The sequence below is a fragment of the uncultured Holdemanella sp. genome (assembly GCF_934754935.1).
In the GTDB taxonomy this organism is placed as follows: domain Bacteria; phylum Bacillota_I; class Bacilli_A; order Erysipelotrichales; family Erysipelotrichaceae; genus Holdemanella.
In genome coordinates this window covers 1-106,107 of record NZ_CAKVJB010000002.1, presented here as the reverse complement: position 1 = coordinate 106,107, position 106,107 = coordinate 1, and the positions used below count along the sequence as shown (strand labels likewise).

Here is a 106,107-nt window from a genome sequence, read left to right as displayed (position 1 = left end):
AATTTTCCATAAAAAAAAGAGGAGCACATTTTTTGTGTTCCCCTCGAAGCCGTCATTTCTTAACTTAATGACATTGGAGGATTATCTCTTCTTCGCATCGGTTTTATTAAATTTATCTCTACGCTTTGTAGATTGAATGAATAGACGCTTCATTTCTTGTGTATCTTCTTGTTCTAAAGAATCTCTAAAGTGAGAGATTGAATCGATAAACTGATTGATTTCATCTAATAAGATATCTTTATTCATGATAAATAATTCAGTCCATAGATCTTCATTGATTTTCGCAATACGCGTTAAATCCCGAAAGCTATCTCCTGTATATTCTACAAGATGAGCATTATCATGCGTATTCATTAAGGATACCGCAATCACATGGGTCAATTGAGATAAAAAGCCAATCATTTTATCATGCTCTTCAATAGATAATGTACAAATTCTACCAAATTCCATTTTATGAGCTAATTCTTTTACGGCTTCAACTGTTTCATTTTTATTCTTCTGAGTAGGAACAAGAATAAAGTTTGAACCTTTAAAAATAGTCTCATCACTAAATTCTATACCACGAGATTCTCTACCACACATAGGGTGAATACTCAATAATTCAAGATCTTCGCGTAATACATCTTGAATCGGTTTGACAATGTTGGTCTTAACACCACTGATGTCCATCAATAACGAATGTTTAGGAATATCATTCTGATAGACTTCAATCCAAGGAAGAATTTTAGTTGGATATAGACAAAAGATAAATGTATCACACTTTGAAATGACATCTAAAGGATTTGTGCTGCCATCTACAATAATATTTAATTCTTTGGCTTTATCGATCGTTTGTTTGGAAACATCAATACCATACACGTTGTAGTTTAAGTGTGTTAGTTTCTTCGCAAAACTTGCGCCCATTAATCCAAGTCCGATAATCGCAATGTTTGTCATAGAATTTCGACCTTTCCACCTAGACTTTGAATATCTTCAAAGAAAGTAGGGTAACTCTTTGTGATGGCTTGAGCATCATCAATAATACATTCAGAATCTGCACATAATCCAAATACAGTCATGGCCATAACGATACGATGGTCATTGTGTCCAAAGATTTCGATTGTGTTATTTGATTTATACTGTTCTTTACCATGAATTTGAATGGAATCAAATGTAGAAGTAATGTCCACACCCCATTTTTTAAGCTCGGTTTCCATTGCCTCAATACGATCACTTTCCTTCATGCGTAAACGTGCAGCATTCACAATATTTGTTTCACCATTTGTATAACTTGCCAAAACACATAAAATAGGACCTAGATCTGGACAGTTGGATAAGTCGATGGTTTGTGGCATCGGCTGTTTTTTTGTGAAAGTGACAGTATCCTTTTCACTTGTATAACTAGGAATACAATCTAAAATGGCTTTATCACCTTGTTTACTTTGCATATCCATATTGGAACATGAAAGAGTATTATTTAAGGTGCCTAATACCGCAAAGAACGCAAGTTGAGAAAAGTCTCCTTCTACAGAAACATCTTGTGCTTTATAGTGTTGGTTTCCTTTGATTAAATATGAATTTGAACTTGTTTCAATGATTTCAATGCCAAATTTAGCTAACATTTGAATTGTTAGATTGACATAGCTCTTCGATTCATAAGGTTCAGTGATTGTAAGTGTACTATCTTGATTTAATAATGGTAGTACAAACATGAAACCTGTAATAAACTGACTTGAGATATCTCCTTGTACAACATAATCTTTCGCTTTTAGATTTCCACTCACAATGATTTCTTTATCCGATTGATTAAATTCAATGTTTTGTTCCTTAAATTCATTCGCATATACATCCATAGGCCTTTGAAGTAATCTTCCTTGACCTAAGAATTTGACTTTGGCGTTTGTACATGCAGCAAGTGGAATCAAGAAACGTAAAGTTGAACCGGATTCATTCGCATTACACGTAATGTTTCCTGCTTGTTTGAAAAGGTTTGTACCAGTTACTTTATACGTAGTTTCATCGATTTGTTGAATTTTAGCTCCCAAAGCTTTCATGCAGCCAACGGTTGCCTCAATATCTTTTGAGTTTGTGACATTGGAAACAATACTTGTACCATTACTTAATGAGGCACAGATTAATGCTCTATGCGCCATAGATTTGGATGCAGGTATTTTTATGTTTCCACTTACTTTACTTGGTGTTACTTTTACTTTCATTCAAAATCCCCCTGAAGTGGCTTAACGGCAAGCCTAGACATATATAGATCTAATAATCCAAATGCGACAACACTATCTACAACGATTCTTGCACGGTGTAAGATACATGGATCATGTCTTCCTTGGATTTGAAGATTGACATTTTCTTTTGAAAGATAATCCACAGATTCTTGTGTTTTAAAAATTGATGGTGTTGGCTTTATGCAAGTATGAATGATTATTGGCATTCCATTTGTGATGCCACCATTGATGCCGGCATTATGATTTGTTTGTGTTTCAATCTTATTATTAAAACGGAAAGCATCATTGGCTTGAGATCCTTTTAGTTTCGCAAAGCCAAATCCTTCACCAAAAGATACACCTTTGACGGCTGGCACAGAGAAAATTAAGTGGGACAAAATACTTTCTACAGAATCAAAGAACGGTTCTCCTAGTCCTGCAGGAAGTCCTATAATAGCCGTTTCTAAAATACCACCTAATGAATCACCTTCGCTTGCGGCCTTTTCAATTTCTTGAATCATTTGATCTTTAACTTGATCATCAATAACCGCAAATGTTTTCTCATTGACTTCAAAGATCTGTTTTTCTAAAAGATCATAGTCTTGACTAAAAGGAATATCCGACAATGTGTATAAACTTTCTATATGAGAACCGATTACGATTCCTTGTGATTTTAGAATTTGTCTACAAATACTTCCGGCAGCTACAATGCATGCGGTAAGTCTTCCAGAAAAGTGTCCACCTCCACGATAGTCTTGGTAGCCATTGTATTTTTCAAAGGCAGTAAAATCAGCATGTCCAGGACGTAATCTTCCATGGAAGGCAGAATAGTCTTTTGATTTAGTATTTTGATTCTCAATGATAATTGTAAGTGCCGTACCTGTTGTATACCCGTTATACATTCCAGAAATAATATGCACTTCATCAGCTTCATGTCTTTGTGTTGAAATCTTACCCGTTGCCTTACGCTTATCCATATCAGCTTTGATTTGTTCCATATCCACTTGAAAGCCTGCAGGAAGACCATCTAATGTGATGCCGATGGCAGGACCGTGGCTTTCACCAAATAATGTCCAAGATATATTTGTACCAAAGTTATTTTTCATATGGTCCTCTTTCTAATACGTTTTGTATGTCTTCAAAAGAAAGTTCTTTGATGATATAAGTACCAGATTGTTTTACTAGAATTGTAGATACGGTATTATGACTGCTTTTCTTATCATGAGTCACATATTCTAATAATGTGGAAGTATCATAGTCTGGCACTTGAGGCAAATCTAGCTTCTTATATATATTTAATACACGTTGTTTTAATGGCTTATCTTCAATAAAGAACAACATACCCATCGCTACACATTCGCCATGAAGATATGTATTTAATCCATATGCCGATTCAATGGCATGTCCAATGGTATGTCCAAAGTTTAGAATCTTTCTAAGATTACTTTCTCGTTCGTCTTGTTGAACAACGTCACGCTTTAATTCAATGGAACGCGTAATAATCGCATCGATATCTAATGTGTCTTGTTCAAATAAAGAGACTAAATGATCATCTAGAATTAGCCCCATTTTAAGTGCTTCACAAAGACCGTTGTGTTGTTGGCGAAGGGAAAGAGTCGATAATACGTTTGAATCGATAATAACGGTTTTAGGTTGCCAAAAAGCACCTACAATATTTTTATAGGAACCCATATCTATGGCAACTTTACCACCTACACTTGAATCAACTTGGCTTAATACGGTTGTAGGAATGTTGTAGAAATCAATGCCACGCATGTAGCTTGCAGCCACAAAGCCCGCAAGATCTCCGACTACGCCTCCACCTACTGCGATAATCGCATCTTTTCTAGACATGTTGTGTTGAATCATTTCTTCTAAAAGATATTTATATTGATCAAAACATTTGGATGGTTCTCCTTGTGGTATCGTGCATACAAAAGAATCCAGACATTGTTCTTTGACAATATTGACCCATTTTTCAGGCACACCTGTATCTGTGATGATCGCAATCTTTCTTGATACAGGAATATATTCATGTACTTTTTGAATTGCGTTTCTTTCAATATATATTGGATATGAATGATTTTCTAAATTGACATTTAACTTCATAATAAAAAACTCCTTTCGTATATCATACCATGAACATAAACCTTTTTCAGAAAATTTCTGAAAGAAATAGTATAATGAAGATATGGAAAACTTAGTCAAGGCTCAAGACTATTTGAAATTGAAGATAAAGGATACGTATCGTTTGGCTCATTCGTATCGTGTCGCAAATATTGGAAAGGAAATTGCCGAAAAAGAAGGGTTGAATGTAGAGGATTTAATGATTGCGTGTCTTTTGCATGATGTAAGTTATTGTACACAGTTCAAAACGCAGGATGAGTGGCAAAATCATGGAAGGGTATCGAGTAAAATGGTTCGTGAATTTCTTGAATCGATTGACTATCCAAAAGAGTGTATTCATGATATTTGTTTTGCGATTGCGATTCATGTGGATTTAAAAGCGGATTTTGAAGGGGAATACAATGCGTTTACTTTAAGTGTACAGGAAGCGGATAATATTGATCGTGTAGGTGTGTATCGTCTATATGAAACACTAGAAGCCGTGCAGTTTAGTAAACAACCTATAGATGTACAGATTCAGTATGTGGATTCAATGCTACAGACATTGAATGAATATGCTTCTTATACATGTACAACAAAGACGGCACAAGCATTGTGGTTGGATCGTATTCAATTTCAATTGGATTATTTTGAGCGTTTAAAAGATCAATTAAAAATATCCACAGCTTTATAAGCTGTGGATAAATGTTTCTACGCGATACATGATTTGTTTCAGATTCTCAATGTCTGTTTGAATATTTCCTGTTTCTAAAGAATGATTTCCATCAACAATACTATGAAATTCAATAAGATGATAAATACAATATTGTTCGATCTTATCAAAATTAGCCCATTGATCTTTTGTACCAGAATACACTAGATCTTTTTGTTGAAGATATTCCAAAGTGAAATCTAATGGCGTGAAATAGATATTAGCAGTTAACTTATATTCATGGGCAAGTTTAGCTGCACAATAGGTTCCAATACTTTTAGATATAAATAGAATGGAATCATATGTGCTTAAATTCATTTTTTCAATTTGATCTTTGGCTTGTTTATACGCTTCATCTTTAGATTTGTTTAAGTCAAAGTCTAGATTTGAAAATTGTATTTCTTTGATTTCATAATCCATATTCTTTAATATCTTTTTTGAATAGTATAGTAATGGTTTATCTGTATGATATCCAATTCCAGGAAATAATATAGCGAGTTTCATGCCTTTAGTATAAGATTAGTCATCTAAATTATCAATGGCATATTGTGCTTCTTCAGCAGTAAATTTTTCGCCATAATCACTTACCAACTGATCGTAGATGGCATCTTTTGACATGCTCATAGTTTCTTGATAATTCTTGGCAGATTTTAAGGCAGCTTCTAAATAATCGCTTTTATATTATCAATCGCATATTGTGCTTCTTCGGCAGTGAATTTTTCTCCATTTTCCGAAGTTAATTGATCATAAATTCTAGCTTTTGACATGTGCATTGTCTTCTTATAGTTTTCACCACATTTTAATGCGTTCTCATTGTAGTCTACATTTAAATTGTCAATCGCATATTGTGCTGCTTCTGCATCAAACTTTTCTCCATATTCTGAAGTTAATTGATCATAAATTCTTTGTTTGGACATGTGCATCATTTTACTGTAATTTTCAGCTTTATGTAGTGCATTACGATACTCTTTTGGAACGCTTGTATCTTCCTTTGTTTCTACGACATTTTCTTTTGTGTCTTTTACTTCATTATTTGAAGTTGAGCATGCGACAGCCGTTATGACAATGGCAGCTCCAAAAAATACTTTTAAACCCTTTTTCATATATACTCCTTATTCCTTTTCTTTAGTATAAGAAAAATATAAAGAAGTTTGGTATGCCACGAGCATACATTTAAATTAGGGAATCCATCCACATAAAAAACCATACGTCTAAACATAAAAATAGAAAGAAAATAATGGAATAAAGGATGGGCCATGGTATTTTTGGCATATATCTATGAAATAGATTCTTGTTGTAAAAAAGGAATAAACCGAAATATATAAACATAAAACAACTTAGCTTATTGATAAAGCTATTTTTAATGGTGTCTCCTGGTTCCATATCGACTACAAGTATAAATATAAATAGAATCCATGCTAGAGAGACTAGCTTTGATTTAAGTGTTTCATGATTAAAGGGTGGGATAATAACTGATTTTCCTTGGATAGCTAAGTCCATTTCATTAACAGAATTATAGCGATTCTTATAATCTAATTGAGTTGCCTTAATAATGATATGTTTTAAATCAAGTGGTATATTATCTTGATGTTCTAAAGAACCATTCAATAAGTAGTTCATTAATTTACCCAAGGCATATATGTCTGTTTGTGGATTGGATTGTTGAAAACCAAATTGTTCAGGTGCTGCATAGCCAACACTGCCTAAGATAAGAGTGTCTTTATTTTTTTTGGAATCTAAAAAACGTGCAATCCCAAAATCAAGGAGTGTCACCTTATTATTGTGATAGATAATATTTTCTGGTTTGATGTCACGATGAACGATAGGTGGGTCTAATTTGTGTAATGAATTTAAACACTCACATAGTTGATGCATAATATTTCTTACATCTTCTTTTGAAAGAATTTGTTGATCCAAAGTGTTTCCTTCAATATATTCTTCAATTAGAATTAAATGGTTGTCATTTTCTTGGACCACAAATATTTTAGGTAAATAAGGACTCTTTATTTTTTGAAGTGTTTGATAAAGAGTCTTATCATAATAATTTAATTCTTTTTGGATATATTTAGTGTGTGTTGTTTCGTGTTCTACTAATGAAATGGTTTTGTCGTTATCTTGTTTAATTATTTGTAAAGTCTTCATAAATTGCTCTTTCTTGTGTATATTATAAGTATTATGGCAGAAACAAATCAATTATTAAAAACAATTCAAGAAACAAAGAGTGATGGATTAAACACTTTAATGGAAAGTCTAGATGATTTAACTTTTTCAGAATATTTAAATCATATCATTGATGCTAAGCATATGTCTAAGGCACAAGTATTATCGAAGACAACGATTCAAAGGAATTATGGGTATCAAATCTTTGATGGTTCAAAGGTTCCCAACAAAGATAAGGTGATTCAGTTAAGTCTAGGCTTAGGTTTAGATTTGCGTATGACAAATAACTTATTGTCTTTATCGAATAACGGAATGTTGTATCCAAAGGTAAAAAGAGATGCATTATTGATATATTGTATTGAGAATCATAAGAGTGTATATGAAACCAATGAGTGTTTGATGGAGTATCAGTTAGAGTTGTTGGATTAGTGATGGATAAATTTCCATCACTTTTTTGTTGACTTTGGAAAAACAAACCCCTATAATGCCTATAAAGTTACTAGGAATAGTAAGTGGAGGTACTGATTATGAAGCGATGTTGTAGCTCTTTAAATAAATAATATTGAATTTGTTTAATAGGAGGAAAAGAAAATGACAGTATATAAAGCAATTTCAGATTTAATTGGAAATACACCATTAGTAGAATTAACACACATCGAAGAAAAAGAAGGTTTAGAAGCTAGCGTTGTTGCGAAGGTAGAATTCTTTAATCCAGCTGGAAGTGTAAAGGATCGTATCGCAAAGAAAATGATTGAAGATGCAGAGAAAAAAGGTTTGATTAAACCGGGTGCTACATTGATTGAACCAACAAGCGGAAATACAGGTATTGGTATTGCCTCTGTTGCAGCAGCTAAGGGATATAAGGCTATTATGACAATGCCTGAAACAATGAGTGTAGAGCGTCGTAATTTGTTGAAGGCGTATGGCGCAAAAGTTGTTTTAACAGATGGTAAGGCAGGTATGAAGGGTGCTATTGCGAAAGCTCAGGAATTGGCTGCAGCTACACCAAATAGTTTTATTCCAAGTCAGTTTGAAAATCCATCAAATCCTCAGGCTCATTATGAATCTACGGGTCCAGAAATTTGGAAGGATACAGAAGGAAAAGTTGGTATCTTTGTTGCCGGTGTTGGGACTGGTGGTACTGTAAGTGGTACAGGTAAATATTTGAAGGATCAAAATCCAAATGTGAAATTGGTTGCGGTTGAACCTGCAACAAGTCCAGTATTATCTGAAGGTCATGCAGGTCCTCATGGTATTCAAGGTATTGGTGCTGGTTTTGTTCCAAATACTTTGGATACAAGTGTATATGATGAAGTGTTTACAGTCACAAATGAACAAGCCTATGAAACAGGTCGCTTAATTGCACATAATGAAGGTATGTTAGTGGGTATTTCAAGTGGTGCTGCTACATATGCGGCTATTCAAATCGCAAAACGCCCAGAAAACAAGGGTAAGACAATCGTTGTATTATTGCCAGATACAGGTGAGCGTTATTTATCCACTCCAATGTTTGCAGAATAAAAAAACGAAGTAAAAAATTACTTCGTAAAAGTCTTGGCATAGCCATGATCTTCTCTAGAACCCGTACCAATGGGTTCTTTTATTTTTCCAATTTCTTCAATTTCAAATGGCGTCAATTGATATACATAGTTTAGCCAGTTTCGATATAGAAGATTGGCATGGCTTCTCCATTTTAAGATTGGTTCTTTTTCTGGATCATCATCCGGGAAATAGTTGAATGGAATATGGATGGGTTTATTGGCTTTTAAATCTCTGAAATATTCATCTTTTAATGTTTCTTTTCCATATTCTAAATGACCAAGAATAAAGATTTGACGATAATCTTTTGTGACAATGATGTTTGAACCAATTTCATCATTCTTAGATAGGATGGATAAGCATTTCACTTTTTTAACTGCCTCTTCATCAATAGCCGTATGTCTTGAATGCGGAGTATAGTGAATTTCGTCGAAGCCATTGGTTAAAAAGTCATATTCATCGACTAATTGTTCTGGGAAGATGCCGAATACTTTTTCTGGCAAGATATGTTTTTGAATTCCATAATGATAATACAGTCCGGCTTGGGCTCCCCAACAAATATGTAGTGTGGAATAGACGTGAGTTTTAGACCATTCCATGATTTCTTCAAGTTCATTCCAATAATCGACATCTTCATATTCTAGATGTTCGACAGGAGCTCCTGTAATGATCATTCCATCGTAATAATTATCTTTTAATTTTTCAAAGTATGTATAGAATTTAACTAAATGATCTTGGCTTGTATTTTTAGAAACATGGTTTTTTACCATCATAAAATCAATATCAACTTGTAGTGCACTTTTAGAAATGAGTCGTAAGATTTGGGTTTCTGTTTCTATTTTTTTAGGCATTAGATTTAGAATTACGATTTTTAATGGTCGGATTCTTTGTCTATGTGCACTTTTATCTTCAATCGCAAAGATTTTTTCACTTTCTAATATGTCTTTTGCGGGTAAAGCATCGGGTATGTTGATTGGCATATATAAACAACTCCTTTTTTGTATACATCTTATTATACTCGAAAAAAAACAGAATGGAAAATTCCATTCTGTAAAAGACTAAGCTTTCATGGCATCAAGTGCTTGTTGCAGATCATCGATAATGTCTTGTGCATCTTCAAGCCCTACAGAGAAACGAATTAAATCTGGAGCAACACCTGCTTCTTTTAATTGTTCCTCACTCATCTGACGGTGAGTATGACTTGCAGGGTGTAATAGACAAGTTTTAGCGTCGGCAACATGGGTTACGATAGAAGCTAATTTTAAGCTGTCCATGAATTTTTCAGTTTGATCACGATCAGCTTTTAATCCAAATGACAATACACCACAAGTTCCGTTTGGACAATATTTCTTAGCTAATTCATGATGAGGATCACTTTCAAGGTCTGCATATTTAACCCAAGCCACATCTTCATTGGCTTCTAAATATTTGGCTACAGCTAGTGCATTTGCACAATGTGCCTTCATACGTACAGCTAATGATTCTAATCCTAAGTTTAGATAATATGCATTTTGAGGTGCTTGAATTGATCCTAAATCACGCATTAATTGGCTTGTAGCTTTTGTGATATATGCTAATTTACCGAATTTTTCGGCATATACAATACCATGATAAGATTCATCCGGTGTAGTTAGTCCTGGATATTTTTCTGCGTGTTCTAACCAGTTAAAGTTACCACTATCTACAATAGCACCACCTACACAAGATGCATGTCCATCCATATATTTTGTAGTTGAGTGAGTAACAATATCAGCTCCCCATTGGATTGGTTGACACATAATTGGTGTAGCGAATGTGTTGTCGATGATTAATGGAACTCCGTTTGCGTGTGCGACTTTCGCAAATTTTTCAATATCGAAAATACGTACTGTTGGATTTGTGATTGTTTCTCCAAAGACACATTTTGTGTTTGGCTTGAATTCTTTTTGAAGATCTTCTGCACTGATTTCAGGATCTACAAATGTACAATCGATACCCATTTTCTTCATTGTCACACCAAATAGGTTGTATGTTCCGCCATAGATAGCACTAGAAGCAATTAAGTGATCTCCGGCTTCACAAATGTTGAATACCGCAAAGAAGTTAGCGGCTTGTCCACTTGATGTAAGCATTGCGGCAATTCCACCTTCTAATGCAGCAATCTTACTTGCGACAATATCATTCGTTGGGTTTTGAAGGCGTGAATAGAAATATCCACTGTCTTCTAAATCGAATAATCTTCCCATTTGAAGACTTGAATCATATTTAAAAGTAGTACTTTGATAAATTGGAACTTCCCTAGGCTCACCATTTTTTGGCTCATAGCCTGCATGTAAACATTTTGTTTCAGTTTTCATAATAAATTAACCTCATTTCATATTTATTATTGTAATATTATCTTTACAAAAAGTAAAAGAAAAGCTTAGATTACGTAATCAAAGCTTTGTTCGTGACTTAAAATATCTTGAAGTGTGATTCCTTTCAAATAGGTTTCAATCACTTGATTTAATCCTTCATAAATATAAAGTGTTGCACAATCTTCTTTTCTAGGACATGTATTTACATCAGAATCTAGACAGGCAACACAGGATAAGTTTCCTTCGGTTGCGACTAATACATCATATACACAGATTTGTTCTGGACTCTTAGATAGTTTGTATCCACCTTGAAAACCGCGATTGGATTGAACCATTCCGCCCTTAGTAAGAATTGGAACAATTTGTTCTAAATATTTTTTTGAGATATTTTGTCTTGCGGCAATGTCTTTTAGTGTGATAAAGCCTGAATCATTATGTTGAGCTAAATCTATAAGTAGACGAAGGGCATAGCGTCCTTTTGTAGATATTTTCATTATTTATTCCCCTTTTCTTTCTATTATAATAATATATATTTAGTAGGTTTTCTAGCGAAGAGGTAAAAAATGGTTAAAATTATTGTTTTTGATTTAGACGGAACACTATATGATTCGCATAAACATATTGATAATGATACGATTCATAAAATCATTGAACTTGAACAAAAGGGCATTGTAGTTGGAATCGTGACTGGAAGGTTTTATGAAGAATTAGGTGAGGTTATCAAAAAATTAAAACTAAGAGAATACAAAGGTTTTGTGGCTAGTTCAAACGGTTTAGAAATTCATGATTTTTTGGATGGAGAAACAAAGAGTTTTACTCGTTTATCCAAGGATGAAGTAAGAGAGATCGCAAAAGAAGCTAAAAAGCATCATTTGATTAGTTATGTCTGGCAAAATGGTGGTTATACAATGTTTGATGTTTCTGTCATGAATATTGTTAAGAAGATATTTTCGCTTGTTCCTTTGAATTCGCATTATATAAAATCACTACAGAAAACGAAATTTGAAAAGGATGTTGTGTTAAATAATTCGTTTTATGACAAGGTTTGTTTTGTGGGGTTTCAGATTAAAAAGTTTAAAAAACAATATCCAGAATATCGCTTTTATGATGTAGGAAAACTTGGGACTGAATTATGTAAAAGGGATGTGGGTAAGCTTGAAGCCATTCGATATATATGTCAAAAGAAACATGTATCCATTTCTAGTGTAATGGCATTTGGGGATAATGGAAATGATGTAGATTTACTGGCGTCTTGTGGATATGGTGTTGCGATGAAAAATGGGAGTGCACAGGCAAAAAAAGTCGCTAAATATATAAGCGACTATACAAATAATGAGAGTGGTGTACTTCAATTTATGAATTCGTTTTTTGAATGAAATATTGATCTACAAAGATAAGAATTCCATTTAAAACTAAGAAGGCTCCTGTTAGTGAGAAAATAAAGTCTAAAGATTGAATGGGTTTCATAAGTAGCACAATACCAATGATTAGAATGAATATAGCTCCTGCAAGATTGACTTTCCATTTTTCAAATCCATTATCTTTTAAGAGTAGTACTTTTTGAAAATGAGATAGGGAATTGATAATCAATACAATTCCTACAAGCATAGGCAAAATACTGATAAATTTCTTAGGGTCTAAACTCATATATAGGCCTGCAGATAATAAGAACAGACTTAATATAAGCGTTGTGAGTGTTGTACTATTTCTTTTCTTAAAATAGGTATATAGAAATAGAATCGCGATGACTAAAAATATCAATCCAATAACACGTGTAATTGTTGTTAATATGGATACGTTAAATATACATAAGACTAAGCCAGATAAGATGCATAGAATGGCAGATGATATGGCTTCTGTTTTTGTTTCTTTCATAAAATCACAACCTTTCACAATTATTATACTCTGTTGTATACTTATTTTAAGAGGTGATGAACGTGAAAGTTGCAGTTTTATTAGAAAATGGTTTTGAAGAATTAGAAGCGATGGGTCCAATTGCCCTACTTAGACGTGGTGGACTTGATGTGGATATGATTGGTGTCAACAATGAAGAACAGGTTACAGGTCGTTTTGGAGTAACTTACTCAAGTGTATATCCAATGAATACGTATGACTTTAGTGATGTGGATTGTTTAGTATTACCTGGTGGTCCACATTATCAAAAGTTAGAAAAAAATGAAGAAGTATTAAAGTTAGTTCATGAGTTTGCCGAAAATAAGGTGTTGGCAGCTATTTGTGCTTCTCCAACGATTTTAGGTCATGAAGGTATCTTAAAGGGTAAGAAATATACTTGTTTTAAAGATATGGATGAAGATTTTGGTGGTAAATACCAATATGAATATGCCGTTACAGATGGAAACATTATTACGGGTGTAAGTGCAGCTGCAAGTATTGAATTTGCGTTTGCGATTCTAGAAAAACTTTGTGGTAAAGAGCATACGGATAAAGTAAAAGCATCGATTTATTATGATGCAAGATATTAAAAAAATTGTCATCGTGAATGATGACAATTTTTATTTTATTCTTCTTCGTTTAATAAATGGAATTTTTCAAAGATATAGAATAGTAATGACATGATCATGCCTGTGATACAAGCTAGTACCATTCCGGATAAGGAAATGTTTCCTAAGTGAATGGTTACTCCACTTAATCCAACAACGAATACAACGGATGTTAAGATCATGTTTACGCTTTTTCCATAGTCAACCTTTTGGTCTACTAGAATTCTTAATCCACTTGTACCAATCATACCGTATAGTAAGAAGCTTATTCCACCAATAACTGGATTTGGGATTGTTTGAATCAAGGCAGATAATGGACCAATGAATGAACAGACGATAGATAAGATGGCAGCTCCGGCAATAACTTGTACGCTGTATACGCCAGTGATAGCCATAACTCCAATGTTTTCTCCGTAAGTTGTGGTTGGAACAGATCCAATTAAACCTGAAATCATGGTTGAGAAGTTATCTGCGAATAATGAGCGGTGTAGTCCTGGATCTTCAATTAAGTTTCTTCCTACAACTTCACCTGTAACGATTTGGTGACCAATGTGTTCCGATGCGATAACTAATAATACGGGAAGCATCATTAGAATGGCATCCATACTGAATTTTGGTGCTTGGAAGTTTGGGATTGAAATAAAGCTTGCTTGAAGAACTGGAGTAAAGTCAACAATACCTACTACAACGGCAGTTAAGTATCCTGTAACTACGGCAATCAAGATTGGGATTACGCTTAAGAATTTTTTGAAGCATACACTTCCAATAACGGCCATACCTAGTGTAACCGCAAAAACAATTACGTTTTTAGGGTCGATGTTATCGCCTAGAATTCCGGCTGTACTTGCAGCAGATGAAGATAGTTCTAGACCAATTAGTGCAACAACAGGTCCCATTGCAGCAGATGGTAGTACAATATCAATCCATTTTGTTCCAAATTTCTTGATAATCAATGCCAATAAACATCCACAAAAACCTACCGCAACGAATCCACCGCATGCGTATGGATAACCGAATTTTGCGATAATAATATTTGCGGGAGCAATAAAGGCAAAGCTACTTCCTAAATAGGCTGGTGCTTTTCCTTTTGTGATAAAAATAAATAACAATGTTCCGATACCGTTCATGAATAGTACGATAGCTGGGTTAATACCGAATAAGAATGGTACTAATACACTGGCTCCAAACATTGCGAACATGTGTTGAATACTTAATGGTATCAGCAGATTTGCGGGTACTTTTTCTTCAACTTGAATAATTCGTTTTGCCATGAAAAATTTTTCTCCTCCTAAAATATACCTTAACTTTTATACCACATTTTAATGGATTATGAAACTAATTTAGGCTATAATTATCAAGTGATGCGCCTGTAGCTCAACTGGATAGAGTATCAGATTCCGATTCTGGCGGTTGCAGGTTCGAGCCCTGTCAGGCGCACCATTTAGGTGAAATATGGAAACAATACTTTTTGATTTAGATGATACATTAATTGAATCGATGCACGTATGGGAAGATGCCATCATTCATTTATTTAAAAAGATGGATTTGGATATGAGTATGGAAGAGGCTCGTAAAATCTTTTTTACGATGAAATTTTCGGAGGTTTTAACATACATCAAAGAAAGATTTCATACCAAACAAGATGAGGTTTGGATGTTTAATGAAGTGAATGAAGATATCATGAATCAATATGCATATCATATTGAGGCAAAGAAGGGTGCTTTGGATTATATAAAAAAGTGTGCTTCAGAAAATAAAAAGATGGCTGTATTAACATCCAATACAAGGGTATTATCTGAAAAAGTACTAGATCGACTTGGCATGTTGGAATATATGGAAAATGTATATTCTGCGGATGAATTAAAGATGTCAAAAAGAGAAGTGGATATCTATGAGTATGTATTGAAAGATTTAAATACAACTGCAGAAAGTGCAATTGTATTTGAGGATTCGATGTATGCGATCAATACAGCGCGATTATTAAATATTGAGTGTATTGGTTTAGTAAATCCAAACAATCAAAAGGTGTTTGAAGAAAACCATGTAAAAACAATCGTTGATTTTACAGAATTGTGTTAAAATCATGATGTGTCCCAGTAGCTCAGTTGGATAGAGCATTCGCCTCCTAAGTAGTAGGCACATACTACCTAAGGGTTTGGGATAAATGGCAAAAAAAGTGTTAAAATTGAATAGTGAAATGCCTCCGTAGCTCAGTGGATAGAGCATCAGTTTCCTAAACTGCAGGTCGAAGGTTCGACTCCTTTCGGGGGCACCATATGCCTATAAATAAGGGCTTTATAGCACTTTTTGACTATATGAAATTAGTGATGAAATCAATCGATTTTATCACTTTTTTCTTGGTAAAATTTCGATGATGATTGTGATTTTAATGCTTCTAATGTTCTAGGAAAGAACACGGATATTTTAGAGGGTGCCAGCTAATAAAATCAGGTAGTCCAGCTAATAAGGCATTTCCGAACCTACAGACATCTTCCCAAATTACCTAAAAGAGATCAAGAATATACTACTTTTCTCTTACTCCTTTTTTACATAATCAGTGGTTTGACTGATTGTGTGGAAAGGAGTTTTTATTATGCGTAAATGTAAAGTAATCGCAGTCACGAATCAAAAAGGCGGTGTTGGTAAAACAACAACGACAGAGAATGTGGCAATTGGTTTATCTCGACAGGGATTGGATGTATTGATTGTGGATTTTGATCCGCAGGGCGATCTCACAAGCTGTTTAGGTTGGAAAAACAATGATGCACTCGAACATTCCGTTTCTTCTATGCTGGATGATTATATCAATGACAATGAGATCGATTATGATGTATTGATTTTACATCATGAAGAAGATGTAGATCTGATTCCTGCAAATATTGAACTTGCTGATTTTGAAATGCGGTTAGTCAGTGTTATCAACCGGGAACAGACATTAAGTAATTGTATTGAACCATTAAGAAGTAAATATGATTACATCTTTATTGATTGCCCACCATCTCTTGGTATGCTTACGGTGAATGCATTGTCTGCTGCAGATGAAGTATTAATACCAGTACAGACACAGTATTTGCCAGCTAAAGGAATGACAAAATTGTTACAGACGGTCAATAAAGTGCAGCGTAAAATCAATAGTAATTTGAAGATTACTGGAATTGTAATGACACTTGCGGATCTAAACACCAATATTACCAAAAGTACGATTGATACGATACGAGAAAGCTTTGGAAAGAATATTCGTGTATTTGACACGATCATTCCAAAAGCAACAAAAGCTAGTGAAGCATCGATTTCCGGTAAAAGTATCTATGCATATGCCAAAGATTCTAAAGTGGCTGTTGCCTATGACAATCTGACAAAAGAATTGATGAAAAATCCAAAAGTAAAACATAAAGAAGAAATGAGTCGTTAGGAGAATTGTGATGAAAAACAATCATGTGGAATTATTTGGAACTTTGACAAGAGATATTGAAGTATCCAGAAATGGAAAAGGAAATACTTTTGTGAAGTTCTCTTTAGCTTGTTTAAGAGAGGGAAAGAAACCATGGACAGATTATATTAACTGTATTGCATTCGGTGATTTAGCAAATGAAATCTGTAAACATGGTGATAAAGATACAAGATTTTGCATTGTAGGCAATCTTCGTACAAGCTCTTATGAAAAAGATGGTAAAAAGCAGTATTCAATCAATGTAGTTGTTGAGTCTTTCGAATTGTTAAATGACTAGAATTAAAAGATGTCCCTATTGTCATGCTACAGCTCATTTGTTGATTGACTGGGATAGCAAAAGAATCAATGGTTATTATGGTCAATATGTTGCATGTACCTTGTGTTCTGCTAGGACACAAACCATACAAAATGCAGACCAGGCTATTGATGAATGGAACCATCGAACAATGAAAAACACGATACAACTCACTCTATTTTAAAGGAGGTGGCACATTTGCCAAAACTAGATTTAGGATTGCCTAGCTATGACTCTTTGTTTTCTACAGAAAAAGAAAGACAGGAAGCCAATAGTGAAAAAGTAATGACGATCCCTTTAGATAAGATTACAGATTTTAAAGAACATCCCTTCCATGTCACAATGGATGAGGATATGGCAAAGCTTATCGATTCCATTAAAGAAAATGATATGCTGATGCCTGCATTAGTTCGTCCTAAAAAAGATGGAACGTATGAAATGATTTCTGGTCACAGGCGTAAATTTGCCTTGTCACAGCTAGGAAGAAAAGAAATGAATGTAATTATCCGTGATTTGGATGATGACCAGGCAACAATCTTAATGGTCGATTCCAATATACAACGAGAAAACATTTATCCTAGTGAACGTGGCTATGCCTATAAAATGCGACTGGAAGCCATGAAACATCAAGGCAAAAAAGTAGATATCGATATTACTGATATTCCAATTGAATATGATAAACCAACTTCGGCCCAAGTTGGGCCGAAGTCAACGAGCACTCGTACAAATGAAATACTTGCTGAGCAATTAGGAATTAGTAAGAATCAAATCAAAAGATTTATCCGCTTAACCTATCTGATTGAACCATTACAGGAAATGGTAGATGGACGACATGAAAATGAAATCAAGATTGCATTTAATCCAGCTGTTGAACTTTCGTATTTAACAGAATCTGAACAGTTTGATTTAGCCAATGCGATTGTCGAAAACCAAAGAACACCATCCTTAGCTCAATGCCAGGAATTCAAACGATTGAGTCATGATGGCGAACTGACTACAGAATTCATTGAAGATACTTTATCTGAGGAAAAACCAAATCAAAGAGAAAAGTTATCTTTTCAAATGAAAGAGATTGATAAATATTTTCCCAAGGACTTCACACCAGGCAAGAAGAAAGATTTAATGATTCACTTGCTGGAAAATTGGGCAAAGAAAAGATCACGAGAACAAGAACGGTAGTTGAATATGCAACTGCTTTTTTTCTACTTGTGATTAGTTCCAAACTGTTGGAGGGGCAGTTTGTCTTTGCACCAAGACGTGTGACTGTTACCTCCCCTAAAACCCCTCCTACCTACCGAAGTAATCTTTATTACCTACCGAAAAAGAAAAAATGTTGTTATTTAGTAAGTAGAAATATTTGTATCTAGGTAATTATTTATAAGAACTTGTATTTTTAAGATAGAGATATTTATCAAGACATACAATTGGAGGTAAAAACAATGAAAAGAAAGTTAATTGCATTATGTGTTTCAAGTGTACTTGTTGGTTCCGGAATCATCTTTAATATGAATCAGGATGTATCTATTCCTACAGTGGAAAAGTTTACTGAAGATACTTCTACAAGCGTTAGTAAACATGAAACTACGGTTAGTGAATATGAAAATGTTGACAAGGATGAGAAAACAAGTACTGGAGATACAATTAAAAAAACTGAGTCCAAAGAAGAAAAACAGAAAGAAAAATTGACAAGTAAAAGTGAATCTAAGACAACAAGTGTTTCTTCGGAAGGTAAAAAACAAAATTACAAGAAAGAAAGTTCTACTAAGCGTTCTTCTGGTTCAGATCAAAAAGCTTCAACTTCAAACAGTTCTAATACATCAGATAAATCGAATACTGATGTTGTAAGTCAACCTGTTGAAAAGCCTAGTGAATCCAAACAAGAACCTGTAGTAGAACCTACACCTACTCCTGAACCAGCAAGACCAAGTTATGCTTGTCCTGGTGGTGTCAATCCAGATGTAAGTTGTGATGTGATTTTGGATACCAACTTTTATTTTGCAACCTATGGTTCACAAGCTGAGGCAGATGCTGCAGGAATGTATTATCTGGATGAAGTGATGTATATTGGCGATATTGAAATCACAAACTATTCTGTACAGCCTGTTTATCGAAATGATCATAGTATTGCCTATTATGGTTTGAATCTTTGGAGTAATGGAAACTTGATTCAGTAAGGATGTGATAAATGACAATTGAATAAATACTTTGGCGAGATTTTCTCGTCTTTTTTGTTGCAACAATTTAAACGAAAGGAAAAATGAGATATGAAAAACATATTGAAGAAAGCAAGTAAGTTTTTCTTAACAACACTTGTGATATTGAATTCAATGACAAATACGCTTACTGTACATGCTCAAGAAACGGATTCCAATGAGGATTACAGTGAAGCCACAGAAATAATTACTGAACTTGGCACAGCAGAAAATGTGTTTCCCGAAGCATATGAAGATATGTATACAAATCCTTATGCTAGATTAACACCAGGATTCGCATCTGAAAGATTGGCTAGAATCAATGGAATGGGAGTTTATGGGTATGACTATATTCGAAAATTAACAGTAGATGGAAATATCGTGTTCTGCATAGAACCAGATACACTGTTTGATTTAAACCATGATTATCCTGTTAACACAACAAAATGGGATGATTTGTCAGAAAGTCAAAGACAAGCTATATGGGAAATCAATTATTATGGGTATTCGTATCCAGGACATGAAACAGACAATTATTATGTGGCTACACAGCTATTGATTTGGCAAGTGGTATCTGGATGGTATGATCCATATTTACCAGATGGTGTAACTCCATTAGATGTTTCTGGTGAAATTAATACAATCAATGCTTTAAGGAGTCAGCCACAAGGAAGACCTTCTTTCAATAATCAGACAATCACGATGGGTTTAAATACACCTGTTACTTTAACAGATACAAAAGGAACCTTAGGTAATTACTCTATTACGAATGCCAATGGAATCAATGCCTCTGTAAGTGGAAATAACTTAACTGTTTCTATTACGTCTGAAAACTATGATAAGACAATCACTTTTGGTCGTACAAAAACCGCAAGAGATGTTCATATCATCTATGGTGCTGGTTCTGATCAAAAAGTCATTTATATGGCTACTCGTAGTGATCCAACACCAAATTTCAAATTAAATTTTGATTTGATATATGCGGATATTGAAGTGGAAAAACAAGATGCTGAAACAAGCAATAAAACACAAGGGGATACCACATTTAATGGAGCAACCTTTGCGATTAAAGATACAAGTGGCAATACACTTGAAACCATTACAACAAATGGATCAAAAGTAAAATCTAAAAAGTATCCTGTTGGAACAACATTGAATGTTTGTGAAGTCACATCTCCTGAAGGATATCTCACAAACAACAATTGTAATTCTGTAACTTTAGAATATTCAGGTGATAACACTCCTTCAACTTTTCCTACAACCATTAAAGATCAAGTCATTAAAGGACGTATTGAAATTGCGAAAACGATTGATAAAGAGAAATATGGATTATTCCAAAGCAATGTTCAAAAGCCTGGTGAAGGATTTAAATTTGATATTATTTTAAAATCGACAGGTAAAGTCGTATCAACATTGACTACGGATGAAGATGGTCGAGCTATTAGTGACTATCTTCCATATGGAACTTATATCGTTAAAGAACACGAAACAGCTGGTTATGATATTTTAGAACCGTTTGAAGTGAAAATCGACAAAGATCAAAAGACATATTTCTATAACATCTACAATGATACGATCAAAGCTGAATTGACTATCTATAAAACGGACAGTGAAACTGGAAAACGTATCCCAGCAGCTGGAGTAGAATTTAAAATCAAAGATGCAGATGGAAATTATGTAACACAAGAAGTAACATATCCTAAAAAATATACAACGGATGTATTTAAAACGGATGAAGATGGATCTGTACATTTGCCTTCTCCATTAAAGTATGGTGAATATAAATTGGTGGAGCTCAAAGCGCCTCATGGTTATGTATTAAAGGATACAGAGATTCCTATCAATGTAGATGGTTCTAGTACAGAAATCTTTATGAATTTTGACAATAAAACACAAAAAGGCCAGGTCTATGTGGAAAAGAGTGGTGAAATGTTGTCAGGAGCAAAAGAATCTAAAACAGATTATGGAACTTTGTATACTCCAGAATACAAAGAAAAATATTTATCAGGTGTTACGTATGAAATTACAGCACGTGAAGATATTGTAACTCCAGAAGGAACTGTGTGGTTCCACAAAGGAGATGTAGTTGATACATTTACAACAGGGGATGGTGTAACAACTTCAGCTTTACTTCAATTAGGTAAGTATTCTATTAAAGAAACAGCAACGCAAACTGGTTTTGTGTTAGATGGAAACACATATGACTTTGATATTGAATATGCTGGTCAGATGATTGATGTTGTTGAAATCAAACAATCTTATGTAAATGAAAGACAAAAATTAGATTTGCAGATTACTAAAACATTTGAAGATGAAGATAAGGATGCATATAAAGATGTTGTCTTTGGAGTATATTCTAAAAATGATATTACTTTAAACGACAAAGTAATTATTCCTGCAGATGGATTGGTTGGAACATTAACGATTGATGAAGATGGTAAGAATATTGAACAGTTGGATCTTCCAACAGGCGAATACTATGTTAAGGAATTGGAAACAAATGTAGGCTTCAAATTGGATGAAGAAAAGCATGACTTTACTTTCGATTATGACGAAGATACAACTAAATCTACTGTAACAGTTTCAATGAATCTTTATAATGAAAAACGCCGTTTAGAATTAGATGTCAATAAAGTGGATAAAGATCATCATGATCATTTCTTGAATGGAGCAATTTTTGAAGTATATGATAAGACAGCAGATGCTTATGTTACTACTTTAGCAAGTGGTCAATTGATGATTACTGGAGAAGAAAAAGATGAAGAGTATGAAATCTCTAAAAAAGAAGACTTCTCTAAAATTATCAAGACAGTAAAAACAGATGAAAACAAACAGATTGTTTTAGATATTGATGATGACATTTATTATTCAAGAAAAGTTGGAGATGACAAAGTAACAAAACATGTTGTAAAAGATGGAAAAGCAGTATTAGCGGATGCTATTTATGGACATGAATATGAGTTCAAAGAAATTAAAGCACCTACTTCTTATCAGTTAGCTGATAAGTCTAAAGCTTATAAAGTAGAGGCAGATGAGGAAACTGATACAATTATTTATTATTTTGAAAATGCACGTATCGTTGTTCCAAATACTGGGGTATAAATAGTATGAAATATAAAAGAATAAAAATAGCAGCTGCACTACTTGTAGTGGGATTGATTGGTGGAGTTATCTACAATCAGGTTACTGCAAAGAAATCTTATGATTATTCGGATTATTATGTAGAAACAAAAACGACTAAAAAAGAATCAATTAAAGGAAATGAGAAAGCTTCTGAAAAGGAGCTTTCTTTATCTTTGTTGAAAAAAACAAATAAAGATGTTGTGGGTATTTTAGAATTTGATGATCGAATTATTTATGAGCCGATTGTACAAGCCCCAAATAATGATTATTATGTTCGTAAGAATATCAACAAAGAATATGCCAATGCCGGAATACCATTTGTATCGGCAGATGGAAATATAGATTCAAAAAATGTTGTAATCTATGGCCATTCTAGTAAATGGGATAACATTATTTTTACACCTTTGATGAGTTATATAGATCAGAACTATTATAAAAAGCATGATACGTTTAAGTTTATTACTGAAGATGAAACTAGAACATATCAAATATTTGGAGTAATGAATGTTGATTTAAATGACTTGAACGATTCTTTAGAATTCACACAAACAGAATGGGATTCAACAAATTCATTTAATGCATTTATATCAGATTCCATTAATAGGGGATTGTATAAGACTGGTGTTTCAGTAAATAAAGATGATCGATTAATGACTTTGGTTACTTGTGATACAAGAGGTAACAATAAGAGAATTGTAATTCTAGCTAAATTGGTTAATATAGCAAATGTTTAAAAACTAAGGTGTATGATATTATTTAGCTAGATAAATTAGAAGTTATGGAGGGAGTAAATATGCTAGATAAAAAAGAGTTTGATCTTTGGGCAGATGGTTACGACAAAACTGTCGGCATTTCTGATGAGAAAAACACATATCCTTTTGCTGGTTACAAAAAGGTACTTGGATTCATTTTTCAGACTATAATGAAAACTGAAAATGCTATTGTTTTGGATATTGGGTTTGGGACAGGTACATTAACAACAAAGCTATATGAGCAAGGGTGTACCATATATGGACAGGACTTTTCATCTAGGATGATTGAGCTGGCATCTGAGAAAATGCCCAATGCACATTTATATCAGGGGGACTTTTCGAAAGAGCTTGTCGAACCATTACGTAACTTTCAATATGATTACATTGTTGCGACATACTCTTTGCATCATTTGACGGATAATCAAAAGAAAGATTTCTTTCTAGAATTGCGCAATCACTTAAAGGAAAACGGTAAAATTATAATCGGCGATGTTGCCTTTGAAACACAAAAGGATTTAGAACAGTGTAAATTGAAGGCAGGAGACACATGGGATAATGATGAAATCTACTTTGTCGTTGAAGAACTGAGAAAAGATTTTCCGGCTCTTTCATTTACACAAATGTCCGGTTGCGCTGGTGTCCTGGTTTTGGAATGACAACTTCAAGTATGTGAGAACTTGATGGATATTCGTAACATTGATTTTTGCGTGAATGCTAATAAATATGCTAGTTTTATCAAATGAAAGTAGTATTTAATATATTAGAAATGCTAAAATATTAATGTAACTTTTAAAGAGTATATTATACTTTGTCATCAATAAAGACAATGAGTTCTAACAATGTAAATTTATAATTTAAACATTTGATATTTTAGAACTAAATGCTGTTATTAAATTGGGAGGAATCTATAATGAGTGAAAAAGAAGAAATTACTTTTATGCAAACAAGAATTATTAGATTGGCTGCAGAAGAATGGCACATGACAATTGAACAAATTATAGATTTATTCCAGAAAGCCAATGTTCTTGAATATATAGAGAAATGTTATGGAATTTTTCATTGTGAAAGCGATGAAGTTGTTCTTGAGGATATCAAAGATTATCTTGAGAAAAAGGAGATGAAATTCTATGCTTGAATTGAAAAATGGGCTCATCCTTTATCATGGAAGTTATTGTGAAGTAAGACAACCTGATCTTTATAAATGTGCGAAAAGAAAAGATTTTGGACAAGGTTTTTATTTAACTACATCAAAAAAACAAGCAGAAAGCTTTTTGAAAACTTCTATAGTTAAAGCATTAGCAACAGGCATGATTAATGAAAATCAAAAATATGGATATATTTCAATTTATGAACTAAAACTATCCCCTCAGCTTAATACTCATGTTTTTGAAAAAGCAGATATAAATTGGTTGCATTGCATTGCTGCACATCGAAAAAAGAAATTTTTTATGGATGTAGAACAAAAAATGAAAAAATATGACGTGATTGTTGGTAAAATTGCAGATGATGCAACAAACGCTACCCTCACAGCTTACCTTGCGGGTGCATTTGGAATAGTAGGCGAAAAAGAAGCGGATGATTTTTGCATAAAACAATTATTACCTAACAAACTAGAAAATCAGTATTGTTTCAAAACGGAAGCAGCTATTGAGTGTCTAAAATTTGTGGGTGGTGAAAAGATATGGCTGAAGTAAAAATCTCGAAAGAAAAAATGGACTATACAATTGACTTATTAATAACTATGGTAATAGATGAAATTGTAGCTGATACAGGTAAAAACAGAAATGATGTACTAACAGATTTTTTATGTTCAAAGACAGGAAAAGCATTATATGATCCAGCAACAAGACTTTGGTGCAATGGACCTTCTTATATTGTTGAATTATATAAGGAAGAATTAAAGAAATCATGATGAATTAATTTGAGGCTTTTGTATGAAAGTTAAGCTTAAAATGAATATTTTCTGATTTTTATTATATCGACTGTGATGGGCGTAATAGGACAAACAATCCTTCCATGGTGGTCTACAAAACTAAACCTATATTACTTTGATTTTAGGTTCTTTAGTTCAAATATAGACATTTATCCATTCATTAAGTATTTACTTGGAACCATTCTTGAAGTCTACAAAGATTTTGAGAATCGTTTTTCCCTCGTTGAAACTGGACTTTCTGCTCTAGAAATGGTAAGAAAAGCAAGTATGTATAAAATAGGTCGTTTCAATAAGCGGGATATTCGGGAACTTTGCACCTCACTTAGCAATAGCTCAATAGAAAATGTGTTTAGAGATCTTATTTCATTAGGAGAAATAAAATTGGAAAATTAGTGCTATGTAAAAATTTAAAAAGTTAAAAGATTCTTAGTTTGAAAAGCATACAGTTTGTAAAATGAAAATACTATTGAAATGGAGGCTATATTTGCGTGAGTAAGGAAATAAAATTGGGATTCTCTGAAGAAGCAAAATAATATTGGATTGAAAAATCTCATGAAGTTTTTAAACCACGTTGATTAATGGAAGAAGAGAAAAGAAAAGTTGAAAAAATATTAAAAGAACAAGAGGAAAAGGAGCGTCTATATGAATAGATGCTTTTCTTTTTGCTTGATTTAGGGAGGATGGTGATGTAATGGCAGAATTTAAACCTCAAGATGAGAAAACTAAACAGGCTTTTTCGATGATTGAGCAGGGAGTAAAGGATGTTTATTCTTCTGAATCTTTTAAACGGTATCTATCCTGTTTAAGTAAGTTTCATAGTTATTCCTTGAATAACACATTATTAATATTGTCGCAGAAGCCGGAGGCTAGTTTGGTAGCTGGATATCGTGCCTGGCAGACAAACTTTAATCGTCATGTAAATAAGGGTGAAAAAGGATTGATGATTCTAGCTCCGGTTACAACGAAAGAAGATAGATTAATGAATAAACACGACGAGAATGGAAATGTGATTTTAGATGAATCTGGAAATCCAGTCCAGGAAATGCGTGTAGTTAATCTGACTCATTTTAAGACAACGACAGTCTTTGATATTTCACAAACTTCAGGAGATCCTCTTCCATCTTTAGTGCATGATTTGACAGGTTCTAGTAATGAAGTGAAAGCAATTATTCAAACTATACAGTCTGTATGTACAATACCAATTGAATTTAAAACAGAAACTGAAGATCTTAGTTTTATGACTGGGGCTAAAGGATATTATTCGCCAAGGAAAGATAAGATTGTCATTAATAAGGATTTAGAGGATTTACAAACCGCAAAAACATTAATACATGAGTATGCTCATAGCATACTTCATAAAGAAACTGATAAAAACCAAAGCCAACGAGAAATTGAAGCAGAATCGTTGGCTTTTGTTATTTGTGATCATTTTGGAATTGATACTTCTGAATATTCATTTGGCTATATCGCGTCTTATGCCAACAAGGATTACAGTGAATTGAAATCTATTTTAGTAAACATTCAGAGTAAAGCACACGAAATGATCGAACTAATAGAACCTGTGTTTAAGGAGAATTTGCATATGTTAGAAAAGGAAAATCAATATATTACTCCAGTGGAAATGGAAGAATTGAATCATGATATTGTACTTAAAATTGTATCCATGATGGAAAAGTATAAAGAAGTTATGTCAGATTCAAATATTACAACCTCAGATATTCATGAAACGATTGATCAAGAAATATCGAATCTTTTAACAGATAACAAAGAATATAGAGTACAAGATCATTTGTATCAGAATAATGAAGTCTATCAATTTGCTTTGCATAGTGCTTGTTATGATGCATTTATGAATGAAGAATTTGATCCAAAACAATCCTGGTTTATGGATCATTCGATTGAAAGAAGAAACTATGAGTTATTCGAAAAAATAGCCAGTCCGTTATTAACAAACAGTGCATATTATATGAAATATGGAACACCTAATTATATGGATTTAAATATCGAAATTATTGGTGATGATCGATTGGCTATGGCTCATAACTATGTTTTAAATGGTGATGTGATGGCTGATCCAGATGTCGAATTTACTGTCGATAAAAAGAACAGGATGCTATATCCACAGACCTATCAGCAGGATTCACTTCAATACTTTGAAAGAGTAGATGGAGATTCAACTCGTGCTCGAGAACTGAATCATTTTATGCATGAATGGCTCACAAATGTTGTTGATCAAAAGTATAAAGTACAAACTATTTATACGGAAGGCAAAGAACTTTCTATCAAAGAAAATCCAAATGCCGTAAGAAGCTTTTGTAAACAGAATGGTATTGGAATGGTGGCCCCTAAACTAAAGGAGTTGGAAAAATGAGCAAAAAGTTTATTCGGAAATCGGTTCTTGAAAATGTTAGGACACTATCGGCATTTGATTATTTAAATAACTATCATCCTTCACTATTAGTAAAAAATGGAAAGAAGGATTACTATCATAGAGAACATGAATCATTGCACTTTTCAAACGGTAAGTGGTATTGGTGGTCGCAAGGTGTAGGTGGTACGACTGCATTGGATTATTTGATTGCTGTAGAAGGATATGATTTTAAAGAAGCGTGTAACTATTTAGCAAGTTTAATGAATATTAGTGATCCAGTTGTTACGTATTATCATAAAAAAGAAACTAAACCATTCGAGCTTCCTGAGAAAGATAAAAACAATAATTTAGTGATTCGTTATTTGTGTGAAACACGAAAAATAGATAGAGAAATTGTTGATTATTTTATTTCTAAAGGGATGCTTTATCAGTCAGCAAATTTTCGAAATGCTGTGTTTGTTGGATACGATGGTGATATGCCTGCTTATGCATTTAAGCGAAATATATTTAAAGATTTTAAATTAGAACATACAGGAAGCAATAAGGCTTTTAGTTTTAATTATCAAAATAAAGAAAGCAATGTTCTTCATGTTTTTGAAGCAGTCATTGATTTGTTGTCTTATATGACACTATTAAAAATGGAGGATGTTGATTACAAGTCTTTTAATTACTTATCTTTAGGTGGAGCTTGTGAAAAGATAGCAGCAAAGACGGAAGCTGATATGCCAATAGCATTAAATGCCTTTTTAGAAAGAAATCCCAATGTTCAAATTATTGTTTTGCATTTGGATAATGATGAAGTAGGTAGAGGTGCAACACAAAAGATTATGATGATTGCAAGACGTAAATATCAATGTTTTGATAATCATCCTGTGAACTTTAAAGATGTAAATGAGGAATTAATTCATAAAAGTCTGTTGCTATCGACTGATTTATAAATTTGACAAATGAATCATTCAGATCCTATTGGATACAAAATAATGTAACTGTAATTAATAAGTAATACTTTTTATGTACAATAGCAATGAAATTGCATATAATTTAAATGTGGAGGTGATGCTGTATGTCTACTATTCAAGTAAGGGTGGATGATGATTTAAAGTCTAAGGCAGATGCATTATTTAAGGAATTAGGTACAGATACAACGAGTGCAATTCGCATGTTTTTAACTCAAGCAGTTGCTTATGATGGAATTCCTTTTGAAATTAAAAAATTCAATAAAACAAAAGAAATGAAAATTATGACAGAAGATGAGTTTTTGGATAGACTTGCTTCTTCTAGAGTTCAATCTAGAGAAGGCAAAGTAATAGATGCAGATATAGCAATAGATAGCATTAGAAATAAATATGGATTATAAAGTAATATTTACTGAAAATGCAATGGAAGATATGGATTCTATTGTAGAATATCTTCTTTTTCACTTGCGTAATATACAAGCGGCAAATCATTTTATCGATTCTGTTGAAAATGGAAAGTTCGTATTAAGTAATTCTGCTGAGTCATTTCAATTGTGTTTGAATCCGAGACTTCGAAGCAAGGGATATCGAAGATTGAATTTAGATAAAACTAAATATTTCTTATTGTACCGTACTGAAAATTCAATAGTTTTTATAGATGGTATTTATCATCAATTACAAGATTACGAAAATAAAATTAAATAATTTTTTTTTGAGAAAGTTTACGCTTTCTCTTTTTTATTACACAAATTTAGAAAGAGGTGGATTAATTTGAATAAACAATTTGATTTATTTCAAAAAATGAAGATCAAAGAGGTCTGTGAAAATATTAGTCGTATGACTTATGCATATATCAATCCAGACACAAAACAACCAACCGTAGTGCCATCAAAGCATTATAAAGATATTTTAGATCAGCCGGTTGAGGTACTAGTCAATGATCAGGTAAAAAAGCAATTTTTAAATATTATGTTTAAACAAATGAAAACATTAAAAGAGGAAGAACCCATCTTGTTTAATGAAACACTGTTGTTGATGGATTTGAATAAGACTCCAGATAGCTTGGAACTAAATGAAGAAGCAGCATTAAAGATAACGGCCACAGAATTAGTGGAAAGTGAGAAAACACAAAAGAAAAAATTCCATTTAGTTGATAATGCATATTTGGATTCATACGAAGCAACAAAGAATGATAGTGAATTGATGGCTCAGATATTTAAAGAGCAACAAAATGATCGTGTTTATTCTGTTGAATTAGATGAGATGGAAATGGAAAAACCTAAGTCAAAAGGAGGAAAAAAGAATGACTTACAACACTAGAATTTATAATTATTCAAATTTAAAAGCTGAAGACAAACAAATTGTCCAGGCACAATTGTTAATGTTTGAAACTGTAGAAGACGCAATTACAGAATATATGTATCGTAGAGAATCTTCTACAAATATTTTGGATGCAATTTCTTATGAAGAAGGAATTAAAGCTTTAGAACAAGTACAACAAAATATGTTTAGTGATATTGTAGAATATATTGTTTACGCAATTGACAGTTATGAAGAAGATGTGGACGAAGTTGATACACAGGATCCGCTTTTTGGCTTGTATCAAGAAGTTGAGGATATTGATAATGAATGATTTAGAAACGTGTGATTTTAATACAGTCAATCTTGAAAGATTGGCTTTTTATTTTGAAAAATTAGAAGAAGGAGAGGACGAATAATATGATTCACAATGATAAAGTTTTAGAAGATGTGAATGCATTACTTGATTATGATTCAGTAAAAGATTTTTTATTCATGAATGTAATTAATGCAGAAACTAATAAAGAAGAATTATCTATGGAGCCACATACAGTTATTGGAGATTTAGCGATTGTATATAGAGTGATGATTAAAACAACTGATGATCAATTTTGCTCAGCTAGAGTTACAAATGAAATGCTTGATCATTATGGTATTGATGTATCGCAATTGCACAATGATGCATTGATTTCATCACCAAATATGATGAAACCAGAAATTATTCCACTAGAAACATTGCTGATGGGAGTTCCAGAACAAGAAGCATGGCAAAATGAAGACAGGCATTTTGTAGTTTTGACAAATGAACATAGAACGGATGGAGCAGCAACAATTTTTTATTCCGGAGTTTTAAATAATCTGGCTGAAAAATTAGGACATGACCTTTATATTGTTCCTTCTTCAACAGATGAATGTTTAGCTTTATGTGATTCTCCAACATTGAATACGGATCGATTGAAAGAAATGCTTTTACTTATGAATGGTCCTAGTTTTATGGATCAAGATAAAAAGCTATCTGATATTTTATATCATTATGATAAGGATAATCATGTTTTAGAGAAATCAGATGATTATGAAAAGAGAATCAATAAGCAGAGATATTCACAATTACTTCATTAAGATTTGGAGAATTGAAAATGATTAAATACGAAGATATCGTTAAGCGAATTTCGTTTATTGAAAAAAGAAAAATTAAAAATGAGGAAAAGATAAAATTTCTAATAGAAGAAAATAATACCTTATCTTCAAATTTAAAATTACTAAATCAGAAAAAAGAAATGTTAGAAAAAATGAATCAGGATCTAGCAGATCTTATACCTGATAAGAAAAAGGCTGCAGACAATTAGTGTCTACAGTTGTAGCAAGCAACGTCTTTGGATATCCAAAGACAAGTATTTAGGGAACATCCCTAAGACCCTGAGCTATCAAAAGAGTTGGTAGCTCTTTTTTGAGGAGGTAAATTTAAATTATGAGTGCAATAACGATAAGTTTATTAAGTTTCCTTAGTGGTTTGATTATTGGAGTTTTCTACATTCTGTTTATTCAAGGTGCTTTTTATAAAGATGCGAAAAAGAAATAAACAATTTGTCATTCGCCTAACAGATAGTGAATGGAATCATCTTAATGAATTAGTGAAATATTCAGGACAATCAAGAGAATCCTATTTGCGTATGTGTATAAATGGCTTGATTCCTAGGCCGGCACCTAGTGTAGAACTAGTAGAAGTGATTCAAGTGCTAAGACAAATTGCAGAGAGTATAAACGGAATAGCTGGAGCAGTTTATAAACAAAATAAAATGGATGATTCAGTTTATATGGAAAATTATGAGGCGCTTCAAAAACAAATTAACGAAATTATGCTTTTGATTCGGCAACCTATCAATATGGAGGAATTATGGCAATCACAAAAATATGGGCAGTAAAGGATGATTTGAGAAGAGTTTTAAACTACATTGAAAATTCGGATAAGACAAAAGAAGAATTAAGCGATGGATTAAAAGAAGTGTTGGCATATACAACCCAGGGATATAAAACAAATGAGAAAGAATATATTACTGGAATTAATTGCGAACCTAGTACATCACTAAAGCAAATGATGAATACAAAGTTATCCTATAACAAGATGGATGGAAGACTAGCCTACCATGCAGTACAGTCTTTTAAGCCAGGTGAAGTAACGCCAGAAGAATGTCATTCATTAGGTGTGCAATTAGCGAAACAAATGTGGGGAAATCGATTTGAAGTCGTTGTATCTACACATTTAGATAAAGACCATTTGCACAACCATTTTGTTGTGAATTCAGTTTCCTGGGTAGATGGCATGAAGTATGATAACCGGAAAAAAGATATTGATCATTTTCGAGAATTGAATGATGCAATATGTAAACAGCATGGTTTGAATGTTATTGAAAAACCAGAAGGAAAAGCCATGAATTATGGAGAGTGGAATGCAGAAAAAAAGGATGGCATCTATTTTAGAAAAATTATTCGTTATGATGTGGATTCTGTATTAGCGTATGCCAGAACTTTAGATCAAATGAAATCAGGACTTGAAGATATTGGATATGTTGTTGATTTAACTGGCAAGCACTGGACTTTAAAACATCCACAGTCGCAAAGAAAGTTTCGATTTTATAAACTTGCTCGTGATGGTCGATATGACGAAGATCATATCATGGAACGAATCAACAACAATTATTTATTTCCAATGCAGCCAGTTAAGGATATTGTGCCATGTAAAGAATATCGTGGTGATCATACAAAATTAAAAGGAATCAAGGCTTTATATATTAGATATTGTTTTGAATTAGGAATTATTCGACCTAAAGGAAAACGACAGAAATATCCAAGTCCACAGTTAAGAAAGGATTTGATATACATGGATAAAATCACAAAGGAAAATACTTTTGTAGGCAAGCATAATCTAGAAACAATCGAAGATGTGCTTGCTTTTAAAGTATCTCTAAATAAAGAAATAGAATCTTGGATGAACCAAAGAAGATCCATCTACAATAAAATTAAAAGAACGCGTGATCCAAATTTGAAAAAACAATTAGAAATGGATCGTGATACGTTAACTTCTAAAATTGCACATGGGAAAAAGGAAATCAAAATATGCGAAGATATAGAAAAGAGAGTTCCCGATATTCAAGATAAATTAAAAATGGTGAATGCATTAGAAGATGAGCGTATTCAAACACAAAAAGAATATGAAAGGAGCTTGAATTTATGAACAGTGCAGATACTGCAGATCAAATGATGAAGATGACTTTAGAAGGTATACAGGTTGCTGCTGAAGTTGGTTTAAAAGCGGGCGGCATGGCAGCAAGATCTTTAGCTGTCACTTTATACGCTATTTTAAAAGACAATAAAAAAGTGAAAGGGAAAACCAATTTAAATAACTTATTAAAGTCGGATAAAGAGTTAAAGGTCTTTGCTATTCATCATTCGGATTTAAAAAAGTTTTGTGAAGAAGCAAAACATTACGGAGTTTTATATTCTGTATTGAAAGAAAAGAATAATACAGATGGAATTGTGGATATTATGGTAAAAGCAGAAGATGCTTCTAAAATCTCAAGGATGGTAGACAAGTTTGATTTAGCTACTATCGACACAAAAGCAATTCGTGAATCTGTATTATCACAACAGAGTATAGATGATGCTAAACCACTTAGTGATGAAGAGCATGATGCCTTATTGTCAAAGCTAATGGATGATAAGGAAAACCCCAACAAAGCTCGGACAAGCAAGGACGGTACTCCGTTCGAGCCATCTTCAAAAACATCGAAGAAAGAAAACAAGAAGAAAACCGTCGAAAGAAAAAGGTCAACAGCTACTACGGATAGGCCTTCTGTTCGCAAGGAATTGAAGGACATTAAACAGCAGCAAAATCTAAAATCTTCTGCACCTAAGTATCCAGTTAAGAAAAAATCAAAAAAGAAAGTGAGATAACGATTATGAGAAAATGGTTTAAGAAAAATGATGACGAAATAATTGAAATTCAGGTAGATGATACAGAGAGAAGAATTATTGTTAGGGCATTAGCTGATTTAAGAGATAAACAGCGATTAGCTCATAAGAACTATGATTTTTTAGATTCTCTTATTGTAAAGGTTTGTGATGCAGACCATCCATCAATAAAAGATCACTATGAGAGATGCTAAGAACGACGAATATTTATTTCTAGGCTTATTAATCATTCCTACAATATGGTTTGCAGTTTTGATTGCACCATATATGGATCAAGGACTCATTCATGCACTACCTTATCTAAGCGAAGCGTTGAATTATCCCTTTCAATTTCAATGGTGTGATAATTCTTTAAAAACGATTGGAATATTCCTGGTTATCTATGTTTTAGGAATTGGTATTTACTTATCCAATGAAAAGAATTACAGACAAAAAGAAGAGTATGGATCAGCTAGATGGGGATATATACGTTCTTTAGTGAAGAAACATTCGAATAAGGATTTCTTCGAAAATAAGTTGTTTACGCAAAAAACACGAATGGATATTCATGGAAAAATTAAAAACGTCAATCTTCATACGGTTGTGATTGGTGGTTCTGGTGCCGGTAAAACTCGATATTATGCTAAACCTAACATTATGCAGTGTAATACGAGTTATGTAGTATTAGATCCAAAAGGAGAAATTATCAAGAGCGTAGGTTATATGCTTGAAGATGAGGGGTATGAAATCAAAGTCATTGATTTAATTGATATGTCTAAATCATTGGGATATAATCCATTTCATTATATTCAAAGTGACAAGGATGTATTGAAATTGATCACGAATCTAATTCGTAATACAACTCCAAAAGGATCTTCTACAAATGATCCATTTTGGGAGAAAAGTGAAACAGCATTACTTGAAGCATTGATGCTATATTTATATCATTATGCGCCGGAGGATGAGCAAAACTTTACGATGGTAATGGAGATGCTGAATTATGCTGAAGTAAAAGAAGACGAAGATGATTATGAGAGTCCGTTGGATGAGTTATTTAAGCGTCTAGAAACGATAGATAGTAATTCTTTAGCACTTAAACAATATAAAATATATAAACAGGCAGCAGGTAAGACCGCTAAATCTATTTTGATTTCAGTAGGTGTAAGACTTGCTGCTTTTAACTTGGAAGAACTTGCATCACTTACTAGATATGATGAGATGAAGTTAGAGCAGATAGGCGAAAGAAAAACAGCCTTATTTGCGATTATTCCTGATAATGATTCAACATTTAATTTTGTCATCGGTATGTTGTATACTCAGTTATTTCAAATGTTATATTATCAAGCAGATTTTGTTCATGGCGGCCAGCTTCCAGTGCCAGTACATTTTATTATGGATGAATTTGCCAATGTTGCTTTACCAGACGAGTTTGATAAGTTGCTTTCGACAATGCGATCACGACTTATTTTTGTATCCATTATTTTACAGAACCTGGCACAGATCAAAGCGTTATATAAGGATACTTGGGAGTCAATTATGGGGAACTGTGATTCTAAATTGTATTTAGGCGGAAATGAACAAAGTACCCATGAATATATAAGTAAGGAGCTTGGAAAGGCAACGATTGATACAAATACGTATGGTAAATCAGAAGGTAGAAGTGGAAGTTTCACAACAAATTCTCAGAGAACTGGAAGGGAATTGTTAACTTCTGATGAAGTTCGTTTACTGGACAATAATTATGCTGTTCTATTTTTGAAAGGTGAAAGGCCTGTTCGAGATAGAAAATTTAATTTGTTAAAACATCCTCGTATTAAACAAACAATGGATGGAGGTCGTGAACCGTACATTCATGGACAAGTGAATCATTTTATTGAGGATTGGCAAAATATTCTTCTTAGTAATAATGAGTATGAATTATTGGATGTAGAAGAAACAGAAAACTATTTAAAGGAGATTGAAGAAGATGAAGACACTAAAAACGATTAGAAAAGTATTATTCTTTGCATATATTGCATTGGTGATTGTAGGAAACTTTGCAACACCGGTTTATGCAGCAAATGATCCGGTTACTGTTGTAAACAACTTCAGTGAATTTATGTTTGGACTTATCCGAGCGATTGGAATGATTTTGTTAGGCTTTGGAATTGTACAGGTAGGACTTTCTTTGAAAAGTCATGATCCGAGTCAAAGAGCGAATGGCTTTATGACGGTAGCCGGAGGAATTGTTATTACTTTTGCTAAAGAGATTTTGAATATTATTGTTGGATAGGGTGGTGATTTCTAGTGAGTGGAATCATAGATAACCTAACTAGTGCCATCAATACGTGGAATTCTAAATTAGCTGAAATATGGCTATTGTTAACAGAATCACCTGAAACATTTAAGGGTGGTGATATTTGGCAAATCATAGTTAAAATACATGGAGCTCTTCAAGCAATTGGATTAGCACTTCTTGTGCTATTCTTTGTTTGGGGATTGATTAGAACCTGCACAAGTTGGCAGGATGTAAAAAGGCCGGAACAGGCCTTTAAATTGTTTTTAAGATTTATTATTGCCAGGGGAATGGTGATGTATGGAATGGAATTAATGACAAAGATATTTGAGATAGTACAAGGCATTATTCAAGCAATCACTGAAACTGCAGGATTAGGTGTATCAAGTGAAACTGTATTGCCACAAGAAATCATTGATGCAGTAAGTAATACAGGATTTTTGGAATCTATTCCTTTGTGGGCAGTTACACTATTGGGATCTATATTCATTACAATACTATCGTTTGTGATGATTCTAACTGTATATGGAAGATTCTTTAAATTGTATATGTACACAGCTATCTCTCCAATACCCCTTGCAGCAGCAGCTGGAGAAAGTACACAAAACACAGCATTTACGTTTATTAAAAGTTATGCAGGAGTATGTTTAGAAGGAGCTATTATTGTTCTTGCTTGTATTATTTTTTCAGCTTTTGCGTCTAGTGCACCAGTAGTTGATACTACAGCATCTAGCGTATCTATGGTATGGAGCTATGTCGGTGAACTGATATTTAATATGCTGGTTTTAGTTGGTTCTATTAAAATGAGTGATCGTATAGTCAAAGAAATGATGGGTTTGTGATTTTTTACTTCTCAATAATTAAGATATAAATGAAATTGTGAAGAAATCTATTCAGAAGAAGATACCAAATACTAAAAATTGATAATGAATCTGATCTGTAAAAAAATTACAGTATCTATTGACCGTAAAAAAATTACGGTTATAATGAAGCTGAGGTGATACCAATGCTTAAACATTTCAGAGTTAATAATTTTAAGAATTTTAAAGATGACTTAGATATTGATTTTTCAGATGTGAATGGATATAAGTTTTCTCAAGATTGTATTACTAATGATTTGATTGGAAAAATGATTATTTATGGTAAAAATGGAAGTGGTAAAACAAATTTAAGTAAAGCTCTTTGTGATTTAAAAGAAACATTAACGATGTCTAATGATATGAAATCAAACCATTCTTTTATTTCAAATGCGAACTCTAATAACGAGATTACGACTTTTACTTATACCTTCCTATTCAATAATAAGAAAGACAAAGTGGTATATGAATATCAAAAAACAGATTTATTCAATTTAACCAATGAAGTATTAAATATAAATGGAAAAATCATCTATTCTTATGATTTTAATAAGAATAGATTTATAGAAAAAAGCGAAGACTATTTTCATAATTCAGATATTTTCTCAATTTATCAAAAAAATACTAATCCATCATTACCATTTGTACGCTGGTTAGTAAATAATGGTGCTGTAGAAAAGAGTTCGGTTTTTAACAAGATGTATGAGTATGCAGTAAAAATAACACAAATATTTACTCCTACAACTGCATTGATTCAATTATCAAGAAATGAATTAGACGAACTTGATCGTAATGTGAATGATTTAGAAGATTTTTTGAATTATATGGGTATTGAATGTAAATTGTCTATGGAAAAACTGCCAGATGGTAGTAAAGAGCTTTATTTTGTATTTAAAAATAGAAAAGTAGCCTTCTTAGAGAATGCATCTAGTGGAACATTGTCATTGTTTAATTTTTATATTCGGTTTTTAATGCCACATAAAGAAAGTTCTATTCTTTATTTTGATGAATTTGATGCCTTTTTTCATTTTGAATTATCTGAAAAAATCATCCAATATATTAAAGAAAAATATAAAGATTCTTTGGTTATCTTTACTACGCACAACACAAATTTAATGAGTAATAAAATTATGCGTCCTGATACATTGTTCATACTTTCAACAAGCGGAAAATTAACACCGTTATGCAAAGCGACGGATCGTGAGTTAAGAGAAGGTCATAATCTTGGTAAATTGTATATGAATGGTGAGTTTGATGAAGACTAAAAATATATTATTTATAGTCGAAGGTAAGAATGATGAGCCACGATTTATTGAGCAACTTTTATCAAAATGTTATCCAGCATCAAACTTTAAAATATATTCCTATGAAGCAAATTTGCATATGCTTGCAAGCAGGTTAGAAAATGATTATTTTGATTTTGAAGAAGATGAATTAGATATATTGCTATTTTTAAGGTCTTACGAAACAAAATATAAAAAAATCTTTGACTTAAAATATACAGATGTATTTCTAATATTCGACTTCGAGCCTCAGCATCCAGATTTGCATTTTGATACGATTCAAAAAATGATTCGGTACTTCAATCAATCTGATGAAAGGGGAAAGTTATTCATTAACTATCCGATGATGCAGTCTTATAGACATTTAAAAGCCCTACCTGATAATGTTTTTTTGCAGACTAGATTGTATAAACAAGATTTTAAACACTATAAAGAAATAGTATCAAATGAAAGCTTTAATAACGACATTTCAACATACGATTACACAACATTCGTAAGTTTAGCATTCCATCATTTAACTAAACTATTATTCATTCAAAATAAAGAGAATCGAGCACCGACAATGGATGATTATGATCATTTAAATTATGCAAAAATATTTGATATTCAATATGAAAACTTGAAAAACAATTTTATTTGGATAGTTAATACATGTATTTTAATTCTAATTGACTACAAACCAAAAAATTTCTTTGATCAAATCACAAAACATGAAACATCATTTAAATTACCCTATATCGAGCAGAGTTAATCTCTGCTTTTATTATGCCATTTTGGAGGAAAGGAAAATAACATGAAAGAATATATATTAAATACAATTGTACTAAAAACAGGAGATTCAATTGAAATAGTTGAACCTTCAACTTTACCTATGAAAGATAGGGTTATGTATAAGTTACAACATGAACAGGATCGAGTTGTGATTTCAAGAGAAAATGGGAAGATGGTGATTCCAATGGAGAATATTATGTTCTCATCATCTATCCCTTTGGACATTATTCATGAGGATTTTGATGATGAAGTCTAATTTTGAAATTAAGATCAATAAGGAAATACGGGATTATACGGAGAGTATATTTTTTGGCTTATCCCTTCGACAGAGCATATTCTCTATTATTGCTTGTGGGATAGCTTGTGGTATCTTCTTTTTGTTGAATGATACGCTAGGGACTGAAATAACTAGCTGGTTATGTATGCTTGGAGCAGCACCATTTGCTGCTTTTGGATTTATAAGATTTCAGGGTATGTATACAGAAGATATTGTTAAGACGGTATTTAATTCGTTGTTATTATCGTCTAGAGATTTAATCAATAAACCATTTAACTTGTATGATGAGGTTTTTGAGCCAATGATTAAACAATCAAGAAAGGAGTCAATTGTACATGATAAAAAGTTACGAAAGATTGAAAAAGCAGAACAAAGAAAGAATAAGAGTGCCTAGGACAGTGCAGGATACCATCCCAGTAGATTCAGTCTATAAGGATGGTATTTTTCGTTCTGGAAACAGATACACAAAGAGTTATAGGTTTTTGGATATTAATTATAAGATTGCATCAGGAGAAGATAAAAATAATTTATTTCTAACATATAGTGATCTACTAAATTCTTTTGATCCATCTGTAATGACGAAAATTACCATTAACAATCGAAAAGTGGATATTAAAAAATTTAAAGAAGATATTTTAATTCCATTAAAGGAAGATGGTTTGGATAAGTATAGAGTTGAGTACAACGATATGTTATTGTCCAAATTAGCTGAAGGTGATGATATTATCCAGGAAAAATATATTACTGTTACAGTTTTTAAAAGTAATATAGAAGAAGCCAGATTTACTTTTTCTCGTATAACTGCAGAATTTTCAACTTTATTTTCTAGACTAGGAAGTTCTTGTATTGAATTGGATGCAGAAGAACGGTTGAAGATATTGCATGACTTTTATCGTAAAGAAACGGAGGAATTCCAATTAGATCTATCCGATTTAGCTAGGAAAGGACATTCTTTTAAAGATTTAATTACTCCAAGAATGTGTAAATACCACAATAAGTATTTTGAATTTGATGGTAAATATGGTCGTGTTCTTTATTTAAATAATTATCCTGGTTTTTTGAAAGATGAATTTGTATCAGAGTTGTGTGACTTAAATAAAAACTTGATGTATTCAATGGATATTATTACAGTGCCAACAGATGAGGCAGTCCGAGAAGTAGAAAATAAATTCCTTGGTGTTGAAAAGAATATTACGGATTGGCAAATGAAGCAGAATCGTAATAATAACTTTTCAGCAATCATTCCATATGATATGGAATTGCAACGTAAAGAATGTAAGGAGTTCCTGGATGATTTGATTGTAAGAGATCAAAGAATGATGCTTTGTAACATTACGGTTGTGCATTTAGCTGATTCTATTGAAGAATTAAATAAGGATACAGAAACATTGAAGGCTGTAGCTCGTAAATATGTTTGTGAATTGGAAACATTGTATTTTTCAAAAAGGCAATTAGATGGTCTACAAACAGTATTGCCAATAGGGGTCAACAAATTAAATATCACGCGCACTTTATTAACCGAAAGTGCGGCTGTATTCATTCCTTTTAGAGCGCATGAGATTATGCAAAAGGGTGGGGTTTGGTTTGGCCAAAATGCGATTACAAACAATCCTATTCTTTGTAATAAGGCATTGCTTCAAAATCCTAACTCTTTCTTTTTTGGTATTCCAGGATCCGGGAAATCATTCTTAACAAAAGAAGAAATTGAATTCTTGATCTTATCTACAGATGATGACATTATCATTGCAGATCCAGAAGGAGAATATGATTCCATAATCAATGCTTTAGGTGGACAGATTATTCGTATTGGTACAAACAGTACAGATTATATTAATGCGATGGAAATGGTAGAGGGATATGGCGATAGTGGAAACTCAATTGCCGATAAATCTCAATTTTTGATGTCTGTATTTGAAAATTTAGATGCTAATCATGGCGGTATTACACCAATTGACAGATCTATTATCGATAGATGTGTAACGCTAGTTTACCAGGAAGCAAAAACCAATGGCTATGTACCAACGTTAAAACATCTTTATAAAAAGTTATTGGAGCAAAATGAACCAGAGGCTAAATCTTTAGCTATTAAACTAGAATTATTTACAAATGGATCATTAAATATATTTGCTCATGAAACGAATGTAGATATCAAGTCTAGAATTTTATCGTTTAATATTTTTAATTTGGGAAAACAATTAAAAACATTAGGCCTATTGGTAATTACAGATGCCATTATCAATCGTGTGAATGAAAACTGGAGAAAAGGGAAACGTACTCATATCTTCATTGATGAGATTCATGTTATTTTTGAAAATGAAGAAAGTGCAACATTCTTTGCCTCGGCCTGGAGACAATTCCGTAAAAGAGATGCATATCCTACAGGGATTACACAGAATGTTAAATATTTATTATCGTCTCAGCAAGGAATTAGTATGTTATCCAATTCTGAATTTATTGTCATGTTGAATCAATCGGCAAACGATAGAGAAGATTTAGCTAAATTATTGAATATTTCAGAAGAACAGATGAGCTATATTACAAATGCTCCTACCGGATGTGGATTGATTAAGTATGGTGGATCTATAGTTCCATTTGTAAATAAGATGCCAAGAGGACTATTGTATGATTTAAATACTACAAGGCCAGGAGATAAAAAAATAATTGTCCAATAAATACAAAAGACTCATTAAAAAATTAGATTTAATGAGTCTTGTTTATGTATAAAATGTTGAGGTATCAGCTAATTCAGAACAAGATATTTTCGAATACATCAACAAAGTTTTGGAACAATTAAAGTAAGCAAGTATTAAAGATGTTAAAGGGGTTGATGTAGATGAAAGATATAAAGACAAAACAGAAAGTACTATCCATAAAGACAAAGAATGTTAAAGGGAATGTGAATCATTTTATTAAGCAGCAAACGATTCATACAAGAAATAAGGAAGAAGATAAAAAGGTAGAACAGTCTGTTAAAACAAATCCGAATGTACAAGCTACGAATAACGTTAGTGAAGTCGCTAAGCAGACGTTTATAGAATCAAAGCAGCGTGCTACAAAATTTATTAAACATAAGCATAGAGAGTATAAGTTCAAAACTACAGATAAGAAGGCATTAAGTGAATCAATACCGGTGAGCCATCAAAGAATTACTTATGTATCTAAGGCAAAGCATCATGTTGTAAACAAAATAAATACTTCTAAGATTAAACAAACAGCGGATAAAGTAGTAACACAACCGGCTATTAAGAGTACAAATAGAGCAATAAAAACATCAATAGAAGTGGTCAAGAAGAGTGTATCAGCGATGAATACACTTTTTTCTTTTGGAACAGGATTGATTTTATTACTTGTTGTTACTTTGTTTATTGGAACATTTAGTGTGCTGGCACAAGATGGGGGATCAAATAGTGAAATTGTTTCTCTAAGTGATGAAGTTATTGCGTATGAAGATACAATTCGAAAATATGCAAAAGAATATGATATTGAGGATTATGTCACATTATTACAGGCAATTATGATGCAGGAGTCAGGAGGGAAAGGCAATGATCCAATGCAGGCAAGTGAGTCAGGGTATAATACAAAATATCCTAGAGTACCTAATGGAATTACGGATCCTGAATATTCTATTGAAGTAGGAACACACACTTTTTCTGATTGTTTAAAGAAAGCAAAAGTAAAAAATTCATCCGATACAGAACGTATATATTTGGCTTTGCAAGGATATAATTATGGCTCTGGCTATATTAAATGGGCAATTCGTAATTTTGGTGGATATTCCAAATATAATGCACAACAGTTTTCTGATAATAAAAAGCAAGAGTTAAATGTATCCGGCTATGGTGATCCTTCTTATGTTGATCACGTTATGAGATATGTAGGGATTACTTTTAGAGGAGGTACAAATCCTAATTTTAATAATTTAGAAGCCTGGGTGACAAGGAATCCTTATGCACAGGCTGGATTATATGGACAATGTACATGGTTTGCTTGGGGACGATTTTATGAATTATATGGATATGATCCAGGTTTTAGCGGTGATGGAAGTAGTTGTGTGAAGGAATTGGTGGCAGCACATCCTGATAAATTCGAACGATCTTCTTCGCCAAAAGCCGGTGCAGTGTTCTCTGCTATTGGACATAATCATGTTGGTATAGTCATTGCAGTAAAAGATAATACCATAACTGTTCAAGAAGGAAATCTTGATGGTATTACAAATACATTTCAAGATGCAAAAAAGGATTGGCAAACAAAATCCTATACGTTAGATCAATTAAGATCTATATATGGTGGAGTGGTGTTTGCTAACCCAAAGTAAAAGTGGCGGGAAATTATCATCTCCAAATATTTTATTTACAAGTATATTTTAAATGATGAAAAACTATTGTTACAAAAATTATTAACATTTTGAATATAACGAATGGTTTTGTTGCTTTGCACTTCGTACTCAATTAGCTAAAATCAAAAATGTAAAAAAACCTTATCTAAACAACGTTTGGCTATTTTACTATTGGAATGTTAAACTCCCAAAATGATTCATTTTAATGCTTTTTATCTTGACATTATTAGCATATCTATGTGAGAATTAATGTAAAGATAACGTTATCTAGCATTCTCATAATAATTTAAAAGAATATAGATTATTGAGCAGAAAGCAATAAAATTTTATGTATTAATATTTTTTATGATTGTAGCTTATTTGTGTATCAACTAATTTATGACTATAAAACTGTACTGCTTGTATAAAACGAAAGATTTATATGAGGAATAGTTTATCTCAGAATGTAGTCATTGGTCCAAAAAATTGGTATTAAAATTCCACTGCTTACCAGTGTTAAGAAGTAGGCTTGGTTTTATAAAGATTATTACGATTGATATAAAATCAGTAGATATATTTTTCAGTCTCAAAATATATCGTATCTTCTGAGTTTATTATCGTTATAGCGTGCCAGATATAGGTAAAGTATAGAAAACATAATAGAATCAGAATCAACTGATTTAATCATCAAAATAAGCAGAAGATACTTAAATAAGAACTTAATGGTGAATTTTTGTCTATTGATTATGTAATACAAACTAAAGAAAGGATAACAGGAGGAGAAAATGAAAAAACTACAGAGACTTTCTATAATCATGCTTTCTATAATCGCACTTGCTTTCCCATTTTCAATATTAGCGGATTCTAAAAATATTTCTCACAATAGCAAAATCAGTTTACAATACGGAACTGCTGAAACTTCGTGTTTGGATTCAATTGGAAGTTATTGGCTATTTGGAAAAGCATACAATACTAATAATTATATAAGCGGTTCTATTATTTATAATGGTTCGATAATGGCATCTGGGCAAAACGGTAAATTTAGTACTGAATTCAGTGTAAATTGGAATCCAAAAACAGCTTATTCGCACTCACATATTGCCTCTTCAGGATTAAGAACTAGATAATCAAAAGAGTTCCCTTATCAATAAGGGACTCTTTTTTAGAAAGTTGAGATGAATTATGAAAAAATTATCATACTTGCTTGTTGCTATCCTAAGTGTATATATTTTTTATTCCGGATTCTCTTCCTTTTCTTCTGATCAGATAAACAGAATGGATTCTTTTGCCACTTCAATTGGACAAACAACTAATAAAAAAGTAACAGGATTAAACCTACAATTTAATGAAGATTTAGTTTCAACAATTCATGAATATTGTGAAAAGACAAACAGTACAGGAATTATAGCAGTTCATGAAAATACTGAGGGGTTTATAAAAAAGAATTTAATCTATATTTATTCTGCTGATCCACAGGATTTGAAATCCCTATATATACGGAATGATCAAAAACGAATTAATTTTAAAAAGGATTCAAAGAATTATTATTCTACAAATCTAAATGATAAGGATGCATATAATTATATTGATTATTTAAATCGAGGCTATTACGGAGATTATAATGACATATATGAATTTCACACTTTAAATGATTTGTTGAATCGCACTCCAGGTTCTGAAATTATTACACTTTACTCTATTTCAAATTCAAATAAAACTTCTACAAGTCAAATGAAAGATTATTTTAAAGAATTTATCCCTGAAAATAGCCAAGGACAAGGTATCTCAGATGTTGAAATTGTTCCTTACTCTATGCAAAAAGAAAAATTTTTGAATATGGTTTTTTTGAATGCAATATTAGGGACTGCATTGATTTTCGCTTTTATTTTTCTGAAAGATAGAAAAGAAATAGTGATACGTAAAATGCTAGGTAATTCAACCAAGAAAATTTTTATATCACTATATACAAAACATATCGCAATCTTATACGGTCTATTTCTTTTCTTAGAAATTATTTTATTCGCATTATTTGTTGGCCCTTATAGACCATGTGCTTCTTTATTCTTATACTATCTAATCAATGAGGGAATTAAGCTACTTTTCAGTTTAATTATGATAGGAATTATTTTGTTAATTTCAACGATAACCGTCAAATCAGTGAAGTATATAAAACAAAATGGTACTCAAGAAAATAAAACAGTTCTATCATTGGTCTTGAAAGGAATTCTGATTTTTGTTTTATTTCCTGTATTCTTAACAAACTGCGCGGATTGGATAGAATCAATACACTATCTCTATATTTTGAATTTGAATGAAAGTCAAATGTCGAATAAAATTATAACAAACGGCATATCTGTGTCTTTAAATGAGGACTTATTTTATTCATCTGAACTTGTTAATAAACTGTATTATTATATGCAGGAACATAATGGAATATATGAGGATTTCGATATAAACAAACAAATTGACTTCTTAAAAAATCATATGGACAGTGATTTAGAAATACCTGTTTCAAATGAAATACCATATATAGTTGTAAATAATAATTATTTAAAAGATTATACGATTCGCGATGAATTCGGAAATCCTTTAGATTTTAATCAGATAGAAGAATCTATTTTACTGATACCTGAAAATTATTCATTCAATCAAGATCAGATAAGCTATTATTCAAATTATGAAGATTGTAAGGTAATTCGAATCGAACCAAATCTTAGGTTTGTAAGACATATGCCTTATGTAGAAAATACGAAAGATTTAGAAAAAATAAATCCGGTAATTTTTATAGACCATAATTGGATGGAAAATGCAAGGGTTTCAACTGATAATTATTTTATCCCAATCGATACAAAAAAAAGTGTTTCAAATTTTAAAAGATTTTTAATTCAGAACAATATGGACAAAAAAGTAAATTTTTATTTAAGTGATTCTTATTTTGCACAGGTCAAGAACAAAAAAAAATATGAATTGATTTCATTAACTATACTAATCGTTTTAATAAGCATAATTTTATTTGTTTACCAACTTCAAGCGATTGTCATTTTCTTGTTTGAAAAAAGATACTATTTGTCTATTCAATATCTTTTAGGGAAATCTTTCTACGAAAGATATTCATTATACTTAAGTATAAATATATCTCTTTATCTATCGGTGATTATTTTCTATGCATTATATTCTAAAAGAATATTAGAATCTTTTGAAATTGGCCTTTTAATACTTGGAATAGATTTGATATTTACCATTTTAACGTTAAAGAAAAAAGAATATGCTGAATGTGTAGATTCATTGAAAGGAGCCAGATAGTTATGAAGAAAATTGTAGAATTAGATTCGATTCAAAAGAAATTTAAAGAGAAAGTAATCTTTGATTCATTTTCTTGTACCATATATGAAAATGAGTTTGTTGCAATAATTGGAAAATCCGGGTGTGGTAAATCAACATTGTTAAATATGATTGGCTTATTAGATAGTCCAGATTCAGGAGAAATCATTTTGTTTGGAGAAAAAGGAATTAAGCCATTTTCAAAGAAAGCCACTTTACTCTTAAAATCAAAAATAGGATATTTGTTCCAGAATTTTGCATTAATCGAAAATAAAACTGTATACGAAAATCTACAGATGGCAATAAATGAAAAAAATAATAAGACCGTAAATAAGTACATTGAAGACGCGTTAAAAAAAGTTGGCTTAAATGGATATTCAAAAAAATTCATTTATGAATGTTCTGGTGGAGAACAACAACGTATAGCCCTTGCTAGATTATTAGTTAAGCCATGTGAATTGATTTTAGCTGATGAACCAACCGGATCACTAGATGAAGAAAATAAACAAATTGTTATAAAACTACTCAAAGAATTTAAAAAAGAAGGATGTACAATTATAATGGTTACACATGATATACAATTAGCTGAAGAATGTGATCGCGTGATAGATTTGAATGGTTATATCTAAGGGTAATCCGCAATTAGATACCAGCTAGATTAAAAGTTGTAGGGTTTAAAATACTATGAGTGTTTTAAGGTTATTGCTTTCTAAAAGCAAAATCCCTATGACTTTTTTTATATATTCATAATAAAAGAGTATCACTTGTTTATGGTGATACTCTTTCGTAACTTTGGTTTAAGTGGGAAATAAGGTATAAAAAAAGCACCTGGCAAATGCTAGGTGCAATCTTTGACAAATGGTGGTCTCAGTCGGAATTGAAAAGCGCTTTTGTTTAGAGTGGATTATATTGTTGTTTCTGCTTTATATAAAGGTGCAATAATTCAAGAAAATGCATAAAATCCTATGGTTTTTATCTTTTTTTTAAAATTTTTTGATAAAATTTTGCAGTTAATTTAGTGTGAGTTGGATTTCGACTATCCGATTCATTTACCAATCAGAGTAAGTTATAATTTGAAATGTGATGGATTGAATGCATATGATTAAAAAATAAAAAGGTATCCAAGACTCCGTTGTTTAAAGACGGAGAGGGATACCAATTTGAATATATACATAAGCAGTAAACTTATGTCAATTCCCGTTTATACAAAGATATTAAAAGACTATTTTAAATTTATTAACAAGGAATCCAATGGTCTCCAACCCATTTATTCAATGTTTGATTCCATAATCTTCTATACAATTTTCCGTTTATAAATTTGTATTTCCAGACTAGCTGATCTTTGTATGGCATAGTAACATCAATATTTGCAGTGACTTCAGTTTCATTTGCTAAAACAGGTGTTACTATATTCATAGATGCGATCAACACTAACATAATCATTATTTTTTTCATAAATTATTTACTCCTCTATAATCGGAATATCCTTAAAACATTCAATTTTTGGATTTGATATTTCAACTCGCTTTTTGCCAAATACTAATTCATATGTTCCATCTTTATGTTTAATAATATATCCCTTATCTATATCTGATTGATCATACATATCTTCATTGTTTGGAGGTTCAAATGCAGACTCCAAAATAATGCTGTTTGTAAGTAATGGAAGAGCTAATACGGCGATCATTAGAATTTTGCTCGTTTTTTTTCGATACATTCCATCCATTAAATAATTTATACGATATTCTAATACATGTGCATTATCTTGAATCATAAAATGTGTAGATTGTCCCTTGAATTCATTTTTACTTTGAATGTTTTTTTGGATTTCTATAAGTGTATACATATATTTCATTACTTCCTCTTTAGAAAATGGACTTGTTGTTTGATAGTCTACACGCATTTCCAAAAATAAATCAATTTTATCTCTTAATCTATATACTGGAATAAACCACCAATACATGATAACTAATAGATTGATAATTTGTTTAGTGCACACATCATGATTTTTAATGTGCCATGTTTCATGAAGTAATATATTTTTTAAATTTTCTTGTGAAAGGTATACGTCTGGTATCAATATAGTTTTATTAAAGCCCATGACCATCGGGGAAGAAACATAGTTTGTTTTTAACACCACATAATTTTCTTCTTGATAGTTATCTATAAAATCGCTTATATGATAATGTTCTGAATGATTTTCAATACGTTTGTACATGTCTTTGGCAATTTGAATTGCGCGAATCCATTTAATCAGGTTCCATATAATGCCTAATGCCCAAACCAATAATAAGAATTGATATACTTGCACATTTGCATAGATCTTATATTGTAACAGTACAATGATTGGATTCATGATTGTGGGCACTATAATGGTTTTAGTAAATTTGAATTCAAGTGGCACAAACATTCTTACTACGACAACAACAACTAACACTGTTATAAAATCTGTCCGAAATAATTTATAACTTTTCTTGTATGAAAGTAATATGTCTAACAGAAGAATCAATAAAAAACTGATGCACAAAGTAATGAAAAGAGATGATGCAGAAAATCGCATTATTTTAACTCTTTCTCTTTTTCTTGAATCAATTTCTTTAATTGTTCAATCATTTCTAAATCATTTGTGTGTTCAACAAAATAAGCTGAAATTTTTGCACGTGTATCTTCGCCAATAAATGAATTCACATATTGAGCTTCGGATATAACTGGTCTATATAATCTTGTGATTGCCTTCTTGTTCTGTCCAATTCCTGCTACTTTGATATATTTGATCTCCAATAATTTTTGTAACGTTTGCTGAATCGTATTGATACTCAAATCTTTGGAAGCTAATTTAATATCGTTTGCAGACATTGCAATATCATGCTTCCATAAGATATCCATGACCTCATTTTCCTTCTTAGTAAATTGTATATATATCATGTGCGTTCCTCCATTTAAATTTTTTTGTGTATATCTTCTCTTATATTATATGAATAAATATTTATTTTTTCAATTCGAATATAATTAAATATAACGAATATAAAAAAATATAGCAGATATGAATATTTATATTGTATTTTCATGGGTTTTATATTATATTTGAGTTAGAGATAGCGCTATCTTTGAAAAAGGGATAAGCATACTTGGTAAAGTATGTTGATGATTTTCCTGATAATATTTCAATATGAAAGAGATACACAAAGAGTGTATGAAGTTGTATTTAAAAGAATGGGATTTTTTAAATCATAACTTTCCCATAAAAGTACACTAATCTCCAGTTTGAAAGATGTTGTGTCACAAGAGAAACATTTGATTTTCTGGGTTTACTCATTTCAATAGTAAGACATGGAAGGGTTACTACATTGTGGATTAAAAAATCAGTCGGAAATGAAAAAATGATTTAGCCTGATTTGTAGAAATGTTCAAAAAAGTTTTAAATTGGAAAGGTTCTTTGAAATGTGGCAGGAAAGAATCATTCACCCATATATCCATGTAGATATATGGATTGTGATGAAGAAGCCATATTTATTAAAAAATGTTTAAATGTAGCAGTGGAACTGTATGTGGGAAAATCGCACGTGCATTTTTTAGACGAGTTTAATTTCAATTGTTTAATGTTAAAATTAGGAGGTGTATTTACTTATGAATAGAAAAATTAAACGATTATCGATTCTTGTGTTTAGTATGGTTTTGTCAGTATTTTTTAACACAAATATGTTGAGTGCTAAAGAAATTGATGTGCCTGTTCATTCTCAACAACGCGCCTGTGAAGCAGGAACTATGTATCCTATTCCAGACAAAGGTGAAGTTATTCTACTAGAAGATAACTCAACGATTGAACCATTATATGGATCTGAAATTTCTGCTTTATCTGATGTAAACCGCGCTGCATCAAGAATAAATGTAAATAAGTCATATAGTATTCGCATTCAAGATCAAGGTGGTAGTTGTGTATCAAGTGCTAAAGTCACTGTAACGGGTGCATATACATATAATAACGGGAAAATTTCAAATGTTAGTTTAAATGCCGCAATTACATATGTGCCTACATTATGGACTGTTTCTATTAATTCACAATGGCACAATATTAGTGGTTCTAGCTTAACACATAGTATTAACTATCGTTCTTCTGTAAATGATCCATATTCTTGTTTAGTAGGTGGAGGTTATTGGTATAGTGGTGCAACCATTAAAATTCGATAATATTATTTATAATAAGAAAGAGGGTGTAAAAAATGAAAAAATATGTGGATGCATTCCTTGTGATTATTGGATTATTAATTATTGTTGGGACAGTAATCTGTTATTTATTCTATAATTTAAATCCAACTACAATGTATGCCATCTGTGGAATTGTTTTAGTGATAATGGTTTTATTACTATATATTAGAAACTATAAGAACAATCATTATGGTGGCAAATTCAAAAATGATTTTCCTGATGCACATTAATCCAATTATTATTGATTCTTTTGTATAAATTTAAATTTCTCAATAAAAGAGTATCACTTGTTGCGGTGATACTCTTTCGTAACTTTGGTTTAAGTAGAAAATAAGGGTAATCCGCAATTAGATAGGGTCGACTAAAAGTTGGCTTCAAAAATTGTAGGGTTGAAAACCCTATGAGTGTTTAAAGGATTATTAACTAGGGAGCAGAGATGTTTAAACTGTTTGATGAATTTTTTCATATTTTAGGTAAACATTAATAAACTTTTCTTGAAGATTTATTGGAAGACCTATTGATAGTAATATAATCATGAATTTGTCTTACAATGGTTCCATTTTGATAAACTAATTAAAGATATATTTTACACATGTAATCGAAAAAAGGTGAACGTTTACAAATCTGCGAAATTGCGACATAATTTATGTCTTTAGATAGATTAAATACTCATAGAATTGTATAATAGTACTAGGGAATAGGTTCATGATGAAAACAAGGAAAAAAAACATGGAATAGAATACAAAGAGAAAAGTTAGCGTTGAAGAATTGAATGAATTATCAATTGTTGATGGTAATGATGGAAATCCAGAACCCAGATGTTCTATTTCTAACATTATCATTACGACTGTTTTGGTATCATTAGTGTCTATTTCATATTTTACTACTAGTCCAGAGCAGTGCTAGTTAATTGGATGTATTCCCACGTCTATTCGAATCGCTGCTCCAAATTCGTATAGATGAGTAGAGAGGATTTATGTGTATGGTAGAAAAGTTTTGTGATAATAGAAATTTTAAAATACTTAAAATAAACAAAAAAACAGAAAATATTAGTATGTTGATCATTGTGTTATGTACATTGCTACTATTGGTATTTTTTTTAAAGATTAAAAGATTTTATATTAATGATATAGACTTGTTTTTTTCTGCATTTGGAGCTGTGCTTATTTCTGTTTTTCCTTTTAGTATTATACATGAATATATACATTTGCTATCATATCCGAAAAAAAGTAGAAAAAAAATAATATTCAAAATGAAGAACTTACAACCGATAATATCTGTTGAAAGTGATGCGAGGATGAGCAAGTGTAGAACTCTAATAATGTTAATATCTCCGACGCTTGTCTTGGCAATTATTCCTATTTTTTTATCATTCATTATAAAAAATTTGATTCTTATGACTTTTCTTATTTTTTTTGGCTTTTCAAGCTTAGCAATGTCGGTAAGTGATATATATTTTTTTATTGTTATATTGTTAAAAATGAGAAATAACGAACTTTTTTATCAAGAAGATAATAAGATTTATATTTTAAAAAAATGAAGTTTTTTTCAGTGTGTGAAGGAGAATATGATTATGGAATATCAATTTATAGAATTTACTAAAAATATAATTAATAATTACAAAAACAGAAACTATTTAATCCTAAATTGAGTATTCCATGGTGGCGGAGCCACCCAATCCATGAAAATAGAACCACCGAATCCATTTGGACAGAGCCATGCAATCCATTGCTCAGAGCCACTAAATCCACGAAGAGGTAAGCGTCAAATAGAGCCCATATTAAAAGATCCAATTTGAAATGATACAATGTCATTGCCAAATGGATCTTTTCTATTTTACATATAGATTCTTTGGCTGCTGTTTAGAGCGCAGCAATACACTATTTATGATTTCATTTGATAATCCTTATAATCCGTCTTTAGATTTCTCATAATTTAACTATCTGATCTACATAATCATTCCATTCATTATCATGAGATACGACGATAGTTATTGTATTTTTATTGTATTTTCTAATTAATTTTACAGCATCCTTCTTTGACTCTACATCCATTGCATTTGAAACCTCATCATAGATATTAATCAATTTAGTATTAGCTAAAGATCGTGCAAGTAATATTTTTTGCATTTCTCCTCCAGAAAATGATGTACCATAATCATCTAATTCATTAGAAATAGGGGTGTATATAGTCAATGGAAGTTTTTGTATTTTTGAAGCTATTCCAACTTTATCTAATAAATCCCATACAAGTTTCTCGTCTGCATCCTTATTTTGAATTGGACGCATAATAATATTATAAATTAACGGTAATGCATAAAGTTGGCCATCTTGAAACATTATATTTACATTTTCTTTTAGCCATTTTTGTTCAGCTTTTATTACACCATTTATATAAATATCACCACAAGCTGTCTTGTACAAGCCACATATAATGTTTAATAGTGTAGATTTTCCTGCTCCATTTTTCCCTTGTATCAAATATATCTTATTATTTTGAAATTCATAATTAAAATTATCTATAATTCTTCTGCTTTTGAAAGAAAAAGAAATGTTCTCTAACTTTAGCGAATCTAACAAAAAAGGATAATTATTTAGACAATCATTATCTGATTCTGATTTTTTTGATTCAATGATTTTTTTAAATTCCGAAATATATAAAGAATTTTGGTAAAAATCTGGAATAATATTAAATATTGATTTTATATATAAACATAAATCCATGGTGCTATTATATAAAACTAAAAAATCACTTATCAAAATTTCGTTGACAATATATTTAAAGAATAAAATAATAATTGTACAAAATTGAAGAATAAATTCCAGTATATCTTGCATCATGGTTACTTGAATACTTTTTTTTGCATATTTCTCATTAATATGATATATATCATCAACAGACTTTTTATACGTTGCTTTAATTACTTCAAATATTTTAAATTTTCTTAACTCTTTTGAATATTGCTTTAGATATACAGTTCTTGTAGTATAATCAAATATTCGCGATGGATATATGCTATCTATATTTTTTTTGAAATCTAATTTTGCTTGGTAAAAGTTCAATATTACACTAAATAAAACAACGATAAGGACTAATACTATAATCCGAAAATCATATTGTATGACAATAGATCCAATTCCAATAATTGATAAAATTTGGGTCAATAATTTACCCAAGTTATTTTGTAAAGATAATATATTAGATAAACCTTGTGTCATATTCAAATATATCTTATCGTAATATTCCTTATCTTCGAAAATTAAAACATTTTTATTTAAAATTGAATTATATAAATCAAAGTTTGTGCGTTCTGACATAATTATCTTTTTTAGTTCTATCGATTGCTTTTCAATTTTATTTTGCAAATAATCAACAATTATAGAAATTGTAAAGATTATAAACAACATAATAGTTAATACATTTATTTTTTTTTGTAGAAAAACATCCAATAATACTTTTAATGAATAAACAGAAAATATTGATGAAAAAGCAGTTAAAATGACATTTAAAAATTCAAGAAAAATATAAGATTTGTCTATTTTATATATATACTTGATTGCATAAAATACATTTTTGTAAAAGACTTTTATTTTTTTCATATATATTCCATCCATTCTATCCAATCAAGTAAGCAGTTATTCACCGTGAATAACTGCTTATAACTTAATGTTATCTTGGTGTTACTGCACCAGCAGCACTAGCTGTATTACGCATATAATCATTTTGATCTTTTCTAATCCATTGACCAGGTCTTGTAGTTGCATCACCTGTGCAAACGTTTCGGCATGCGCAAGCTCTAGGTTGAACACTAGACAATGTACTTTTTCCGATTACAGTTTTCTTTAACTTGATCATCTTGCTGTCTCCTTTCTATTTTCCATGATATGTCAAGCGTGCACTTTCTTAGCACACCACTTCAAAACTAAATACAAAATCACACTATATAGTCCAATAATTACAACTCCCGCAAAATATCCAAAATAACTAGTACCTAATAGGTTCATTCCAAAATCTCTGTATGACATTGGATTGAATGTATTGATCTTCTGCATGTTTCCTAATGGCGATGCAAAAGAACAAAGACCCAAGACAACTAAAAATACAAGCAAAGATAAGTATTTGTTTTTCATAAGTTTAGATAATACAGTTATGAATAGGACATAAAACGTTGTAGACAGCACAAGTCCAAATGCTACAAATAGTGTACATTGCCACAATGGCATCAATTCCATTCCTGGTGTTGTAAACTGATTGACACTCATATTCGTTAGTCCACTTGCCACAAGCTCAATATGATCCAATCCTTGTGTATCCCAATAATGAAAACCAGTAAATCCTGGCTTATAATATAAAACCGGATAGATCAGATTCGATACACCTTTAAAAGGTACAAGAACTATCATATAAACTAAAATAGGCAAGAAAACAACCAACAGAACAAAAAGCACGTCAGAAATTAAATTCCATCTTACATATTTTTTCTTTACTCCAGAAATAGTTAGAATTGTTTTTTCTGTCTTTGCTCGTCTTTCTTTTTGTTGAAACAATAGAAGTCCAACCAGCAAAGGTAAAACTACAGGCAATATATATCGAGCTATCTGTAGTGAAACACTGGATGCATCCACATATGAATATGTTATTGGAGTAAGATCATGTTTTAGCAAGTAGTCAAAGTAACGAGCCTGCTGCATTGAACAAAAATATAAATTAATATCATTTGATTTTTGTACAATTAATTTCTCGTATTGCGACAAATCAGGTAATCCATATTCCTTCCTTAATTCTTCTAGAACATCTGCATGTTCAAAATAGGAATCATTAGGCATGTTCGAAGTCACCATATACCACTGTGCTTCTAACACACTCACCTTTACTTTATATTCACAATATGACTTCCAATTTTTTTCTTTTCCATCCTGCTCACCCTTATCAATGGTCTGACGTATCAAATTTACTTCATCCATGAATTCTTGGTAAAGTTTGGGATCATTCTTTTGTGAAACACTTGCTATACTAATGCCTAGTGATGTTTGATATGGACTTTCCGTAAATGATTTTGTATTCAAAATAAACAACAAAGCAATCTCACAAATGATGAATAGTACAATTAGAATCAGATTTTCTTTCCTTTTTAAATTAGATTTGATATTGAAAAGCACATAAGTCCACATTTATCTCACCAGCTCTCTTTTTTTAAAACATTGTAATGAAATCAAACTACAAGACAGAAAATACACCAAGCTTATAATAGCAGCCAGGACAACCTGCTTATGGATAATCAGGTTCACAAAATCAATATGTAAAAACGGAATATACACAAAGAATCTAGAATAGCCTGTTACATTTCCTAGGACAAAGAAAAGTGCGTATAGAATTAGATTTACAGCTACAATAAATCCATTATTTAAACTGAATGTAAATAACAATGCAGATATACCTACCACAAATACACTTTCTATAACTAATAGAATAATACTTTTTGCAACAATCTCTTTCACTGTATACATCTGATTAAAGTAAAAGTATGGATAATCACAATTTCCAATTCCAAAAATCAATCCAGAAAGAACGATAATCAAAAACATCACTATTATCAAAAAAACAGCTGCAACCAATGAAAACTTCATCTTATTCAACAGTATTTTTTGCTTTGAAATTCTTGAAACATATAAGTTTTTATAAAACCCACTTTCCATTTCCAAACCGAATATATCGCATAATAATATGCATAGGATCAACATGACAACTAAATACAGTTTTTGATTAAACAGTTCATTGAATATATTAAAAGTATTAGGTTCATATGGACTATTCAACATTTCAATATGATTCTTCTTTAGATATTTCAACTGCTTTGTTTCATTCTGCAAAGTTTGAACATCTCTTTTCTCAAAATCATTGATGATATACCCCTCATTATTTGCCTGCAGCATCAAATGATTCCAGCTCAATTTTGATTCTATAAATTCATCTGTTTTATTTTCACTGTTGTAGTAAAAGTGGATCAGACCACTCGCATTGCGATACACCTTTTTCCAAAATTCAGACTCTTCTTCACTTCCTGCTTCATCCATTCTGTTTTCAGAAATTCGATAGGCCTTTTGGTAGATTTTGATTTGAGATTCATTATAGTGTTTATCCATATAAACGTTGTAACCTATAAAACAAACGAGAAAGAATACTAGAAATCCAAATACACCGACATTTCGTTTATTAAAGATAAACTTTTTAAGTTCGTACATCATAATGATGCCTCTTGAATAAACTCGTTGTATACATCTTCTAATGTTTTGTGTATTTGAGTAATATTCTTCACTTGAACCCCTTGCTTTTCCAAATTCGAAAGTACTTCCATAACAGAATTCACTTCCAATTTATAGGTATTTCCTGTTTGTTCTATGATTTGCAAGTCTGATTGATCTGGTATTTTTCTATCCGTTTCTAATACATATACATTTTCTTTTTCTTCCATGGAAATCTCTTTGATTTTCCCAAAATGGATACCTATGATTCGATCTGCCATCTTTTCAATTTCACCTAACTGATGACTTGAAATTAGTAAAGCTACATTCTTTTCCTTGGCCAAGCGTATCAATTCTTCACGTAAGCCTTGAATCCCCGTAGCATCCAGTCCATTCATTGGTTCATCTAGTAATAATACTTTAGGTTCTTTCATTAAAGCCACAGCTAAACCTGTTCTTTGTTTCATGCCCATGGAATATTGGGATACTGCCTTAGTTTTCAGCTGAGAACCAATCTGAGTAAACTCCATCATTTCATGCAGTTTTTCTTTTGAAGCATGATTTAAAGTGGCCATTAATTCCAGATTTTCTTTACCTGTCATATTTTCAAATAATCCAGGACCTTCAATCATGCATGATACATATGATAATGCTTTTTCCCTTTGTTTAACTACATCTTCTCCGCATATAGAAATAGTTCCTTCATCCATATTTATCAAATTACACATACATTTCATTAGTGTGCTTTTTCCTGCACCATTTTGTCCAACAAAGCCAACTATTTCACCAGGTTTCATACTAAAAGAAACATGATTTAATACAATTTTATCTTTGAAACTCTTAACTACATTTTTCACCTCAACTACATTTTTCATCTTTCTCATCCAACTTTCTTTTTATCATAACAACGATAGAATCAATACTCAAAAAATTATAATTTAGAAAATCCTCTTCAATAAAGTCCATATTAAATGATTGCTTAATCAAAATATATAACTTTACCAACTCTATAGGGCTAAATTCAAACGGTTTTAAAAATAATGATACTTTATAATTGTTATCAATAATATTTTCTTCAATTCCATAATATGTTTTAATAAGGCCTTTAACTTTACCATATATTTGTAAACTATCTATCATCATATTCTCCTAAAATATTAATAATACTATCTACCAGTTCCGAATAATTTATTGTATACATATCGTTTTCTTTAATTGAATCTAAAAGACTAAACGGAAGATATGTATCTTTAGGTTGACTAGATAAAGTCGTTCCTTCTCCAAATCGCCAATAACCATTATTAACTACAAAAGCATCAATTTTCTTATTATATTTTGACTCAGAAACATCTTCAATTTCTTTTACCATATCTCTATCAATAAAATCATAAGGTAAAGACACTATTAAATAATCAGGTCGAATTAAATTATTAAGAAAAGAGAAATAAATTCCAAAATCATTAAATACATAATTATTGAGTTGCGAAAAACCACCGGGTACTTGAACAATAATTAAATCAACATTCATATCGTCATCCAATCTTTTAATTTGCTCATATAATTTATATTGGGTAAAATAAAGTTTTTCTGGTTTTTCCAAAAAAGATGAATCAAAAATAATATCATTAGAATATTTTAAATTTTTATTATAAGTCATTATTTTTGAATTATATCCTGCTTCTTTTAAATAAAATTTTAAATTCAAACTAATCAAACTGTTATGTATAGAGTCAAATATTCCTGAAATATAAATAATTGGTTTTTCAATTGGACTAATTGGACGAGGACTAAAAGATTCATTATCTTTTTTTTGCTTTATTTTAGTATCAAAATAACCAGTTAAATCGTGAATAGTTATCTTATTCTCCTTTGCTAAAATGTATACTTTTTTTATTTGCTTATACAAAGCCAAATTATCACCAGGATTAAGAATTACAAAATCTGTAATTTGATTCCAACTAACATCTGCAATATCTAGCACATTTACTCCTATATCTGGCATATTAACCGAATAAGCAACGTCTCTTCCAATAAGTCCAGTACCTTTACAACTTGCAACAACAAAATCACCATTTATCTTTTTTACATAATCAATTAGTGAAAATGAATAATCATTAAAAGGGAAAAACAATGTAGTTTTAATTGCCATATATCTTTCCTCCATCGATTAACGAAAGTATTTCATTATATGACATTCTATCTTTTAATGCCTGAACGAAATTTTCTCGTTGCACTCTGCATACTTGTAAGCTTTCTTCATTCTCTTCTAGACCACTTACACCAAACTGTTCTGGACATAAATTACACTCACGAACAGCAAAACAATTTATGCATCTGTTCCCAAATTTTCTATTAAAATGCATTAAATTGTTAATATTCTTTAAATTATATCCATCTTTCACATTTCCAATAATCATATCTTTTAATTTTTCATTAACTCTTTCACAAGGATAAAAATCACCATTTACAGAAACAAATGTTTTTGTCATACCTGGTAAACACATTCCTGAAGTAATAAAATCCTTTTCAATATATTCTGCAACTTTATTTCTAGTTCCATTATTAAATTCATCTTTTAATAACTTTTTTTGTGACTCAAATAATTTGGTTTCTTTTTCAAAATGAAAATTATCAATTGTTTCTAACAAGCACAGAAATATCTTGTAATTGTATGAATTTATAAAATCATTACTTATTATATTTTTCTTGTCCGAATAAGAATCATCAATTTTTACAGTATATAGATTTGTATTCTCTAAAAAAGGATATTTATCCAATAGTTTTTCATAGACTTCCATGTTTAAAGATGGATCCAACACCATATTTATTGTCATTTTTTTGAATAGTAATTTATGTTTTTCTTGAATCATTTTAATCTTTTTCAAAACTACATCAAAAACACTCAAATCATTCCCTGCAAAATGTCTATTTTTATCCGTGGAATCTTTATCACCATCTAAACTTATTAACAATTGAAAATTGTTTTTTTCCATAAAAGAAATGATTTCATCTGTTAACAAAGTGCCATTTGTTGTTATTGAGTAATGAATATCTTTACCCTCAAATAATCTATTTGAATAATCTACAATACGATTTACCAATTCAAAATTAAGTAATGGTTCTCCTCCATAGAAACCAATTCCAATAAAATCAGAATCTACTGAATGTTGAAAATAAAAATCTAAACCTTTTTTAGCAACTTCCCAAGTCATATTTACGTTCTTATGATGCCTTATCTTTTCATTAGATTGAGAATAAGGACAGTATGCACAACGTAAATTACAACCTTGAGTCACCTGAAAAATAAAGAAAGATAAATTTCTATCATTTAAATATTCGATTCGCTTTGAAAGAGGATTATAGAGTTGTTTAAATTGATAATCTTTAAAAAATCCTTTTTCTAATAATATTTCGTATTCTTTTTCACATAGCTCGTTACACGAATGTTGTTTTTGCAAATCTGTGAACAGTTCATCCGATATATAAGAAACCAAATTACTATTAACATCGTAAATATATTTTTTATCTCTGTTCTGAAATAAATGATAGAACATATGTAAGCACCTCCTTATTTTCTGAAACCACTTACATATTATATATCATTTACTTGTTCATTTTTCAATATTTATTTTGGTAATATTATATTTTTATTTTTTATCCGAATTATTTATAAAATAAAATTTATTGGTACAGATCTTTGTTTCAGACAGTGGATCTGTTTTTTTATATTCTTTGGCAAATTAGAAGAAGGGATACTCTTCTAATCAAAATTTTTTTAAAAAATTTCTTCGATTGTGCAATTTTTTGCGGTTTTCGTCGGCTCGATTATGAAGGGATATCCCTTCGAAGCTTAGCTATGAAAAGGAGGAATAATAATGGCTAAACCCTATAATCACCGTCGCGCTGAAAATGCGTATAAGAAATGGAAGGAGAAAGATGAAAGGTTTATGAAAAAGAACGGAATGCCAATGGATAAAATTCTTTTAATGAGAGATTTTGATAGAATGCAATTTAACTCCGATCGAAGATTTTTTGAAAAAGTGGATTATGATAGTGAACAAAAAATATCAAAAGTTGTTCAGCCAAATTTATCTGAATTAAACGATCCCAGAACTGTCGGAGATTTCTTGAATTCCATAACAAGTATTACTTTTGCAGAATTATTAGAAGAATTTGGCTTTGAGATGCAGCTGATTATTTTTTTAATGTATCGTGGATATTGTGCAAAAGAAGTATCTAAAATCACAGGAATTCCAGAGTGGACGATTTGTAGAAGACTAGCAAAACTAGATTACACGTATAAAATAAGGAAAACAAATAAATAATTGAATTGCAGAATCGAAGCCGATTCTGCATGCTTTTTAATACTCAGATTTAGTGGTTTTAGTAACTGTAAGCATTAAATTAGTGACTTATTCATTGAAAACTCATGTTGAAACTATTCGTTTTAGAAAAAAATATACTTTTTTTTTATAAAGCTGCAATTTTGAGCCGTTTTCATCGGCTCACTAGTGAAGGGGATACTCGTATCTTCTTAAAGAGGTCTTTGAAAATAGCATAACAACTATTAGATACAACACTTATATATTCGAGCTGGGTCACTACTGCGCGATGATGAAGCAATTCGAGCGACGATACTTTAGATGACAAACAATATTGCTAATTGTGCCATGACAATATATAAGATAATGATACTTCTAGCGACAGGCCCAAGCGTAATATGGGTTGGTGAGATTCCAATGAAAGATAATTAGCAACTATCTTGTCTAATAGGATTCCTTTGTTTTCGGGTAATCAGGTGATAAATAGAAGACGCGATGAATATTTTAATATTAATTATCAACCAGGAGATGTCCTGGTTTTACATATTTTATAGGAGTGGATAGAAATGAAAGTGAAAAAAGGAGAAATCTATTTAGCAGATCTGAGTGATGCCTCAGGATCAGAACAAGGAAAAGTTAGGCCGGTATTAATTATTCAAAATAATCGTGGAAATAAATATAGTCCAACTACGATTGTTGCGTGTCTTTCTTCTAAGATTTATACAAAACATCATCTTCCAACACATTGTATTTTGCCAGATGGACTAGGATTGAAGTACAGATCTATGGTGATGTGTGAACAAATTCGAGTGATTGATAAGTCGAGATTATTTAAAAAGATAGCAACGTTAAATAAAAGGCAAATGGCTATTATTGATAAGAAAATAAAAATTAGTTTAGATTTACGTTTACATAACCCGAAGAAATGATTCTTCTGGTTATGGACTCTTTTCCTGTGGAAGCAGTAATGAAACACTGCTTCCTTTTTTGTAGCTGGGAATTGTGCTTTTTGAAAGTTTATAGTGAGGAGGAAAAAAGATGAAACCTGTGTTATGTGAAAAGAAAACCTATACAGTAGCTGAAATTGCAAAGATATTAGGTGTAAGTAAAGGAGCTGCTTATTCTTTAGTAAAAGAAAGTATATTTAAGAGTATAAAGATTGGTAAATCAATTCGCATTAACAAGGAATCCTTTGACAAATGGTTTTATAGCGATGAATAGGGAGGACTTAAAATGGCCGTAGTAATTACTAAAAGACGTAAGGCATACAATGTAATTTATACAATTCAAAATGAGAATGGGGATATAGAGAAAAGATATGAAACATTCTACAATCGAGATCAGGCATTGAAGCGTAAAGAACAAATAGATGGTGGAAAAAGAAATAAGATTATTGTAAATAAGAATACACTCTTTATTGATTATTTGAATCAATACGTAAGTGTGATTATATTTAATGATTATTCGATTTCAATATATGAGAATAAACAATCTTTGATCAACAATTATTTAAGTAAAGTTGTAGGAGATAAAAAGGTTAAAGAGCTTAATGCTAAAACATCAAAACAAATTATGCATGATCTTCAATTATTGCCAGGTGTACCTCTTAGAAATCAAATATCAAATGATATTATTTGTGCATCTGCTGTAAGAGGCTGCTTAAATTTATTATGCCAGGCCAGTGACTATTTGGTTGATCATAATTTAATAAAATTAAATTATTTTACAGAATATAGGCCAAAAGTAAGTGCCAAGAATCAAGAGTCGCCAAGTTGGAACTTGTCTTATTGGACTAGATTGATTTCTAATTGTACAAATGAAAAGTTGTTTATTTTATTGCATTTATGTTTTGATTCAGGTCTTTCTTTAAGTGAAGTGAGAGCTATTACCTGGAGTAATTTGGATCATTTAGAAGAAGGGTATATCGTATCGAATAAAAGAATTAGACGATTGAATAAGAATATTGTTTTGGAAATGGATCCATCTTCAATTATTCAAACTTATAAGAAGAAAGGATTTCAAAATACAAATACAGTTGTAGTACTTCTAAAGAATAAACAAGAAAAGAAAGTGTATTTACATAGCCAGGTCATTGAATTGTTGATGGAATGGCGAAATAGATATGCACAAAATCGTTGTGATGATTCTACTATTTTCAGTTTGAAGGATGATCTTCCTTATGATGATAGAGTCGTAAATAAACATTTCAAAGAACTTATTAGTAAATTGGGTTTTCCAGAATTGACATTAGTAAAACTGATGTCATTTGGCAGACAAAAGGGTAGAAATGAGGTTTTGTATAGTGATGTGTATTATTCAAGTTTGAGGCAACCTTTAAGATGTAAAAAGCCTAATATTGATGGGGTTCGTGATTTTTTAAATTGCAGACAGGTGATGGAATGTAAAGAAAAATGGAATCAATCTTTTAAAGAGAAAACATCCGGTTTACTCCCAAAAGAAGAACATTCTGATTTTGATGCATTGGTGGATAAATTAAAATCAGATCCATCTTTAAAAAGAGAGTTATTAAACAAATTATTAGAAAAGAGATGATATGAATGGCAACAATTAATAAGCGTAATGGTAAATATTGTGTAATTTATTATTATGTAGATGCAAAAGGAAAAAAGAGACAAAAATGGGAAACATTTGATTCAATTTCTGAAGCTAAAGCTAGAAAGTCAATAGTTGAAGCTGAAAAGGCTAAGGGGTCTTTTATCCCACCTAATACAGATACTGTTGAATCATTTTTAGATACATTTATTGAACTTTATGGCTATCAAAACTGGAGTGTTTCTACATTAACAAGAAATCGTTCTACAATTAAATATTATATTCTTCCATATATAGGTAAAAAGAAGCTGCAAGATATTAAGCCAATTGTGATTGAAAAATATTATAGGGATTTAAAAGAACAAAGAGTTATTCGACCTATGAGATCAAACACAGATGGGAAAGTAACTTCTTATATATTAAAATCGGTTCATAAGTTATTGAGCTGTGCCTTTGGGTGTGCTGAAAAGTGGGAATTAATTGCGTCCAATCCTTTTAAAAAAGTTACACCTCCAAAACATGAATATGCCAAAAAAGAAATTTGGACTTCAGAAATGATTTCTAGAGCACTAGAAGTTTGTGAAGATCCAAAAATTTCATTGGCAATTCAACTATCGTTTGCGTGTTCATTACGTATTGGTGAAGTTTTAGGATTACAATGGAAAAATGTATTCATAAGCGATGAAGATATTGAAAATGATAATGCTCATATTGTTGTAGAACAGCAATTACAAAGATTATCTAAAAAGGGAATTGATGAACTGAATGTTCAAGATATTTTGTATACATTTCCATCAGCTACTGATAATGAAAGCAATACAACAGTATTGGTGTTACGAAAACCTAAAACACAATCAAGTATTCGTACTATATGGCTACCTAATACATTGGTACAATTTTTACGTGAATGGAAAGAACAACAAAATGAATACAAAGAATTCTTTCAAGATGAATATCATGATTATGATATGGTTTTATGTTTTGAAGATGGTAGACCAGTAGAGCATAATATCATTCGTAAAGGATTAGCTAAGCTTTCAGAAAAAGCTGGACTTCCACCGGTGGTATTTCATTCGCTTCGTCATTCAAGTACAACATATAAATTAAAATTAAATCATGGTGATATAAAAGCAACACAAGGAGATACCGGTCATGCTCAGGCAGATATGGTCACAGATTTGTATAGTCATATTTTAGATGAAGATCGTAAAATAAATGCTCAAAAGTTTGATGAGTCATTTTATCAGAACAATGATGAAGACAATGCCAAAAGGAAGAAAGATAGTATTGATGTGGATAAGCTGGTTGCTTCTTTAAAAGACAATCCAGATCTACTGGATAAACTATTAGATGCATTAAAATAAGATGTCCCTATCAAGGGACTTTTTTAATAAAATGGCCTTCTAGCTAATAGCCAGCTAATATTGACTATGCAAAAAAAACGAAATCAGATGAAAAATTCCGTATATTTTATTGAGCGGTCAAAATTAGGAAACACAAAAAAGCCGATAAATAAAGCATATAACGAAATTATATATAAATTTCAAGATTAAATAAAATTGTGATGAGTGGTCTCCTAAGCGAAAGGTCGTAGGTTTGACTCCTATCTGGGCGCCAATTCAAACGAAGAGAGATAATTTCACATATGTGCTCTCATTCCATATTTTAGATTAATAATTAAGTGTTTTATTCTTCATTTAAAAAATGTTGTAATTCTTCTTTGCCTGCTAATACTGTTTGGCATTTACTCGAAAATATTTGATTCATGTAGATTCCTTAATCATAGATACTGTTAAGAAATTTTCTCCTTAATGTATTCTCATTTCCCTTATTTTTGATTGTATTATAAGGGAATCGAAGAGGCGGTAAGGGAATGAGAAACTTTAATTATTCTAAAATTAAAAATCAAAAGTGGGACTCTGATATTCTTGGATTAATTGCTGCTATATCTTATGGAAATCGTAACTGAGGAGCTATTAGCGTGGTCGGAACGTTTCAATTTGGTAAATGTGAATACATTTAATGGTCTAGCCACACATGTTAGTAAAACAGTGAAACAATCCAATCGTGTGATTGTAAAAGGATCTCTTTATAATCGTATGATAAAATATACGGTTCCTTGTAAGTGTAAGTATTGTGAAGAAATGTCTGAATATGATGTTGAATATTCTCAATATGAGATTACTGCAACAAGTGTTAGACAGGATGTGGAGTATATTCCAAAATCTCAAGAGGTTTAAAAAAAGGCTGCAACGATTTTGTCGTTACAGCTTTTATTCATGTCTTAAGGCTTCAATTGGATCAAGATTTGCAGCTTTATAGCTAGGAAGTAATCCAAAAATAATGCCAATTGCCATAGAGAATAATACGGATAATATCATAGCCGGAATACTAATGGATACAGGGGTACCATTGAATACTGATATTAATTTAGCTAAACCAATACCAGTTAATACACCTACAATACCTCCAATAGAAGTAAGTACTACAGCTTCGGTTAAGAATTGGAATAGAATGGCTTTTTTCTTAGCACCAATCGCTTTTTTAAGACCAATTTCTTTCGTTCTTTCAGTTACTGTTACAAGCATAATGTTCATAACACCAATACCACCGACTAGTAAGGAAATACCGGCAATCCAAATCAACATGGCATTTGTGGATTTAGATAAGTTTTGAATATCTTTTGCCTGCTTTAACAAATCTTGTGCTTTATATTGAACACTTGAAGAAGAAACATATGTATTTAAGATATTCGCTGCTTCTTTTCCAACACTTGTCATATTCGAAGTGGCATCCACCTTCAGTAATGCGTTTTGCGGTTCATCGAATTGATAGAAGATTGGCCAAGATTCACTTGGAACATAGACTTTAGAACCCGTGGACTGATTGTATGTATAATAATCATCAATGCTTTCCATTGTAGGCTCAAAAGTTTCTTTATTGGCACATACACCAACGATTGTGAATGGTGTTGAAGAAATTTCAATCGTTTTACCAATTGGGTTTTCTTCACCAAATAAAAGCTTTGCGCTTGTTTCATCTAAAACGGCAACTTGTCTAAATTTCTTATTGTCATCTTCTGTAATGCCTCTTCCTTGTTTAATGGTTAATCCGGCAATTGAGAAGTAGTCTTGATTCACACCCATAATATATCCACCATCTAAAGAAGTGTTATTACGAAATATGGCTTGATAACTTTGTCTTGAACGATAAAGTGTAACACCTTCTACGTGATCAATGTTTTTTAAAGATTCAAGTGTATCTTTTGAAACAGTAGGAACACCATTTGGAATTCCTGCATCAAAAGAATATTCCCAATCCTCTTGATACAAAGCTACTTTTACCGTGTTATTTCCAGAACCAATTAAATTCTTTTCAATCTGATCGTTTGTACCTTTAATTGTAGAAACAATCGCAATGATGGAGGCAATGCCAATAATGATTCCAAGCATTGTTAAGAATGATCGCATCTTGTGGGCAAAAATGCCTCGAAAGGATAATCTTATATTTTCAATCATGATGCATCCTCCGACATATTCTTTGTCTTTACGCCTTCTTTGGCATTTTTACTATACGCAAACGCAATATAATCCGTATCTGAAAGTCCATCTTTGATTTCGACTGTATCACCCCAGACAATCTTTCCAACCGTTACATATTGCTTCTTCAATCTTCCATGATTGTCTTTAAGAACATAATATTTATTTCCTTCTTGTTTCACATACGCTTTTGAAAGCCAAATTGAACTCGTTGTATCTGTATTCGAATTGAATGTTAATTCTAAATATTCACCAACCGCAATATTTGAGGCATCTTTGGCATAAGCTTCAAAACCATAGTAACTCACATTTGGATTTCCCGAACCATTGTAGTTGCTGCTAGAAGAAGGGACTGTATCTATACTTTGAATCTTCGCATCAAATGTTTCACCATTTGTCCAACAATAGGCTGAAATGGTATCACCAATTTTGACTTGATTTAGCATCAATTCACTAATGCTTCCTTTAATATAAGTGCCTTGGCCTGTCGCCACTTCTAAAAGGGCACTGCCATCTTGAGGTGGGTTTGATAGATCTTTTACATTACGCACGATACCACTGCGCTTTGCACGAACGACACCATCGTTTAATAAAGCTTTATTTTCATTTAATGAAAGCTTAGCTTTTCTTAAATCTAAATCTAACGTCTTCAATTCCTGCTTCTTATCACGAATGGCTTTCGCAAGTTCTATTTCTGTATAACCCGATGTATTTTCTTGACTTGAATTTTGTTCTACTTCGATATACTTTTGTTCTTCTTTTGTATGTGAAAGAACAGAATACATATCACCGGCATTCATAGATTGTTTAGCGGCAAATTTATCACAACGAACAAGCCAAGAAGAATCGAGGTCACCATCATTTGTATAAAGATCAAAACGTAAATATGCATTTAAATTCGTGTTGTCTAAAAATAATTTTCCGTACACAAATCCCTGGTCTTCACTTAACTTGAATACATAAGGATTCTTTTTTGTTCCAACTGTAGAAATGTCTTCAGTTGGAATCTTTTGTTTGTCACTATAATACTCTACAGCATCCTTTGTATCATACGCATTGTTTGAACCATCTGTATATGTATATTCGATCCAATACCAACATGTTTGATCCGAAGTCTTTTTAACCCGATCTTCCTTCCAAATATTCGTATCTTCCTTAGGTCCTTTTTCAGGTACTTCACTTTCTGTAACTGCATAATAGATCTTATAGTCTGTAAAATTCTTTTCAGCTTGGGATAAAGAAAGAATATAAGGATATAAGCCATTACCATCTGGATTTGGAATATCCGGTAATGGAGCTGGAGTAGGATCGGGTATATCTGGCTCAGGCGTTACATCTGGAACCGGTGTTGTATTTAATAATTTTTTTAATTCATGATTGGCAAGTGTAATCGCATTTTGTGCTTTTTCCACTTCCAATTGACTTGTATTTACTGCACTTTGAAGTGTCGTTAAGTCATAAGATAATAATGGATCTCCTACACTTACTTGTTGACCTTCTTTGACAAAGATTTGTGTAATGGTTTTAGAAGAATCATATAAAACCGATTGTGTATCACTATTGGATACAAGCCCTGTTGAAGTGGCTGGATTATCCCAATAGCCTGTATTTAAGCTGGATACAGAATGAACATCAATCGTATTGGATGAGCTTAAGTACAACTTGATTCCAACCAAGGCAAATGCACATACAGAAGTAATAATAATTCCTTTTTTTATAGAAGGCTTCATAGGACATCTCCTTGTTTATTTTCGATGATCTCCCCATCAATGATATGAAGAATCTTTTTGGCATGACTTGCCACACTGGCATCATGTGTAATCATAATGATTGTCACACCTTCAGCATTTAAAGCTTTAAACAATTCCATCACTTGTTTTCCACTCGCCTGATCAAGAGCTCCAGTTGGCTCATCGGCAAGTAGAATTCTAGGATTATTGATAAGGGCACGGGCAATCGCAACACGCTGTTTTTGTCCACCCGATAATTGACTAGGCTTAAATGTTGTACGATCGGCTAAACCGACTTTACTTAACGCAACATTAGCCCTATGATTTCTTGTCTCTTTATCAACGCCTGCATAAATTAAGGGTAAAGCTACATTTTCTTGAGCGGTTTCAGAACTTAATAAATTGAAGTTTTGAAAGACAAAACCAATTTTATTTAATCTTAAATCACTTAGCGCATCATCATTCATTTCAGAAATATCTTCATCTTCAAATAGATAGGTTCCTTTGGTAGCTCGATCTAAACAACCAATGATATTCATAAGTGTTGTTTTACCAGAACCACTTGGTCCCATAATCGCAACATAGTCGCCTTGTACGACTTCAAGGCTAACATCTTTTAAGACAGGAACAATCAATGGTTCTTTTCCATAATTTTTATAAACGTTTTTAAGATTAAGAAGCATTCGCATCACCATCCGTTTCCGTTTGGTATTCAGTCGTTGTCTTCATACCTTCCTTATATGTATCATCAGCCCATGCGATATAGTCATCCTCACTAAGTCCTGACTTGATTTTTGTGGTATATGTTTCTTCATCTGTTTTACCAAGTTCTACTTGTCTTTTCTTTAATTTACCACGTTCAGATACCCATACATAGGAATTGCCATTTTCATCTGAAACAATAAAACTAGCATCTAACCAAATTCCTTTTTTCTTTGTGGATTGACCATTATCCACTTCAATATAGACGTGTTGTCCTAGTTTTAATCCTTTATTATTGTCTAAAGTGACATAGAAAGGATATTTTGATGCAGATTCATTCGAATCATTACCATAAGAGTTATTGTTCGAATTGGATTGAGGATCTGTTTCTACTTTTGTGACAGTTCCTTTATAGATTTGATCTTCATTGATACGACTTCTGACAATGACATTTGTTCCTTCAGAAATAGAACCCATTTCACTAATGGAACCCTTTATTCTAAAATCAGAAGTTTGTGTGATGGACACCAATGGCTTTTGGTTTCCATTTTCATCTGTTCCACCATCTCTATTGATTTCTTTGATGATTCCATCAATTGTTGAAAGAACAGTGGAATTTTCGATTTGTTTGTTCAACTGATCAATTTCTGTTTGTGTAGCTTTGATGGTATTTTGAGCCTGACGAATCGCATAACTAGCATCATTGATTCGAGCCTGAATCTCGACTTTATCTGCACCTTTGTTTAGTTCTGCTTTATAATCTTCGATTGTGTTATTTTGAGCAGCAATTTCATTATTTTGCGCTTCAATATCCAGTTTCTTTTGTGCTATGGAATTGGATGCTTCTGTTGTATCATAAGAAAATAATTTGTCACCTTTTCTTACTCTTTGACCAGCTTCTACATAGATGTCAGTAATAGATTTATTTCCATCTTGATTAATATCTACGGTTTCACTAGATTCTACTACACCTGAATACCGGTTCTCGGTGTAGGAAGAACCTATGATTGTAGATACTTTTTGAACATAGATATTTCCATTATTAGATCCTTTTGGAAATAAGAAATAGATGCCGATAACGGCAATTAAAATGCATGTTGAGATTAAAATTATAATTTTAGTCTTTTTCTTCATAGTATTCTCCTGAAATTTATCGTTATATATTCAGTATATCAAATAGTATTGTAGAAAAGTCCTTAAAAATCCTTAATTTATGGTATACTTTAAAGGTTGTTAAAAAGAGAGGAATATTAACAAATGAATTCACTGAAACCGATGTTACTTTCATCACTGAAAAACTATGATAAGTCTCAGTTTGTCAAAGACGTAACAGCTGGGATTATTGTAGCTATTATTGCACTACCATTATCGATTGCCTTGGCACTTGCTTCTGGTGTTGGACCGGAAGCCGGAATCTTTACTGCTATTGTTGCAGGATTTGTCATTTCAGCATTAGGTGGAAGTAGCGTCCAAATCGCAGGACCGACCGCAGCATTTGCGACTATTGTTGCCGGCATTGTTGCACATGATGGAATGGATGGACTTATTGTTGCAACCATTCTTGCAGGTATCTTTTTGATTTTGATGGGACTATGTCATTTTGGAAGTCTAATCAAGTTTATTCCATTCACGATCACAACAGGTTTTACTTCTGGTATTGCCGTTACGATTGTGATTGGACAATTAAAGGATTTCTTTGAATTGACCTATCCTACTGGAGTCAAACCTATTGAGACGGTTGAAAAATTTGAGGCCGTAGTAAATAATTTTTCTACAATCAATATGGATGCCGTGATTGTAGGTGTGGTATCTTTAGTTATTTTGATTATTGCACCATATATCTTTAAAAGAATTCCTGGATCACTTTTAGCTGTTATTGCCGGAATTGTGATGATTCAATTATTACCATTAAAAGTAAATACAATTGGAAATCTTTATACAATTAGTAATGCATTACCATCTTTACATTTTCCAAGTTTATCATTAAACATCATTCAAAATGCACTTCCAAATGCACTGACCATAGCTGTATTAGCAGCCATTGAATCCTTACTTTCTTGTGTGGTTGCGGATGGTATGATCAACGGAAAACACCGTTCGGATATGGAACTTGTTGCGCAAGGTGCTGGAAATATCGCATCCGCTTTATTTGGAGGAATTCCTGCCACAGGTGCAATCGCCAGAACGGCTGCCAATATTAAAAATGGTGGAAGAACACCAATTGCCGGTATGGTGCATTCCATAACATTGGTGATTGTATTAGTTGTATTAATGCCATATGCCGGCATGATTCCAATGCCTACAATTGCGGCAATTCTATTTATTGTCGCATATAATATGTGTCAATGGCGTACGTTTGTGAATCTAGTTAAAACAGCGCCTAAGAGTGATATTATTGTGCTAGTCACTTCATTTGGGCTAACTGTAATTTTTGATTTGGTTGTAGCCATTGAAGTGGGTATGGTACTTGCATGTTTGTTATTTATTAAACGTATGAGTGAAGAAACAAAAGTTAATGGATGGACATATGTAGATGATGATACACCAGATGTAGATGAACATCTTCAAAAGCTTCCACTTCAGATTCGTGTCTATGAGATTTCAGGACCATTATTCTTTGGTGCTGCTAGTGTAATTGAAGAAATTGCCGTCAAAGATTTTACAAAGTGTCTAGTTCTTCGTATGCGTAGTGTTCCTGCATTAGATAGTACGGCATTAAATGCATTAAAGGATTTGGTTCAAGTCTGTGAATCAAAAGGTATCACGATTGTATTCTCACATGTGAATAATCAACCAATGAAGGTCATGGAAAAGGCCGGATTTATTGAATTGGTTGGTAAAGAAAATTTCCAGCTTAATATCAGTGCTGCACTTGATCGTGCGGAAGAAATTATTCATAAATAAACAATTTCATCATTTCACATATAAATTCATTATCATTGATCTTTTGATCCACAGGATAGTACTTTTCAATAGCTTTACGTGTAATTGTGTAGTTGCTTCCACTAAAATTAAATGTGATCGTTTCAAGATTATCAATCAATTTGAACAAAGAAACGGAATTATATATTAGAGCTTTATGTATATATAAGTTTTCATTGTTGTACCAATCCGTACAATTATAATTTATTGTAAGTCCACAATTTTCAGAATCAATTTCAAATACATAGCCATACTCGGATAGTGGCAAAGCACTTAATAAATGGGATGTATTACTATTATCTCCAATATATTGACTTTTGTAGTGTTTGAGTTGTTCCATTGAGCTTTTATCCATATTAAAAGGACTCGTTGGAACGGTATCAATGGTATATTGTTTCTTGTCGTCGATAAGATAATATTCATTGGGTGTGTCGGCATTGATGCGAAATACATTATAGAATGGATTTTGGTATTGAATCATTTTGTTTCCATCATCACTAAATACAGTCGTTGTAGTCAATCTATAGATGGGTGATTGTTTAAATTGGGTTACACTGACATAGTCCAAAATAAAGAAAACTCCTAAAAGTAAGACGAATAGAAGTATTGAAACCAATCCTTTCTTAAGTAGGGAAGTGATTTTTAATTCTCTAAATATTCCAACTACAAAAAACAACAATCCAATTATAGAATAAATGCTTCCCCAGCTGCTTTCAGAAGGGAAAACAGTAAATGCACAAAGGGATGTAAAAATACCAAGTCCTATAATAAATAAAGATATTTTTTTATGTTCATTTTTGATTTTCTTGTCTGTATAATCAATGGTTTGGATTAGGTTTTGTTCAGAATATTCTAAAGTCTCTTCTTTAACAATTTCTTCTCCAGCTAATAGTTCATTTAAGGTGATATCTAATTCTTTGCTTAAAGGTTCTAGTAAAGATAAGTCTGGCATATAATGCCCATTTTCCCATCGTGAAATGGTTTTATTTGTCACTCCTAATTTTTCAGCTAATTGTTCTTGTGTATATCCTTTTTTCTTGCGATTTAAAGCGATAAAGGCTCCTATCTTTTTTGTATCCATAATTAGCCTCCTTTCCTCTAAAACTTTACTATTTTTAGTATGAAATGAACATCCCACAAATAGCGAATATTTAAAGTAGACTTTAAATGGCAAATATAGAGTTTTTCTTGACTTAAATGATCATGTTCCATACAATAAATTGGTACATTTAAATAACGTTCACTCTTCACCGGATGAGTGGTTAAAGCGTCTAGGATCAAATCGTAGGTGCAGTGATTTCACTGTAAGATTTGGTCTTGGGCGCTTCTTTTTTTTGGGAGGTAAGTATGAATAAGACAAAAGAATTATTGGTACAAATGATGTGGGAACTTGTTGGCAGTATCTTTGTCGCAATTGGTATCTATAACTTTGCCGTACAAGCTAAGTTTCCTATGACAGGATTTTCAGGGATTTCGATTATCTTGTATCGTTTGTTTAATATTCCCATTGGTTTTTCAACGATTTTATTAAATATTCCAGTTGCGATATTATGTTACAAACTATTAGGGAAGAAGTTTTTTATCAGTTCAATTCGCTGTATGATTTTATCTTCATTGATTATTGACTATGTAGCCCCATTATTTCCCGTTTATCAAGGAGATCGTTTACTTGCTGCACTTTGCACAGGTGTGTTTGGTGGAATTGGCTATGCGATGATCTATACTCGAAATTCATCTACCGGAGGATCTGATTTTATCATCATGGCAGTAAAGGCATTAAGACCGCATTTATCTTTAGGAAATATTGCCTTTTTATCGGATGTTGGAATTATTCTAGTGGGTGGTATTCTATTTAAAGATGTGGATGGAATGATTTATGGAATGATTGTAAATCTATTGTTTGCGGTTGTAGTGGATAAAATGATATATGGTTTGAACTCAGGTAAAGTGGCTTTTATTGTGACAAAACATGGAAAAAGAATTTGTCAGGTCATTGATGACACAAGTCAAAGGGGAAGCACGATATTAAATGCGCAGGGTGGATATAAACAAGATGATATGCAAGTGGTGATGTGTGCTTGTAATAGTAAGGAAATGTATCAAGTTCGTAAGGCTGTACAAGAAGCAGATCCAGAATCTTTCTTTGTGGTTGTTGAATCGCATGAAGTACATGGAGAGGGTTTTAAAATGACAAATATAGGAGAAGCTCAAAGTTAAATTCATGAGCGTGATGAAAACGCTTGCGTATTTGAAGGTTCTTTGTTATGATTTGAATATCATATGACTGACGGAAGTGGAGTTACCACATGAAGTATGATATTATAGGCCGACCGTCTGGGCAAGTTTACTTTGTCTTTTCGGTGGGTCTTTTTAATTGACTGCTCGAAGGAATCATAGTAAACTTTAAACATCTGTTAGTTAAAACTAACTGTCATTAGAAGGAGGCAATCATGAAAGAACAATGGCAAGGATTTAAAGGCAGTAAATGGCAAGACGAGGTAGATGTTCGTGATTTTATTCAGAACAACTACAAACCTTATAATGGAGATGAAAGCTTTTTAGAAGGTCCAACTGAGTCAACGAATACTTTATGGGCAGAGCTTCAAAAACTACAAAAAGAAGAACGTGCCAAAGGTGGCGTATTGGATATGGAAACAGAAGTGGTTTCAAGTTTAACGGCTTATGGACCTGGATATTTAGATAAAGATTTAGAAAAGGTTGTTGGTTTACAAACAGATAAACCATTGAAACGTGCATTCATGCCATATGGTGGTATTCGTATGAGTGAAGAGGCATGCGAAACATATGGTTATAAGCCAAGTGAAAAATTACATGAAATCTTCACAAAATATCATAAAACTCACAATGATGCCGTATTTAGTGCATATACACCAGAAATGCGTTTAGCACGTCGTAACAAGATTGTGACTGGTTTACCAGATACGTATGGCCGTGGTCGTATTGTTGGTGATTATCGTCGTGTTGCACTTTATGGTATTGATTATTTAATTGAGCAGAAACAAAAAGATTTCGCTTATTGTGGCGATGGAACAATGACAGACGACGTAATTCGTCAACGTGAAGAATTGGCTGAACAAATCAAGGCGTTAAAAGAAATGAAAGTCATGGCGGCTAGCTATGGATTTGATATTTCTCAACCCGCTAAAAACTCTTTAGAAGCTGTACAATGGCTATACTTTGGATATTTAGCTGCAATTAAAACACAAAATGGTGCAGCTATGTCTGTAGGTCGTATTTCGACTTTCTTAGATATTTATTTCGAAAGAGATTTAGAAAATGGTGTATTCACAGAAAGTGAAATCCAAGAAATTGTTGACCATGTAACTATGAAATTTAGAATGGTCAAGTTTGCCAGAATCCCTAGCTACAACCAATTATTCTCAGGAGATCCAGTTTGGGCAACGCTTGATGTTGGTGGTTTAGGTATGGATGGAAGAAGCATGGTTACTAAAACATGTTTCCGGTTCTTGCATACACTTGAAAACATGGGACCAAGTCCAGAACCAAACTTGACTGTATTATATTCTTCAAATTTACCAGAACCATTTAAGAAATATGCTTCAAAAGTAAGTATTGATACAAGTAGTGTTCAATATGAAAATGATGATGTAATGCGTCCTGTATGGGGGGATGATTATGCGGTTTGTTGCTGCGTAAGTGCAACTCAAACTGGTAAAGAAATGCAGTTCTTTGGTGCTCGTGCAAACTTAGCTAAATGTTTATTATATGCGATCAATGGTGGTGTCGATGAAAAGACAAAAGTTCAAGTGGGTCCAGAATATAAACCAATCACAAGTGAATATTTGGATTATGATGAAGTTATGCATAAGTACGATATTATGATGGATTGGTTATCAGGTTTATATGTAAATATCTTGAACTTGATTCAATATATGCATGATAAATATTATTATGAAGCAAGTCAAATGGCTTTAATTGATACAGATGTTCGTAGAACTTTCGCAACAGGTATTGCCGGATTCTCTCATGTAGTGGATTCATTGAGTGCTATTAAATATGCAAAGGTTAAGACAATTCGTGATGAAGATGGATTGGTTGTTGACTATGAAATCGAAGGGGATTTCCCTCGTTATGGAAATGATGATGATCGTGCCGATGAAATTGCCGTATGGCTATTAAAGACATTTATGCGTAAGATTGAAAAACACCACACATATCGTGATAGTGAACCAACGACTTCAATTCTTACAATTACTTCAAATGTTGTATATGGTAAAGCTACTGGAGCACTTCCTGATGGAAGAAAGGCTGGAGAGCCATTATCTCCAGGTGCTAACCCTGCTTATGGTGCAGAACAAAATGGATTACTTGCTTCATTAAATTCAGTCGCAAAACTTCCTTATGAATATGCGTTAGATGGAATTAGTAATACGCAAACAATCAATCCGGATGCGTTGGGTCACAGTGAAGAGGAAAGAGTAAATAACTTAGTCAATGTATTAGATGGATACTTTGATCAGGGTGCTCACCACTTGAATGTGAACGTATTTGGGGTTGAAAAATTAAAAGATGCGATGGAACATCCAGAAAAAGAAGAATACGCCAACTTTACAATTCGTGTTTCTGGTTATGCCGTTAAATTTATCGATTTAACTCGTGAACAACAATTAGATGTTATTAGTCGTACATGTCACAAGAGCCTTTAATAAGGCTCTTTCTAGTTAGGAGGATACAATGTTAGGAGCCATTCATTCAATTGAAACATTCGGCCTTGTAGATGGGCCAGGCGTAAGATATGTTATTTTTATGCAAGGGTGTCATATGCGTTGTAAGTTTTGTCACAATGCCGATACTTGGAAAGTAAAAGAACCGAATCAAAGTGTAGAAGCTGTATTAAAGAAAGCTTTGCGATATCGTCCTTACTGGAAAGATAATGGTGGCATTACTGTCAGTGGTGGAGAACCACTTCTACAAATTGATTTTTTGATTGAACTTTTTACACAGGCAAAAAAAGAAGGGGTCCATACTACTTTAGATACTTGTGGACAACCCTTTACGTTTGAAGAACCGTTCTTTTCTAAATTTAAACAACTTATGCAAGTGACAGATCTAGTTCTATTAGATATTAAGCATATTGATGAAAAGGCACATAAAGAATTAACAGGGCATACCAACCAAAATATTTTAGAATTGGCTAAGTATTTATCGGATATTCAAAAGCCGGTATGGATTCGTCATGTGTTAGTGCCAACCATCAATACGGATGAAGTATATTTAGAAAGACTGCATCAATTTATTGCTCAATTAAAAAATGTAGAAAGAGTCGAAGTACTTCCATACCATACGTTAGGTGCTTATAAATGGAAAGAATTAGGTCTAGACTATCCTTTAGAAGGAATACCTACACCTAGTGATAAACAACTTCAAATTGCGAATACAATACTTGAAACAGGGAAATGATAATCCCTGTTTTTTTTTTTTTTTTTCTTGATACAAAAAAAGTGCTCAATTGAGCACTTTTACTAAAGTCTATCAAATATGTTATATAAACTTCTTCGATCATACCAAACATATCCCGTTGGATTTAAACTATTACCTTCAGGTACTGAAGGGTCTGGTGTAGGTTCAGGATCTGGTGTTGTTGGATATGTACAAGCACTTCCATCCCAAGTTCCACCATTATTTACACATGTTGTTTCAGCATCATTGGTTTCTGGTTCATCTGTTTCTGTATCTTCTTTTTTACAAGTAGTTCCATCCCAAGTTCCGCCATCGGCTTCACATGCTTCTTTTTCTTCATCGTCAGCTTTTGTACAAGTTCCAGCTTCTGCATCCCATTCACCACCACTGGCTTCACATGCTTCTTGTTCGTCTGCGTTTTCAGAAGCTGTATCACCTTTTGATTTAAACTCATCTTTGATATATCCGTTCTTATAATCGGAAATACCACTTGGTCTTTCAATAGCTGAATATGTTGCATATTTTTGCATGTAATCTAACATGTAGTGAGAAATATGGAATGCGGTTGCCACATTTAAATCATAGATTGTAATGTAGTAGCCTTGTTGAATATATTCCGTTGTATATCCACTCCAGCAAGCAATCGTATATTTGTTTGTGTAACCTAAAGACCATTCATCTTTTGCGGTACCAGCAGGAATACCATATTGAGCACCTTCGTTTTGCCAATCGGAAGTTCCTGATTTACCATAAACTGTATAATTACTCATCAAGATGTTGTTGTAGTTGTTGTAGCCACCACTAACAACTTTTTCAAGCAATTGAGACATCATCCAAGCGGCTTGTTCACTAATTAATTCATGTGTTTGAGCTTTTGTTTCAAACTCTTTTTTATCAGATCTACGAATGACTTTACGAACTCTATGAGCATCTACACGTTTACCACCATTGGCAAGCATAGAGTAGGCACTTGCTTGTTGAACAGTGCTCGCATACATTCCAGAACCACCAATCGCATATTGTTCATTGAATGCTTCAGCTACATCTTCATCATAGCCAAGCTTCTTACAGAAATCGATCCAGTAGTCATAGCCTTTAGCGGTTACTAAATCAATCATGGCTTGTGCAGCTGTTGTATTCTTTGATACACCTAATGCGTCTTGTAAACTCATTTTACCATTGAATTTACCATCCGAGTTTACTGGGGCATAAGAACCATTTTTCCAATAATCCTTTTTCTTATCATTTACCTGGTGAACGGTAGACCAGCCTAGAATATCAAATGTACTTGAATAGGCAAGTAATGGTTTCATTGTTGAACCAGGTTGTTTTTGATCTGTTGAGTTGTCAATTTTAACAGAGTCAGAGTGATAACGACGACCAGGTCCTACCGCAATGATTTCTCCTGTATCGTTTTCAATCATAGAGAAACCTACATCGAATGCATCATCTGGATATTGTACGATATTACCATTACAGATTTCATCGGCTTGTTTTTGTGCATCTTGATTTAATGCAGTATAGATATCCATTGGAATGATGGCAGGATCTTGTCCAGTTAATTCCATAACTTCACTTAGTGTTTGAGTGATATAAGCTTGGTTTGGATCATCACTAGTTCTTTCAATATATTGTAAAGAGAATGATAAGTCTTGATTTGAAGCAAGATTATATTCTTCTTCTGTGATATATCCATGTTGCATCATTAATTCCAAAGTGACATTGCGTCGGTTTTGAGCGGCTTTTAAATGATCTGTTGTCGTATTAGCTTCATTTAAATTGTTTAATGGGTTATATGTGTCTGGCGCATTGATACAACCCGCTAAGAATGCAGCTTCACCCAAGTTTAATTGGGATACGTCTTTATTAAAGAAGTATTGTGCTGCTTTTTGAATACCACGCGTATTGTTTCCGGAACCAAACCAAATTCGGTTTACATAATATTCAAAGATTTGTTCTTTGTTGATACTTTGTTCAGCAATTAAAGATAGGTAGATTTCTTGTACTTTTAATTTTAATTTTTGAACTGTTGAAACAGAGCCTTGTTCCGTTTCAATCTTTGTTTCCTGGTTTTTAGTGAACGCATTATCGATCATCTGCATCGTTAGGGTTGAACCACCTTGTGAAAAACTACCAGATTTCAAGTTTGCCATTGCGGATTTTAAGAATCGTGGCAAGTCAAATCCGTTGTGATCGAAGAAACGTGAATCTTCGATAGAAAGGAAGGCATCCACTACAGATTGTGGAATCTGTGAATATGTAACGTCTTCACGAATCTCATCACCAAGTTCATAGAATACATTTCCTGAAGAGTCATATAGTCTTGAATTGGATAGTGTTGTTAAGCCATCTTGTGAAAAACGCATGCCATCTGGATCGTTAATAATATTCACAAGTACAAAGAATACAGATATACATCCAACTAAGAATATGGACAGGATGCCTACGGCAAGTTTATTCCATATATCTAATTTTCTTCTGTTTGTCTTTGGTGCTGTTGGCTTTTTTTGTTCATTTTGTGGTTGGGCCATTTACTTATCCTCCTTGAAATAGAGTTCATCTACAACTTTTAAATACGCTAACCTAGGATATAATCCTTCTTGAATAAGAGTTCCATGATTTTGAAACCAAGTATAAGGTATGGAACTTTTATCTATATTTTCTATTTTATCTATGAGCATCTTTGAATCTACAAGATAGGTTTCATTATGGTAATTGAATCGAATGATAAAAAAACCAATACCTCCATGAAATACAACTTTTTTTAGGTGCTTGATCTGGTGAGGGTGAATCATGAAGAGTGGGAAACTTGTTTTATTTTTCGTTTCCTTTGCTTCAAAATCAATATATTTACCTCGATATACACCATTATAATCGGTTGTTGATGGTGTTTTATAATAAGCCTCGGTAATTTTTGCACGTTGTCTTTTCGGATAATCAACATGAACAACTTGAACCGGCGTGGGCTTTTTATAAATCAAAGCTTTATCAAGTTCCCGATAATATTTATTGGAGTCATTTATATCATTCTCAAGACGCATACCTCTTGAACTATAACTCTTTGATTGCATTGTATTTATGGTCGAAATTGCATTCGGATATTTAATAGTGCTCATCAGGAACATTATATATGAAAAAGAGTGAACATTCAATGAAACTCAAAACTCAGAGTTGATTTTTTCTGTTAAAACCTTCATAATATTTAGGTAGATATAGGGGGACTTATATATATGGCAACAGATATGAATTTGACAGCTCAAGAAATTTATGAAAAAGAATTTCATGTAGACTTGAAGGGATATGCCCCGGCTGAAGTAGATGAATTTCTAGATATGGTCATTGAAGACTATCAGAAATACGATGAAAAAGTAGAAGAATTAGGTGCTGCAGTGACTCGCTATGAAGAAAAAATTAAAGAGTTGCAGCAACAGTTGTTTGCACTACAAAGTGAGAATGAAAACTTAAATGAAAAAGTAAATTCTGATTTTGTGAATGGAAGCAGCAACACAGTGGATATCTTAAAACGTATTGCACGTTTGGAAAAAGCTGTATTCAATCAAAGTGAAGAATAGGTATTAAATCGACAGTCGCTGGCTACTTAGATAGTTAGAGGAAAGTCCATGCTCGCACAATCTGTGATGATTGTAGTGTTTGTGCTAGATGAATCAATAAGTCTAGGCAAGTTTTTACTTGACGGCTGTTTTGTTTGCTAAGGGAAACTATGTAAACAAACTTTAAAAGTGCCACAGAGACGAATCTATATGGAAACGTATAGGGTGGAACGGGTAAACCCCACAAGCGAGAAACCCAAATTTGGTAGGGGAACCGGCTGGAATGAAACGAAAGGAAGGCTGGATAGCATTATGCTATAGATAAATGACTGTCACCACGTAAGTGGAACAGAACATGGCTTATGATTTAAGAAACCATAAAGAGCAAATAATTTGCTCTTTTTTTTTACGCTAAATAAGTGTATACTGATTTTGCATAAATTAAATCTTCAGGGTTGGGTGAAATTCCCTATCGGCGGTAAACCCCGCGAGCATTTTGCAGGAACTGGTGAAATTCCAGTGGCGACAGTATAGTCTGGATGGAAGAAGATGTTTTTATATATTCTTTTGTATATTTAAACGCGCCTAGAGGATTTTCTTTAGGCACGTTTTTTAGTTGATATATGAAGGGATTGATGATTTATGAGTTCAACAAAGAAACTAACAACAATCGCAATTTTAAGTGCGATGGCAATGGTTTTAAATTTATTGATACAATTTCCAATTGTACCCGCCGTATCTTTTCTAAGCTATGATCCAAAAGATATCATTATTGTGATCGCAGGATTTATCTATGGTCCTATGACATCATTTATTATGAGTGTATTGTGTTCATTTTTAGAAATTGTATTCCGTGGAGGAAACTTATTAGATGTTTTAATGAATGTAATTTCAACTTGTACATTCGCATGTGTTGCAGCTTGCATCTACAAATATAAACATTCTAAAAAAGGAGCTATTGTAGGTTTGGTACTAGGAACAGTATGTTGTACGTTGAGTATGACTTTATGGAACTATATTATTACTCCAATTTATTATCAAATGCCAAGAAGTGCAGTCGTTGGCATGTTACTTCCAGGTATTGTTCCATTCAATATTATTAAGTGTGCATTGAATGCCGCATGTGCGATGTTGATTTATAAACCACTTGTAAACGCATTGAGAAATACACAATTTGTTCCTCAATCAAACACAAATGAAACTCTTACAAAAGATGTTGGGATTGTGAGTGCATTTATTATTGTGTCAATTGTTGTTTTAATATTAGTAATGAAAGGCTAGGATAAAAATGGAACTTTTAGAAGCAAAAAAAATTATGGATGAAAAATTAGGAGATTATAAAATCATGGCTTTGGCTAGCTGTGTAGATGATTATCCTATGGTAAGAAATGTAAGTTGTGTTTTCTACAACGACAAAATTTATTTTAAGACAGACAAAAATTTTAGAAAGACGCAACAATTATTTAAAAATGACAGAGTAGCTATGTGCTTTAATGGTGTACAAGTTGAAGGTACAGCTAAAAATTTAGGTTTAGTGATTGATGAACCAGGTCGTATTTTTGAAAAGAAATATAAAGAATTCTTGTGGCAAAGCTACAATGCATATTCACATGTAGATACAGAAATTTTAATTGAAGTGACACCTAAGTTTGTTGAAATCTGGGATGAAGATGAAAATCGTAACGCATTCCAATTATTTATTGATTTCGACAAGGAAACAGTGGAATACAAACCTTATGACTAGTTTTTACTGGTCATTTTTTTTGTGAAAATTTACAAGAAATTGACATGAATATGATACAATGTTTTGTGGTAGAAAGTAGGTGGAAACATGTCTCCAGACCCGAGTTATTTTAATTATAGAAAAGAATATATGTTCGGAGGCATGAAATTTGTCTTCGTTTAAGATATAAGGAGGACAAATTGTGTTAGAGTTTTATAAAACATTTGAAGATGGAACACGTAAAATCCAAGAACCAGAACCAGGCTGTTGGATCAATGCGGTTGCACCTACGGAAGAAGAAAGAAATTATTTGATTGAACAAATTGGTGTTTTACCTGAATTTGTCAAATCTTCACTGGATGAAGAAGAAAGTTCGCATATGGATTATGATGATGATTTTAGACAGTTGTTGATTATTTTTGACTATCCAAGTGCGGAAAATGAAGATGATGATTCGATTGATTCAACCTATTCTACATTGCCAATTGGTATTGTGATCTTAAAAGGCTATGTAGTCACAATTAGTTTGTATGAAAACTGGAGTATTTTAGAAATGTCGCAAGGAAGAATCAAAGGTATGGATACGCGGTTAAAAACTCGATTCTTCTTACTTTTAGCTTTGCGTATTTCACAAAGATTCTTAATTTGTCTACGCCAAATCGATCGTTTATCAAGTCGTACAGAGACGCGTTTACATCAATCGGTAGAAAATGATGAATTGATTGAAATGTTAGGCTTAGAAAAATCATTGGTATATTTTTCAACTTCATTAAAATCGGATGAAGTGACTTTAAATAAAATTATGCGTGGAAAACAAATTCAATTGTATGAAGAAGATGAGGATTTGTTAGAAGACGTCATGATTGAAATTCATCAGGCCATTGAGATGTGTAATATTTATTCAAATACAATGGCAGGAACTATGGATACATTCGCAAGTATCATTTCTAACAATATGAATATTGTCATGAATAAATTAACGGTAATCACAATCGTCATGGCAATCCCAAATATTATTTTTGGTTTCTACGGAATGAATGTGCAGCTGCCATTTCCGTTTGTGTGGTTCCCAAGCTTTGTAGCTGTTTTGGCATGCGTGATTGCGACTGTATACTTTTTTAGACACAATATGTTTAAGTAGGGTTTGATTTTTTTCAAACCTTTTTCTTTTGGGTAAAAGAAAAAAGCACTATTAGAATAGTGCTCCAAGTGCGCCAAATAAGCCCATGCTTGCCAAAGCCATAATAATACCTGCAAGAATGACACCTAACATAACAGCGAATACGCTTGATTTGAAATCCATGTCTAAGATACTTGCGGCAAGAGTTCCGGTCCAAGCGCCTGTTCCTGGTAATGGGATACCTACAAATAATAGTAGGGCAACAAATAATCCTTTTCCGGCTGTTTCTTGTAGTTTCTTTCCGCCTTTTTCACCTTTTTCTAAACACCAAGTAAAAAAGTTTCCAATAACGGGTTTATCAGCTCCCCAAACTAATATTTTTCTTGCAAAGAAATAAATAAATGGAACAGGAATCATATTCCCAATAATCGCAATTATATAATATTGTACAAATGGCAATCCCATTCCAGCGGCAATGGGAATGGCTCCACGAAGTTCAATCAGTGGTACCATTGATACAAAAAACACAATCAAGTATTTTTTTAACATTTAAAATCTCCTTTTTTCGACAAGTAAAAGTGTATCATTGATGACATAAATTTACAATATTAGACAGATGTTGAAATGTGTCTAGCACTATGACATTGAAAGTGCTAAAAATGGTGGTATACTGAAATCAGTTAAAGGAGATGTTTTGTATGAAATGGTTTGATTCAGATTATGATTATATTGATGAATTTACAAGACAATGGAATGAAAGGTATAAAAAGACTAAAAGAATAGGTATAATATTAAGTGTAGTTTTGATTCTGATTGGTATTTTATGTTTTGCGTTTCCAGAAAAAGTATTCACAACCATTCAAATTATCGCAGCCATTGGTTTGATTGTTTGGGGGGCTTGTGAAATTTATTCGTATATCACAACAACTTTCTTCTTTAGAGATGCGATGTGGTTGGCAAGTGGAATCTTGAATATCTTATTAGGCTGTTTATTGTTTACGATGCCAGTAACGATTACAGTAAGTACGTTGACATTCTTGTTTGCGTTTGTCTTATTGGTGAATGGAATTCAAAAAATCACTTGGGGATCTAGATTAAGTTTCTTTAGAGTGATCAATACTAATTATTTAAGTTTAACAGGCTGGGTCAATTTATTGTTGGGTATTATCTTTATGGTAATGCCTTTCCAAAGTGCTTTAGTCATCAATTATATTTTGGCTGCCTATCTCATTGTGGCAGGTATTAGTTTGTTGGTTGAAGTTATTTCAATGAAAAGGATTTAAAAGGGGTAATTATGGAAAATTTTAAGTTTTATGCACCTACAAAAGTGTATTTTGGTAAAGATGAAGAAAAAAGGGTTGGAAAGATTTTAAAGGAATTTCATCCAAAGAAAGTATTGATTCATTATGGTGGTCAAAGTGCTATTAAGTCGGGTCTATTGGATCGAGTGAAAAAAGTATTGGATGAAGAAAATATTGCGTATTGTTTGTGTGGTGGTGTAGTTGCCAATCCATTACTTTCAAAAGTAAATGAGGGAATTCAAATTTGTAAAGAAGAAGGCGTTGACTTCATTTTAGCTGTTGGTGGTGGAAGTGTATTAGATTCAAGTAAAGGCATTGCGTATGGTGTTTATAATGAAGGTAATGTCTGGGATTATTATGCAAGAAAGAAAAAGGTAAAGGGTGCTTTGCCGATGGGATGTATCTTAACATTATCAGCAACAGGTAGTGAAATGAGTAATTCGAGTGTCATCACAAATGAGGATGGAAATCTGAAGCGTGGATTGAGTAGTGAATATGGGTACTTTAAATTTTCTATTTTAAATCCAGAATTAACATATACTGTATCTAAGTATCAAACGATGTGTGGATGTACAGATATTATTATGCATACGTTTGAAAGATATTTTACACCTTATGATACTTTGGATTTGGTGGATCAAATGGCAGAAAGCTTGGTTCGTACAGTCATTACAAACGCAAAGATTCTTTTAGAGGATCCTACAAATGAAAAGGCTCGAAGCGAGGTTATGTGGGCTGGTAGTGTATCGCATAATGGCATGACAGGAGATCGAACTCTAGGCGATTGGGCTTGTCATCAATTAGAACATGAATTGAGTGGTATGTTTAATGTGGCTCATGGAGCAGGTCTCGCGGCAATTTGGGATAGTTGGGCAAAACATGTATATATGGAAAATCCAACGCGATTTGCGAAGTTAGGTCATCGTGTGTTTGGCTTGGATGATTCAGATACATTATCTTGTGCTTTAAATACAATTGAAAAGATGGAAGAGTTCTTTAAATCGATTGGTATGCCTACAAGTATTCAGGAATTATTGAAACGTAAGTGTACAGAGCCTGAATTGTATGAATTGACTTATAAGTGTAGTTTTGAGCATACGCGTACAATTGGAAAATTTAAAGAATTGGATGAAACGGATATGCTTGAAATTTATCGTATGGCAAATGAAAAGGAAGTCGCTTAAGACTTCCTTGTTTTAGTTAAATAGACTTTTAATAAAGTTGATGATCTTATCAAACCAACCTTCGGATTGTGCTTTGTTGATAAGGCCGGATAATTGATTTTTTAAATTACCAGACAATTTATTTAATTGTTCTAATACTTCTTGCGAATCGATGGCTGAAGTATTTTGGTATTTCTTGGCAAATTCAATCAATTTATCGATGTCATCTTGAGAGATGATATCACTTAAATTAAATTTCTTTAAAGCATCGGTTACAACTTGTTCAACTTGTTCTGCAGTTGCAGCACTACCTTGATTTTTCTTGATTTCGGCAAGTTCTTGTTTGATTTCAACCATAGCTTGATCTAAGCGCCCTGAATCAAAATTAGAATTGTCTGCATTGTTTTCGGCAATTTCATTCGTTGTTTCGAGCTCATCTTGAGCAACTTGAGTACGATCTAAATCTAATGTTTCACCATTGGCTTCCAAAGCTTTATAAACACCCGTTAAGGCAGATTCACCTGTTACTTTAGAAACAGAAGCTACATCAATTTCAACATCACTAACACCAGCTGTGATAGCGGCGTTGGCATATTGGTTTGATGTGATTTTTGTGATGTTATCTTCTGTGATGATCTTAACTTTGACACCTTTTCCAGCATCTTGTTTTTGTACCATAACACTTGAAATCAAGCTGGATGTATCGCCACCAGCAATTCCTAGATAGTTGTATAAGTCATTGGCATCAACGCTTGTTTCATATACGTTATTTGTATCTTCAATATCGAATAGATCGCGTGTACTTTGGATTTGATCATTACTTAAACCACCACCATATACAACGGTTGGTTTACCCCATTTTTCATCAATGACAGATGTATCGATTGCGAATACGTTTGTGGCACAAGCTGAAACGCTCATTACGGCTGCAAGGGATGCGCCTAATAATTTATTGCATTTAAACATTTTTTTGTTCTCCTTTTATTTTTCAATACTTTATAAGTGTATATTAACTTTAATTTTTGTGCAAAAGTTTTGAATCTTATGTGAAATTTTGTTATACTTTTATGGTAAGTTTAAGCTAACCGGAGGGATAGAAATGCAGCTAACACAATCTCAGGAAGATTATTTAGAAACAATATATGTATTAAAGTCTCAACAAGACAATGTTCGTGCTATTGATGTAGCCGCAGCTTTAGGTTTTTCTAAGCCGAGTGTTTCACATGCTTTAAAAGACTTAAAAGAAAAAGAATTGATTTATACAGATAAAACGGGATATATCTTTTTTACCGAGCAAGGTCAATTACAAGCTAGTCAAGTCTATGAAAGACATATTTATTTTAAAAACCAATTGCTTCATGCAGGTGTAGAACCGATTCTTGCAGAAGAAGAAGCTTGTCGAATGGAACATACAATTAGTGAAGAAAGTTTCAAAAAATTAAAGGGCAATAAATGTGTTCGATCTTGTATTGATTGTAAGGGTGATGGTTGTAAATAAAAAGGCGTGAAAAATCACGCTTTTTTAGTCCTTGCTTTGAGGGATGAATGGCAATAAGGCATCGGCAAGAGAATGAAGATTACGAGATTGAATGTATACTTTTCCATTGCCGTGGAATACGTTAACTAAACCTTCACCAGTAGTAAATCCGAATGTTCCAGAAGCGATCTTGATTTCATAATCTAAAGAATCATCCCATGCGATAACGTGTTCATTGTCGATTGTTATTGGGTGTGCATCATCCACATTGATTTCCATGATATCTCCGTATGCATTGATTAAAAGGTCTCCTTGACCGAATGTATGCATAACGAAGAATCCGCCAGTTCCACCAAATAAGGCTTTTCCTACGCTTTGTGTTTTCATTTCGTAGCTCACGCTATTATCGCATGCTAGAAAAGCACCGTTGTTTAAGTAGTAGTGATTTTGTGAGTTGACTTCTAAACATACAATTTTTCCTGGGATAGAAGGTGCAATACCAAGCAAACCATCATGGCTTGTACCAGTAGCTTCTGTAATAAACATACTTTCGCCACTTGTAAGGCTTCGTCCGATAGCACCTAATACACCACCTAGACCTTTCTTGTTGCTGTTCATTTTACCTTCAATTATAACGTTTGACATATAGGTCATTGAGCCTCTTTCGATTTTTACCGTTTCATTATTCTGTAAATTGATTTCAACGATAGGGCAATCTGAATCCCCTTTGATTTTGTAATCCATAATATGATCTCCTTTTCTTTCTTCTATTGTATCAAGTGTATGTGAATTTAACATGAAATATTAAAAAAATATAATTGACATAAATGGTGTCTGTATAAGAGGTATCTTATGGATAAAGGAGGGGTTGCACAAAATAGTTTAGGAAATGAAAAATTTATACAAATTAGTCGAGTTTAAAAAATAAAGAAACCGGTTTGCTTTATGTATCGCTTAAGCATTATTTTGTAGGAATGTAAAGTCTTGTTTTAGAAAAAAATATAAGTATACTTAAGATAGTCATTAGAAATAGTTGAAGGTTCAACTATTTTAGGAGGAATTATATGAATGTAATTAAAAGAAGTGGAGAAGAAGTTGTTTTTGATTCGATTAAAATTGAAAATGCAATCAAAAAAGCCAATAAAGCAACTACACATAATCAAATGACAGATGAATTGATTCATACTGTTACACAAAGTGTTGTCGATAAATGTGAAAACTTAAAGAGAAGTCCAAATGTTGAAGAAATTCAGGATATGGTTGAGGGTGAATTGATGGAGCATCGTTGTTTTGCGGTGGCTCACAACTATATTACATATCGTTATGAGCGCGCATTGGTTCGTAAGGCAAATTCAACAGATAAACAAATCATGTCTTTACTTGAGCGTAATAATGAAGAAGTAAAGCAGGAAAACTCAAATAAAAACCCATTGGTGAATAGTGTTCAGCGTGATTATATGGCGGGTGAAGTTTCGAAGGATATCACAAAACGTTTCTTGTTGCCTCAAGATGTTATGGAAGCTCATGAACAAGGAATTATTCATTTCCATGATTCAGATTATTTTGCGCAACACATGCACAATTGTTGTTTAGTGAATTTGGAAGATATGCTTCAAAATGGAACAGTTATCTCTGAAACTATGATTGAAAAACCACACAGTTTCTCAACTGCATGTAATGTGGCAACACAAATTATTGCACAAGTCGCAAGCTCTCAATATGGAGGACAAAGTATTACACTTTCTCATTTAGCTCCTTTTGTACAGGTTTCAAGAGAAAAAGCACGTCGTGAAGTAAAAGAGGAATTGGAATCATTAAATCTAGATTCTTCTGAAGATACAGTGAATAAAATGGCAGAGATGCGTGTTCGTAAAGAAATCGAAAAAGGTGTACAGATGATTCAATATCAGGTCATCACATTGATGACGACAAATGGACAAGCTCCTTTCGTAACTGTATTCATGTATTTAAATGAAGTGCCTGAAGGACAGACTCGTGATGATTTGGCTATCATTATTGAGGAGATGTTGAAACAAAGAATCAAGGGTGTTAAAAATGAAAAGGGTATTTGGATCACGCCAGCGTTCCCTAAATTGATCTATGTTCTTGAAGAAAACAATATTGAAGAAGGTTCAAAGTATTGGTATTTAACAGAATTAGCTGCAAGATGTACAGCTAAGCGTATGGTTCCGGATTATATTTCTGAAAAGAAAATGTTGGAATTGAAAGTGGATGTGAATGGTGAAGGTCATTGTTATCCATGCATGGGATGTCGTTCATTCTTAACTACATATTTGGATGAAAATGGAAAACCAAAATATTATGGTCGTTTTAACCAAGGTGTTGTTACATTGAACTTAGTAGATGTTGCTTGTTCAAGTAAACAGGATGAAGAAGCGTTCTGGAGAATCATGGACGAAAGATTGGCTTTATGTAAAAAAGCATTGATGTGTCGTCATGAAAGATTACTTGGAACACCAAGTGATGTAGCGCCTATTTTATGGCAAAATGGTGCATTGGCTCGTTTGAAAAAAGGTGAACCAATCGATAAATTATTGTTTGGTGGATACTCTACAATTTCATTAGGCTATGCCGGATTATGCGAATGTGTATATTATATGACTGGACATCCTCATACTGAGGAGCCAGGAACTTCATTTGGCTTAAAAGTTATGCAGTATTTAAATGATGCATGTGCTAAATGGAAGGCTGAAGAAAATATTGATTTCTCATTATATGGAACTCCAATGGAGTCAACTACATTTAAATTCTCGAAACATCTACAAGAACGTTTTGGAATTATTCCTCATGTAACAGATAAAAACTACATCACGAATAGTTATCATGTTCATGTTACAGAAGAAATTGATGCATTTACGAAATTGTCATTCGAATCTCAATTCCAAAAACTTTCTCCAGGTGGAGCTATTAGTTATGTAGAAGTTCCAAATATGGAAAACAATATCGAAGCTGTTTTGGCAATTATGAAACATATTTATAATCATATTATGTATGCGGAATTGAATACAAAATCTGATTATTGCCAAGTATGTGGATATACAGGTGAGATCAAGATTGTAGAAGATGAAAACCACAAATTAGTTTGGGAATGTCCAAACTGCGGTAATCGTGACCAAGAAAAAATGAATGTGGCTCGTCGTACTTGTGGATATATTGGTACTCAATTCTGGAACCAAGGTAGAACACAAGAAATCAAAGAAAGAGTATTACACTTGTAATAGATTTTTGTTGATAAAACGGTTTGATGTGGTAGAATATAAATGAAAAGAGAGTATCCAATAAAGGGTTCTCCTTGGGAAAATGTATAGTTATGAAAAAACTACTTTAATTTCTTGCCGGAATATCGAGGTAGTTTTTTCTTATGTCTTTTCAACTTATGTATTTGTTTGTCCATATCTTCAATTGTATGGAGTAGATTTAACAATGATTATGATATTGCAACGAAAATTTTGGCTTTAAAAGGTTAAGAGAGTTTTTGGTGATATTTACAATTTTTAAGTCTCTCGTTATAATATAAATCAGAAAAAGCGGTGTACCCTACCAGAATCAAGTGGGAGCGAAAAAAGCGGTGTACCCTACCAAACAAAAGTGGGAGCGAAAAAAGAAAGTGGTCAATTCAATTTTGGGTTGACCGCTTTACAATATGTGGAGGCATTTAAATGTACTACGGAAATATAAAAAAGAACGATATCGCAAATGGTAAAGGTGTGCGTGTAACACTATTTGTATCAGGATGTACAAATCATTGTAAGAATTGTTTCCAACCAGAAACATGGAACTTTGATTATGGTAAGCCTTATACAAAGGAAACGGAAGATGAGATTATTGAAGCTTTAAAACCAAGTCATATTTCAGGATTGACATTACTTGGTGGAGAACCGTTTGAACCGGAAAATCAAAGAGAACTTGTAAAACTTCTTCGTCGTGTTCGTATAGAATTACCGGAAAAGAATATTTGGTCGTTTACTGGATTTGTTTTGGATCAAGACTTATTGGATGGAGGAAGAAAACATTGTGAAGTAACCAATGAAATGTTGTCATTACTTGATGTTTTAGTAGATGGACCATTTAAGGAAGAAGAAAAAGATATTACACTAGCGTTTCGTGGTTCAAGAAATCAAAGAGTGATTGATATGAAGAAATCTTTGAAGGAACAAGAGGTTGTAGAATTGGAAGTTTAATCTTCCAATTTTTTTATCAATTGTTAAGAAAATTTGATATAATAGACGCATGAACTATAGTGTGATTGTTTTAGCTGCTGGAAGAGGCAGTCGTACGAATTTAGATTATAATAAAGTATTTTATACTTTCGAAAATGGACAAACTGTGTTAAATAAGAGTCTGTCTGTTTTTTTATCAGATGATGAGTGTAAACAAGTGGTTTTGGTTTGTGCTGATTATGAAAAGGACTATGTGAATGAACATTATACATATGATTCAAGAATCCAAGTTGTAACAGGAGGAAAAACACGACAAGATAGTGTATATAATGGCTTACAAGTTGTTGATCAGGATTATGTAATGATTCATGATGGAGCTAGACCTTTTGTTGAAAAGAATTGGATTTCGGATTTGAAACAAACATTAGAAACAGAATCGGCTTGTTTATTAATGGTTCCAAGTGTGGATACCACAAAAATTGTTGTGGATGGGTACGTGAAAGAATCGTTAGAAAGAAAACTTGTATATCATGCACAGACACCGCAATGCTTTAAAACCGATTTGATTAAAGAATGTCATGAACTGGCAAGAAATAAACAAGTACAGGCAACCGATGATGCACAACTTGTAGAATGGTTTTCTGATACAAAAGTAAAGGTTGTTTTATCAAGTTTCACAAATAAAAAAATAACTTTACCTGAAGATTTGAAAGGATAGGTATAAAGATGGAATATTCAGCTTTGATATTTGATGATTGTAAAGAAGTAGAAGATACGTATGACAAATTATTAGAAACAATCGATTTGTTTGCGCAGGATGAAAACTGTACACAAATTGTTGTAAGTTGTAAAAGTGTATGGACACTAAGACTTGCTTCTTCACCAAAAAATAAGGTGATGCTTGTACAAAGACCTGACAAACCTTATGTGGCTTTGTTGAATGGCTTAAAGGCTATTAAACAAGAAAATGTGGTTGTGACAGGTATTTCTACAAAACACACAAAGGAAAATGTAGATACATTATTGGATCATCTATCAAGATATCCAGCAATCAATTTTGATAAAGATTTACAGGCATTTGATACAAGACTATTGATGTTCTGTCTACAAAAAGCCATAGAATCCAACTTGGCAATTACATCTTATGCTCAAGCTGTTACGCTTGCCAATACTCCACTTGAATCAATTGAATGATACGGCTATAGTCGTATCATTTTTAATAAAATCTTAATTATTTTGCATGCTTAAAGATAGTACAATAGATATATGCACAACTCAAATAATTTATCAAAAAGTTATAAAGAAATCATTAAACAACACGTATTTACTTTGTTTAACGGAATCAACGTAGTATTGGCTATATTTGTATTTTTTACGGGCTCTTATCGCAACATGCTTTTTATGATTACCGTTATTTTAAATATGCTCATTGGACTCTTTCAAGAAATACGCTCTAAACGAATGTTAGACAAGCTTTCTTTATTAAATCAGACAAAGATTCATGTGATTCGAAATGATGTTGAAGTTGAATTAGCTGTGGATGATATTGAAGTCAATGATCTTGTCGTCTTATATGCAGGGGATGAAATCAGCTTTGATGGTCATATCGTATCTGGAAGTATTGAATGTGATGAATCCATGTTGACAGGAGAAAGTGATGCGATCTATAAACAAGAAAATGCTTCATTACTTAGTGGAAGCTTTGTGGTTTCAGGAAAATGTTTGATGAAAGTAGACAAAGTAGGACAAGATACATATGCCTATTCGATTTTAAAACATGCCAAACGCTTTAAAAGATATCCAAGTCAACTAAGAGATTCGATTGATACCATTATTAAATGGTGTACATACATTTTAATTCCACTTGGATGTGCCTTGTTTATTAAACAATTCATCAAGACCAACTATACAACAGCTACCTTAAATACAGTAGCAGCCGTTGTAGGCATGATTCCTGAAGGCCTTGTCTTTTTAACGAGTGTTGCCTTAGCCATCAGTTCATTTAAACTTGGTAAACAACAAGTACTCGTGCAAGAACTCTATTGTATTGAAACACTCGCAAGAACCGATACACTTTGTTTAGACAAAACAGGCACACTGACACAAGGAAAGCTAAGTGTATGTCATGTAGAAGAAATTGAAAATATTGATGGAATTCTAGGTGATATGATGCAGACTTTACCTGATGAAAATGCGACAGCACTTGCACTAAGAAGTTATTTTAAGACAAGAAATCACAAGAAAGTCATATCTTTTCTGCCATTTTCAAGTCAAAGAAAATATTCAAGTGTGACATTTGAAGATGGAGAATATAAACTAGGTGCCTATTCGTATATTGCCAAAGAGATAGATTCAAAAGTAAAAGAACATATCGAATCCTATACATCTCAAGCTATGCGCGTTATTGTGTTGATGAAAGAGGATGTTGTTTTAGCTTATATATGCTTGCGTGATGAATTAAGACCTGATGCCAAAGATACATTGAACTTCTTTAAAAAACAAGGCGTGGACATTAAATTGATTTCAGGAGATGATCCAAAAACAGTTGAAGCTCTAGCTAGAAAAGCAGGCTTTACATCTAAAAGTATAGATATGTCGAGTGTAAAAGATGTAGAGTCTGTAGTCGATTCCTATTCGATTTTTGGACGTGTGACTCCCGAACAAAAGAAAGAACTTGTTTTGGCATTAAAGAAAAGAAATAAAACTGTCGCAATGACAGGGGATGGTGTTAATGATGTCATGGCATTAAAGGAAGCGGATTGCTCGATTGCGATGGGATCGGGTTCCCAAGCTTGTAAAAGTGTGGCCAGTTTAGTTTTGTTGGAAGATCAAATGAATGCATTACCTGCTATTTTGTATCAAGGACGATGTGTCATTAATAATATTCAAAGAACAGCCTCTTTGTTTCTAGTGAAAACACTTTTCTCGATTGGTTTATCCATTTTAACATTGATATTTTTAAAGAATTATCCATTTAAACCCATTCAATTAACTTTGATTTCCGCTTTGGCAACAGGAATACCTAGTTTTGTATTAACACTAGAACCAAATGGAAATAAAGTGAAAGGTAACTTTCTACAAAACGTCATCTCAAAAGCATTGCCAGGAGCTATATGCGTTATATGTAGTGTAATTGGTGTATCGATTTTAGGTCGTTTTGTGCCTATTTCACCAAGTGAATATTCAACCATGTGTACAATTCTTGCCGGAGTCAATGCACTTATGGTATTGATACGTGTATGTGTACCTATGAGCCTTTTAAGAAAAATATTAGTTACAATCATGTGTATGATTTTTATAGGCTCCATGATCTTATGTCAAAACTTTTTCTACATTGTTCATTTAAGATGGTATGAAATTATATATGTGATTTTGAATATTTGTCTCATTCCATATATATTAACAGTTGTATCCTCTTGGATAAAATTGTTCATGAAACAAAAAAATAAAGTTTGGAAATGATCCAAACTTTTTTCTATTTCCAAACTTCTTCAGCAATTTCTTTGACTAATTTTACTTTAGCCCATTGTTCCTCTTCACTCATAATATTTCCTTCTTCCGTAGAAGAGAATCCACATTGTGGGCTTAGACAAAGTTGTTCTTTTGGAACATATTTTTCAGCTTCTTGAATTCTTTTCTTTACTTCTTCTTTATCTTCAAGTTGTGCAAATTTTGAAGTAATCAATCCAAGAACGACTTTTTGATTTTGAATAAAACGAAGAGGACTGAAATCACCAGATCTTTCTGAATCATATTCTAAGAAAAATCCATCTATTTTACATTGACCAAATAAAGTTTTTGCGACGGGTTCATATCCACCTGATGAAAACCATGTCGATCTGAAGTTTCCACGACAAATATGCATTGTGATTGTCATATCTTCTGGCTTTGCCTCTAAGGCTAGATTGATCATGTCTACATAAGATTTTGCGATTTTCTCTAAATCAAGACCTCGTTCCTTATAGGCTTTTCGCTTATCGGCATCACAGAATTCTCCCCAAGAAGTATCATCCAATTGTAGATATCTACATCCAGCATCATAGAATGCACGGATAGCCTTCTGGTAAGCGTAGGCAATATCATGATATAACACATCCATATCTTCATAACGTTTGATTGATGTATATTCTTCACTACGTACGCAACAAATCAAATGAAGCATAGAAGGAGATGGGATCGTCATCTTACAAAGCGTACCTTGTGCAATGCTATTTAAGTATTTGAAGTGTTCTAAAAATGGATGGTTACCAAAATCAATTTTATCTGTAATCTTTAATGTGGCTGCTTTAGGCTGATGCCCCTTAAAATGTACAGACCAATGATCTGCCTTAATTTCTTCTACACCTTCAAGATCGGCAAGAAAATCTAAATGCCAATATCTTCTTCTGAATTCTCCATCTGTAACGGCTTGAAGTCCGACTTCTTTTTCTTTTGCGACTAGTTCTTTGATGGCTTTATCTTCAACGTCCTTTAATTGTTTGGCATCAATGGTTCCATTCGCAAATTCTTCTCTAGCTTTTTTAAGGTAGTCTGGACGCAAAAAGCTACCGACTACATCATATTTAAATGGTGGTTGTGCTGTCATAATTAAATTCCTCAACTTTCGATGGATTAAGTCTATCATATTTGTAGACTATAGAATAATTGAAATATTCTTTATGTGGTTATAGTTAAAAACTATAATAAAAAAGAAATCTGGAATTAACCCCAGACTTCTTCAGCAATTTCTTTGACTAATTTTACTTTAGCCCATTGTTCCTCTTCTGTTAATTTATTTCCAATTTCACATGACGCAAAACCACATTGTGGACTTAGACATAGGTTTTCTAATGGAACATATTGACTTGCTTCTTTGATACGAGCAATTACCATTTCCTTGTCTTCTAATTTAGCAGATTTTGTCGTAACCAAACCAAGTACAACTTTTTTATCTGGTGTGACCTCTTTTAATGGTTCAAATCCACCAGAACGAGCATCATCAAATTCTAAGAAATAGGCATGAACATTTTCTTTCGCAAATAATGTTTTTGCGACGGCATCATAGGCACCACTTGAAGCATAAGTAGAGTGGAAATTACCACGACAAACATGCGTATTGATTACTAAATCTTCCGGTTTATCTTCGATTGCCAAATTATTGATACGCAAGAATAATTCTTGCACCTTTAATAATCCTTCTTGATCCGTTTGGAAAAATAATGGTGCTTTTTCATCTACCAACATACCCCACGAACAATCATCCAATTGAATGCAGCGACATCCTGCATCATATAATTGTTGGATCACAACTTTGTATCCATTCGCAATATCTTGAACTAATTCTTCTGTATCTTCATAATATTTTTTCGTATTTTCCATCGCAAAAGGAAGAATCATTTGTTCTAAAAATTGGGCTGGAGCTGGAATGGTTTGTTTGGCAATGGTGTTTTCATCTTCAAATTGTTTCACAAATTTAAAATGTTCTACAAAAGGATGAATACCACTTACACCTACTTTTCCAGTAATATATGTATCATCAATCATAGCGGCTTCACCATGGAAGGGAAGACCTGTTTTTGTTGGGGTATGAGAAACGCCATCAAATCCCCACATGAAATCTAAGTGCCATGTAGCACGTCTAAATTCACCATCTGTGATGACATGAAGTCCGGCTGCCTTTTCTTTTTGAATTAAATCTGTGATGCACTCATCTTCAACTTGCTTCAATTCTTCTTTTGAAATCTTCTTAGATTCATAATCTTTACGAGCCTGTTTAAGTTTTTCAGGTCTTAAAAAACTTCCGACTACATCATATTTATAAGGGCTTTGTACTGTCATAATAAAATTCCTCAACTTTCGTATGGATTAAGTCTATCATATTTGTAGACTATAGAATAATTGAAATATTCTTTAGGCTGTTATAGATAAAAGCTATAATAAAAGACCAATTTTATTTGGTCTTCTCAATATATTGAATTAAATGATTTAGATAGTTTTTTGACATATTGGATAAGACTCCATCACTAATATAGCCAATTTCCATGACTTCATCACTATCCAGTGGAATGGATACAATGTTATCTCCATTTAAATCCGTGCTTAAGATACCAGAAGAAATGGTATATCCGTCAAGTCCAATCAATAAGTTGAACAATGTGGCACGATCGCAAACTACAATACTCTTTTTAGATGGTTGCGTACTATGTAATTCTTCTGAAAAATAGAATGAATTGTTGATTCCTTGTTCATAAGTTAAACGAGGATAGTTTTCTAAGTCTTCCATTTTCACTGTTCTTTTATTGGATAAAGGATTTGTCTTAGATACAAAGACATGAGGTCTAGCCTCAAATAGTTTTGTGAATGTTAAATGTTCTTTCTTTAAAATACTTTGAATCACTTCACGATTGAAATGAGAAAGATAAAGTATACCCAATTGACTACGATGATTTTTTACATCTTCAATAATATCGTATGTTCTTTGTTCTCTTAAAGAAAATTCATATTCACTTTGATTATACTCTTTGACTAAGGCAACAAAGGCATTGACCACAAAAGCGTAGTGCTGACTTGATATCGCAAATACCGTTCTTGCAGGAACAGTATTTTTATATTGCTCTTCAAGTAAGTTTGCTTGTTCAATGACTTGTCTAGCATAGCCTAAAAATTTTTCTCCTTGTTCAGAAAGTAGAATACCCTTGTTTGTACGAACAAATAAACAGATGGACATTTCTTCTTCTAGATCATGAATGGCTTTGGATAAAGATGGCTGCGAAATAAATAAGGCTTTGGCTGCGGAATTAAAAGATCCAGATTCAACAACCTGGATCACGTAGCGCAATTGTTGCAGCGTCATTAGTCAACAAGTGTGATTGTATCAATCACTTGAGGATTTCTAGGACGGTCATTGAATGTAGTAGGGGTCTTCGCAATTTTATCCACATTTTCCATACCTTCAATAACTTTTCCAAACGTAGCATATTCACCATCTAAATGAGGTGCATCTTGGTGCATAATGAAGAATTGACTTCCTGCACTATTTGGATCCATAGCACGAGCCATAGATAAAACTCCACGAGTGTGTTTTAAATCGTTTTTAAATCCATTAGATGCGAATTCACCATGAATTGTATAACCTGGACCACCAGTACCATTTCCAATAGGGCATCCACCCTGAATCATAAATCCTTTGATAACACGGTGAAAAGTTAATCCGTTATAGAATTTCTTTTCAATTAGATTTAAAAAGTTTTGAACTGTTTCAGGAGCAATCTCAGGATATAACTCAGCTTTGATTTGATCTCCATTCTTCATTGTGATTAAAATATTTTTTGTTTCCATGTTTTAGTTTTCCTCTCTTATATATTGTATTGCGATACAACCAAGACCAGTATGTACGGCAATTACGGAACTAATATAGTTTATATGAATATTTTGTTCGGGTACACCCTTTTCGATAAAACAATTTTTAAAATGTTGGGCACCCTTTAAAAAATCAGAGTGAATAATATAAATATGTGTATGTTGAATATCAATATCATCGATGATTTGATCAATCGCATAGGCATCGGCTCTTTTTTCGGTACGAACCTTATTTAAAACATCAATTCTACCTTCTGTACTTTTATTAAGATGTAAGATAGGATAGATCTTTAATAAACCCGCAAGCGCTGCTGCCATGGGCGTTAATCTTCCTCCGCGTTTTAAATGTTGAAGATTTTTAACAAGAATCAATGAGTTTGATTCATCAATGGCAGGTTGAACGATATCTAATATTTCTTGTGAAGATTTATTTTCATCCACTAATCTCTTGATCCAAATCGCAACATGTTTTTCAAGTTCACACGTTGAATATATATCAATCACATGGACATTCATTTCAAGTTCACGTGCAATACTTTGCATGGTGCTCGCATTTGTGGATAGTCCATTTGTCAAAGGAACTGCAAATACGGTGTCATATTCTTTTTTTAGTTCTTCAAATAAGTCGTAGATTTTTTGGTAAGCAGCCATACTTGTTTTAGGCATTTTACCCTTAGCCAATTCGTTATATATATCTTGGGTTGAAATTTCTAATGTATCTTGATAGGTTGTTTCATCAATAGTGATCTGTAAAGGCAGCAAATAGATACCTAATTCTTTTGCCTGCTCAAAAGATAAATTGGAACCTGTATCTGTTACAACAGCAATTCTTTCCATTTAGAAGCCTCGAATTGTTTCGGCATTGATGTTTTTAATGATTTCAACCGCAAGTTTTACGGCATTGTCATAATCTTCTTCAGAACAAATGCCAAATGAAGCATGCGCAAAACGAACAGGAATACCAATGATAATGGTTGGTATGTTGTAGCGGTGTGTGATACCTGCATTGGTTCCTCCACCTTTTCTTACGCTTTCTTGTACAGGGATATTTTTTTCATGCGCTAAATCAATCGCATAGCGCATAAAACGAGGACTTGTGATATAAGAACGGTCAAACCAACGTAACATTGGACCTTTTTTAAGGGCAGATTGAATCATGTAGTCTGCTTCAAAAGTATCATCACTTGGGCATCCTTCAAAACAAATCGCAATATTTGGATGTAAGTTTTTAATGGCCGTATCCATACCTCTTTCGCCCACTTCTTCTTGTGTAGTTAATGTGGCTTCAATGTTGTGGTTTACACCTTTTAATTGGTGAAGAACATCCATTACGGCAGCACATCCAATACGACAATCAAAAGCTTTACCTAAGAAGATCTTATGAGCTTCATCATATTTACAAGTGACAGCAGGACACATGAAGTTACCGACAGAAATATGGAAATCTTCTTTCACTTCTGCAGCACTTGTAGCTCCTACATCAATAACTAGATCATCAAAATCTACTTTTCCATTACGCTTTGCTTCTGATAAAAAATGAACAGGTTGACTTGCGACAATACCAGATACTTTTTCACCCTTATCATTTAAAATCCAAACTTCGCCTGATACGATATTTTTTGGATCCCATCCACCAAGTGGTAAAAAGCGAATTGTACCATTTGGCTTGATAGCTTGTACAATAAAACCAACTTCATCGGCGTGTGCGTCCAAAAGAATGGTTGTCTTGTGTTCTTTATCTTGTTTAAAGTGCATATATGTATTACGCATTGTGTCATCATGAACTTCACAAATGTCTTTGACATCTTCCATGGCCAATTTAGATACTTCATCTTCCATGCCACTTGGCCCAAAGGCAGTTGAGAAGTCAAGAATTCGTTTTATTTTTGAATTCATATACATTTCCTCCATAAATTTGTTAATATTATAACACAGATACATGCTTGTGGATGTGATTCTAATCATTTGAATCAAATTGTATTTCGACAAAGGATTAGAAAAAATGTATCTTAGCCAAAAAGGAGATTTTTGAATGAAAAAATTAATGTCAAAACTACATTTTAGAAGTATATATAAAACAATCGTATTCACTTTAGTTTTATGCTTTTTATACAATATCGCATATTTGTTGATGAGTGCATCAACTATGAATGTCTATATAAGACAAAGTCTAGAAGTTGTACTAAGCTTATTATCAAGTCTAGGCTTTTACTTCATCTGTACAAAGATCTGGAAGGCAAAGAACTTTTCGGCTTCTGCAATTTTAAAAGTAATCGTACTACAAGGTATTTATATCTTGATTGTGAGTGGAATTCTTTCAAATCTTGTAAATGTTTGCGCAAATAATACAAGCTTAATGTTAGTATTACAGCTTATGAGTGCATTCTGTTTAGTTGTGATGGTACCATTCCAGTTGATTTTCTATTATGGTTTGATTCATGACAAAAATTTAAAGGAATTTATTCCTTATGCATTAAAACAACATCAGAAAAAGATGTTGAACTGGTATTGTTCACTACTCATCTTAATCGTTGTATTGGATACAATGTCAGGTGGTTTGTTTAGTGCGGCCCAAGGCTTTAATGCCCAAAGCATTTTAGTTGGATCTATGTATATGGGCAATCCCATGATATCTTGGATGATGTATTTATTTTTAGGTGTAAGCTTTCAATCGAGTCTTGCATCGATGTTTACTTATTTATTTGTGAATTTTTTGATGGGCTTTTTCTATTGCGTTCTTGAACTAAACTATGTTTCTTATGTGGGAAGTCTTTTAGATGCAGATTAACGAATTAAAAATTACCAGTCGAAGACTAGGTCTTTTAGTAAAGATGAATATCTTAACTGTCGAAGATTTATTGAAATATTATCCTTTGCGTTATGATACTGTGCAAACTTTGCCTTATGCAGAGTGGAACGAAAAAGAAAATGTTGTTTTTCAAGGCTTGATTTGTTCAGCCGCAAGAGTGATTCGTTTATCTAAGAATCGTTCGATGACTAAATTTAAAGTGATGTCATGGAATGAAGAATTAAATATTACTTTATTTAATCGTCCATGGCCATCGCAATTTGGTTTTGGCAAGACCATTACGATTTATGGTCAATACCAAGGAAATAATAATGTATTAGCTTCTACTTATAATTTTAAACCTTTAGATCAACAATTAGGTTTACATCCTGTATACCCATTGATTGAAGGTTTAAAACAATCAGATATTCAAGCCATTATGAAAGAGGCGCTTAAACATGTGGATGTAATGCCTCAAAGAGTACCTCAAAGATATATTGAGAAGTATAAGTTATTAGATATATCTACAGCTTATAAGTGGATTCACTTTCCAGAGAATGAAAAGCAACTGCATGCAGCCATTCGCACTTTAAAGTATGAAGAGTTTTTGTGTTTTCAATGTGTTATGCAGTCGATGCATGAAAAGAAAGAAATCAAAACGAAGAAGGATTTTTCGGTTTCTACCGTCAAAAATTGGATTTCAAATCTTCCTTTTGAATTAACGAAAGATCAGCTTTCTAGTATTGATGATATTCTATATGATTTAAAAAGTACAAATGTGATGTTTCGCCTTGTTCAAGGCGATGTCGGTTGTGGTAAGACGATTGTGGCACAAATCAGTATGTATGCCAATCAACTTGCAGGCTATCAATCGGCATTACTTGCACCCACTGAAATCTTGGCAAGACAACATGTAAAGAATATGCATAAATTAGGTTTTGAAGCGACTTTATATGTTTCAAGTTTACCGTCTAAGGAAAAGAAAGAAATCTTAGAGAAACTTGAAAATGGCGAGATTTTTAATGTGGTAGGAACACATGCTCTATTTCAAGAAAATGTAGTATTTCATAAATTAGGCCTTGTGATTGCGGATGAACAACAGCGCTTTGGGGTGAAACAAAGAAGGTCTTTGTTAGAAAAAGGAAAGTGTGTTGATTTTTTAATGATGTCCGCAACCCCGATTCCTAGAACGTATGCGCATTTCTTATATGGAGATATGGATATTAGTTCGATTCATACGATGCCTAAAGGAAGAAAGAGTGTTGTCACAAAATACTTTAAAACGGCAAGTATGGCACCTTGTTTAAAAGATGTTTTAAGTTTTATTAAAGAAGGAAGACAATGTTATGTCGTGTGTCCTGCAATTGAAGAAAATGATGAATATAAGATGCGTAATGTGTTTGAAATTTACGAGGGAATGACAAAGACATTAAAGGATGTGCGAATTGGCTTGTTGCACGGGAAAATGACAAGTCAAGAAAAGGAAGAGACGATGGCTAGGTTTTCTAAGCATGAGTTAGATATTCTTGTTTCTACAACTGTTATTGAAGTTGGAATCGATGTAGCTAATGCGAGCGTGATGGTGATCTATGATGCGCATCGTTTTGGCTTAAGTACATTACATCAGTTAAGAGGACGTGTAGCTCGTGATAATAAGCAAGGATATTGTTTCTTGTTGTCGGCATCCAGTGATCCGCAGGCAATCGAGCGCTTAAAAAAGATGGAAGAATTGAAGGATGGCTTTGAAGTATCAAATTATGATTTACATATGCGCGGGCCAGGTGATATTTTAGGAATAAGACAAAGTGGTATGCCTTGTCTTGTGTTTGGTGATTTTGAAAAAGACCAAGCTATGATGGAAATGTGTATTCAAGATGCAAAAGAAATAATACAAGATCAAGTGGATGTGGATCTCTTGTTGTATATTTCGAATGCGATTGAAAATGCACAATATTTTGATTAGGAGACTCATGATGGATAAACAGAAGATAGAGAATAAATTCATATATTTTATCAGCCTACTAGGTATGGTAACGATTCTTGTTTTGATTGCTTATTTCTTCTTTTTGCGTAATGTTGAAGTGGATATTATGGATAATGCGCAACATACCTATGTTGGAGAAAATGGAAATGCAAGTGTTGTCGTAAGCGCAAAGCAGGGAGAATTGAATCAAAGAATGCAGGACTTTTTGGATTCAGTTAAATACGAGGTGAGTCCAAGTTCAGATTTATCCAATGGAGATACAATTCATGTTACGGCAACCTATGATGAGGCTTTGGCGAATCAATATCATTACAAGCCTAAAAGTGTTGAGGCGGATGTTGTCGTTGAAGGGCTTGCCAATCGTTATCTTTCTTTGAAAGATATTCCGAAAACACTGATTAAAGATGGTGAAAATGCAGCACTTGATTATGTGAAGGATAATCAGGATGAAATCTATGAATTGGATGGAAAAGAAGAAAAGACGCCAAGTCTTGATAAAATGAAAATTGTATATTCGGCATATTTAAAATCGAACCAAAAGAAGAACAGTGATCGTTTTGTGTATATTGTATCTATGAATTATTCGTCTGAAATCCTTTATTATATGGTGTGTATTCCAAACATCAATGATTCTAATGAAATTGATACACATAACATATATGGAGAAAAAGCCTATTTAACGCAGGAAGAATTGGATGGTAAAGATTTTAATGGTTATGTAGATCGTGTCTATTCATCGAAATATCAAATTGAACAAAAAAAATAAAGAAGTCGTCGACCAATGTCATTAAGTTAAGAAATGACGAACCATCCAGATACTATTGTCTGGATGGTATTTTTATTTGAAGGCACGAC

At 32.6% G+C, this 106,107-nt stretch carries 109 protein-coding genes, 2 tRNA genes, 1 other RNA gene and 2 riboswitches; of the genes, 72 read left to right on the top strand and 40 right to left on the bottom strand.

From position 1 onward, the window contains the following. Window positions 1-81: 81 nt before the first annotated feature. From Q0E86_RS01205 to aroB, 4 genes are read right to left on the bottom strand one after another with little or no spacing between them, the layout of a single operon-like run. Window positions 82-936 carry a prephenate dehydrogenase gene (locus tag Q0E86_RS01205; RefSeq protein ID WP_295754120.1) on the bottom strand — a complete coding sequence of 285 codons (855 nt, stop codon included), beginning with the start codon at window positions 934-936 and terminating at the stop codon, window positions 82-84. Then, window positions 933-2,195 (bottom strand): 3-phosphoshikimate 1-carboxyvinyltransferase, encoded by a 1,263-nt coding sequence (gene aroA / locus Q0E86_RS01200; RefSeq protein ID WP_295754119.1) that lies wholly within the window; start codon window positions 2,193-2,195, stop codon window positions 933-935. Before aroA ends, Q0E86_RS01205 begins: the two co-directional genes overlap by 4 nt. After that, window positions 2,192-3,301: a chorismate synthase gene (gene aroC / locus Q0E86_RS01195; RefSeq protein WP_295754118.1), complete on the bottom strand. Its 1,110-nt coding sequence runs from the start codon at window positions 3,299-3,301 to the stop codon at window positions 2,192-2,194. The genes aroA and aroC overlap by 4 nt, the downstream gene beginning before the upstream one ends. Next, on the bottom strand, window positions 3,291-4,304 hold the full coding sequence (gene aroB / locus Q0E86_RS01190; RefSeq protein ID WP_295754117.1) for a 3-dehydroquinate synthase: 1,014 nt from the start codon (window positions 4,302-4,304) through the stop codon (window positions 3,291-3,293). Before aroB ends, aroC begins: the two co-directional genes overlap by 11 nt. Before the next feature lie 82 nt (window positions 4,305-4,386). On the opposite strand from aroB, the gene Q0E86_RS01185 reads away from it, so the two are divergent. After that, the gene (locus Q0E86_RS01185; protein ID WP_295754116.1) at window positions 4,387-4,995 is read left to right on the top strand and encodes an HD domain-containing protein; all 609 of its coding nucleotides are present in this window, start codon (window positions 4,387-4,389) and stop codon (window positions 4,993-4,995) included. Here Q0E86_RS01185 and Q0E86_RS01180 read toward each other — a convergent pair. The 4 genes from Q0E86_RS01180 to Q0E86_RS01165 all read right to left on the bottom strand — a co-directional run bounded on the left by Q0E86_RS01180 (window position 4,990) and on the right by Q0E86_RS01165 (window position 7,155). Then, complete coding sequence (locus Q0E86_RS01180; RefSeq protein ID WP_295754115.1) at window positions 4,990-5,517, bottom strand: hypothetical protein; 528 nt, start codon at window positions 5,515-5,517, stop codon at window positions 4,990-4,992. The two genes, Q0E86_RS01185 and Q0E86_RS01180, sit on opposite strands and share 6 nt — an antisense overlap. Window positions 5,518-5,532: 15 nt before the next feature. Then, the gene (locus Q0E86_RS01175; protein WP_295754114.1) at window positions 5,533-5,637 is read right to left on the bottom strand and encodes an Ltp family lipoprotein; all 105 of its coding nucleotides are present in this window, start codon (window positions 5,635-5,637) and stop codon (window positions 5,533-5,535) included. 38 nt (window positions 5,638-5,675) lie between these two features. Next, complete coding sequence (locus Q0E86_RS01170; RefSeq protein ID WP_295754113.1) at window positions 5,676-6,116, bottom strand: Ltp family lipoprotein; 441 nt, start codon at window positions 6,114-6,116, stop codon at window positions 5,676-5,678. Window positions 6,117-6,186: 70 nt separating this feature from the next. Continuing rightward, window positions 6,187-7,155, bottom strand: coding sequence for a serine/threonine-protein kinase (locus Q0E86_RS01165; RefSeq protein WP_295754112.1), 969 nt, complete (start codon window positions 7,153-7,155; stop codon window positions 6,187-6,189). Window positions 7,156-7,188: 33 nt separating this feature from the next. Between Q0E86_RS01165 and Q0E86_RS01160 the strand changes: the two genes are divergently transcribed. Continuing rightward, on the top strand, window positions 7,189-7,602 hold the full coding sequence (locus tag Q0E86_RS01160; RefSeq protein WP_295754111.1) for a hypothetical protein: 414 nt from the start codon (window positions 7,189-7,191) through the stop codon (window positions 7,600-7,602). A 162-nt stretch (window positions 7,603-7,764) separates the two neighbouring features. Continuing rightward, the gene (gene cysK, locus Q0E86_RS01155) at window positions 7,765-8,694 is read left to right on the top strand and encodes a cysteine synthase A (RefSeq protein WP_295754110.1); all 930 of its coding nucleotides are present in this window, start codon (window positions 7,765-7,767) and stop codon (window positions 8,692-8,694) included. Window positions 8,695-8,711: 17 nt separating this feature from the next. Here cysK and metA read toward each other — a convergent pair whose 3' ends face one another. From metA to Q0E86_RS01140, 3 genes are all read right to left on the bottom strand, one after another. Next, on the bottom strand, window positions 8,712-9,692 hold the full coding sequence (gene metA, locus Q0E86_RS01150; RefSeq protein WP_295754109.1) for a homoserine O-succinyltransferase: 981 nt from the start codon (window positions 9,690-9,692) through the stop codon (window positions 8,712-8,714). A 78-nt stretch (window positions 9,693-9,770) separates the two neighbouring features. Then, window positions 9,771-11,048: an O-acetylhomoserine aminocarboxypropyltransferase/cysteine synthase family protein gene (locus Q0E86_RS01145; RefSeq protein ID WP_117571368.1), complete on the bottom strand. Its 1,278-nt coding sequence runs from the start codon at window positions 11,046-11,048 to the stop codon at window positions 9,771-9,773. Between the two features lie 65 nt (window positions 11,049-11,113). After that, window positions 11,114-11,542 carry an Rrf2 family transcriptional regulator gene (locus Q0E86_RS01140; RefSeq protein ID WP_295754108.1) on the bottom strand — a complete coding sequence of 143 codons (429 nt, stop codon included), beginning with the start codon at window positions 11,540-11,542 and terminating at the stop codon, window positions 11,114-11,116. A gap of 69 nt (window positions 11,543-11,611) precedes the next feature. Between Q0E86_RS01140 and Q0E86_RS01135 the strand changes: the two genes are divergently transcribed. Beyond that, the gene (locus tag Q0E86_RS01135; protein WP_295754107.1) at window positions 11,612-12,424 is read left to right on the top strand and encodes an HAD family hydrolase; all 813 of its coding nucleotides are present in this window, start codon (window positions 11,612-11,614) and stop codon (window positions 12,422-12,424) included. Here the strand turns inward: Q0E86_RS01135 and Q0E86_RS01130 are convergent. Then, window positions 12,402-12,923 (bottom strand): DUF308 domain-containing protein, encoded by a 522-nt coding sequence (locus Q0E86_RS01130; RefSeq protein WP_295754106.1) that lies wholly within the window; start codon window positions 12,921-12,923, stop codon window positions 12,402-12,404. The two genes, Q0E86_RS01135 and Q0E86_RS01130, sit on opposite strands and share 23 nt — an antisense overlap. Before the next feature lie 62 nt (window positions 12,924-12,985). Here Q0E86_RS01130 and Q0E86_RS01125 point away from each other — a divergent pair, with 62 nt between their 5' ends. After that, window positions 12,986-13,531 carry a DJ-1 family glyoxalase III gene (locus Q0E86_RS01125; protein ID WP_295754105.1) on the top strand — a complete coding sequence of 182 codons (546 nt, stop codon included), beginning with the start codon at window positions 12,986-12,988 and terminating at the stop codon, window positions 13,529-13,531. A gap of 35 nt (window positions 13,532-13,566) precedes the next feature. Here Q0E86_RS01125 and uraA read toward each other — a convergent pair whose 3' ends face one another. Further along, window positions 13,567-14,820, bottom strand: a complete 1,254-nt coding sequence (gene uraA, locus Q0E86_RS01120; RefSeq protein WP_295754104.1) for a uracil permease — start codon at window positions 14,818-14,820, stop codon at window positions 13,567-13,569. Window positions 14,821-14,912: 92 nt separating this feature from the next. On the opposite strand from uraA, the gene Q0E86_RS01115 reads away from it, so the two are divergent. The 38 genes from Q0E86_RS01115 (at window position 14,913) to Q0E86_RS00935 (ending at window position 47,597) form a co-directional block, all read left to right on the top strand. Then, window positions 14,913-14,989: transfer RNA gene (locus tag Q0E86_RS01115), tRNA-Arg, on the top strand. A gap of 12 nt (window positions 14,990-15,001) precedes the next feature. Further along, window positions 15,002-15,628 (top strand): HAD family phosphatase, encoded by a 627-nt coding sequence (locus tag Q0E86_RS01110; RefSeq protein WP_295754103.1) that lies wholly within the window; start codon window positions 15,002-15,004, stop codon window positions 15,626-15,628. A gap of 120 nt (window positions 15,629-15,748) precedes the next feature. Beyond that, a tRNA-Arg gene (locus tag Q0E86_RS01105) sits at window positions 15,749-15,824 on the top strand. Window positions 15,825-16,142: 318 nt separating this feature from the next. After that, on the top strand, window positions 16,143-16,961 hold the full coding sequence (locus Q0E86_RS01100; protein ID WP_295754102.1) for a ParA family protein: 819 nt from the start codon (window positions 16,143-16,145) through the stop codon (window positions 16,959-16,961). 10 nt (window positions 16,962-16,971) lie between these two features. Further along, a complete protein-coding gene (locus tag Q0E86_RS01095) occupies window positions 16,972-17,277 on the top strand; it encodes a single-stranded DNA-binding protein (protein WP_295754101.1) in 306 nt (101 codons plus the stop codon). After that, the gene (locus Q0E86_RS11140; RefSeq protein ID WP_367117369.1) at window positions 17,270-17,479 is read left to right on the top strand and encodes a Lar family restriction alleviation protein; all 210 of its coding nucleotides are present in this window, start codon (window positions 17,270-17,272) and stop codon (window positions 17,477-17,479) included. The genes Q0E86_RS01095 and Q0E86_RS11140 overlap by 8 nt, the downstream gene beginning before the upstream one ends. A gap of 5 nt (window positions 17,480-17,484) precedes the next feature. Next, a complete protein-coding gene (locus Q0E86_RS01090) occupies window positions 17,485-18,474 on the top strand; it encodes a ParB/RepB/Spo0J family partition protein (protein ID WP_295754121.1) in 990 nt (329 codons plus the stop codon). A 260-nt stretch (window positions 18,475-18,734) separates the two neighbouring features. Continuing rightward, complete coding sequence (locus Q0E86_RS01085) at window positions 18,735-19,469, top strand: hypothetical protein (protein ID WP_295754100.1); 735 nt, start codon at window positions 18,735-18,737, stop codon at window positions 19,467-19,469. Window positions 19,470-19,559: 90 nt separating this feature from the next. Then, on the top strand, window positions 19,560-22,589 hold the full coding sequence (locus tag Q0E86_RS01080) for a SpaA isopeptide-forming pilin-related protein (RefSeq protein ID WP_295754099.1): 3,030 nt from the start codon (window positions 19,560-19,562) through the stop codon (window positions 22,587-22,589). Between the two features lie 5 nt (window positions 22,590-22,594). Next, a complete protein-coding gene (locus Q0E86_RS01075) occupies window positions 22,595-23,344 on the top strand; it encodes a class B sortase (protein WP_295750422.1) in 750 nt (249 codons plus the stop codon). 59 nt (window positions 23,345-23,403) lie between these two features. Then, a complete protein-coding gene (locus Q0E86_RS01070) occupies window positions 23,404-24,018 on the top strand; it encodes a class I SAM-dependent methyltransferase (RefSeq protein WP_295750424.1) in 615 nt (204 codons plus the stop codon). Between the two features lie 254 nt (window positions 24,019-24,272). Continuing rightward, entirely contained in the window at window positions 24,273-24,497 is a 225-nt protein-coding gene (locus Q0E86_RS01065) for a DUF3791 domain-containing protein (protein ID WP_295750426.1), read from the top strand. Continuing rightward, window positions 24,490-25,056, top strand: a complete 567-nt coding sequence (locus tag Q0E86_RS01060) for a DUF3990 domain-containing protein (protein WP_295750430.1) — start codon at window positions 24,490-24,492, stop codon at window positions 25,054-25,056. The genes Q0E86_RS01065 and Q0E86_RS01060 overlap by 8 nt, the downstream gene beginning before the upstream one ends. Beyond that, window positions 25,044-25,274 (top strand): hypothetical protein, encoded by a 231-nt coding sequence (locus Q0E86_RS01055; protein ID WP_295750433.1) that lies wholly within the window; start codon window positions 25,044-25,046, stop codon window positions 25,272-25,274. The genes Q0E86_RS01060 and Q0E86_RS01055 overlap by 13 nt, the downstream gene beginning before the upstream one ends. Before the next feature lie 712 nt (window positions 25,275-25,986). Further along, window positions 25,987-27,666, top strand: coding sequence for a DUF6908 domain-containing protein (locus Q0E86_RS01050; protein WP_295750438.1), 1,680 nt, complete (start codon window positions 25,987-25,989; stop codon window positions 27,664-27,666). Beyond that, a complete protein-coding gene (locus Q0E86_RS01045) occupies window positions 27,663-28,604 on the top strand; it encodes a DUF3991 and TOPRIM domain-containing protein (protein WP_295750441.1) in 942 nt (313 codons plus the stop codon). Before Q0E86_RS01050 ends, Q0E86_RS01045 begins: the two co-directional genes overlap by 4 nt. Before the next feature lie 125 nt (window positions 28,605-28,729). Continuing rightward, window positions 28,730-29,023: a type II toxin-antitoxin system RelB/DinJ family antitoxin gene (locus Q0E86_RS01040; protein ID WP_117992559.1), complete on the top strand. Its 294-nt coding sequence runs from the start codon at window positions 28,730-28,732 to the stop codon at window positions 29,021-29,023. After that, window positions 29,013-29,327 carry a type II toxin-antitoxin system RelE/ParE family toxin gene (locus Q0E86_RS01035; protein WP_295750444.1) on the top strand — a complete coding sequence of 105 codons (315 nt, stop codon included), beginning with the start codon at window positions 29,013-29,015 and terminating at the stop codon, window positions 29,325-29,327. The genes Q0E86_RS01040 and Q0E86_RS01035 overlap by 11 nt, the downstream gene beginning before the upstream one ends. Before the next feature lie 66 nt (window positions 29,328-29,393). Next, the gene (locus tag Q0E86_RS01030; RefSeq protein ID WP_186999249.1) at window positions 29,394-29,942 is read left to right on the top strand and encodes a hypothetical protein; all 549 of its coding nucleotides are present in this window, start codon (window positions 29,394-29,396) and stop codon (window positions 29,940-29,942) included. Continuing rightward, on the top strand, window positions 29,926-30,255 hold the full coding sequence (locus Q0E86_RS01025; protein ID WP_295750446.1) for a hypothetical protein: 330 nt from the start codon (window positions 29,926-29,928) through the stop codon (window positions 30,253-30,255). The genes Q0E86_RS01030 and Q0E86_RS01025 overlap by 17 nt, the downstream gene beginning before the upstream one ends. A gap of 86 nt (window positions 30,256-30,341) precedes the next feature. Next, the gene (locus Q0E86_RS01020; RefSeq protein WP_295750448.1) at window positions 30,342-31,040 is read left to right on the top strand and encodes a DUF5688 family protein; all 699 of its coding nucleotides are present in this window, start codon (window positions 30,342-30,344) and stop codon (window positions 31,038-31,040) included. Window positions 31,041-31,057: 17 nt separating this feature from the next. Beyond that, window positions 31,058-31,267: a hypothetical protein gene (locus Q0E86_RS01015; RefSeq protein ID WP_117924936.1), complete on the top strand. Its 210-nt coding sequence runs from the start codon at window positions 31,058-31,060 to the stop codon at window positions 31,265-31,267. Between the two features lie 216 nt (window positions 31,268-31,483). After that, window positions 31,484-31,843: a plasmid mobilization protein gene (locus Q0E86_RS01010; RefSeq protein ID WP_295750451.1), complete on the top strand. Its 360-nt coding sequence runs from the start codon at window positions 31,484-31,486 to the stop codon at window positions 31,841-31,843. Further along, on the top strand, window positions 31,816-33,153 hold the full coding sequence (locus Q0E86_RS01005; protein ID WP_295750454.1) for a relaxase/mobilization nuclease domain-containing protein: 1,338 nt from the start codon (window positions 31,816-31,818) through the stop codon (window positions 33,151-33,153). The genes Q0E86_RS01010 and Q0E86_RS01005 overlap by 28 nt, the downstream gene beginning before the upstream one ends. Next, window positions 33,150-33,872, top strand: coding sequence for a PcfB family protein (locus tag Q0E86_RS01000; RefSeq protein ID WP_117992567.1), 723 nt, complete (start codon window positions 33,150-33,152; stop codon window positions 33,870-33,872). The genes Q0E86_RS01005 and Q0E86_RS01000 overlap by 4 nt, the downstream gene beginning before the upstream one ends. 5 nt (window positions 33,873-33,877) lie before the next feature. Then, a complete protein-coding gene (locus tag Q0E86_RS00995; RefSeq protein ID WP_117924928.1) occupies window positions 33,878-34,084 on the top strand; it encodes a hypothetical protein in 207 nt (68 codons plus the stop codon). Continuing rightward, the gene (locus tag Q0E86_RS00990) at window positions 34,071-35,858 is read left to right on the top strand and encodes a VirD4-like conjugal transfer protein, CD1115 family (RefSeq protein WP_295754098.1); all 1,788 of its coding nucleotides are present in this window, start codon (window positions 34,071-34,073) and stop codon (window positions 35,856-35,858) included. The genes Q0E86_RS00995 and Q0E86_RS00990 overlap by 14 nt, the downstream gene beginning before the upstream one ends. After that, complete coding sequence (locus Q0E86_RS00985) at window positions 35,836-36,141, top strand: glutamyl-tRNA amidotransferase (protein WP_295754097.1); 306 nt, start codon at window positions 35,836-35,838, stop codon at window positions 36,139-36,141. Before Q0E86_RS00990 ends, Q0E86_RS00985 begins: the two co-directional genes overlap by 23 nt. 14 nt (window positions 36,142-36,155) lie before the next feature. Continuing rightward, on the top strand, window positions 36,156-36,986 hold the full coding sequence (locus Q0E86_RS00980; RefSeq protein ID WP_117924922.1) for a hypothetical protein: 831 nt from the start codon (window positions 36,156-36,158) through the stop codon (window positions 36,984-36,986). 164 nt (window positions 36,987-37,150) lie between these two features. Continuing rightward, window positions 37,151-38,266: an ATP/GTP-binding protein gene (locus Q0E86_RS00975; protein ID WP_117924920.1), complete on the top strand. Its 1,116-nt coding sequence runs from the start codon at window positions 37,151-37,153 to the stop codon at window positions 38,264-38,266. After that, window positions 38,256-39,035: a hypothetical protein gene (locus tag Q0E86_RS00970; protein WP_295644688.1), complete on the top strand. Its 780-nt coding sequence runs from the start codon at window positions 38,256-38,258 to the stop codon at window positions 39,033-39,035. Before Q0E86_RS00975 ends, Q0E86_RS00970 begins: the two co-directional genes overlap by 11 nt. A 42-nt stretch (window positions 39,036-39,077) precedes the next feature. After that, a complete protein-coding gene (locus tag Q0E86_RS00965) occupies window positions 39,078-39,311 on the top strand; it encodes a hypothetical protein (RefSeq protein WP_117992571.1) in 234 nt (77 codons plus the stop codon). Beyond that, window positions 39,298-39,726, top strand: coding sequence for a PrgI family protein (locus tag Q0E86_RS00960; RefSeq protein ID WP_117992572.1), 429 nt, complete (start codon window positions 39,298-39,300; stop codon window positions 39,724-39,726). Before Q0E86_RS00965 ends, Q0E86_RS00960 begins: the two co-directional genes overlap by 14 nt. Then, window positions 39,668-42,004 (top strand): VirB4-like conjugal transfer ATPase, CD1110 family, encoded by a 2,337-nt coding sequence (locus tag Q0E86_RS00955; protein ID WP_295750468.1) that lies wholly within the window; start codon window positions 39,668-39,670, stop codon window positions 42,002-42,004. The genes Q0E86_RS00960 and Q0E86_RS00955 overlap by 59 nt, the downstream gene beginning before the upstream one ends. A 161-nt stretch (window positions 42,005-42,165) precedes the next feature. Then, the gene (locus tag Q0E86_RS00950; protein ID WP_295750471.1) at window positions 42,166-43,647 is read left to right on the top strand and encodes a lysozyme family protein; all 1,482 of its coding nucleotides are present in this window, start codon (window positions 42,166-42,168) and stop codon (window positions 43,645-43,647) included. A gap of 785 nt (window positions 43,648-44,432) precedes the next feature. After that, window positions 44,433-44,774, top strand: a complete 342-nt coding sequence (locus tag Q0E86_RS00945; protein WP_295750474.1) for a hypothetical protein — start codon at window positions 44,433-44,435, stop codon at window positions 44,772-44,774. A 55-nt stretch (window positions 44,775-44,829) separates the two neighbouring features. Next, on the top strand, window positions 44,830-46,950 hold the full coding sequence (locus Q0E86_RS00940; RefSeq protein ID WP_295754096.1) for a hypothetical protein: 2,121 nt from the start codon (window positions 44,830-44,832) through the stop codon (window positions 46,948-46,950). A gap of 2 nt (window positions 46,951-46,952) precedes the next feature. After that, complete coding sequence (locus Q0E86_RS00935) at window positions 46,953-47,597, top strand: putative bacteriocin export ABC transporter (protein WP_177852035.1); 645 nt, start codon at window positions 46,953-46,955, stop codon at window positions 47,595-47,597. Between the two features lie 607 nt (window positions 47,598-48,204). Here Q0E86_RS00935 and Q0E86_RS00930 read toward each other — a convergent pair. From Q0E86_RS00930 to Q0E86_RS00920, 3 genes are read right to left on the bottom strand one after another with little or no spacing between them, the layout of a single operon-like run. After that, window positions 48,205-48,423, bottom strand: a complete 219-nt coding sequence (locus Q0E86_RS00930; RefSeq protein ID WP_117924904.1) for a hypothetical protein — start codon at window positions 48,421-48,423, stop codon at window positions 48,205-48,207. Between the two features lie 7 nt (window positions 48,424-48,430). After that, complete coding sequence (locus Q0E86_RS00925; RefSeq protein ID WP_295749712.1) at window positions 48,431-49,528, bottom strand: M56 family metallopeptidase; 1,098 nt, start codon at window positions 49,526-49,528, stop codon at window positions 48,431-48,433. Further along, entirely contained in the window at window positions 49,528-49,893 is a 366-nt protein-coding gene (locus Q0E86_RS00920; RefSeq protein WP_295754095.1) for a BlaI/MecI/CopY family transcriptional regulator, read from the bottom strand. Before Q0E86_RS00920 ends, Q0E86_RS00925 begins: the two co-directional genes overlap by 1 nt. Window positions 49,894-50,595: 702 nt before the next feature. Between Q0E86_RS00920 and Q0E86_RS00915 the strand changes: the two genes are divergently transcribed. The 3 genes from Q0E86_RS00915 (at window position 50,596) to Q0E86_RS00905 (ending at window position 52,714) form a co-directional block, all read left to right on the top strand. Then, window positions 50,596-51,156 (top strand): hypothetical protein, encoded by a 561-nt coding sequence (locus Q0E86_RS00915; protein WP_256268728.1) that lies wholly within the window; start codon window positions 50,596-50,598, stop codon window positions 51,154-51,156. Between the two features lie 32 nt (window positions 51,157-51,188). Beyond that, window positions 51,189-51,404 carry a hypothetical protein gene (locus Q0E86_RS00910; protein ID WP_256268727.1) on the top strand — a complete coding sequence of 72 codons (216 nt, stop codon included), beginning with the start codon at window positions 51,189-51,191 and terminating at the stop codon, window positions 51,402-51,404. 752 nt (window positions 51,405-52,156) lie between these two features. Then, on the top strand, window positions 52,157-52,714 hold the full coding sequence (locus Q0E86_RS00905) for a DUF3267 domain-containing protein (RefSeq protein WP_295749718.1): 558 nt from the start codon (window positions 52,157-52,159) through the stop codon (window positions 52,712-52,714). 388 nt (window positions 52,715-53,102) lie between these two features. Here Q0E86_RS00905 and Q0E86_RS00900 read toward each other — a convergent pair whose 3' ends face one another. From Q0E86_RS00900 to Q0E86_RS00865, 8 genes are all read right to left on the bottom strand, one after another. Further along, window positions 53,103-54,773, bottom strand: coding sequence for an ABC transporter ATP-binding protein (locus Q0E86_RS00900; RefSeq protein ID WP_295754094.1), 1,671 nt, complete (start codon window positions 54,771-54,773; stop codon window positions 53,103-53,105). 70 nt (window positions 54,774-54,843) lie between these two features. After that, window positions 54,844-55,029, bottom strand: coding sequence for a hypothetical protein (locus Q0E86_RS00895; protein WP_295749724.1), 186 nt, complete (start codon window positions 55,027-55,029; stop codon window positions 54,844-54,846). 32 nt (window positions 55,030-55,061) lie between these two features. Beyond that, window positions 55,062-56,345 (bottom strand): hypothetical protein, encoded by a 1,284-nt coding sequence (locus Q0E86_RS00890; protein WP_295754093.1) that lies wholly within the window; start codon window positions 56,343-56,345, stop codon window positions 55,062-55,064. Further along, complete coding sequence (locus Q0E86_RS00885) at window positions 56,346-57,419, bottom strand: hypothetical protein (protein ID WP_295754092.1); 1,074 nt, start codon at window positions 57,417-57,419, stop codon at window positions 56,346-56,348. Next, window positions 57,416-58,291: an ABC transporter ATP-binding protein gene (locus Q0E86_RS00880; protein WP_270485668.1), complete on the bottom strand. Its 876-nt coding sequence runs from the start codon at window positions 58,289-58,291 to the stop codon at window positions 57,416-57,418. The genes Q0E86_RS00885 and Q0E86_RS00880 overlap by 4 nt, the downstream gene beginning before the upstream one ends. Beyond that, window positions 58,275-58,556, bottom strand: a complete 282-nt coding sequence (locus Q0E86_RS00875) for a hypothetical protein (RefSeq protein WP_295749735.1) — start codon at window positions 58,554-58,556, stop codon at window positions 58,275-58,277. Before Q0E86_RS00875 ends, Q0E86_RS00880 begins: the two co-directional genes overlap by 17 nt. Beyond that, entirely contained in the window at window positions 58,546-59,565 is a 1,020-nt protein-coding gene (locus Q0E86_RS00870) for a hypothetical protein (protein ID WP_295749738.1), read from the bottom strand. The genes Q0E86_RS00875 and Q0E86_RS00870 overlap by 11 nt, the downstream gene beginning before the upstream one ends. Next, window positions 59,555-60,970: a radical SAM protein gene (locus Q0E86_RS00865; protein ID WP_295749741.1), complete on the bottom strand. Its 1,416-nt coding sequence runs from the start codon at window positions 60,968-60,970 to the stop codon at window positions 59,555-59,557. The genes Q0E86_RS00870 and Q0E86_RS00865 overlap by 11 nt, the downstream gene beginning before the upstream one ends. Window positions 60,971-61,291: 321 nt before the next feature. Between Q0E86_RS00865 and Q0E86_RS00860 the strand changes: the two genes are divergently transcribed. The 6 genes from Q0E86_RS00860 to Q0E86_RS00835 all read left to right on the top strand — a co-directional run bounded on the left by Q0E86_RS00860 (window position 61,292) and on the right by Q0E86_RS00835 (window position 66,531). Beyond that, on the top strand, window positions 61,292-61,741 hold the full coding sequence (locus Q0E86_RS00860; RefSeq protein ID WP_295749744.1) for a hypothetical protein: 450 nt from the start codon (window positions 61,292-61,294) through the stop codon (window positions 61,739-61,741). A gap of 563 nt (window positions 61,742-62,304) precedes the next feature. Continuing rightward, a complete protein-coding gene (locus Q0E86_RS00855) occupies window positions 62,305-62,667 on the top strand; it encodes a type II toxin-antitoxin system PemK/MazF family toxin (RefSeq protein ID WP_295749747.1) in 363 nt (120 codons plus the stop codon). Window positions 62,668-62,776: 109 nt separating this feature from the next. Then, window positions 62,777-62,959, top strand: a complete 183-nt coding sequence (locus tag Q0E86_RS00850) for a helix-turn-helix domain-containing protein (protein WP_295749750.1) — start codon at window positions 62,777-62,779, stop codon at window positions 62,957-62,959. 12 nt (window positions 62,960-62,971) lie between these two features. Then, window positions 62,972-64,291 (top strand): hypothetical protein, encoded by a 1,320-nt coding sequence (locus Q0E86_RS00845; RefSeq protein ID WP_295749753.1) that lies wholly within the window; start codon window positions 62,972-62,974, stop codon window positions 64,289-64,291. A 5-nt stretch (window positions 64,292-64,296) separates the two neighbouring features. Continuing rightward, a complete protein-coding gene (locus Q0E86_RS00840; protein ID WP_295749756.1) occupies window positions 64,297-65,655 on the top strand; it encodes a site-specific integrase in 1,359 nt (452 codons plus the stop codon). Between the two features lie 588 nt (window positions 65,656-66,243). Continuing rightward, window positions 66,244-66,531: a hypothetical protein gene (locus Q0E86_RS00835; RefSeq protein WP_295754091.1), complete on the top strand. Its 288-nt coding sequence runs from the start codon at window positions 66,244-66,246 to the stop codon at window positions 66,529-66,531. 33 nt (window positions 66,532-66,564) lie between these two features. On the opposite strand, the gene Q0E86_RS00830 is transcribed toward Q0E86_RS00835, so the two are convergent. Genes Q0E86_RS00830 through Q0E86_RS00815 form a run of 4 tightly spaced genes read right to left on the bottom strand, consistent with a single transcriptional unit; the run spans window position 66,565 to window position 71,396 of the window. After that, complete coding sequence (locus Q0E86_RS00830; protein ID WP_295754090.1) at window positions 66,565-67,809, bottom strand: ABC transporter permease; 1,245 nt, start codon at window positions 67,807-67,809, stop codon at window positions 66,565-66,567. Continuing rightward, the gene (locus Q0E86_RS00825) at window positions 67,806-69,560 is read right to left on the bottom strand and encodes a biotin/lipoyl-binding protein (protein WP_295754089.1); all 1,755 of its coding nucleotides are present in this window, start codon (window positions 69,558-69,560) and stop codon (window positions 67,806-67,808) included. The genes Q0E86_RS00830 and Q0E86_RS00825 overlap by 4 nt, the downstream gene beginning before the upstream one ends. Then, window positions 69,557-70,243, bottom strand: a complete 687-nt coding sequence (locus tag Q0E86_RS00820; protein WP_295754088.1) for an ABC transporter ATP-binding protein — start codon at window positions 70,241-70,243, stop codon at window positions 69,557-69,559. The genes Q0E86_RS00825 and Q0E86_RS00820 overlap by 4 nt, the downstream gene beginning before the upstream one ends. Then, window positions 70,233-71,396: an efflux RND transporter periplasmic adaptor subunit gene (locus tag Q0E86_RS00815; RefSeq protein ID WP_295754087.1), complete on the bottom strand. Its 1,164-nt coding sequence runs from the start codon at window positions 71,394-71,396 to the stop codon at window positions 70,233-70,235. Before Q0E86_RS00815 ends, Q0E86_RS00820 begins: the two co-directional genes overlap by 11 nt. A gap of 123 nt (window positions 71,397-71,519) precedes the next feature. Between Q0E86_RS00815 and Q0E86_RS00810 the strand changes: the two genes are divergently transcribed. Further along, complete coding sequence (locus Q0E86_RS00810; protein WP_295754086.1) at window positions 71,520-73,166, top strand: SulP family inorganic anion transporter; 1,647 nt, start codon at window positions 71,520-71,522, stop codon at window positions 73,164-73,166. Here Q0E86_RS00810 and Q0E86_RS00805 read toward each other — a convergent pair. Then, complete coding sequence (locus tag Q0E86_RS00805; RefSeq protein ID WP_295754085.1) at window positions 73,153-74,265, bottom strand: DUF4825 domain-containing protein; 1,113 nt, start codon at window positions 74,263-74,265, stop codon at window positions 73,153-73,155. The genes Q0E86_RS00810 and Q0E86_RS00805 overlap by 14 nt on opposite strands. 266 nt (window positions 74,266-74,531) lie before the next feature. Here Q0E86_RS00805 and Q0E86_RS00800 point away from each other — a divergent pair, with 266 nt between their 5' ends. From Q0E86_RS00800 to pflA, 3 genes are all read left to right on the top strand, one after another. After that, complete coding sequence (locus Q0E86_RS00800) at window positions 74,532-75,401, top strand: YitT family protein (protein WP_295754084.1); 870 nt, start codon at window positions 74,532-74,534, stop codon at window positions 75,399-75,401. 53 nt (window positions 75,402-75,454) lie between these two features. Further along, a riboswitch (ZMP/ZTP riboswitch) is annotated at window positions 75,455-75,531 on the top strand. Between the two features lie 103 nt (window positions 75,532-75,634). Beyond that, window positions 75,635-77,872, top strand: a complete 2,238-nt coding sequence (gene pflB, locus Q0E86_RS00795; RefSeq protein WP_295754083.1) for a formate C-acetyltransferase — start codon at window positions 75,635-75,637, stop codon at window positions 77,870-77,872. Between the two features lie 28 nt (window positions 77,873-77,900). Then, the gene (gene pflA, locus Q0E86_RS00790; RefSeq protein ID WP_288536732.1) at window positions 77,901-78,626 is read left to right on the top strand and encodes a pyruvate formate-lyase-activating protein; all 726 of its coding nucleotides are present in this window, start codon (window positions 77,901-77,903) and stop codon (window positions 78,624-78,626) included. 62 nt (window positions 78,627-78,688) lie between these two features. On the opposite strand, the gene Q0E86_RS00785 is transcribed toward pflA, so the two are convergent. Both Q0E86_RS00785 and recU read right to left on the bottom strand, forming a co-directional pair. Next, a complete protein-coding gene (locus Q0E86_RS00785) occupies window positions 78,689-81,157 on the bottom strand; it encodes a transglycosylase domain-containing protein (protein ID WP_295754082.1) in 2,469 nt (822 codons plus the stop codon). Further along, window positions 81,158-81,697, bottom strand: coding sequence for a Holliday junction resolvase RecU (recU, locus tag Q0E86_RS00780; RefSeq protein ID WP_040466188.1), 540 nt, complete (start codon window positions 81,695-81,697; stop codon window positions 81,158-81,160). 159 nt (window positions 81,698-81,856) lie between these two features. Here recU and gpsB point away from each other — a divergent pair, with 159 nt between their 5' ends. The 5 genes from gpsB (at window position 81,857) to Q0E86_RS00755 (ending at window position 85,041) form a co-directional block, all read left to right on the top strand. Next, a complete protein-coding gene (gpsB, locus tag Q0E86_RS00775) occupies window positions 81,857-82,198 on the top strand; it encodes a cell division regulator GpsB (RefSeq protein ID WP_003864481.1) in 342 nt (113 codons plus the stop codon). A gap of 3 nt (window positions 82,199-82,201) precedes the next feature. Further along, an RNA gene (gene rnpB, locus Q0E86_RS00770) (RNase P RNA component class B) lies at window positions 82,202-82,545 on the top strand. A gap of 73 nt (window positions 82,546-82,618) precedes the next feature. Then, window positions 82,619-82,732: riboswitch (FMN riboswitch) on the top strand. 87 nt (window positions 82,733-82,819) lie between these two features. Further along, entirely contained in the window at window positions 82,820-83,458 is a 639-nt protein-coding gene (locus Q0E86_RS00765; protein WP_288536738.1) for an ECF transporter S component, read from the top strand. 7 nt (window positions 83,459-83,465) lie between these two features. Then, complete coding sequence (locus tag Q0E86_RS00760; protein ID WP_288518649.1) at window positions 83,466-83,921, top strand: pyridoxamine 5'-phosphate oxidase family protein; 456 nt, start codon at window positions 83,466-83,468, stop codon at window positions 83,919-83,921. A gap of 181 nt (window positions 83,922-84,102) precedes the next feature. After that, window positions 84,103-85,041, top strand: a complete 939-nt coding sequence (locus tag Q0E86_RS00755) for a magnesium transporter CorA family protein (RefSeq protein WP_288518648.1) — start codon at window positions 84,103-84,105, stop codon at window positions 85,039-85,041. Window positions 85,042-85,092: 51 nt separating this feature from the next. Here the strand turns inward: Q0E86_RS00755 and Q0E86_RS00750 are convergent, their stop codons facing one another. After that, window positions 85,093-85,569: a small multi-drug export protein gene (locus Q0E86_RS00750; protein ID WP_288536739.1), complete on the bottom strand. Its 477-nt coding sequence runs from the start codon at window positions 85,567-85,569 to the stop codon at window positions 85,093-85,095. 149 nt (window positions 85,570-85,718) lie between these two features. Here Q0E86_RS00750 and Q0E86_RS00745 point away from each other — a divergent pair, with 149 nt between their 5' ends. Together Q0E86_RS00745 and Q0E86_RS00740 are read left to right on the top strand one after the other, a co-directional pair. Then, window positions 85,719-86,303 (top strand): HdeD family acid-resistance protein, encoded by a 585-nt coding sequence (locus Q0E86_RS00745; protein ID WP_295754080.1) that lies wholly within the window; start codon window positions 85,719-85,721, stop codon window positions 86,301-86,303. An 11-nt stretch (window positions 86,304-86,314) separates the two neighbouring features. Further along, window positions 86,315-87,505 (top strand): iron-containing alcohol dehydrogenase, encoded by a 1,191-nt coding sequence (locus tag Q0E86_RS00740; RefSeq protein ID WP_295754079.1) that lies wholly within the window; start codon window positions 86,315-86,317, stop codon window positions 87,503-87,505. A 12-nt stretch (window positions 87,506-87,517) separates the two neighbouring features. On the opposite strand, the gene Q0E86_RS00735 is transcribed toward Q0E86_RS00740, so the two are convergent. Further along, window positions 87,518-88,450 (bottom strand): DUF1002 domain-containing protein, encoded by a 933-nt coding sequence (locus tag Q0E86_RS00735; RefSeq protein WP_288536743.1) that lies wholly within the window; start codon window positions 88,448-88,450, stop codon window positions 87,518-87,520. Window positions 88,451-88,583: 133 nt separating this feature from the next. Between Q0E86_RS00735 and Q0E86_RS00730 the strand changes: the two genes are divergently transcribed. Next, entirely contained in the window at window positions 88,584-88,982 is a 399-nt protein-coding gene (locus Q0E86_RS00730; RefSeq protein WP_295754078.1) for a metal-dependent transcriptional regulator, read from the top strand. A gap of 24 nt (window positions 88,983-89,006) precedes the next feature. Here Q0E86_RS00730 and Q0E86_RS00725 read toward each other — a convergent pair whose 3' ends face one another. Beyond that, on the bottom strand, window positions 89,007-89,705 hold the full coding sequence (locus tag Q0E86_RS00725; protein WP_295754077.1) for a TIGR00266 family protein: 699 nt from the start codon (window positions 89,703-89,705) through the stop codon (window positions 89,007-89,009). A 320-nt stretch (window positions 89,706-90,025) separates the two neighbouring features. Here Q0E86_RS00725 and nrdD point away from each other — a divergent pair, with 320 nt between their 5' ends. The 5 genes from nrdD (at window position 90,026) to Q0E86_RS00700 (ending at window position 96,604) form a co-directional block, all read left to right on the top strand. Continuing rightward, entirely contained in the window at window positions 90,026-92,200 is a 2,175-nt protein-coding gene (gene nrdD, locus Q0E86_RS00720; RefSeq protein ID WP_295754076.1) for an anaerobic ribonucleoside-triphosphate reductase, read from the top strand. Window positions 92,201-92,641: 441 nt separating this feature from the next. Next, window positions 92,642-93,163, top strand: coding sequence for an anaerobic ribonucleoside-triphosphate reductase activating protein (gene nrdG, locus Q0E86_RS00715; protein WP_295754075.1), 522 nt, complete (start codon window positions 92,642-92,644; stop codon window positions 93,161-93,163). Window positions 93,164-93,212: 49 nt separating this feature from the next. After that, window positions 93,213-93,860 carry a 2-C-methyl-D-erythritol 4-phosphate cytidylyltransferase gene (ispD, locus tag Q0E86_RS00710; protein WP_295754074.1) on the top strand — a complete coding sequence of 216 codons (648 nt, stop codon included), beginning with the start codon at window positions 93,213-93,215 and terminating at the stop codon, window positions 93,858-93,860. A gap of 8 nt (window positions 93,861-93,868) precedes the next feature. After that, the gene (locus Q0E86_RS00705) at window positions 93,869-94,336 is read left to right on the top strand and encodes a hypothetical protein (protein ID WP_295754073.1); all 468 of its coding nucleotides are present in this window, start codon (window positions 93,869-93,871) and stop codon (window positions 94,334-94,336) included. Window positions 94,337-94,408: 72 nt separating this feature from the next. Continuing rightward, window positions 94,409-96,604, top strand: a complete 2,196-nt coding sequence (locus Q0E86_RS00700; RefSeq protein WP_295754072.1) for an HAD-IC family P-type ATPase — start codon at window positions 94,409-94,411, stop codon at window positions 96,602-96,604. Window positions 96,605-96,617: 13 nt separating this feature from the next. Here the strand turns inward: Q0E86_RS00700 and Q0E86_RS00695 are convergent, their stop codons facing one another. The 6 genes from Q0E86_RS00695 to Q0E86_RS00670 form a co-directional block, all read right to left on the bottom strand. Continuing rightward, the gene (locus Q0E86_RS00695) at window positions 96,618-97,727 is read right to left on the bottom strand and encodes a 5-methyltetrahydropteroyltriglutamate--homocysteine S-methyltransferase (RefSeq protein WP_295754071.1); all 1,110 of its coding nucleotides are present in this window, start codon (window positions 97,725-97,727) and stop codon (window positions 96,618-96,620) included. A 116-nt stretch (window positions 97,728-97,843) separates the two neighbouring features. Further along, entirely contained in the window at window positions 97,844-98,959 is a 1,116-nt protein-coding gene (locus Q0E86_RS00690) for a 5-methyltetrahydropteroyltriglutamate--homocysteine S-methyltransferase (RefSeq protein WP_295754070.1), read from the bottom strand. A gap of 112 nt (window positions 98,960-99,071) precedes the next feature. Further along, window positions 99,072-99,974, bottom strand: a complete 903-nt coding sequence (locus Q0E86_RS00685; RefSeq protein WP_295754069.1) for a LysR family transcriptional regulator — start codon at window positions 99,972-99,974, stop codon at window positions 99,072-99,074. Further along, window positions 99,974-100,459 (bottom strand): peptidylprolyl isomerase, encoded by a 486-nt coding sequence (locus Q0E86_RS00680; protein ID WP_295754068.1) that lies wholly within the window; start codon window positions 100,457-100,459, stop codon window positions 99,974-99,976. Before Q0E86_RS00680 ends, Q0E86_RS00685 begins: the two co-directional genes overlap by 1 nt. Window positions 100,460-100,462: 3 nt before the next feature. After that, window positions 100,463-101,317 (bottom strand): DegV family protein, encoded by an 855-nt coding sequence (locus tag Q0E86_RS00675; protein WP_295754067.1) that lies wholly within the window; start codon window positions 101,315-101,317, stop codon window positions 100,463-100,465. After that, window positions 101,318-102,376, bottom strand: coding sequence for a M42 family metallopeptidase (locus Q0E86_RS00670; protein ID WP_295754066.1), 1,059 nt, complete (start codon window positions 102,374-102,376; stop codon window positions 101,318-101,320). A 136-nt stretch (window positions 102,377-102,512) separates the two neighbouring features. Between Q0E86_RS00670 and Q0E86_RS00665 the strand changes: the two genes are divergently transcribed. The 3 genes from Q0E86_RS00665 to Q0E86_RS00655 are packed head-to-tail and all read left to right on the top strand — an operon-like array spanning window position 102,513 to window position 106,018. Beyond that, window positions 102,513-103,268 (top strand): hypothetical protein, encoded by a 756-nt coding sequence (locus tag Q0E86_RS00665; RefSeq protein ID WP_295754065.1) that lies wholly within the window; start codon window positions 102,513-102,515, stop codon window positions 103,266-103,268. Next, window positions 103,258-105,231 carry an ATP-dependent DNA helicase RecG gene (recG, locus tag Q0E86_RS00660; protein ID WP_295754064.1) on the top strand — a complete coding sequence of 658 codons (1,974 nt, stop codon included), beginning with the start codon at window positions 103,258-103,260 and terminating at the stop codon, window positions 105,229-105,231. Before Q0E86_RS00665 ends, recG begins: the two co-directional genes overlap by 11 nt. A 10-nt stretch (window positions 105,232-105,241) precedes the next feature. Further along, the gene (locus Q0E86_RS00655; protein WP_295754063.1) at window positions 105,242-106,018 is read left to right on the top strand and encodes a hypothetical protein; all 777 of its coding nucleotides are present in this window, start codon (window positions 105,242-105,244) and stop codon (window positions 106,016-106,018) included. Window positions 106,019-106,107: the final 89 nt, after the last annotated feature.

Excerpts from the sequence above, each read along its gene's own strand:
- Q0E86_RS00960 (WP_117992572.1), top strand. The coding sequence starts at position 39,298 with ATGATGAAGTCTAATTTTGAAATTAAGATCAATAAGGAAATACGGGAT.
- Q0E86_RS00870 (WP_295749738.1), bottom strand. The coding sequence starts at position 59,565 with ATGGCAATTAAAACTACATTGTTTTTCCCTTTTAATGATTATTCATTT.
- Q0E86_RS01025 (WP_295750446.1), top strand. The coding sequence starts at position 29,926 with ATGACTTACAACACTAGAATTTATAATTATTCAAATTTAAAAGCTGAA.
- Q0E86_RS00705 (WP_295754073.1), top strand. The coding sequence starts at position 93,869 with ATGGAATATTCAGCTTTGATATTTGATGATTGTAAAGAAGTAGAAGAT.
- Q0E86_RS01055 (WP_295750433.1), top strand. The coding sequence starts at position 25,044 with ATGGCTGAAGTAAAAATCTCGAAAGAAAAAATGGACTATACAATTGAC.
- Q0E86_RS01035 (WP_295750444.1), top strand. The coding sequence starts at position 29,013 with ATGGATTATAAAGTAATATTTACTGAAAATGCAATGGAAGATATGGAT.
- Q0E86_RS00970 (WP_295644688.1), top strand. The coding sequence starts at position 38,256 with ATGAAGACTAAAAATATATTATTTATAGTCGAAGGTAAGAATGATGAG.
- Q0E86_RS00700 (WP_295754072.1), top strand. The coding sequence starts at position 94,409 with ATGCACAACTCAAATAATTTATCAAAAAGTTATAAAGAAATCATTAAA.
- Q0E86_RS00830 (WP_295754090.1), bottom strand. The coding sequence starts at position 67,809 with ATGATTGAAAATATAAGATTATCCTTTCGAGGCATTTTTGCCCACAAG.
- Q0E86_RS00675 (WP_295754067.1), bottom strand. The coding sequence starts at position 101,317 with ATGGAAAGAATTGCTGTTGTAACAGATACAGGTTCCAATTTATCTTTT.
- Q0E86_RS01135 (WP_295754107.1), top strand. The coding sequence starts at position 11,612 with ATGGTTAAAATTATTGTTTTTGATTTAGACGGAACACTATATGATTCG.
- Q0E86_RS01015 (WP_117924936.1), top strand. The coding sequence starts at position 31,058 with ATGATTAAATACGAAGATATCGTTAAGCGAATTTCGTTTATTGAAAAA.
- pflB (WP_295754083.1), top strand. The coding sequence starts at position 75,635 with ATGAAAGAACAATGGCAAGGATTTAAAGGCAGTAAATGGCAAGACGAG.
- Q0E86_RS01040 (WP_117992559.1), top strand. The coding sequence starts at position 28,730 with ATGTCTACTATTCAAGTAAGGGTGGATGATGATTTAAAGTCTAAGGCA.
- Q0E86_RS11140 (WP_367117369.1), top strand. The coding sequence starts at position 17,270 with ATGACTAGAATTAAAAGATGTCCCTATTGTCATGCTACAGCTCATTTG.
- aroB (WP_295754117.1), bottom strand. The coding sequence starts at position 4,304 with ATGAAGTTAAATGTCAATTTAGAAAATCATTCATATCCAATATATATT.
- Q0E86_RS01205 (WP_295754120.1), bottom strand. The coding sequence starts at position 936 with ATGACAAACATTGCGATTATCGGACTTGGATTAATGGGCGCAAGTTTT.
- Q0E86_RS01145 (WP_117571368.1), bottom strand. The coding sequence starts at position 11,048 with ATGAAAACTGAAACAAAATGTTTACATGCAGGCTATGAGCCAAAAAAT.
- Q0E86_RS00985 (WP_295754097.1), top strand. The coding sequence starts at position 35,836 with ATGAAGACACTAAAAACGATTAGAAAAGTATTATTCTTTGCATATATT.
- Q0E86_RS00930 (WP_117924904.1), bottom strand. The coding sequence starts at position 48,423 with ATGAAAAAAATAATGATTATGTTAGTGTTGATCGCATCTATGAATATA.
- Q0E86_RS01075 (WP_295750422.1), top strand. The coding sequence starts at position 22,595 with ATGAAATATAAAAGAATAAAAATAGCAGCTGCACTACTTGTAGTGGGA.
- Q0E86_RS00865 (WP_295749741.1), bottom strand. The coding sequence starts at position 60,970 with ATGTTCTATCATTTATTTCAGAACAGAGATAAAAAATATATTTACGAT.
- Q0E86_RS00725 (WP_295754077.1), bottom strand. The coding sequence starts at position 89,705 with ATGGATTACAAAATCAAAGGGGATTCAGATTGCCCTATCGTTGAAATC.
- Q0E86_RS01020 (WP_295750448.1), top strand. The coding sequence starts at position 30,342 with ATGATTCACAATGATAAAGTTTTAGAAGATGTGAATGCATTACTTGAT.
- recU (WP_040466188.1), bottom strand. The coding sequence starts at position 81,697 with ATGCAATCAAAGAGTTATAGTTCAAGAGGTATGCGTCTTGAGAATGAT.
- uraA (WP_295754104.1), bottom strand. The coding sequence starts at position 14,820 with ATGGCAAAACGAATTATTCAAGTTGAAGAAAAAGTACCCGCAAATCTG.
- Q0E86_RS00940 (WP_295754096.1), top strand. The coding sequence starts at position 44,830 with ATGAAAAAATTATCATACTTGCTTGTTGCTATCCTAAGTGTATATATT.
- Q0E86_RS01060 (WP_295750430.1), top strand. The coding sequence starts at position 24,490 with ATGCTTGAATTGAAAAATGGGCTCATCCTTTATCATGGAAGTTATTGT.
- Q0E86_RS00825 (WP_295754089.1), bottom strand. The coding sequence starts at position 69,560 with ATGAAGCCTTCTATAAAAAAAGGAATTATTATTACTTCTGTATGTGCA.
- Q0E86_RS01085 (WP_295754100.1), top strand. The coding sequence starts at position 18,735 with ATGAAAAGAAAGTTAATTGCATTATGTGTTTCAAGTGTACTTGTTGGT.
- Q0E86_RS01175 (WP_295754114.1), bottom strand. The coding sequence starts at position 5,637 with ATGAGCATGTCAAAAGATGCCATCTACGATCAGTTGGTAAGTGATTAT.
- gpsB (WP_003864481.1), top strand. The coding sequence starts at position 81,857 with ATGGCAACAGATATGAATTTGACAGCTCAAGAAATTTATGAAAAAGAA.
- Q0E86_RS00765 (WP_288536738.1), top strand. The coding sequence starts at position 82,820 with ATGAGTTCAACAAAGAAACTAACAACAATCGCAATTTTAAGTGCGATG.
- Q0E86_RS00965 (WP_117992571.1), top strand. The coding sequence starts at position 39,078 with ATGAAAGAATATATATTAAATACAATTGTACTAAAAACAGGAGATTCA.
- Q0E86_RS00945 (WP_295750474.1), top strand. The coding sequence starts at position 44,433 with ATGAAAAAACTACAGAGACTTTCTATAATCATGCTTTCTATAATCGCA.
- ispD (WP_295754074.1), top strand. The coding sequence starts at position 93,213 with ATGAACTATAGTGTGATTGTTTTAGCTGCTGGAAGAGGCAGTCGTACG.
- Q0E86_RS00785 (WP_295754082.1), bottom strand. The coding sequence starts at position 81,157 with ATGGCCCAACCACAAAATGAACAAAAAAAGCCAACAGCACCAAAGACA.
- Q0E86_RS00900 (WP_295754094.1), bottom strand. The coding sequence starts at position 54,773 with ATGAAAAAAATAAAAGTCTTTTACAAAAATGTATTTTATGCAATCAAG.
- Q0E86_RS00950 (WP_295750471.1), top strand. The coding sequence starts at position 42,166 with ATGAAAGATATAAAGACAAAACAGAAAGTACTATCCATAAAGACAAAG.
- Q0E86_RS00735 (WP_288536743.1), bottom strand. The coding sequence starts at position 88,450 with ATGTTTAAATGCAATAAATTATTAGGCGCATCCCTTGCAGCCGTAATG.
- Q0E86_RS01170 (WP_295754113.1), bottom strand. The coding sequence starts at position 6,116 with ATGAAAAAGGGTTTAAAAGTATTTTTTGGAGCTGCCATTGTCATAACG.
- Q0E86_RS01140 (WP_295754108.1), bottom strand. The coding sequence starts at position 11,542 with ATGAAAATATCTACAAAAGGACGCTATGCCCTTCGTCTACTTATAGAT.
- pflA (WP_288536732.1), top strand. The coding sequence starts at position 77,901 with ATGTTAGGAGCCATTCATTCAATTGAAACATTCGGCCTTGTAGATGGG.
- Q0E86_RS00670 (WP_295754066.1), bottom strand. The coding sequence starts at position 102,376 with ATGAATTCAAAAATAAAACGAATTCTTGACTTCTCAACTGCCTTTGGG.
- Q0E86_RS01130 (WP_295754106.1), bottom strand. The coding sequence starts at position 12,923 with ATGAAAGAAACAAAAACAGAAGCCATATCATCTGCCATTCTATGCATC.
- Q0E86_RS00880 (WP_270485668.1), bottom strand. The coding sequence starts at position 58,291 with ATGAAAAATGTAGTTGAGGTGAAAAATGTAGTTAAGAGTTTCAAAGAT.
- Q0E86_RS00810 (WP_295754086.1), top strand. The coding sequence starts at position 71,520 with ATGAATTCACTGAAACCGATGTTACTTTCATCACTGAAAAACTATGAT.
- Q0E86_RS00745 (WP_295754080.1), top strand. The coding sequence starts at position 85,719 with ATGAAATGGTTTGATTCAGATTATGATTATATTGATGAATTTACAAGA.
- Q0E86_RS01180 (WP_295754115.1), bottom strand. The coding sequence starts at position 5,517 with ATGAAACTCGCTATATTATTTCCTGGAATTGGATATCATACAGATAAA.
- Q0E86_RS00835 (WP_295754091.1), top strand. The coding sequence starts at position 66,244 with ATGGAAATCGTAACTGAGGAGCTATTAGCGTGGTCGGAACGTTTCAAT.
- Q0E86_RS00840 (WP_295749756.1), top strand. The coding sequence starts at position 64,297 with ATGGCAACAATTAATAAGCGTAATGGTAAATATTGTGTAATTTATTAT.
- Q0E86_RS00850 (WP_295749750.1), top strand. The coding sequence starts at position 62,777 with ATGAAACCTGTGTTATGTGAAAAGAAAACCTATACAGTAGCTGAAATT.
- Q0E86_RS00860 (WP_295749744.1), top strand. The coding sequence starts at position 61,292 with ATGGCTAAACCCTATAATCACCGTCGCGCTGAAAATGCGTATAAGAAA.
- Q0E86_RS00750 (WP_288536739.1), bottom strand. The coding sequence starts at position 85,569 with ATGTTAAAAAAATACTTGATTGTGTTTTTTGTATCAATGGTACCACTG.
- Q0E86_RS01100 (WP_295754102.1), top strand. The coding sequence starts at position 16,143 with ATGCGTAAATGTAAAGTAATCGCAGTCACGAATCAAAAAGGCGGTGTT.
- Q0E86_RS00920 (WP_295754095.1), bottom strand. The coding sequence starts at position 49,893 with ATGATATATATACAATTTACTAAGAAGGAAAATGAGGTCATGGATATC.
- Q0E86_RS00805 (WP_295754085.1), bottom strand. The coding sequence starts at position 74,265 with ATGGATACAAAAAAGATAGGAGCCTTTATCGCTTTAAATCGCAAGAAA.
- Q0E86_RS00895 (WP_295749724.1), bottom strand. The coding sequence starts at position 55,029 with ATGATCAAGTTAAAGAAAACTGTAATCGGAAAAAGTACATTGTCTAGT.
- Q0E86_RS00955 (WP_295750468.1), top strand. The coding sequence starts at position 39,668 with ATGATAAAAAGTTACGAAAGATTGAAAAAGCAGAACAAAGAAAGAATA.
- Q0E86_RS01050 (WP_295750438.1), top strand. The coding sequence starts at position 25,987 with ATGGCAGAATTTAAACCTCAAGATGAGAAAACTAAACAGGCTTTTTCG.
- Q0E86_RS00685 (WP_295754069.1), bottom strand. The coding sequence starts at position 99,974 with ATGACGCTGCAACAATTGCGCTACGTGATCCAGGTTGTTGAATCTGGA.
- Q0E86_RS00905 (WP_295749718.1), top strand. The coding sequence starts at position 52,157 with ATGGTAGAAAAGTTTTGTGATAATAGAAATTTTAAAATACTTAAAATA.
- metA (WP_295754109.1), bottom strand. The coding sequence starts at position 9,692 with ATGCCAATCAACATACCCGATGCTTTACCCGCAAAAGACATATTAGAA.
- Q0E86_RS01110 (WP_295754103.1), top strand. The coding sequence starts at position 15,002 with ATGGAAACAATACTTTTTGATTTAGATGATACATTAATTGAATCGATG.
- Q0E86_RS01065 (WP_295750426.1), top strand. The coding sequence starts at position 24,273 with ATGAGTGAAAAAGAAGAAATTACTTTTATGCAAACAAGAATTATTAGA.
- aroA (WP_295754119.1), bottom strand. The coding sequence starts at position 2,195 with ATGAAAGTAAAAGTAACACCAAGTAAAGTAAGTGGAAACATAAAAATA.
- Q0E86_RS00855 (WP_295749747.1), top strand. The coding sequence starts at position 62,305 with ATGAAAGTGAAAAAAGGAGAAATCTATTTAGCAGATCTGAGTGATGCC.
- Q0E86_RS01095 (WP_295754101.1), top strand. The coding sequence starts at position 16,972 with ATGAAAAACAATCATGTGGAATTATTTGGAACTTTGACAAGAGATATT.
- nrdG (WP_295754075.1), top strand. The coding sequence starts at position 92,642 with ATGTACTACGGAAATATAAAAAAGAACGATATCGCAAATGGTAAAGGT.
- nrdD (WP_295754076.1), top strand. The coding sequence starts at position 90,026 with ATGAATGTAATTAAAAGAAGTGGAGAAGAAGTTGTTTTTGATTCGATT.
- Q0E86_RS01045 (WP_295750441.1), top strand. The coding sequence starts at position 27,663 with ATGAGCAAAAAGTTTATTCGGAAATCGGTTCTTGAAAATGTTAGGACA.
- Q0E86_RS00740 (WP_295754079.1), top strand. The coding sequence starts at position 86,315 with ATGGAAAATTTTAAGTTTTATGCACCTACAAAAGTGTATTTTGGTAAA.
- Q0E86_RS00910 (WP_256268727.1), top strand. The coding sequence starts at position 51,189 with ATGAAAAAATATGTGGATGCATTCCTTGTGATTATTGGATTATTAATT.
- Q0E86_RS01005 (WP_295750454.1), top strand. The coding sequence starts at position 31,816 with ATGGCAATCACAAAAATATGGGCAGTAAAGGATGATTTGAGAAGAGTT.
- Q0E86_RS01080 (WP_295754099.1), top strand. The coding sequence starts at position 19,560 with ATGAAAAACATATTGAAGAAAGCAAGTAAGTTTTTCTTAACAACACTT.
- Q0E86_RS00815 (WP_295754087.1), bottom strand. The coding sequence starts at position 71,396 with ATGAAGAAAAAGACTAAAATTATAATTTTAATCTCAACATGCATTTTA.
- Q0E86_RS00925 (WP_295749712.1), bottom strand. The coding sequence starts at position 49,528 with ATGCGATTTTCTGCATCATCTCTTTTCATTACTTTGTGCATCAGTTTT.
- Q0E86_RS00665 (WP_295754065.1), top strand. The coding sequence starts at position 102,513 with ATGAAAAAATTAATGTCAAAACTACATTTTAGAAGTATATATAAAACA.
- Q0E86_RS01010 (WP_295750451.1), top strand. The coding sequence starts at position 31,484 with ATGCGAAAAAGAAATAAACAATTTGTCATTCGCCTAACAGATAGTGAA.
- Q0E86_RS00695 (WP_295754071.1), bottom strand. The coding sequence starts at position 97,727 with ATGACAGCACAACCACCATTTAAATATGATGTAGTCGGTAGCTTTTTG.
- Q0E86_RS01185 (WP_295754116.1), top strand. The coding sequence starts at position 4,387 with ATGGAAAACTTAGTCAAGGCTCAAGACTATTTGAAATTGAAGATAAAG.
- Q0E86_RS00820 (WP_295754088.1), bottom strand. The coding sequence starts at position 70,243 with ATGCTTCTTAATCTTAAAAACGTTTATAAAAATTATGGAAAAGAACCA.
- Q0E86_RS00885 (WP_295754092.1), bottom strand. The coding sequence starts at position 57,419 with ATGATGTACGAACTTAAAAAGTTTATCTTTAATAAACGAAATGTCGGT.
- Q0E86_RS01160 (WP_295754111.1), top strand. The coding sequence starts at position 7,189 with ATGGCAGAAACAAATCAATTATTAAAAACAATTCAAGAAACAAAGAGT.
- Q0E86_RS00655 (WP_295754063.1), top strand. The coding sequence starts at position 105,242 with ATGGATAAACAGAAGATAGAGAATAAATTCATATATTTTATCAGCCTA.
- Q0E86_RS00690 (WP_295754070.1), bottom strand. The coding sequence starts at position 98,959 with ATGACAGTACAAAGCCCTTATAAATATGATGTAGTCGGAAGTTTTTTA.
- Q0E86_RS01000 (WP_117992567.1), top strand. The coding sequence starts at position 33,150 with ATGAACAGTGCAGATACTGCAGATCAAATGATGAAGATGACTTTAGAA.
- cysK (WP_295754110.1), top strand. The coding sequence starts at position 7,765 with ATGACAGTATATAAAGCAATTTCAGATTTAATTGGAAATACACCATTA.
- Q0E86_RS00975 (WP_117924920.1), top strand. The coding sequence starts at position 37,151 with ATGCTTAAACATTTCAGAGTTAATAATTTTAAGAATTTTAAAGATGAC.
- Q0E86_RS00995 (WP_117924928.1), top strand. The coding sequence starts at position 33,878 with ATGAGAAAATGGTTTAAGAAAAATGATGACGAAATAATTGAAATTCAG.
- Q0E86_RS00760 (WP_288518649.1), top strand. The coding sequence starts at position 83,466 with ATGGAACTTTTAGAAGCAAAAAAAATTATGGATGAAAAATTAGGAGAT.
- Q0E86_RS00890 (WP_295754093.1), bottom strand. The coding sequence starts at position 56,345 with ATGTGGACTTATGTGCTTTTCAATATCAAATCTAATTTAAAAAGGAAA.
- recG (WP_295754064.1), top strand. The coding sequence starts at position 103,258 with ATGCAGATTAACGAATTAAAAATTACCAGTCGAAGACTAGGTCTTTTA.
- Q0E86_RS00935 (WP_177852035.1), top strand. The coding sequence starts at position 46,953 with ATGAAGAAAATTGTAGAATTAGATTCGATTCAAAAGAAATTTAAAGAG.
- Q0E86_RS00990 (WP_295754098.1), top strand. The coding sequence starts at position 34,071 with ATGAGAGATGCTAAGAACGACGAATATTTATTTCTAGGCTTATTAATC.
- Q0E86_RS00875 (WP_295749735.1), bottom strand. The coding sequence starts at position 58,556 with ATGATAGATAGTTTACAAATATATGGTAAAGTTAAAGGCCTTATTAAA.
- Q0E86_RS00680 (WP_295754068.1), bottom strand. The coding sequence starts at position 100,459 with ATGGAAACAAAAAATATTTTAATCACAATGAAGAATGGAGATCAAATC.
- Q0E86_RS00800 (WP_295754084.1), top strand. The coding sequence starts at position 74,532 with ATGAATAAGACAAAAGAATTATTGGTACAAATGATGTGGGAACTTGTT.
- Q0E86_RS01165 (WP_295754112.1), bottom strand. The coding sequence starts at position 7,155 with ATGAAGACTTTACAAATAATTAAACAAGATAACGACAAAACCATTTCA.
- Q0E86_RS00730 (WP_295754078.1), top strand. The coding sequence starts at position 88,584 with ATGCAGCTAACACAATCTCAGGAAGATTATTTAGAAACAATATATGTA.
- Q0E86_RS00915 (WP_256268728.1), top strand. The coding sequence starts at position 50,596 with ATGAATAGAAAAATTAAACGATTATCGATTCTTGTGTTTAGTATGGTT.
- Q0E86_RS01070 (WP_295750424.1), top strand. The coding sequence starts at position 23,404 with ATGCTAGATAAAAAAGAGTTTGATCTTTGGGCAGATGGTTACGACAAA.
- aroC (WP_295754118.1), bottom strand. The coding sequence starts at position 3,301 with ATGAAAAATAACTTTGGTACAAATATATCTTGGACATTATTTGGTGAA.
- Q0E86_RS00845 (WP_295749753.1), top strand. The coding sequence starts at position 62,972 with ATGGCCGTAGTAATTACTAAAAGACGTAAGGCATACAATGTAATTTAT.